This window comes from Paracoccus sp. M683, from assembly GCF_007096355.1.
Lineage (GTDB): Bacteria > Pseudomonadota > Alphaproteobacteria > Rhodobacterales > Rhodobacteraceae > Paracoccus.
The window spans coordinates 165575-279766 of record NZ_VKDF01000004.1 but is presented as its reverse complement, the minus strand read 5'-3'; the positions used below and the strand labels follow the sequence as shown (position 1 = coordinate 279766).

At 63.8% G+C, this 114192-nt stretch carries 106 protein-coding genes, 4 tRNA genes, 1 pseudogene and 1 riboswitch (2 of these 112 only partly in view); of the genes and pseudogenes, 54 read left to right on the top strand and 57 right to left on the bottom strand.

The window, feature by feature from the left end; genetic code table 11:
- A protein-coding gene (locus FNJ84_RS08075) for a sulfite exporter TauE/SafE family protein (RefSeq protein ID WP_143792542.1) crosses the window boundary here: on the bottom strand, window positions 1–848 show its 5' portion. It extends 70 nt beyond the left edge of the window; only the first 848 of its 918 coding nucleotides appear in the window; its start codon is at window positions 846–848; its stop codon lies off the left edge, out of view.
- Between the two features lie 134 nt (window positions 849–982).
- Between FNJ84_RS08075 and surE the strand changes: the two genes are divergently transcribed.
- From surE to FNJ84_RS08060, 3 genes are read left to right on the top strand one after another with little or no spacing between them, the layout of a single operon-like run.
- Window positions 983–1777, top strand: a complete 795-nt coding sequence (surE, locus tag FNJ84_RS08070; RefSeq protein ID WP_143792541.1) for a 5'/3'-nucleotidase SurE — start codon at window positions 983–985, stop codon at window positions 1775–1777.
- Window positions 1774–2430 carry a protein-L-isoaspartate(D-aspartate) O-methyltransferase gene (locus tag FNJ84_RS08065; protein WP_143792540.1) on the top strand — a complete coding sequence of 219 codons (657 nt, stop codon included), beginning with the start codon at window positions 1774–1776 and terminating at the stop codon, window positions 2428–2430. The genes surE and FNJ84_RS08065 overlap by 4 nt, the downstream gene beginning before the upstream one ends.
- A 45-nt stretch (window positions 2431–2475) precedes the next feature.
- Window positions 2476–3660 carry a LysM peptidoglycan-binding domain-containing protein gene (locus FNJ84_RS08060; protein ID WP_143792539.1) on the top strand — a complete coding sequence of 395 codons (1185 nt, stop codon included), beginning with the start codon at window positions 2476–2478 and terminating at the stop codon, window positions 3658–3660.
- Window positions 3661–3786: 126 nt separating this feature from the next.
- Here FNJ84_RS08060 and FNJ84_RS08055 read toward each other — a convergent pair whose 3' ends face one another.
- Genes FNJ84_RS08055 through FNJ84_RS08045 form a run of 3 tightly spaced genes read right to left on the bottom strand, consistent with a single transcriptional unit; the run spans window position 3787 to window position 7418 of the window.
- Window positions 3787–5349: a hypothetical protein gene (locus FNJ84_RS08055; RefSeq protein ID WP_143792538.1), complete on the bottom strand. Its 1563-nt coding sequence runs from the start codon at window positions 5347–5349 to the stop codon at window positions 3787–3789.
- Window positions 5350–5373: 24 nt separating this feature from the next.
- Window positions 5374–6765 (bottom strand): TolC family outer membrane protein, encoded by a 1392-nt coding sequence (locus FNJ84_RS08050; protein WP_143792537.1) that lies wholly within the window; start codon window positions 6763–6765, stop codon window positions 5374–5376.
- Entirely contained in the window at window positions 6762–7418 is a 657-nt protein-coding gene (locus FNJ84_RS08045) for a protein-L-isoaspartate O-methyltransferase (RefSeq protein ID WP_143792536.1), read from the bottom strand. Before FNJ84_RS08045 ends, FNJ84_RS08050 begins: the two co-directional genes overlap by 4 nt.
- 125 nt (window positions 7419–7543) lie before the next feature.
- On the opposite strand from FNJ84_RS08045, the gene FNJ84_RS08040 reads away from it, so the two are divergent.
- The 7 genes from FNJ84_RS08040 to FNJ84_RS08010 all read left to right on the top strand — a co-directional run bounded on the left by FNJ84_RS08040 (window position 7544) and on the right by FNJ84_RS08010 (window position 16832).
- Window positions 7544–7617 (top strand) — tRNA-Cys (locus FNJ84_RS08040).
- A gap of 74 nt (window positions 7618–7691) precedes the next feature.
- Entirely contained in the window at window positions 7692–8906 is a 1215-nt protein-coding gene (locus FNJ84_RS08035) for a 3-deoxy-D-manno-octulosonic acid transferase (RefSeq protein ID WP_143792535.1), read from the top strand.
- Between the two features lie 15 nt (window positions 8907–8921).
- Entirely contained in the window at window positions 8922–9365 is a 444-nt protein-coding gene (locus FNJ84_RS08030) for a DUF1178 family protein (protein WP_143792534.1), read from the top strand.
- Window positions 9366–9535: 170 nt separating this feature from the next.
- A complete protein-coding gene (locus FNJ84_RS08025; RefSeq protein ID WP_143792533.1) occupies window positions 9536–10792 on the top strand; it encodes an aspartate kinase in 1257 nt (418 codons plus the stop codon).
- 63 nt (window positions 10793–10855) lie between these two features.
- Window positions 10856–13102, top strand: coding sequence for a phosphoenolpyruvate--protein phosphotransferase (gene ptsP, locus FNJ84_RS08020; RefSeq protein ID WP_143792532.1), 2247 nt, complete (start codon window positions 10856–10858; stop codon window positions 13100–13102).
- A 112-nt stretch (window positions 13103–13214) separates the two neighbouring features.
- The gene (locus FNJ84_RS08015; protein ID WP_143792531.1) at window positions 13215–15512 is read left to right on the top strand and encodes a calcium-binding protein; all 2298 of its coding nucleotides are present in this window, start codon (window positions 13215–13217) and stop codon (window positions 15510–15512) included.
- A gap of 78 nt (window positions 15513–15590) precedes the next feature.
- The gene (locus tag FNJ84_RS08010; protein ID WP_143792530.1) at window positions 15591–16832 is read left to right on the top strand and encodes an AGE family epimerase/isomerase; all 1242 of its coding nucleotides are present in this window, start codon (window positions 15591–15593) and stop codon (window positions 16830–16832) included.
- A 296-nt stretch (window positions 16833–17128) separates the two neighbouring features.
- On the opposite strand, the pseudogene FNJ84_RS08000 reads toward FNJ84_RS08010, so the two are convergent.
- The 3 genes and pseudogenes from FNJ84_RS08000 to FNJ84_RS07990 all read right to left on the bottom strand — a co-directional run.
- Window positions 17129–17634, bottom strand: a pseudogene (locus FNJ84_RS08000) (ATP-binding protein); the annotation flags it as partial.
- Window positions 17635–18153: 519 nt separating this feature from the next.
- Window positions 18154–18230 (bottom strand) — tRNA-Arg (locus FNJ84_RS07995).
- Window positions 18231–18287: 57 nt separating this feature from the next.
- On the bottom strand, window positions 18288–19712 hold the full coding sequence (locus FNJ84_RS07990; protein WP_143793021.1) for a HAMP domain-containing sensor histidine kinase: 1425 nt from the start codon (window positions 19710–19712) through the stop codon (window positions 18288–18290).
- 248 nt (window positions 19713–19960) lie between these two features.
- Here FNJ84_RS07990 and rpmH point away from each other — a divergent pair, with 248 nt between their 5' ends.
- The 13 genes from rpmH (at window position 19961) to FNJ84_RS07925 (ending at window position 29389) form a co-directional block, all read left to right on the top strand.
- Complete coding sequence (gene rpmH / locus FNJ84_RS07985) at window positions 19961–20095, top strand: 50S ribosomal protein L34 (protein ID WP_101459243.1); 135 nt, start codon at window positions 19961–19963, stop codon at window positions 20093–20095.
- Window positions 20096–20208: 113 nt separating this feature from the next.
- Window positions 20209–20541, top strand: coding sequence for a ribonuclease P protein component (rnpA, locus tag FNJ84_RS07980; RefSeq protein WP_255471102.1), 333 nt, complete (start codon window positions 20209–20211; stop codon window positions 20539–20541).
- Complete coding sequence (yidD, locus tag FNJ84_RS07975; protein WP_143792528.1) at window positions 20538–20786, top strand: membrane protein insertion efficiency factor YidD; 249 nt, start codon at window positions 20538–20540, stop codon at window positions 20784–20786. Before rnpA ends, yidD begins: the two co-directional genes overlap by 4 nt.
- 40 nt (window positions 20787–20826) lie before the next feature.
- Window positions 20827–21453 carry a hypothetical protein gene (locus tag FNJ84_RS07970; protein ID WP_143792527.1) on the top strand — a complete coding sequence of 209 codons (627 nt, stop codon included), beginning with the start codon at window positions 20827–20829 and terminating at the stop codon, window positions 21451–21453.
- A 5-nt stretch (window positions 21454–21458) separates the two neighbouring features.
- Window positions 21459–22334, top strand: coding sequence for a tRNA 2-thiocytidine(32) synthetase TtcA (gene ttcA / locus FNJ84_RS07965; protein WP_143792526.1), 876 nt, complete (start codon window positions 21459–21461; stop codon window positions 22332–22334).
- Between the two features lie 114 nt (window positions 22335–22448).
- Window positions 22449–23699, top strand: coding sequence for an EAL domain-containing protein (locus FNJ84_RS07960; RefSeq protein WP_185968454.1), 1251 nt, complete (start codon window positions 22449–22451; stop codon window positions 23697–23699).
- 113 nt (window positions 23700–23812) lie between these two features.
- A complete protein-coding gene (locus FNJ84_RS07955) occupies window positions 23813–24049 on the top strand; it encodes a hypothetical protein (RefSeq protein WP_143792524.1) in 237 nt (78 codons plus the stop codon).
- Between the two features lie 21 nt (window positions 24050–24070).
- Window positions 24071–25918 carry a membrane protein insertase YidC gene (gene yidC / locus FNJ84_RS07950; RefSeq protein WP_143792523.1) on the top strand — a complete coding sequence of 616 codons (1848 nt, stop codon included), beginning with the start codon at window positions 24071–24073 and terminating at the stop codon, window positions 25916–25918.
- Window positions 25915–26670, top strand: coding sequence for an MOSC domain-containing protein (locus FNJ84_RS07945; protein WP_143792522.1), 756 nt, complete (start codon window positions 25915–25917; stop codon window positions 26668–26670). The genes yidC and FNJ84_RS07945 overlap by 4 nt, the downstream gene beginning before the upstream one ends.
- Entirely contained in the window at window positions 26667–27317 is a 651-nt protein-coding gene (gene yihA, locus FNJ84_RS07940) for a ribosome biogenesis GTP-binding protein YihA/YsxC (protein ID WP_143792521.1), read from the top strand. Before FNJ84_RS07945 ends, yihA begins: the two co-directional genes overlap by 4 nt.
- A 62-nt stretch (window positions 27318–27379) precedes the next feature.
- The gene (gene argB / locus FNJ84_RS07935; RefSeq protein ID WP_143793020.1) at window positions 27380–28276 is read left to right on the top strand and encodes an acetylglutamate kinase; all 897 of its coding nucleotides are present in this window, start codon (window positions 27380–27382) and stop codon (window positions 28274–28276) included.
- Complete coding sequence (locus FNJ84_RS07930; protein WP_143792520.1) at window positions 28248–28874, top strand: ferredoxin; 627 nt, start codon at window positions 28248–28250, stop codon at window positions 28872–28874. Before argB ends, FNJ84_RS07930 begins: the two co-directional genes overlap by 29 nt.
- Window positions 28871–29389, top strand: a complete 519-nt coding sequence (locus FNJ84_RS07925; RefSeq protein WP_143792519.1) for a histidine phosphatase family protein — start codon at window positions 28871–28873, stop codon at window positions 29387–29389. The genes FNJ84_RS07930 and FNJ84_RS07925 overlap by 4 nt, the downstream gene beginning before the upstream one ends.
- Before the next feature lie 89 nt (window positions 29390–29478).
- On the opposite strand, the gene FNJ84_RS07920 is transcribed toward FNJ84_RS07925, so the two are convergent.
- The 18 genes from FNJ84_RS07920 to rplO all read right to left on the bottom strand — a co-directional run bounded on the left by FNJ84_RS07920 (window position 29479) and on the right by rplO (window position 45486).
- Entirely contained in the window at window positions 29479–30267 is a 789-nt protein-coding gene (locus FNJ84_RS07920) for an amino acid ABC transporter ATP-binding protein (protein ID WP_143792518.1), read from the bottom strand.
- Between the two features lie 10 nt (window positions 30268–30277).
- Window positions 30278–31732: an amino acid ABC transporter permease gene (locus FNJ84_RS07915; protein WP_143792517.1), complete on the bottom strand. Its 1455-nt coding sequence runs from the start codon at window positions 31730–31732 to the stop codon at window positions 30278–30280.
- Between the two features lies 1 nt (window position 31733).
- Complete coding sequence (locus FNJ84_RS07910) at window positions 31734–32990, bottom strand: amino acid ABC transporter permease (protein WP_143792516.1); 1257 nt, start codon at window positions 32988–32990, stop codon at window positions 31734–31736.
- A 116-nt stretch (window positions 32991–33106) separates the two neighbouring features.
- On the bottom strand, window positions 33107–34135 hold the full coding sequence (locus tag FNJ84_RS07905; protein ID WP_143792515.1) for an amino acid ABC transporter substrate-binding protein: 1029 nt from the start codon (window positions 34133–34135) through the stop codon (window positions 33107–33109).
- A gap of 158 nt (window positions 34136–34293) precedes the next feature.
- Window positions 34294–35007: an ATP12 family chaperone protein gene (locus FNJ84_RS07900; protein WP_143792514.1), complete on the bottom strand. Its 714-nt coding sequence runs from the start codon at window positions 35005–35007 to the stop codon at window positions 34294–34296.
- On the bottom strand, window positions 35004–35660 hold the full coding sequence (locus tag FNJ84_RS07895) for an HAD-IA family hydrolase (RefSeq protein WP_143792513.1): 657 nt from the start codon (window positions 35658–35660) through the stop codon (window positions 35004–35006). Before FNJ84_RS07895 ends, FNJ84_RS07900 begins: the two co-directional genes overlap by 4 nt.
- Window positions 35657–36703: an RluA family pseudouridine synthase gene (locus FNJ84_RS07890; RefSeq protein ID WP_143792512.1), complete on the bottom strand. Its 1047-nt coding sequence runs from the start codon at window positions 36701–36703 to the stop codon at window positions 35657–35659. The genes FNJ84_RS07895 and FNJ84_RS07890 overlap by 4 nt, the downstream gene beginning before the upstream one ends.
- Window positions 36700–37074 carry a fluoride efflux transporter CrcB gene (gene crcB, locus FNJ84_RS07885; protein ID WP_143792511.1) on the bottom strand — a complete coding sequence of 125 codons (375 nt, stop codon included), beginning with the start codon at window positions 37072–37074 and terminating at the stop codon, window positions 36700–36702. Before crcB ends, FNJ84_RS07890 begins: the two co-directional genes overlap by 4 nt.
- Window positions 37075–37105: 31 nt before the next feature.
- A complete protein-coding gene (locus tag FNJ84_RS07880; protein ID WP_143792510.1) occupies window positions 37106–38422 on the bottom strand; it encodes a replication-associated recombination protein A in 1317 nt (438 codons plus the stop codon).
- 56 nt (window positions 38423–38478) lie between these two features.
- A complete protein-coding gene (locus FNJ84_RS07875; protein WP_143792509.1) occupies window positions 38479–39069 on the bottom strand; it encodes an acyl-homoserine-lactone synthase in 591 nt (196 codons plus the stop codon).
- A 64-nt stretch (window positions 39070–39133) separates the two neighbouring features.
- A complete protein-coding gene (locus FNJ84_RS07870; RefSeq protein WP_143792508.1) occupies window positions 39134–39745 on the bottom strand; it encodes an autoinducer binding domain-containing protein in 612 nt (203 codons plus the stop codon).
- A 399-nt stretch (window positions 39746–40144) separates the two neighbouring features.
- Window positions 40145–40570 (bottom strand): 50S ribosomal protein L17, encoded by a 426-nt coding sequence (gene rplQ, locus FNJ84_RS07865; protein ID WP_143792507.1) that lies wholly within the window; start codon window positions 40568–40570, stop codon window positions 40145–40147.
- 156 nt (window positions 40571–40726) lie between these two features.
- Window positions 40727–41743 carry a DNA-directed RNA polymerase subunit alpha gene (locus FNJ84_RS07860; RefSeq protein WP_143792506.1) on the bottom strand — a complete coding sequence of 339 codons (1017 nt, stop codon included), beginning with the start codon at window positions 41741–41743 and terminating at the stop codon, window positions 40727–40729.
- 118 nt (window positions 41744–41861) lie between these two features.
- The gene (gene rpsK, locus FNJ84_RS07855) at window positions 41862–42251 is read right to left on the bottom strand and encodes a 30S ribosomal protein S11 (protein ID WP_101753989.1); all 390 of its coding nucleotides are present in this window, start codon (window positions 42249–42251) and stop codon (window positions 41862–41864) included.
- A 12-nt stretch (window positions 42252–42263) separates the two neighbouring features.
- Entirely contained in the window at window positions 42264–42632 is a 369-nt protein-coding gene (rpsM, locus tag FNJ84_RS07850) for a 30S ribosomal protein S13 (RefSeq protein WP_143792505.1), read from the bottom strand.
- A gap of 212 nt (window positions 42633–42844) precedes the next feature.
- A complete protein-coding gene (locus tag FNJ84_RS07845; protein ID WP_143792504.1) occupies window positions 42845–43495 on the bottom strand; it encodes an adenylate kinase in 651 nt (216 codons plus the stop codon).
- A 43-nt stretch (window positions 43496–43538) separates the two neighbouring features.
- Entirely contained in the window at window positions 43539–44906 is a 1368-nt protein-coding gene (gene secY / locus FNJ84_RS07840; protein WP_143792503.1) for a preprotein translocase subunit SecY, read from the bottom strand.
- Window positions 44907–45015: 109 nt separating this feature from the next.
- Window positions 45016–45486 (bottom strand): 50S ribosomal protein L15, encoded by a 471-nt coding sequence (gene rplO / locus FNJ84_RS07835; RefSeq protein ID WP_143792502.1) that lies wholly within the window; start codon window positions 45484–45486, stop codon window positions 45016–45018.
- Between the two features lie 245 nt (window positions 45487–45731).
- Here rplO and FNJ84_RS07830 point away from each other — a divergent pair, with 245 nt between their 5' ends.
- Window positions 45732–46094 (top strand): hypothetical protein, encoded by a 363-nt coding sequence (locus FNJ84_RS07830; protein WP_143792501.1) that lies wholly within the window; start codon window positions 45732–45734, stop codon window positions 46092–46094.
- 180 nt (window positions 46095–46274) lie between these two features.
- Entirely contained in the window at window positions 46275–46937 is a 663-nt protein-coding gene (locus FNJ84_RS07825) for a L,D-transpeptidase (protein ID WP_143792500.1), read from the top strand.
- A gap of 309 nt (window positions 46938–47246) precedes the next feature.
- Here FNJ84_RS07825 and FNJ84_RS07820 read toward each other — a convergent pair whose 3' ends face one another.
- The 6 genes from FNJ84_RS07820 to FNJ84_RS07795 form a co-directional block, all read right to left on the bottom strand.
- A complete protein-coding gene (locus FNJ84_RS07820; protein ID WP_255471101.1) occupies window positions 47247–47579 on the bottom strand; it encodes a hypothetical protein in 333 nt (110 codons plus the stop codon).
- A 267-nt stretch (window positions 47580–47846) separates the two neighbouring features.
- Window positions 47847–48902 carry an iron ABC transporter permease gene (locus tag FNJ84_RS07815; RefSeq protein WP_143792499.1) on the bottom strand — a complete coding sequence of 352 codons (1056 nt, stop codon included), beginning with the start codon at window positions 48900–48902 and terminating at the stop codon, window positions 47847–47849.
- Between the two features lies 1 nt (window position 48903).
- A complete protein-coding gene (locus tag FNJ84_RS07810; protein WP_143792498.1) occupies window positions 48904–49833 on the bottom strand; it encodes an ABC transporter substrate-binding protein in 930 nt (309 codons plus the stop codon).
- 1 nt (window position 49834) lies between these two features.
- Complete coding sequence (locus tag FNJ84_RS07805; RefSeq protein ID WP_143792497.1) at window positions 49835–50617, bottom strand: ABC transporter ATP-binding protein; 783 nt, start codon at window positions 50615–50617, stop codon at window positions 49835–49837.
- Window positions 50614–51066 carry a DUF1636 domain-containing protein gene (locus FNJ84_RS07800; RefSeq protein WP_143792496.1) on the bottom strand — a complete coding sequence of 151 codons (453 nt, stop codon included), beginning with the start codon at window positions 51064–51066 and terminating at the stop codon, window positions 50614–50616. The genes FNJ84_RS07805 and FNJ84_RS07800 overlap by 4 nt, the downstream gene beginning before the upstream one ends.
- Window positions 51067–51097: 31 nt before the next feature.
- Window positions 51098–51313: riboswitch (cobalamin riboswitch) on the bottom strand.
- A gap of 452 nt (window positions 51314–51765) precedes the next feature.
- Window positions 51766–51842, bottom strand: a tRNA-Arg gene (locus tag FNJ84_RS07795).
- 100 nt (window positions 51843–51942) lie between these two features.
- Between FNJ84_RS07795 and FNJ84_RS07790 the strand changes: the two genes are divergently transcribed.
- The 11 genes from FNJ84_RS07790 (at window position 51943) to FNJ84_RS07740 (ending at window position 61694) form a co-directional block, all read left to right on the top strand.
- Complete coding sequence (locus FNJ84_RS07790; protein ID WP_143792495.1) at window positions 51943–52962, top strand: LacI family DNA-binding transcriptional regulator; 1020 nt, start codon at window positions 51943–51945, stop codon at window positions 52960–52962.
- A 72-nt stretch (window positions 52963–53034) separates the two neighbouring features.
- Window positions 53035–53838, top strand: coding sequence for a S49 family peptidase (locus FNJ84_RS07785; protein WP_143792494.1), 804 nt, complete (start codon window positions 53035–53037; stop codon window positions 53836–53838).
- A gap of 105 nt (window positions 53839–53943) precedes the next feature.
- Entirely contained in the window at window positions 53944–54870 is a 927-nt protein-coding gene (locus FNJ84_RS07780) for a calcium/sodium antiporter (protein WP_143792493.1), read from the top strand.
- A complete protein-coding gene (locus FNJ84_RS07775) occupies window positions 54867–55643 on the top strand; it encodes an SDR family oxidoreductase (protein WP_143792492.1) in 777 nt (258 codons plus the stop codon). Before FNJ84_RS07780 ends, FNJ84_RS07775 begins: the two co-directional genes overlap by 4 nt.
- 300 nt (window positions 55644–55943) lie before the next feature.
- Window positions 55944–57803, top strand: coding sequence for an excinuclease ABC subunit UvrC (gene uvrC, locus FNJ84_RS07770; protein ID WP_143792491.1), 1860 nt, complete (start codon window positions 55944–55946; stop codon window positions 57801–57803).
- A 130-nt stretch (window positions 57804–57933) separates the two neighbouring features.
- A complete protein-coding gene (locus tag FNJ84_RS07765; RefSeq protein WP_143792490.1) occupies window positions 57934–58317 on the top strand; it encodes a hypothetical protein in 384 nt (127 codons plus the stop codon).
- A gap of 112 nt (window positions 58318–58429) precedes the next feature.
- The gene (pgsA, locus tag FNJ84_RS07760; RefSeq protein ID WP_143792489.1) at window positions 58430–59062 is read left to right on the top strand and encodes a CDP-diacylglycerol--glycerol-3-phosphate 3-phosphatidyltransferase; all 633 of its coding nucleotides are present in this window, start codon (window positions 58430–58432) and stop codon (window positions 59060–59062) included.
- Window positions 59052–59303, top strand: a complete 252-nt coding sequence (gene moaD, locus FNJ84_RS07755) for a molybdopterin converting factor subunit 1 (protein ID WP_143793019.1) — start codon at window positions 59052–59054, stop codon at window positions 59301–59303. Before pgsA ends, moaD begins: the two co-directional genes overlap by 11 nt.
- A gap of 1 nt (window position 59304) precedes the next feature.
- The gene (locus tag FNJ84_RS07750; RefSeq protein ID WP_143792488.1) at window positions 59305–59760 is read left to right on the top strand and encodes a molybdenum cofactor biosynthesis protein MoaE; all 456 of its coding nucleotides are present in this window, start codon (window positions 59305–59307) and stop codon (window positions 59758–59760) included.
- A gap of 14 nt (window positions 59761–59774) precedes the next feature.
- On the top strand, window positions 59775–60254 hold the full coding sequence (locus FNJ84_RS07745; protein WP_143792487.1) for a hypothetical protein: 480 nt from the start codon (window positions 59775–59777) through the stop codon (window positions 60252–60254).
- Between the two features lie 69 nt (window positions 60255–60323).
- Complete coding sequence (locus tag FNJ84_RS07740; RefSeq protein WP_143792486.1) at window positions 60324–61694, top strand: glutamate--cysteine ligase; 1371 nt, start codon at window positions 60324–60326, stop codon at window positions 61692–61694.
- A gap of 51 nt (window positions 61695–61745) precedes the next feature.
- Here FNJ84_RS07740 and FNJ84_RS07735 read toward each other — a convergent pair whose 3' ends face one another.
- The 7 genes from FNJ84_RS07735 to cls all read right to left on the bottom strand — a co-directional run bounded on the left by FNJ84_RS07735 (window position 61746) and on the right by cls (window position 70156).
- Window positions 61746–63173, bottom strand: a complete 1428-nt coding sequence (locus tag FNJ84_RS07735; protein ID WP_143792485.1) for an AI-2E family transporter — start codon at window positions 63171–63173, stop codon at window positions 61746–61748.
- 103 nt (window positions 63174–63276) lie between these two features.
- A complete protein-coding gene (locus FNJ84_RS07730; protein ID WP_143792484.1) occupies window positions 63277–64509 on the bottom strand; it encodes a saccharopine dehydrogenase family protein in 1233 nt (410 codons plus the stop codon).
- Between the two features lie 44 nt (window positions 64510–64553).
- Entirely contained in the window at window positions 64554–65660 is a 1107-nt protein-coding gene (gene nspC, locus FNJ84_RS07725; RefSeq protein ID WP_143792483.1) for a carboxynorspermidine decarboxylase, read from the bottom strand.
- 67 nt (window positions 65661–65727) lie between these two features.
- Window positions 65728–66111, bottom strand: coding sequence for a hypothetical protein (locus FNJ84_RS07720; RefSeq protein ID WP_143792482.1), 384 nt, complete (start codon window positions 66109–66111; stop codon window positions 65728–65730).
- A gap of 33 nt (window positions 66112–66144) precedes the next feature.
- A complete protein-coding gene (locus FNJ84_RS07715) occupies window positions 66145–66915 on the bottom strand; it encodes a DUF6478 family protein (RefSeq protein WP_255471100.1) in 771 nt (256 codons plus the stop codon).
- A gap of 23 nt (window positions 66916–66938) precedes the next feature.
- A complete protein-coding gene (gene ilvD, locus FNJ84_RS07710; protein WP_143792480.1) occupies window positions 66939–68675 on the bottom strand; it encodes a dihydroxy-acid dehydratase in 1737 nt (578 codons plus the stop codon).
- A 77-nt stretch (window positions 68676–68752) separates the two neighbouring features.
- Window positions 68753–70156 carry a cardiolipin synthase gene (gene cls / locus FNJ84_RS07705; protein WP_255471099.1) on the bottom strand — a complete coding sequence of 468 codons (1404 nt, stop codon included), beginning with the start codon at window positions 70154–70156 and terminating at the stop codon, window positions 68753–68755.
- A 124-nt stretch (window positions 70157–70280) separates the two neighbouring features.
- On the opposite strand from cls, the gene accD reads away from it, so the two are divergent.
- The 3 genes from accD (at window position 70281) to FNJ84_RS07690 (ending at window position 73594) form a co-directional block, all read left to right on the top strand.
- On the top strand, window positions 70281–71201 hold the full coding sequence (accD, locus tag FNJ84_RS07700; RefSeq protein WP_143793018.1) for an acetyl-CoA carboxylase, carboxyltransferase subunit beta: 921 nt from the start codon (window positions 70281–70283) through the stop codon (window positions 71199–71201).
- 61 nt (window positions 71202–71262) lie between these two features.
- Window positions 71263–72534: a folylpolyglutamate synthase/dihydrofolate synthase family protein gene (locus FNJ84_RS07695; RefSeq protein WP_143792478.1), complete on the top strand. Its 1272-nt coding sequence runs from the start codon at window positions 71263–71265 to the stop codon at window positions 72532–72534.
- Between the two features lie 133 nt (window positions 72535–72667).
- A complete protein-coding gene (locus tag FNJ84_RS07690; RefSeq protein ID WP_143792477.1) occupies window positions 72668–73594 on the top strand; it encodes a Hint domain-containing protein in 927 nt (308 codons plus the stop codon).
- A gap of 14 nt (window positions 73595–73608) precedes the next feature.
- Here the strand turns inward: FNJ84_RS07690 and zapE are convergent, their stop codons facing one another.
- On the bottom strand, window positions 73609–74715 hold the full coding sequence (gene zapE / locus FNJ84_RS07685; protein ID WP_143792476.1) for a cell division protein ZapE: 1107 nt from the start codon (window positions 74713–74715) through the stop codon (window positions 73609–73611).
- Window positions 74716–74721: 6 nt separating this feature from the next.
- Entirely contained in the window at window positions 74722–76047 is a 1326-nt protein-coding gene (gene gltX / locus FNJ84_RS07680) for a glutamate--tRNA ligase (RefSeq protein ID WP_143792475.1), read from the bottom strand.
- Between the two features lie 80 nt (window positions 76048–76127).
- Between gltX (FNJ84_RS07680) and FNJ84_RS07675 the strand changes: the two genes are divergently transcribed.
- Both FNJ84_RS07675 and FNJ84_RS07670 read left to right on the top strand, forming a co-directional pair.
- Window positions 76128–76535: a metallopeptidase family protein gene (locus tag FNJ84_RS07675; protein WP_143792474.1), complete on the top strand. Its 408-nt coding sequence runs from the start codon at window positions 76128–76130 to the stop codon at window positions 76533–76535.
- Window positions 76532–77482, top strand: a complete 951-nt coding sequence (locus FNJ84_RS07670) for a 1-phosphofructokinase family hexose kinase (protein WP_143792473.1) — start codon at window positions 76532–76534, stop codon at window positions 77480–77482. Before FNJ84_RS07675 ends, FNJ84_RS07670 begins: the two co-directional genes overlap by 4 nt.
- 78 nt (window positions 77483–77560) lie before the next feature.
- Here the strand turns inward: FNJ84_RS07670 and FNJ84_RS07665 are convergent, their stop codons facing one another.
- Window positions 77561–77881, bottom strand: coding sequence for a DUF6280 family protein (locus FNJ84_RS07665; RefSeq protein ID WP_090735129.1), 321 nt, complete (start codon window positions 77879–77881; stop codon window positions 77561–77563).
- A 341-nt stretch (window positions 77882–78222) separates the two neighbouring features.
- Between FNJ84_RS07665 and efp the strand changes: the two genes are divergently transcribed.
- Window positions 78223–78786: an elongation factor P gene (efp, locus tag FNJ84_RS07660; RefSeq protein WP_143792472.1), complete on the top strand. Its 564-nt coding sequence runs from the start codon at window positions 78223–78225 to the stop codon at window positions 78784–78786.
- 78 nt (window positions 78787–78864) lie between these two features.
- Here efp and FNJ84_RS07655 read toward each other — a convergent pair whose 3' ends face one another.
- Together FNJ84_RS07655 and FNJ84_RS07650 are read right to left on the bottom strand one after the other, a co-directional pair.
- The gene (locus tag FNJ84_RS07655; protein ID WP_143792471.1) at window positions 78865–80031 is read right to left on the bottom strand and encodes a M20 aminoacylase family protein; all 1167 of its coding nucleotides are present in this window, start codon (window positions 80029–80031) and stop codon (window positions 78865–78867) included.
- Window positions 80032–80107: 76 nt separating this feature from the next.
- The gene (locus tag FNJ84_RS07650) at window positions 80108–81940 is read right to left on the bottom strand and encodes an ABC transporter ATP-binding protein (protein ID WP_143792470.1); all 1833 of its coding nucleotides are present in this window, start codon (window positions 81938–81940) and stop codon (window positions 80108–80110) included.
- Window positions 81941–82213: 273 nt separating this feature from the next.
- Here FNJ84_RS07650 and FNJ84_RS07645 point away from each other — a divergent pair, with 273 nt between their 5' ends.
- From FNJ84_RS07645 to FNJ84_RS07625, 5 genes are all read left to right on the top strand, one after another.
- Window positions 82214–83917 carry a peptide ABC transporter substrate-binding protein gene (locus FNJ84_RS07645; RefSeq protein ID WP_143792469.1) on the top strand — a complete coding sequence of 568 codons (1704 nt, stop codon included), beginning with the start codon at window positions 82214–82216 and terminating at the stop codon, window positions 83915–83917.
- Window positions 83918–84043: 126 nt separating this feature from the next.
- Window positions 84044–85744, top strand: a complete 1701-nt coding sequence (locus tag FNJ84_RS07640) for a peptide ABC transporter substrate-binding protein (RefSeq protein ID WP_143792468.1) — start codon at window positions 84044–84046, stop codon at window positions 85742–85744.
- A 27-nt stretch (window positions 85745–85771) separates the two neighbouring features.
- Window positions 85772–86779 (top strand): ABC transporter permease, encoded by a 1008-nt coding sequence (locus tag FNJ84_RS07635; protein ID WP_143792467.1) that lies wholly within the window; start codon window positions 85772–85774, stop codon window positions 86777–86779.
- A complete protein-coding gene (locus tag FNJ84_RS07630; protein ID WP_143792466.1) occupies window positions 86772–87767 on the top strand; it encodes an ABC transporter permease in 996 nt (331 codons plus the stop codon). The genes FNJ84_RS07635 and FNJ84_RS07630 overlap by 8 nt, the downstream gene beginning before the upstream one ends.
- Window positions 87764–89017 (top strand): nitrate/nitrite transporter, encoded by a 1254-nt coding sequence (locus FNJ84_RS07625; RefSeq protein ID WP_255471098.1) that lies wholly within the window; start codon window positions 87764–87766, stop codon window positions 89015–89017. The genes FNJ84_RS07630 and FNJ84_RS07625 overlap by 4 nt, the downstream gene beginning before the upstream one ends.
- Window positions 89018–89157: 140 nt before the next feature.
- On the opposite strand, the gene FNJ84_RS07620 is transcribed toward FNJ84_RS07625, so the two are convergent.
- Together FNJ84_RS07620 and FNJ84_RS07615 are read right to left on the bottom strand one after the other, a co-directional pair.
- Window positions 89158–89233: transfer RNA gene (locus FNJ84_RS07620), tRNA-Thr, on the bottom strand.
- 3 nt (window positions 89234–89236) lie between these two features.
- Window positions 89237–90955 (bottom strand): iron ABC transporter permease, encoded by a 1719-nt coding sequence (locus tag FNJ84_RS07615; RefSeq protein WP_143792465.1) that lies wholly within the window; start codon window positions 90953–90955, stop codon window positions 89237–89239.
- A gap of 88 nt (window positions 90956–91043) precedes the next feature.
- On the opposite strand from FNJ84_RS07615, the gene FNJ84_RS07610 reads away from it, so the two are divergent.
- Complete coding sequence (locus tag FNJ84_RS07610; protein WP_143792464.1) at window positions 91044–91919, top strand: hypothetical protein; 876 nt, start codon at window positions 91044–91046, stop codon at window positions 91917–91919.
- An 83-nt stretch (window positions 91920–92002) separates the two neighbouring features.
- Here the strand turns inward: FNJ84_RS07610 and ileS are convergent, their stop codons facing one another.
- The 3 genes from ileS to gltX (FNJ84_RS07595) form a co-directional block, all read right to left on the bottom strand.
- A complete protein-coding gene (gene ileS / locus FNJ84_RS07605) occupies window positions 92003–94981 on the bottom strand; it encodes an isoleucine--tRNA ligase (protein WP_143792463.1) in 2979 nt (992 codons plus the stop codon).
- Window positions 94982–95187: 206 nt separating this feature from the next.
- Window positions 95188–96480 (bottom strand): citrate synthase, encoded by a 1293-nt coding sequence (locus FNJ84_RS07600; protein ID WP_143792462.1) that lies wholly within the window; start codon window positions 96478–96480, stop codon window positions 95188–95190.
- 70 nt (window positions 96481–96550) lie between these two features.
- A complete protein-coding gene (gltX, locus tag FNJ84_RS07595; protein WP_143792461.1) occupies window positions 96551–97954 on the bottom strand; it encodes a glutamate--tRNA ligase in 1404 nt (467 codons plus the stop codon).
- A 134-nt stretch (window positions 97955–98088) separates the two neighbouring features.
- Between gltX (FNJ84_RS07595) and FNJ84_RS07590 the strand changes: the two genes are divergently transcribed.
- Complete coding sequence (locus FNJ84_RS07590) at window positions 98089–100272, top strand: ComEC/Rec2 family competence protein (RefSeq protein WP_143793016.1); 2184 nt, start codon at window positions 98089–98091, stop codon at window positions 100270–100272.
- Between the two features lie 23 nt (window positions 100273–100295).
- Here FNJ84_RS07590 and FNJ84_RS07585 read toward each other — a convergent pair whose 3' ends face one another.
- From FNJ84_RS07585 to FNJ84_RS07570, 4 genes are all read right to left on the bottom strand, one after another.
- Window positions 100296–100907 (bottom strand): bifunctional 2-polyprenyl-6-hydroxyphenol methylase/3-demethylubiquinol 3-O-methyltransferase UbiG, encoded by a 612-nt coding sequence (locus tag FNJ84_RS07585; protein ID WP_143792459.1) that lies wholly within the window; start codon window positions 100905–100907, stop codon window positions 100296–100298.
- Window positions 100904–102268, bottom strand: a complete 1365-nt coding sequence (locus FNJ84_RS07580; RefSeq protein WP_143792457.1) for an aminotransferase — start codon at window positions 102266–102268, stop codon at window positions 100904–100906. Before FNJ84_RS07580 ends, FNJ84_RS07585 begins: the two co-directional genes overlap by 4 nt.
- A gap of 234 nt (window positions 102269–102502) precedes the next feature.
- Window positions 102503–102895, bottom strand: coding sequence for a DoxX family protein (locus FNJ84_RS07575; RefSeq protein WP_143792455.1), 393 nt, complete (start codon window positions 102893–102895; stop codon window positions 102503–102505).
- Between the two features lie 233 nt (window positions 102896–103128).
- Window positions 103129–103995, bottom strand: coding sequence for an NAD(P)-dependent oxidoreductase (locus tag FNJ84_RS07570; protein ID WP_143792454.1), 867 nt, complete (start codon window positions 103993–103995; stop codon window positions 103129–103131).
- A gap of 128 nt (window positions 103996–104123) precedes the next feature.
- On the opposite strand from FNJ84_RS07570, the gene FNJ84_RS07565 reads away from it, so the two are divergent.
- The 3 genes from FNJ84_RS07565 (at window position 104124) to FNJ84_RS07555 (ending at window position 108215) form a co-directional block, all read left to right on the top strand.
- Complete coding sequence (locus tag FNJ84_RS07565; protein WP_143792452.1) at window positions 104124–106562, top strand: penicillin acylase family protein; 2439 nt, start codon at window positions 104124–104126, stop codon at window positions 106560–106562.
- A gap of 105 nt (window positions 106563–106667) precedes the next feature.
- The gene (locus FNJ84_RS07560; protein WP_143792450.1) at window positions 106668–107588 is read left to right on the top strand and encodes a dihydrodipicolinate synthase family protein; all 921 of its coding nucleotides are present in this window, start codon (window positions 106668–106670) and stop codon (window positions 107586–107588) included.
- 66 nt (window positions 107589–107654) lie between these two features.
- Window positions 107655–108215, top strand: a complete 561-nt coding sequence (locus tag FNJ84_RS07555) for a mechanosensitive ion channel family protein (protein ID WP_221931943.1) — start codon at window positions 107655–107657, stop codon at window positions 108213–108215.
- A 207-nt stretch (window positions 108216–108422) separates the two neighbouring features.
- Here the strand turns inward: FNJ84_RS07555 and lpdA are convergent, their stop codons facing one another.
- The 4 genes from lpdA to queA form a co-directional block, all read right to left on the bottom strand.
- On the bottom strand, window positions 108423–109820 hold the full coding sequence (gene lpdA / locus FNJ84_RS07550) for a dihydrolipoyl dehydrogenase (protein ID WP_185968486.1): 1398 nt from the start codon (window positions 109818–109820) through the stop codon (window positions 108423–108425).
- Between the two features lie 48 nt (window positions 109821–109868).
- The gene (locus tag FNJ84_RS07545; protein WP_143792446.1) at window positions 109869–110444 is read right to left on the bottom strand and encodes a DUF924 family protein; all 576 of its coding nucleotides are present in this window, start codon (window positions 110442–110444) and stop codon (window positions 109869–109871) included.
- Window positions 110445–110509: 65 nt separating this feature from the next.
- Window positions 110510–111850: an MFS transporter gene (locus FNJ84_RS07540; protein WP_143792444.1), complete on the bottom strand. Its 1341-nt coding sequence runs from the start codon at window positions 111848–111850 to the stop codon at window positions 110510–110512.
- Between the two features lie 86 nt (window positions 111851–111936).
- Window positions 111937–112986 carry a tRNA preQ1(34) S-adenosylmethionine ribosyltransferase-isomerase QueA gene (queA, locus tag FNJ84_RS07535; protein WP_143792441.1) on the bottom strand — a complete coding sequence of 350 codons (1050 nt, stop codon included), beginning with the start codon at window positions 112984–112986 and terminating at the stop codon, window positions 111937–111939.
- Window positions 112987–113126: 140 nt separating this feature from the next.
- Here queA and FNJ84_RS07530 point away from each other — a divergent pair, with 140 nt between their 5' ends.
- Window positions 113127–113420, top strand: a complete 294-nt coding sequence (locus FNJ84_RS07530; RefSeq protein ID WP_143792439.1) for a bacterioferritin-associated ferredoxin — start codon at window positions 113127–113129, stop codon at window positions 113418–113420.
- Window positions 113368–113853 carry a bacterioferritin gene (gene bfr / locus FNJ84_RS07525; protein WP_143792437.1) on the top strand — a complete coding sequence of 162 codons (486 nt, stop codon included), beginning with the start codon at window positions 113368–113370 and terminating at the stop codon, window positions 113851–113853. Before FNJ84_RS07530 ends, bfr begins: the two co-directional genes overlap by 53 nt.
- A 136-nt stretch (window positions 113854–113989) precedes the next feature.
- Here bfr and FNJ84_RS07520 read toward each other — a convergent pair whose 3' ends face one another.
- Window positions 113990–114192, bottom strand: partial view of an HAD-IA family hydrolase gene (locus tag FNJ84_RS07520; protein WP_143792436.1) — the 3' portion only. It continues 472 nt past the right edge of the window; 203 of the gene's 675 nt are visible here — the last part of the coding sequence; the start codon falls outside the window, past its right edge — the gene reads right to left on this strand; its stop codon occupies window positions 113990–113992.

Here is a 114192-nt window from a genome sequence, read left to right as displayed (position 1 = left end):
CAGACCGCCAGCACAAGCAGCGCCAGCAGGATGCGCAGCTGTTCGGCCCGCAGCCGCGCGCCAAGCGTGGTGCCGATCTGCGCCCCGATCACGCCGCCAAGGATCAGCAGCACGGCCAGCATGATGTCGACGGTGTTATAGCTGACCGCATGCATCAGCGTGGTGAACGCGGTGACAAAGGTGATCTGGAACAGCGAGGTGCCGATGACGACCTTGGTGGGCATCCCCAGCAGATAGATCATCGCCGGCACCATGATGAAGCCGCCGCCCACACCCATGATCGCCGCCAGCACCCCCACCGCCAACCCCACCAGCAGAGGCGGGATGACGCTGATATACAGACCCGAGCTGCGGAACTTCATCTTCAGCGGCCAGCGATGCACCCACATATGTTCGTGCAGCCGCCGCCGCGGCGCCGAGGGCTGGCGCGACCGGCTAAGCGCGCGCAGGCTTTCCTGCAACATCATCAGGCCGATCAGCCCCAGAAAAACGACATAGCAAAGCTGCACCGCCAGATCGACCTGCCCCAGACGTTGCAGCATGTTGAATACCAGAACGCCCAGCCATGACCCGACCAGACCGCCGGCCAAAAGGACGCCTCCCATTCGGAAATCGACCGTGCGCCGTTTCACATGGGCCAACACCCCGCTGACCGAGGACGCCACCACCTGATTGGCCCCGGTCGCCACCGCAATGGGGGGCGGAATGCCGATGAAGAACAGAAGCGGCGTAATCAGAAAGCCGCCGCCCACGCCGAAAAGCCCGCTCATCAGGCCGACCACGCCGCCCAGCCCGATCAGCGTGACGGGGTTTACGACGACCTCGGCAATGGGAAGATAGATCTGCATGGGCTGTCCGTGACTTGCCTGCGCATCCTGCCTGTCCCTGGTGACATCGTCAAACCGCAATCAGCCAGCAGGCGCGGGTTGAAGCGCCGGCGATGGCTCGTTAATCAGGCATTGAAGGGTTCAGCGGGACAGGCATGCGCATTCTCATCACGAATGACGACGGTATCAACGCGCCGGGACTGGACGTCCTGGCCGAAATCGCGGCCGAAATTGCCGGCCCCAAGGGCGAGGTCTGGACAGTTGCGCCAGCCTTCGAACAATCTGGCGTGGCCCATTGCATCAGCTATGCCCACCCGACCATGCTGGCCCAGCTCGGCCCGCGCCGTTTCGCGGCCGAGGGCAGCCCCGCCGATTGCGTGCTGGCCGCGTTGTTCGACGTGATGGCCGACACGCCGCCCGATCTGGTGCTGTCGGGCGTCAATCGCGGCAACAACTCGGGCGAGAACGCAATGTATTCGGGCACCATCGGCGGCGCGATGGAGGCCGCGCTGCAAGGCCTGCCCGCCATTGCGCTGTCGCAATATCTGGGCGCGGCGACCGCGCGGCTGGATGACCCGTTCGAATGCGCCCGCCGGCATGGCGTGCAAACCGTGCGGCGCTTGCTGGAACTGGGCGACTGGACCTCGGACGACGATTTCCGGCTGTTCTACAACGTCAACTTTCCGCCCGTTGGCGCGGCGGCCGTGCGCGGGCTGCGCGTGGCGCCGCAGGGCCGGCGCGGTGGTGAACGCTTTGGCATGCGGCCCTATGTGGCGCCGAACGGGCGGCGCTATCTGTGGATCTCGGGCGGGGCGCAGGACGCAGAGGCAACCCCCGGCAGCGATGTCGCCGCAAATCTGGACCATTATATCTCGGTGACGCCGATGCGCCCCGACCTGACCTGCCATGCCTCGCTTGCCGGGCTGGCCAAAGCCCTGGATGAGGGATGAGCGACGAGGACGACGAAACCCCTGCCGAACGGCAGATGCGCTTTCAGTTGCAACTGCGCTCGCGCGGGGTGACCGATACGCGCGTGCTGGGCGTGATGGAGCGGATCGACCGTGGCCTGTTCGTGCGCGGGCAATTCGCCGATCGCTCCTATGAGGACACGCCGCTGCCCATCCCCTGCGGCCAGACAATCAGCCAGCCCTCGGTCGTGGGGCTGATGACGCAGGCGCTGAACCCCGGCCCCCGCGATACCGTGCTGGAGGTGGGAACCGGCTCCGGCTATCAGGCGGCGGTGCTGTCGGGACTGTGCCGGCGGGTCTATACGGTCGATCGCCACAAGCGTCTGGTCACCGAGGCCGAGGCGCTGTTTCAGAAACTGGGCCTGCACAACATCACCGCGCAGGTCGCCGACGGGTCGCGCGGGCTGCCCGATCAGGCGCCGTTCGACCGCATTCTGGTCACGGCGGCGGCCGAGGACCCGCCCGGCCCTCTCTTGGCGCAGCTGAAGATCGGCGGTATCATGGTGGTGCCTGTCGGACAATCGGACGCGGTGCAGACGCTGATCCGGGTCACCCGGTCGGAAAGTGGTTTCACCTATGACGAATTGCGGCAGGTGCGATTCGTGCCATTGGTCGAGGGGTTGGGCCAGACATGACCCCCGCACCGACGGCATATTGAAGGCAGGAAAGCAGGTAAGGTAATGAGCAGCAGGATCAGGCTTTATACATGCGCCGTGATCGCGGTGGCAGGCTTGGCGTCATGCGGAGCGAACGGGACATTCGATCCCGATCTTCGCGGTCTGATGCGCGGTTCGCTGGACACGGCGCAGGCGGCCTCGGTCGCGCAGCCCCGGCCGCAGCCGGATTCGCGCGGATTGATCAGCTATCCCGATTATCAGGTCGCCATCGCGCAGCAGGGTGATACCGTCAGTGCCATGGCCGCGCGGCTTGGGCTGAATGCGGCAGAACTGGCACGGCACAATGCCATCGACGCCAATGCGACGCTGAATAGCGGCGCGGTGATCGCCCTCCCCCGTCGGGTCGCGCCGGGCGTGCCCGCCGCCGGTGGGATCGTCAGCAATACCGGGCAGGTTTCGGACCCCTTCGCCGGCCAGGCGCCGCGACAGGTTGGCACCCGCCCCGGCGCGGCGGGCGGCGCAACGGCCACGACCACCACCCCAGCCCCAGCCCCAGCCCCGGCAAGCGGCGCACAACCCCGGCAGCATCAGGTCGCCAATGGCGAAACCGCCTGGTCCATCGCCCGGAAATACGATGTCTCGGTCGCCGATCTGGCGAAATGGAACGGCTTGCCGCAGGACATGACGATCCGCGTGGGCCAGCGGTTGTTGATCCCGGTCGCGGGTCAGGCCCCCGCAAGCCGGCAGCAGGCCGCAGTAACCGCGCCAGGATCGGGCAGCCCGACGCCGCGCCCGCCCTCATCGGCCACGCCGCTGCCTGATGAAAAGACCGTGCCGGCGGCAAAGCCGGTCGAGAAGCCTGACACGCCCGATCTGGGCGCCACGCGCACTGCTGCATCCGGCAATGGGCGTTTCCAGATGCCGGTGGCCGGGTCGATCGTGCGCACCTATCAAAAGGGTCGCAACGAAGGCATCGACATCTCGGCACCGCAGGGCACCTCGGTCAAGGCTGCGGCCAGCGGTACCGTCGCCGCGATCACCCGCGACACCGAGGGCGTGCCCATCGTCGTGATCCGCCATGACGGCGACCTGATGTCGGTCTATGCCGGGATGGACAACCTTCAGGTATCCAAGGGCAGCAGCGTCAGCCGGGGGCAATCCCTGGGCACCTCTGCAACGTCAGGCATCCTGCATTTCGAGATCCGCCGCGGCTTTGAAAGCGTGGATCCCGAAGAATATCTGAACTGATCCCGTTCGGCTGATCGGGCCCGCACCAGGTCGGATGGCAGGCCACCGGCAGAACAGACAGGGCCAAATGTAACAGAGGGCCGCCCCAAACCGGGGCGGCCCCTGCCATTCGGTCATGTCAGCGCCTTACAGCCGTTCAAGATGATCGTCGATCGCGGCGGCGACCTCGCGCCGGATCACGGCACGCAGATTGCGGGAAAAACGCTGGCCCAATTCGCCATGCAGTTCTTCCTGGATCAGTTCGCGGATCACGTCGCGGACCGTCGCCTCGTCAGCAAGACCCTCGGCCTGCCCGTTTGCATCAACCGTGATCTCTGCCGCCAGATCAGCCACAACATCAACCGCAAGATCATCGACAAGGCCACCCGCCGGGTCGACCGCAGGAGCCACCACCGCTGTCTGTGCCGCCACCTCGGGGACCGCATTGCCGGTTGGTACTGACAGATCATCAGGGGCGCTTTTGGCCTGGACTGCGCCCACAATCGCCGCAGCGTCCCCGGCGTGCAGATCGGTGCCGGCAATCAGTGCAGGCGCCGCAACCGGGGCGGGGACAGCCGATTCCGCGATCTCGGCGGGCAGGTCGACCGGCTCGACCGGATAGGCCGGGATGCTGAGGCCTGATCCACGGGCAACCGGGATCAGCAGATCATCATCATCGTCAGCGTCGATCTCGGCCGAAGCTGCAGCATAGGCATCCATGAAGCCCGCAGCCAATGACGCCTGCGCCACCTGTTCCCCGGACAGGTCTGCGATGCCATTTTCAAGCACCACAGCGGCCGATGCATGCGTGGACGGTGCATCAGCATCTTGCGCCGCCGCCCGTTCCTTGACGCCGTCGGACCACGCATCAGCCGACAGGTCCGGCCCCGGCAAGGCCGTGTCCTGCACGGCCGGCACATCAGGCCGCATCCTGGCCTTGGCATCAAAAGCCTCGGCAAAGGCCCGGTCATCGGCATCATCGGCATCATAGGCATCATCGGCATCGGCGGAGGCGTCGGCAGTCACCGAGGACGCCACCAAAGTCGGTTGGGGATAGCCGGTATCGGGCACTGACGGTTCATCATGGGCAACGGTCGAATCACCGGCATCCCATTCATCAGCGTCGCCATCATCCGGCATCAGAGAAACAACCCGGTCGCTCTCTCGCAGTCGCAGCGGCGGTGGTGTCGCACCGGCCAAAGATATTGCCCGCGGGGTGTTGTCTTGGCGCATGGGCAGATCACGCAGCGCAACAAGGCTGGCCAGTGCCGGGCGCGCGGGTGGCACGTGATGATCCGCGACAAGCCGGGGGCGCGCGCCAAATACGGATCGACCGTCAACCGGCCCTGCACCAGGCCAGTCCCGATCCGGCATCGGCGCGGCGACCGGCATCGGGGCCAGTTGCGAATCCGCGGACGGCATCGGGGCCGGCGTCGCTTGCGAATCGCGGAGAGCGGCGCCATCGCGAGCCATGCGCCGGGCCAGTGCCGCAGCGCCACCGAAACGGGTGGCCAATACCTCGGCCGGATCGTTGGCGGGTGTTTCTGGGCCAGCGGGGGCAGCCGGGCCATTCAGCGATTGAGGCAGCCCGTCATCAGGCCGATCAAATATTTCTTCCTCGGCGATCAGCCGGCGGATCGCGCTGAGCACGTCACCGATATCTTCCGAAAGGCGAGTGGCGCTTTGCTGCGGGCGGGACATGTCGTTCATTGCCCCACCCCCATGTTCAGGGGGTCAGTTGCCCCGGCCAAGGGCGCGCAGCACCCTGTCCAGATTTTCCCCTTGCCGGCTGGTATAGGGCGCGTCGCGAACCGCGTTATAGTATTCCGATGGGTCATAGGTCGGGATCCCTAGCTTCAGGTTTTCTACCGTCAGCAGACCCATAGCAGCCAAAAGTTGATAATGAGCTAATTGCAACTCGGCTTCGGCCGTAATCTTGTCGGCGCGCGCCTCCAGCAGCGACTGTTCGGCATCCAGAACGTCCAGCGTCGTCCGGGCGCCCAATGTCGCCTCTTCGCGCACGCCGTCATAGGCCTGTTGCGCAGCCGCAATCTGTTCGTCGATCGCCCGGATCTGTGCGCGCGAAACGTCGATGCCCGCCCAGGCCTCGCCCACGGCCAGGTCGATCTGCCGAGCCACGTTCAGCAGGCTGGCGCGCGACTGGTCCCGCTGCGCCATGGACTGACGCAGCAGCGATGACAGCTGACCGCCAGAATACAGCCTCTGCGACATGGAGATCGAGGCCTCCGCATTGCGGTTGGATCCATAGTTGTCGGGATCAGAAGCGGTTGGCGACAGCGTGCGGGTGATACCGATCTCGGCCCGCGCGGACACGCTCGGATTGCGTTCAGCCTTGGCCGCAGCGACCCCCAGTTCGGCAGCAGAGGCCTGATGCTGCGCCTGTTTCATCGCCGGGTGATTGCGCTGGCCCAGATTGCGCGCCGCATCCAGCGATTCCGGGCGTTGAGGCAAGGGCGGTGGCGCATTCAGCGCGCTGCGCGGCGCGGCACCGGTGGCCGAACGATAACTTTCGCGCGCGATTTCCAACTGGCCTTCCGCAGAAGCCAGCGCCGCACGTGATGCCGCCAGTTGCGCGTTCGCCAGCGACACATCGGTCAGGGTGATCTCACCCACATCGAACCGATCCTGTGCGGCCTGACGTTCCTGTTGCAGCAACCGGACCGAGTTGCCCTGAAGTTCGACCTGTTCGGTGGCGCTGCGCACGTTGAAGAATGCCTGAACGGCGGTGTAAAGAACCTCTTGCTCGACCGAAATAAGGCTTTGGCGGGTCGCCAGAACCAGTTCCTTGGTCCTGTCGATAGCCACCTGCGACCGGCCAAAGTCATAGATGGTCATCTGCGCGGTCAGCCCCAACGAGCTGATATTGACACCGCCCCGCTGAAGCGTGTGCGACACCGACCAGTCGATTACCGGCCGCAATGTGGCGATGGCCTGGGCCACATCTTCATCCGCGGCGCGCAAGACAGCACGGTTCTGCTCCATCAACGGTGAAGTGCGATAGGCCGCCACCATGGCATCGGCCAGCGATTCGGCGGCGACCGGCAGCGCGGTCAGCAGCGTCAGGGCCGTTGCGGTGGCCAGGCGGTTCAGGAAACGGCGGCTCATAGTGCAAATCCACGGGTGATAGCAAAGCCCGACAGCAAAGGTGCATGGGCATTGAAGGCATAGCGCCAGTTGATTCGGCCATTCACTTTCAGACCGCTGCGCACAACGCCAAGATTACCCTCCAGGAACAGCGCCGCAATCCGCCCGCCTTCCTTCAACTGCTCGGTCACCATCTCCGGCACCTCTTCGACTGCGCCGCCACTGATCAGAATGGCGTCATATGGGCCTTGCTTGGCATATCCTGCAACCAGAGGGTTACGCAGAACAACCACATTGTCGATGCCGGCCGCACTGATCCGATGTTCGGCCTCGCGGACAAAATCCTCGTCCTCTTCAATGGCGACGACGGCCTCGGCCATCCGGGCCAGCACGGCGGCGGAATAGCCATAGCCACATCCCAGATCCAGGATCAGGTCGGACGGCTCGATGTTCAGCGTCTCGATCATCTTGGCCAGCGTCCGCGGCTCCAGCAGGACGCGGTTGCCGCCCATGGGCAGGTTTTCGCCCGAATAGGCGACACCCCGGCGGGAATCCGGCACGAATTCCTCGCGTGGGATCGTCAGCATCGCCTCGATCAGGGGGTATCGGGTGACATCATTCGGACGAACCTGAGTATCGACCATCATGGTGCGGTTGATTGCGAAATCTGGCATGGCAGATAAACCCTCGGCCTTGGTATTCAGACGTTATTGCCACGAAAGCCGCCAAGGGGCAACGCCGCGCGATCGCGGCTTGCAAGCTGTGATCCGATCCATTATCCCAACCCCACTCGAAGGACGGTGGGTTGGCGGAGAGGTTACGCACCGGATTGCAAATCCGTGAAGACCGGTTCGATTCCGGTACCCACCTCCAACTTCGACCCGCCTGGCCGCGCCGCTGGCCACCGACCCGCCGCAAATCCGGCCCAATGCGATGATCCTGACCCGATGTTTCTGACCGCAACCACCCGCCTGGCCGAGACGGTGCTGCGTGGCCGCCTGCTGTTGGGCGGCAGCGACCGGCTGCGGGCGCGGATGATGATGGATGCGCTGCCGGGGCCGGCAGAGGTCTGGGTCCACGCGGCATCCGTGGGCGAGGTCAATTCGGCATCCGTGCTGATCCGGGCACTGGCGGAACGCCACAGCCTGCTGGTCACGACAAACAGCGAAACAGGCCTGGCCCGCGCCCGCTCGCAGGGCTGGCCGGCCATGCTGGCGCCGCTGGACCTGCCCGGCTGCACCACCCGCTTTCTGAATGCGTTGCGCCCGCGCCTTGCCATAACGGTCGAGGCCGAGCTGTGGCCTACGCGCGCGCGCCTGCTGGCGTCACGGGGCATTCCCCATGTGATCGTGGGCGCGCGCATGTCCGAACGCTCGGCCCGGCGTTGGTCTCGGCTGCCGGGGGTGATCGGGCCGGTGCTGCGCCAGGTCGGGGCGCTTTCGGCGCAGGATGCCGACAGCGAGGCGCGGCTGCTGGCGCTTGGCCTGCCGCGTGCGGCGCTGCTGCCCCGGCTGGACCTGAAACTGCTGGCCCCGGCCAAGATCGCCCCGCCACCGCCATCGGCTGCGCGTGACAGGGTGCTTCTGGCCGCCTCGACCCATCCGGGCGAGGACGAGCCGATACTGGATGCCTATCTTGCCGCCCGCACCGCCCATCCCGATCTGCAACTGATCCTGGCGCCTCGCCATCCCGAACGCGCGGATCAGATGGCGACGCTGATCGCCGCCCGCGGGCTGGATTTCGCCCGCCGGACCGACGGCGCCGAGGATGCACCGCTGCTGCTGGCCGATACCTTGGGCGAGATGCCGCTGTGGTATGCCCGCGCCGGCATTTGCCTGACCGGCGGTTCGCTGATGGATCACGGTGGTCACACGCCCTGGGAACCGGCTGCGTTCGGTTGCGCCATCCTGCACGGCCCCAACGTGTCGAATTTCACCGAATCCTATGCCGCGCTGGACCGCGCCGGCGCGGCGCGGCAGGTTGCGGCGGCGGACCTGGCCCCGGCCCTGTCCGGCCTGCTTGCCGATCCGACGCAGCTGCGGCGTATGGGACAGTCGGCGCGCGGCCTGCTGGACGCGCGGGCCGGCGATCCCGTCGCGCTGCTGACCCGGATCGGTGATCTTGTGCAATCGGCGCCAAATTCCGATATGATGTCGGAATAGGCAAAGGAAACCCGCATGATCCGCTATGCGCTGCGCTGCAAGGAAGGCCATGACTTCGACGGCTGGTTCCGCTCGTCCCAGGGGTTCGATGCGATGCGCGCTGCCGGTCAGGTCAATTGCGCGATCTGCGGCACGTCCGAGGTCGAGAAAGCACTTATGGCACCGGCCGCCCAATCGTCCGACCGCATGCGCGAGCCGCATCCTGCACCGCATCCCGGCACCCTGACCGAGCCGCGAAACGACCATGAAACCATGCTGCAAAAGCTGCGCGAACATGTCGAGACGAACTCGGACTATGTCGGCCTCAGTTTTGCGGACGAGGCCCGCGCCATGCATGAAGGGCGCAGCGAAAGCCGCTCGATCCATGGCGAGGCGCGTGCCGAGGATGCCAAAAAGCTGATCGAGGACGGCGTGCCCATTGCCCCCCTGCCCTTCCTGCCGCGTCAAAAGGCGAATTGAGAACCCGGCTGCGGCGGCGGCTGCGGTGATCGGTCGCGGCTTGCGCCGCTTGGTCGGCCCCTTGCCGCAAGGACCGGGATCGCAGCCAGTCCCGCATTGCCCCTTGCCCTTTCCGCCCCCCGCCCATAAAAGCCCCGCCGACAAGCTAACCCCTGCGCTGGAGGCATGGAATGCCGCTTCTGGTCATGAAATTTGGCGGCACTTCGGTGGCCGACCTCGACCGCATCAAGAACGCCGCCGAAAAGGTGAAGCGCGAGGTTGAACGCGGCTATGACGTCATCGTCATTGTCAGCGCCATGTCGGGCAAGACGAATGAGCTGGTGGGCTGGGTCGAATCGACCTCGCCGCTGTTCGATGCGCGCGAATATGATGCCGTGGTCAGTTCGGGCGAGAACGTGACCGCAGGCCTGATGGCGCTGACCTTGCAGGAAATGGACGTGCCGGCGCGCAGCTGGCAGGGCTGGCAGGTGCCGATCAACACCACCGCGCAGCATTCGGCGGCCCGTTTCGTCGACATTCCGCGCCAGAATATCGACCAGAAATTCGCCGAAGGCTTCAAGGTCGCGGTCGTGGCCGGCTTTCAGGGGCTTGGCCCCGACGGACGTGTCACCACGCTTGGCCGGGGCGGCTCGGACACCACTGCCGTGGCCTTTGCCGCCGCATTCGGCGCGGAACGCTGCGACATCTATACAGATGTCGATGGCATCTATACCACCGACCCGCGCATCACCTCGAAGGCGCGCAAGCTGGGCAAGATCGCCTTCGAGGAAATGCTTGAACTGGCCAGCCTGGGTGCCAAAGTGTTGCAGACCCGCAGTGTCGAGCTGGCGATGCGTTACAAGGTGCGGCTCAGGGTGCTGTCCTCGTTCGAGGATACCGACGAAAATTCAGGCACGCTGGTTTGCGATGAGGAAGAGATCATGGAATCGAAAGTCGTCAATGGCGTCGCCTATTCGCGCGACGAAGCCAAGATCACGCTGGTAACGGTCGAGGACCGCCCCGGCATTTCCGCCGCCATCTTCGCGCCCCTGGCCGAGGCGGGGGTGAATGTGGACATGATCGTGCAGAACATTTCCGAAAAGGATTATGACGATCATCCGGGTTCGGTGACCGACATGACCTTCTCGGTGCCGGTCAATCAGGTCGAGCGCGCCAAGAAGGCGATGGAACAGGCCCGCCAGTCCGGCGCGATCCAGTATGACGAGCTGATCGTGGATATCGACGTGGCCAAGGTCAGCGTCGTAGGCATCGGCATGCGCAGCCATGCCGGCGTTGCGGCGCGGATGTTCAAGGCACTTGCCGATGAAAACATCAATATCAAGGTCATTTCGACCAGCGAGATCAAGATTTCGGTTCTGATCGACCGCAAATATATGGAACTGGCCGTTCAGGCCCTTCATGATGCGTTCCAGTTGGAAAAAGCCTGAACCGGCAGGGGCTGCGGCGGATCATTCCGTTCTGGCGCGCTTCCGGTCCTATCTGGGGGGATGATGCCTGACCGCAGGGACAGTGATTCACGCAAGCTGCTGCGGCGGCTGCGTGATACCTTGGGATCGGCTGGCGGCAGCCAGGACCGGCTTGACAGCATCACCCATGACATTGCCGATTCGATGGGCACGCAGGTGTGCTCGATCTATCTGTTCCGCGATGCCGATACGCTGGAACTTTGCGCGACCGAGGGGCTGAAGCCCGAATCCGTCCACAAGACACGCCTGCGCCTTGGCGAGGGTCTGGTCGGCCGGGTGGCGCGCACCGGGCGCAATATCAACACCGCCGATGCGCCCTCGGAACCCGGCTTCCGTTTCATGCCCGAAACCGGCGAGGAGATCTTTCCCGCCTTCCTTGGCGTGCCGATCCAGCGCGTCGGCGAAAGGCTGGGCGTGCTGGTGGTGCAATCGCGCGACAAGCGCCTGTTCTCGGAAGACGAGATCTATGGCCTGGAAGTGGTCGCCATGGTGCTGGCCGAAATGGCCGAGCTGGGCGCCTTTCAGGGCAGCCAGTCCGATGCCCTGCCGCTGGAGCATCGCTTTCCGGTCATGCTGCGCGGGGGCACCGGGCAGGAAGGCGCGGCCGAGGGGCGGGTCTGGCTGCACGAACCCCGCGTCGTGGTCGCCAACCCCGTCGGCGACGACCCGGAAACCGAGGCCGAGCGTCTGCGCGCCGGCGTCAGCCAGTTGCGCGACCGTGTCGATGCGATGCTGGCCGACAGCGACATAGATGCCGACAGCGACCATATGCAGGTGCTGGAGGCCTATCGCCTGTTCGCCCATTCCAAAAGCTGGCTGACGCGGATGGAAGAGGATATCCAGCGCGGCCTGTCGGCCGAGGCCGCCGTGGAAAAGGAACAGTCGCTGGCCCGCGCTCGGCTGGAACGCGCCGCCGATCCCTATCTGCGCGACCGGCTGCACGATCTGGACGATCTGTCCAACCGCCTGCTGCGCATCCTGACCGGACAAGGCAGCGATACCGGTGCCGAGATGCCTGAAAACCCGGTCCTGGTGGCCCGTAATATCGGCCCGGCCGAATTGCTGGATTACGGCCGCAAGCTGAAGGGCGTGGTGCTGGAAGAGGGCAGCGTCGGCAGTCATGCCGCCATCGTCGCCCGTGCGCTGGCGATCCCGCTGGTCATCCATGCCGGCCGCATCACCTCTGAGGCGCTGAACGGCGACCCGATCCTTGTCGATGGCGATCAGGGCGTGGTCCATCTGCGCCCAGAAGAAACCGTTGCCGCCGCCTTTCGTGACAAGATGGCCATGCAGGCCGAGGCACAGAACCGCTATGCCAGCCTGCGCAACCTGCCCGCCACGGGCACCTGCGGCACGACCATTCAGCTTTACATGAATGCCGGGCTGATGGCCGACCTGCCCTCGCTGGAAGGATCGGGGGCCGAGGGTGTGGGCCTGTTCCGCACCGAATTGCAGTTCCTGACCCGCAGCAAGGTGCCGCGGCGGGCGGAACTGGCGGCGATCTATGAGCATGTGCTGGACAGCGCCAAGGGCAAGCCGGTGATGTTCCGCACACTGGATATCGGGTCAGACAAGGTGCTGCCCTATATGAAGCCGCAGGACGAGCCGAACCCGGCAATGGGCTGGCGTGCGATCCGCGTCGGCCTGGACAAGCGCGGCGTCTTGCGGATGCAGTTGCAGGCGCTGATCCGCGCTGCCGTCGGCCGCCCCTTATATGTGATGTTCCCCTTCATCGCGGATATCACCGAATACGAGGCCGCCTATAAGATCCTGATGGAGGAACTGGCCCGCGAAAAACGCCTGGGTCACGAGATGCCCAGTGACATCCGCGTCGGCGCCATGCTGGAAACCCCCTCGATGGTCTATGCGCCCAAGCGGTTCTACGAGATGTGCGATTTCATCTCGATCGGGGGCAATGACCTGAAACAGTTCTTCTTCGCCGCCGACCGCGAGAATGAACGGGTGCGGCGGCGTTACGACACGATGAACGCCTCGTTCCTGAATTTCATCCAGCAGATCGTGCAGCGTTGCGACGATGCACGCGTCGCCCTGTCCTTCTGCGGCGAGGATGCCGGCCGCCCGGTCGAGGCGCTGACCTTTGCCGCGCTTGGCGTCAGGCGGCTGTCGATGCGCCCGGCCTCGATCGGGCCGGTCAAGCACCTGATCCGCCGTGTCTCGATCTCTGATCTGCGGGCGGTGATCGACAATGCACGCGACAGCGGCGTCACCAACCTGCGCGGCACCGTGACGGAATGGCTGGCCCGGCAATAGCCGGACCACTCGCCAAAACCGTGCCTGCGCCAGCCCGGCGGTTTGCCGCGCTCTCTCCATGGGGCGCGTTGTCATCACCTGCAAGCCGACCTAACCTCGCCGCCGCAAGGCAATGTGTTCACCAGTCACCGAGGTCACCATGGGTCAGCCCTTTCTTGTCAACAGCTATCAGAAGAACTGGCAACGAAGCCCGGTCATCATGCCGCAGGCTGATGGCGGCTTTCTGATCGTCTGGGAAAGCTACCTGAACGAATATGACGAAGGCCCCAGTGCCACCTATGTCGCCGGCCAGTATTTCGACGCCGGCGGCAGCCCGATCGGCAGCGAATTCGTTATCGCGGGTTCTGACGGCACATTGTCAGGCTCGCCCGAACTGACGCAGCTGCCCGATGGCGGGATGGTGATCACCTGGATCTATGACGATTATGACGACATCCTGACCATCGACACGGAAATTCATGCGATGGTCGTGAATGCCGATGGCAGCATCCGGCAAGATGATTTCCGCGCCGACACCGTCGCCTCGAACAGGGCGGTGCGGCCGGTCGTCACCGTGACCGGCGATGGCGGCTTTGTCATCTCGTTCGGTGCCGATCGCTCGACCACCAATTTCGATCAGGTCTATGCCCGCGCCTATACCGCCCAGGGCGAGCCGAAGGGCCAGAATTTCCTGTTGAACACCGTGATCCAGGATTTCGACCAGCTGGTGACGCGCGGTGCCACCCTGACCGATGGCCGCGCCGTCATCATCTGGAACAGCGAGGCGACCATCGACGATGCCGGGACCGGCCAGAATGACATCCGCGCCAGCATCCTGAACCCCGATGGCAGCGTGCTGCGCACCGATTTCCGGCTGGCCCCCTCGATCGGCGGGGCCGGGTCGAACCGCAATTACGGCTATGACGTGACCGCAACGGCCGATGGCGGCTTTGTCATGGTCCATCAGCGTTGGTCCTGGGATTATCGCAACGATCACGATGCCGATGGCACCAGCATCGTGATGGCCTTCTATGGCCGCAACGGCAATGCGCGCACGGCGGAAATGCTGGTTTACGAGACGGATGAACTTCTCAACGATGTCCGCATCACCCAGTTGCAGACGGGCGAGATCGTCGTGGTCTGGACCCAGCATTCCGAGACCCCCGGCGATATCGGCGACGATGCCTATGGCCGCATCTTCAGCGCCTCGGGCCAGCCGCTTGGCCCGATCTTCGAGATCGGCGTGGATCTGGACGAATATACCGACCAGGAAGGGCTGGAGGTCGAGGCCCTTGTCGGTGGCGGTTTCATCGTCGCCTATATGGACGAGGGTATCGACAGCGATGGCGAAGGGGTTGCGGCGCGGATCTATGGCCGGGGCACCGATGGCAACGACCAGATGACAGTGGATGCCAGCGGCTATCTGGCGGGTCTTGGCGGCAATGACCGGCTGACCGGCAATGGCCGCTCGAACCGGCTGGATGGCGGTGCGGGCGACGATCTGCTGCGCGATCTGGCCGGGGGCAATGACACGCTGACGGGCGGAAGCGGCAAGGACAGTTTGCAGGGCGGCCTGGGCAATGACGTGCTGGATGGCGGCGCGGGCTTTGACACTGCGCTGTTCTCGGGCACGGCGGCGATCAGGGTCGATCTGATGGTGACGGGGCCGCAGAATACCGGCCAGGGTCGCGACATCCTTCGCGGGATCGAGCATGTGACTGCGGATCGGGGCAATGACGTGCTGAAGGGCAGCGCCGTCGCCAATCTGCTGGCCGGCAATGGCGGGCGCGACCTGCTGGTCGGGCGGGCGGGGCACGACACGCTGACCGGCGGCGCGGGCAATGACACGCTGTCGGGCGATAATGGCAATGACCTGCTGCTGGGCGGCCTTGGCAGCGATACCGCGATCTTTGATGCGGCGGGTGGGGTCAGGGTCAACCTGAACCTGACCGGCGTGCAGGCAACGGGTCAGGGCACGGATCAGCTGGCCGGGATCGAGAACCTGACCGGCGGTGCCGGCGCAGACCGGTTGCAAGGGAATACCCAGGCCAATGTGCTGGGCGGGGCGGGTGGAAATGACACGCTGACGGGCTGGTCGGGCAATGATCTGCTGGTTGGCGGCGGCGGGCATGACCGGCTGGCGGGTGGCAATGGCAACGACACGTTGATCGGTGGCGGTGGCGCCGACTGGCTGGCGGGCGGCAATGGCGCGGACAGTTTCAACTTCAACACCAACAGCGGCAATGACCGGATCGTGGATTTCGACGCCCAGGCCGATGTGATCCGCATCGACGTGGCCAATCCCGGCGCGCCTGGTGTTTCGGTCTCGGCCACAGCGGGCGGCACGCTGATCGCATGGGGCAGCAATTCGGTCCTGGTCACGAATGTCACCCCCGGCCAGCTGGATGACGATGCGCTGATCTTCATCTGACGCGCCCCTATTTCACAGCGCCCGAACTGGGCCTATGGTGGCGCTATCACCGATATGCGCTGGATAAGGAGCATCTGCATGTCCGACACGCTTGCCTCGACCGAAAGCGGGCTTTGGCTGGATGACCCGGCCCACCGCGCCTATCTGGCCGGCGATGCGCGCCGGCAGCTGGATTTCTTTGACGCAAGCCTTGGGCATGCGGGCGGGCTGGCGGTGCTGGATTATGCAGGCACCCCCCTGCCAGGCCCGCAGGAATTGCATACCACGACCCGGCTGATCCACAGCTATGGGCTGGGGCATCTGGCCGGCCGGCCCGACCGCGCCGGCATCATCGACCGCGGCATGCAGGATCTGTGGGCGCGGCACCGCGACGCCTCGCATGGTGGTTATGTCTGGTCGGTCGATGCCCAGGGGCCGGTGGATGGGGTCAAGCTGGCCTATGGGCATGTTTTCGTGCTGCTGGCGGCCTCGACCGCGAAACTGGTCGGCCATGCAGATGCCGACCGGCTGCTGGCCGATATTTCCGAGGTGCTGGACCGGCATTACTGGGACGACAATGCCGGCCTGTTCCGTGACGAGTTCACCCGCGACTGGCAGCCCTTCTCGACCTATCGCGGCATGAACGCGAACATGCACGGGGTCGAGGCGCTGCTGGCCGCCTATGAGGCCACGGGCGAGTCGGTCTATCTGACCCGCGCCCGGCGTATCTTCGACTTTTTCCTGGGCCGCATCGCCCCGGCCGAAGGCTGGCGGATACCGGAACATTATACCGAGGACTGGCAGATCGACCGCGACTACGAGGGCAATCCGATGTTCCGCCCCGCCGGCTCGACCCCCGGCCATTCCTTCGAGATGGGGCGGTTGCAACTGCAACTGTGGGATCTGATGGGCCGCCCGGATGATGGCGCATCGGAACGGGCGCGCAGGCTGGTCGAACAGGCGCTGACGGATGCCTGGGACGCGGATCGGGGTGGCTTTATCTATACGCTGGCACCCGATGGATCGGTGGCTCGGCGGGCGCGTTACTGGTGGCCCGTGACCGAGGCGATCGGCGCGCTGGCTGCCCTTATCAAGTTGGACCCGCGACCTGCGGACGAGGACTGGTATCGCCGGCTGTGGCGCTTTGCGGATCGGCATCTGATCGACCATGAACGCGGCGGCTGGCTGCCCGAACTGGACGATGCGAACCAGCCGGCCCGCCATCAGTTCAACGGCAAGCCGGATATCTATCACGCGCTGCAAGCCGATCTGCTGCCGCTGGCCGGCGGCATCTCGCGCGGGGGGGCGGCGTTGCAGTCGCGCCCACCGCTTGCCGGGTGATGCGGGCCGCCGGCGCCATCGCCGCGTGGCCCCGGCGGCACCCCAGGGCTGACCCGCCCCACCGATCAGCGGGGACCCGCACCCAGGCCGACGACGCCACCGCATTGGCCCTTGCAGGCAGCAACAGGTCAGTCGGACGGGTCAGGGCCTTGGGACGCAACAGGTTGGCCAGGTCGTCCGGCGACATCAAACCGCGTTCCAGAACCATCTGGACCACCCCACGACCGCTGCGATTGGCCGCCAGCGCGACCTCGGTGGGCTGACGACAGCCGATAGAGGGGCCCAGGCCCTGATCTTCAGGCGCGGTTCTTGAAACGCCATGACTCGTTGCCGGTCTCGATGATTTCGCAATGCTGCGTGACACGATCGAGCAGCGCGGTGGTCATCTTGGCGTCGCTGAATACGGCGGGCCATTCGGTGAAGGCGAGGTTGGTGGTGACGATGATCGAGATGCGCTGGTAATGGCGACTGATCAGGTGGATGGCGGAGGAACAGAAAACAATCCGGTGGACTGTTTTCCTGACGACACAGTTGGCCACCGGACTGGGCAAAGGGCAGATAGCCCGGTTCATCGAGAATGACGAAGTCGCGTCGGGTCATGCATTGGGCGCGACGGCCCTGCTTGCCGCTGCGCGTTTCTGTCACGAGGCGGTCCGCGAGGTCGACGACGTTGTAGAACCGCCCCGGATGAGCGCGCGCGGGCGATGGCAAGATGCGCCTTTCCCGTGCCAGTGCCACCGATCAGCACCACATTGCGCGGATCGGACAGAAAGCTTGCCGCCTCGCATGCGCGGCTTGTGACATTCAGGTCCCGTTCGTCAATCCACTTCTCACCGCGTTCGCCGGCGACCCGGCTGCCCGAGATATTCCTCAGATTCGGTGTGGTCTTGCGGCATAGGTTCCGCCCGCGCGATCAGCTGCCAGTGCCCCTGAATTTGTAACGCGAAATCATGGCCGTGCAGGCTGAATGTTTCCGGCGAGGCAGGCCAGATGCTTGATGGCGTCACGATCACCGCGCAGCAATGCCTTGTAGAAAAACCCGATGTCGCGGCAGAAATCTGTGCGCGATTCGGGACCGCTTGGCGCAGCGAGGCGGGATATGAGCGACGTGGCAGGGTCCAACGGGTGATGTCGCACCGTCAGCGGCAAGGGATCGGGGGAATAGGCCCTCGGCGCAACTGTGCAAACACACGCGATCACCCTCGCGATCCATGAATCATGCCAAAGATTGGGAGTGCGGGTCGATCAGCACAATCAAGGCCGATCGGGTCACAAACCTGACCGAAAGCCAGAAAGATCTGACAGACAATAGGTAAGGTAATGGCGGACCCGGAGCGATTCGAACGCCCGACCCCCAGATTCGTAGTCTGGTGCTCTATCCAGCTGAGCTACGGGTCCGTCGTAGGGCGGTGAATTAATTGCACCCCGAGCCGAGTGCAAGCGCAAAATTCGCATTTATTGCGCAGCGGCGATTTCAGTCGCCGGAAGCAGCGCCATGTCCCGCGGAATGTGGATCATGAACTCGCTGCCCTCGTCGTCGCTGCGCAGCAGGTCCAGCCGGCCGCCATGGCCCCGGATCAGATCGGCCGCGATCGAAAGCCCCAGCCCCGTGCCACCCTTGCGGGCGCTGCCGGTGAAGGGCTGGAACAGATATTCTCGCGCCTTGCCGGGCAGGCCCGGCCCCGTGTCGCCAACGCGGATCCACCAGCCCGAATCGTTTTCGCCCGCGCCGATCTCGACCGTGCCGGGCTGGCTGGTGCCTTCGATGGCCTGACGGGCATTGCGGGCCAGGTTGGTCAGCACCCGATACAGCTGATCACGATCGGCGCGGATGTTCAGGCTGACCGCAATGTCGGTCACGAATTCGACCGGATGGGTGATTCCGCTGCCTGCAAGCGCCTCGGCCTCGATCACCTCGGCGGCCAGTTGCGACAGGTTGAAACGCGACAGCGAGGGCGCGGGCTCTTCGGCCTTGCCGAAAGCCAGCGTGGTTTCACACAGGTTCACGGCGCGGCTGATCGAATTGACCAGCTTGGGCGCGGCCCGGCGAACCTTGGGATCGGCGCTGTCCTCAAGCCGGTCGGCAAAAATCTGACTGGTGGTCAGGATATTGCGCAGATCGTGGCTGATCTTGGCCACCGCCTGACCCAGCTGGGCCATGCGTTCCTTTTGCTTCAGTGACGATGTCACCGTCTTTTGCATCGCAGCCAGGGCGCTTTCGGCCTCGCGCAGCTCGGCGATGCGGGCGTCGGGGGTGATGATGTGACGCACATCCTCGGGGGCCTGGGCATAGGCCGACATATGCTGGATGACCCGCCGCATCGGCTTGAGGATCAGCCGTTGTGCCGCAAGGTTCAGCATCAGCGCCGTCATCACCGAAAACAGCGCCGAGATCGCCAGGATCCGCAGCCCGAATTCGACCATGGCCAGATGCAGAGGCTGGGCATCCATGGTGATCTCGATCAGCTGGCCTGCCTGATTGACCGGCGCGCCGATCACCCGGATCACCCGGTGCCGCGAATCGAACAGCTGGCGCAACGCCTCGTCGATCGACCCCACCAGCGAGGTCTCGCGCAGGTCATAGGTCGCCTCGACCGGGCCGGGCAATTGCGAGGACAGCACCAGTTGGCGGATGTCGTCGCGCCGCAGCACGACGTTGAAGACGCCGGCATTCTGCAACAGCTCGCTTTCCAGTTCGGCTGCAAGGGTTTCATCCGTGGCCAGCAGGGCCAGACTGGCGATCTGCGCCCGTTCCAGCCGCGATTCCAGATAGTCGCGCCGGAAATCGGACAGGGCCGGCAGCAGGATAAGCAGCTCTGCCAGCACGACGAAGAGAATCGTCAGTGCAGCAAAGCGGCCGGACAAGGTATTCAGTCGCATCATGTTTCCGGTTCTGACGCCGTGCGCATTGCGCTTCAAATGGGTGCTCGTGCCTCGAAGGTCAAACAATTGTGATGGGCTGCCGGTTCCATTGCAGAAGGTCAGGGATTCGGTGGTTGACTTGGGCCTGGGCCTGCCCTATCCAGCGCATCTCGAACAACCGGCGCAGTTGCGCACGGGCGCAGGGCTTTTGCCTGACGCGCCTGTCGCCCGCGCCACCCGCAAGAACTCGACCCGGAGATAAGACCATGAAGCGCACCTTCCAACCCTCGAACCTCGTTCGTGCGCGTCGCCACGGTTTCCGCGCCCGCATGGCCACCAAGGCCGGCCGTCTGGTGCTGAACCGCCGCCGCGCCAAGGGCCGCAAGCGCCTGTCGGCCTGATCGTGTCGGCGGGGCAGCCCGCCGCAACGCGCCCGGAGGCCCGGAACATGCCGCCTCTGCCTCATCCCGACGCTGATATACAGCAGCAGGATGCCGGCGGGGCGGCTTTTCGCATGCCTGAAACACTGCGCAAGCGCGGGGATTTTCTGGCTGCCGCCAGGGCGTTGCGGCAAGGCATGCCCGGTTTTCTGCTGCAAGCCCGGCCGCGCGGTGACCAAAAGGGTCCCCGCATCGGCTATACCTGCTCGAAGAAGCTGGGAAATGCGGTGATGCGCAACCGTGCCAAGCGCCGCCTGCGCGCCCTTGCGCGTGAGGTGCTGCCGGGCCGCGCCCGCGCTGGCTGGGACTATGTGCTGGTCGGTCGCCCAGAAACGACGGTCAGCCGCGATTTCGCCGCCATGCGCGCCGAACTGGCGGCCGCGCTGGACAAGGTGCATCGCAAATGAGCCCCCTGGCCCAGTTGTTCGCCCTGCCCGTGCGCGCCTATCGACTGGTCGCCTCGCCCTGGGTTGGACATGGATGCCGGTTTCAGCCAACCTGCTCGGCCTATGCGCTGCAAGCGCTGGAACGGCATGGCGCGATCAGGGGTGGCTGGCTGACCCTGCGCCGGATCGGCCGGTGCCACCCCTGGGGCGGCACAGGCTATGATCCGGTTCCCGGCACCGATCCGCACGAGCCAGAGCAACAATGACCACACCTCGCCGATGCCTCGCGCAAACCAAAGGACCAAGATGACCCGCACCGGACGCACGATCCTGATTTCCGGGCTGCTGGTCGCTGTCGCGGTGATTCTGGCGGCTTTCGTCGCCACGCTGGCGATCCCGCCCGCGCAACCGCCACAAACATCGTCGACGCAGGACAGGCCGCCGAAGATGGAACGTTTCAGGCTGGGCGAAGCCGTTGTCCTGTCGAACGACCTGACCCGTATTTCGTTGCAAGCAGATCTCAGCGATGGCGGCATGCGCAGCACGCTGGTGACGGCAAACCTGGCCTTCCTGTCCAGTGGCGACCCGGCGCGTTGGCTGTTTGACAATTCGCGCCTGCAAGTGATCCGCGGGATCGCCGATGCGCGCGATCAGAACGGGGCAGTGGCGACCGTGCTGGCGCTTTCCCGTGGCAGCACGCGGGAGCTGGGCGACGAGTTTGCCGGCGCGACCCTATGGGTCATGCGGCCCGACGGCAGCGAACTGACGCAGTTGACGGACAGCTTTGCCGCCGCCCCCTTGGCGACGCTTGCGGGTCAGGTGATTCACGTCGTCTATGAAGGCGCTGGCGGGCGCGCTTATCACATGGTGCTGGACGCCGCGACATTGTCGGTGCGAAGCAATGAAGAACTCAGTTTTCCTGGCGTAGAGTGAACAACATGCTGGACGAAGCAGACGATACCGATATCCATCCGCTGTTTGCCGGCGCGCCTTCCAGCACAGAATTCCGCAAGCTGCGCAAGCGGCTGGTCCGCGACACCCGCGCCGCGATCGAGGATTACGGCATGATCCGCGAAGGCGATCGCTGGCTGGTCTGCCTGTCGGGTGGCAAGGACAGCTATACGCTGCTTGCCGTTCTGCACGAACTGAAATGGCGCGGGCTTCTGCCTGTCGATCTGCTGGCCTGCAATCTCGATCAGGGCCAGCCCGGCTTTCCCGCAACCGTCCTGCCGGAATTTCTGACCGCGCGCGGGGTGGCGCATCGGATCGAATATCAGGACACCTATTCGATCGTCACCGACAAGGTGCCTGCGGGCCGCACCTATTGCGCGCTGTGTTCGCGCCTGCGCCGCGGCAACCTGTATCGCATCGCGCGGGAAGAGGGCTGTTCGGCCGTCGTCCTGGGTCATCATCGCGATGATATTCTGGAAACCTTTTTCATGAACCTGTTCCACGGTGGGCGGTTGGCCAGCATGCCCCCCAAGCTGTTGAATAAAGAGGGCGATCTGAACGTGCTGCGCCCGCTGGCCTATATCGCCGAGGCCGATTGCGATCGGTTTTCGCGGGCAATGAACTACCCGATCATTCCCTGCGATCTGTGCGGCAGCCAGGAAGGGCTTCAACGCGTGCAGGTCAAGAAACTGCTGGACGAATGGGAGGCACGAACCCCAGGGCGGCGCCAGGTGATGTTCCGCGCCCTGATGAATGTGCGCCCCTCGCATCTGCTGGATCCGGCCCTTTTCGACTTTGCCGGGCTTTTCCCCGATGCATCAAATTCGAATGATATTCAGCCCCCTCAGCTGCGGGAACATTAACGGAACAAAAAGATTTCTGCCGTAGAACCTCGTCAGGGCAACGAATGCGAGGGTGGAATGCGGTACAGATCGCCTGTCGAATTTTGGCAGCATGGCCTCGGTCAGATCGGGCGCTTGTTCCGGCGGCACAGATCGCGTGACCGGATCGCGCTGCTGCTGAAGCTTGAGAACCTGACCGTTCTGGGCGAGCATTTGGGCCAGACGGGTCTTGCCCATCTGTTCGCGCAGCTTTCGATGCGGATGATCGGGACGATCCGGCCCAATGATTTCGTGCAAAGCGCGGCACCCGGTGTCTTCACCATCCTGCTGCGCACCCGGTCCGAGGTCGAGGCGCTGCGCATCGCCGAGCGTCTGCAACACAGCTGTCAGGCCGAATATCCGGTTTGCGGGGTTTCGATCACCCCTGTCATCAGCGGCGTTCTGGTCCTGAATCTGGGTGCGGGTCATGTGCAGGTGCGACAACTGATGGCCTGTGGTCTGCGCAACCTGCGGCAGTTCCGGCCAGATCAGCTGGGCCATATCAGATTGATCGCCTATGATGACAGCGGCCGGGTCGATCACGTTCCCGCCACCGTTGAATCGGCGGCACAGGAAAACCAGATCGAAGCGTATTTTCAGCCCCAGATCTGCTGCGATACGGGCAATGTCACCGGGTTCGAGGCCCTTGCACGTTGGCGTCACCCTGTCCGCGGGCTGTTGACGCCGATGGATTTCATGCCGGCAATGCGGCGCGCCGATCATGCCGCCCTGACCCGCAGCATGTTGGGCCAATGCCTCGGCGCCTTGCAGCTGTGGGATGCCCAGGGTTGGCAGATTCAGACAGTGGCATTGAACGTGGCGCAATCGGAACTGTCGGATCCGGCCTTTGCGGACTCGGTCCTGTGGGAACTGGACCGCCATGGAATCGGCCGCGACCGCTTGGTGATCGAGGTGCTGGAAAGCATCGGCCCGATCAACAGCGACGACCGCATCCGCGAAAACCTGACGCGCCTCTCGCAGGGCGGCTGCATGCTGGATCTGGATGATTTCGGAACGGGCTATGCCAGCCTCGATTCGCTGCGACATTTCGGCGTCAACCGGATCAAGATCGACAGGGGCTTCGTGACCGATTGCCATCGGGACCCAAAGCAGCAGCGGATGGTTCTGGCCATCCTGGCCATGGCCGAAAGACTGGGCGTCTCGACCCTGGCCGAGGGCGTCGAGACGGCGGACGAACACAGCTATCTTGCGCAGATGGGCTGCGGCCATGTGCAGGGCTATGCCATCGCCCGGCCGATGCCCATGGCCGAGATCGGGGATTTCATGACAGGCTATCTGCGCGACCGGCCCGAGCTGCCGGATCTGACCAGCCGCAAAGCCGGCTGATGCCCAAGCGTTCAGGTGATAGCCGACCCGAGGCCCGGCAAAGGAGGACGATGTCGACGGGGACGCCAACCCAAAAGGGCGGCTGACCCGCGACTCGCGGCGTGGATTGGAGCATGATTTGGGCGGTGCGGCCGGATCGCGGGCTTGGCAAGACCTGCGGTATCGGCGGCGCCACCGGCCGCACCGCCGCAGGTGTTCGTCGGGCCGCCGGTACCTTCGTCACCTTCCATCTGCGGCCGGATCCCGTCAGCTTGGCGCAGTCAGGGCAGGAATTGCGTGACATGCCCCCCTCACCACCGGGGATTCCGCTTGACCTTTCAGCCCCCCTTCTGTTGAACCGGCGCGACTGACGCGATGACGGTGGACACGGAATGCAAGACAATAACCGCAATCTCATCCTGGCGACGGTTCTGTCGTTTCTGGTGATCCTGGTGTGGTACACCGTCTTTGCGCCCACACCACCAGAGCCGACCCAAGCCCCCGCAACCACATCGCAGACTGCCGATGGCGGGGTCAACACCCCGACCGCAGGTCAGACCGCGGCCACGGGTGGTGCACAACTGGGCGAACAGCCCGGCAGCAACGATCCGACGGCCGCCGCAGGCCGTGTCGTCATCGAATCGCCGGCGCTGTCGGGTTCGATCTCGCTGGCGGGGGGGCGGATCGACGACCTGCTGCTGCGCGACTATCGCGAGACGCTTGAAGGCAATTCGCCGCTGGTCCGGCTCTTGTCGCCGACTGCGCCCAATGCCGACCAGCAGATCAGCACGACCGGTGCCAAACCCTATTACGCAGTCTATGGCTGGATGCCGGCGGCCGGCACCGATCCGGCGCTGGTTCCGGGGCCGGCGACGATCTGGCAGGTGGAATCCGGCGACAGCCTGGCCCCTGGCAAGCCCGTCACACTGATCTGGGACAATGGCGCCGGCCAGATATTCCGCCGCATCTTCGAACTGGATGACCATTATCTGTTCACGGTAACGCAGACGCTGGAAAACACCGGTGCCGCTGCCTTCTCTGCCGCACCTTACGGCATCATCGCGCGCCACGGTCAGCCTGACACGCAGAACTTCTTTGTTCTGCACGAAGGCGTCGTCGGCATGCATGACGGCGAGCTGATCGAGCAGGATTACGACGACCTGGCCGAGCTGGATCCCATCGACCGCGAGGGCCGTGCTCAACTGTTCGACGTCTCGGAAAACGGCTGGATCGGTTTCACCGACAAATACTGGATGACCACGCTGGCCCCCGTTCCCGGCCAATCCTTCACCGCCGTGGCGAAATACGCCGATGGCGTCGACATCTACCAGACCGAGGCGCGCTTTCCCGTCCAGACGGCCGCCCCTGGTGCGACCGTCAGCGCTGGCAGCTATCTGTTCGCAGGCGCGAAGGAATGGGAGGTCATCAACGGCTATCAGGAAACGCCCGGCATCCAGCGTTTCGTCGATTCGATCGACTGGGGCTGGTTCTATTTCCTGACCAAGCCGATCTTCCGCCTGCTGCACTGGCTGAATGGTTTTATCGGCAATATGGGCTGGTCGATCATCGCCCTGACCTTCATCCTGAAGCTGCTGGTCTTCCCGCTGGCGCGCAAATCCTATGTCTCGATGGCGAAGATGAAGGAATTGCAGCCCCAGATGGAGGCACTGAAAGAACGCACCGGTGACGACCGCGCCAAGTTCCAGAAGGAAATGATGGAACTGTACAAGCGCGAGAAGGTGAACCCCGCTGCGGGCTGCCTGCCGGTGCTGTTGCAGATCCCGATCTTCTTCTCGCTCTACAAGGTGATCTTCGTCACCATCGAGTTGCGCCACGCCCCCTGGGTTGGCTGGATCCGCGACCTGTCCGCGCCCGATCCGTCAAGCCTGTGGAACCTGTTTGGCATGCTGCCCTGGGCCGCGCCCGGCCAAGGCACGCTGCTGCACAGCATGTCGCTGCCGATCCTTGCGATCCTGCTGGGCATCAGCATGTGGATGCAGCAAAAGCTGAACCCGGCACCCACGGACCCCGCGCAAAAGATGATCTTTGCCTGGATGCCTTGGATCTTCATGTTCATGCTGGGCGGCTTTGCCTCGGGTCTGGTGCTGTACTGGATCACCAACAACGTGATCACGATCTTCCAGCAATATACCATCATGTCGATGCACGGACACCGGCCCGACCTGTTCGGCAATATCAAGTCGTCGATTCCCAGCCGACCCAAGAAGGACGGCAAGTGACGGCATGGCTTGCCCATATCCGCCGCCATCCGATCAAGACGCTTGGGGCGGATGATCTGGATCAGGTGGAGCTGACAGCGGGCGCCCGGCTTCCGGGCGACCGCCTTTACGCCATCATGCACGAGGGCGCGCTGCGCCATCTGGACGATGGTCAGCTGACGCGCTGGCTGCCTAAGGCGGCATTCCTGCGCGGCGCGGCCAGCCTGCCCCTGCAAGCCGTCAAGGGCGGCTGGCGCGATGGCCGCATTCACCTGACCCATCCCCACCGCCCCGACATCACGCTGAACCCCGAGGACGCCGCCGACCAGCAGGCGCTGATCGACTGGCTGAAGCCGCTTTGGGGCGAGGACAAATCCCCCGCCGCACGTCTGGTTCGCGGGCCCGAACAGCTGACCGATGGCAGCCAGCCGCAGATCTCGATTCTGTCGCTGCCCACGCTCAGGGCGCTGGAACGCCACCTGGGGCAGCCCCTGGGCATTGACCGCTGGCGCGCAAACCTGTGGGTCGATGGTTGGGACGCGCTGGCCGAGCGCGATCTGATCGGTCGCGAAATCACCATCGGCCCGGCACGCATGATTGTCCGCAACACCATCGGTCGCTGCATCGCCACCGATGCGGATACCGCGACCGGCCAGCGGCAGCTGGACATGCTGGCAGCCCTGCGCGATTTTACCGGAACCGAGAATTTCGGGATCTTTGCCGAGGTCACGACCGGCGGTCGCATCGCCGTCAATGACAAGGTTCACGCATGAAAGTCGCCTTTCCCGTCGCCCCCGAACCCGATGCCGAGGCAGCAGAAGCCGCGCGCCTGCTGTTCGCCGGTCCGGTCGATTTCCTGAAGGGTGTCGTCACCATGGACGGCCTGCCCCCGGCCGACCGCCCCGAGGTCTGCTTCGCCGGCCGCAGCAATGTCGGGAAATCCAGCCTGATCAACGCATTGACCGGACGTAAAGGGTTGGCTCGCGCCTCGAACACGCCGGGCCGGACGCAGGAAATCAACTATTTCACCCTGGGCGATCACGGCTATCTGGTCGACCTGCCCGGTTATGGCTTTGCCAAGGCCCCGGTTGCCGTGGTGGCCAAATGGCAGGCGCTGCTGAAACAATATCTGGCCGGCCGGCCGACCCTGCGGCGGGCCTTCTGCCTGATTGATTCGCGCCACGGCATCAAACCCGTTGATCACGAGATCATGACCCTGCTCGACCGATCCGCCGTGCCCTTCCAGGCGGTGCTGACCAAAACCGACAAGCTGGGTCCGAACGCCATCAAACCGGTCATCGCCCAGGTCGAGGACGAGTTGCAGAAGCATCCGGCCGCCTTCCCGGAAATCGTGCTGACCTCGTCCGACAAGGGCGAGGGGATCGCCACCCTGCGCGCGATCATCGCCGGTCTGGACTGACCGGGCCGCACGACCTAGGCTCGACCACGACGAACAGGGGCCAGCAGATGAGAAAGCAGAACATGAACCGGGACTGGATCGCCACAGCGCATACTCTATCCGAGGCCCTGCCCTATCTTCAGCGCTATTCCGGCGCCGTGGTGGTGGTGAAATTCGGCGGCAATGCCATGGGCGACGATGCCGCAATGGCGGAATTTGCCAGCGACATCGTGCTGATGAAACAGGTGGGGGTGAACCCGGTCGTGGTCCATGGCGGCGGCCCGATGATCAACGACCTCTTGGGCAAACTTGGCATCGAAAGCCGCTTTGTGCGCGGCAAGCGCGTGACCACCAAGGAAACCGTCGAAGTGGTGGAAATGGTGCTGTCCGGCCTGGTCAACAAGCGCATCGTGCAGGCGATCAACGACGCAGGCGGCCGCGCCGTGGGCATCAGCGGCAAGGACGATGACATGATGGTCTGCGAGGCCGACGACCCTGAACTGGGCTTTGTCGGCCGCCCGGTCGAGATGAACATCCAGATCATCCGCGATCTTTACAGCGCCGGGCTGATCCCGGTCATTGCGCCGGTCGCCACCGGCATGGCCGATAACGAGACCTTCAACGTCAACGGCGACACAGCCGCTGGTGCCATCGCCGGGGCGCTGATGGCCGACCGACTGCTGTTGTTGACGGATGTGGCCGGCGTCAAGGACGGCGCGGGCGAGGTACTGACCCAGATCCATCCTGACCAGGTGCGCGCCATGATCGCCGATGGCACCATCGCCGGGGGTATGATCCCCAAGACCGAAACGGCGCTGGCCGCCATCGACCAGGGCGTCCGCGCCGTGGTCATTCTGGATGGCCGCGTGCCCCATGCCTGCCTGCTGGAGCTGTTCACCGAACATGGCGCGGGCAGCCTGATCCGCTCGACCGAGCCGCGGGTGAAACCGCATGGGCTGCGTCAGGGTGGCGATCTCTGACCTGATCCCCCCCGAGGGGCTGTTCGTCTCGGGGCTTTGCCACGAGGGCGGCGGAACAGTCGTGCTGATCTCTCCCGACGAGCCGGGTTTCTGGCCGGTCTTTGTCGCCTCGGCAGAATATGCCGACGGACAGCCCGACCCCATGGACCGCTGGTCCAAGCGGGTGATCGGCAATTGGGCCGGCCGAATCGGTGGCCGCGCGCTGTTCCCATCCGATGGGCCACCCTATCCTGCTTTCAACCGATGGGCGCTGGCCAGCGGCAGATTCTGGCAATCACCCGTCGGCATGCTGGTGCACCGCAGGATGGGTCTCTTCGCCAGCTTTCGCGGCGCGCTGATCCTGCCCGGCCATCTGCCGCTGGCCCCTGGAACCGCCAGCCCCTGCGATACCTGCCATGCCCCGTGCCGCACAGCCTGCCCCGCCGGCGCTTTCAGCCCGTCCTATGACCCACCCGCCTGCCATGCCTTTCTGGACCTTCCGGCAGGATCTGACTGCATGTCGCAGGGCTGTCATGTCAGACGCGCTTGCCCGATCAGCCAAGACTGTGGCAGGCTGCCAAAGCAATCCGCTTGGCATATGAGACAGTTCCACACATGACACCGCTTGGACACCGCCGCCTTATCCTGACACGGCACGCGAAATCGGCTTGGGACGACCCGACGCTGGACGATCACGACCGGCCCCTGAACGATCGCGGTCGCCGTTCGGCCCGTGCGCTTGGCGACTGGATGGCCAGTCGCGGCTATGAACCCGAAGAGGTTCTGTGCTCGACCGCGCGCCGCACCCAGGAAACCTGGGAAAAGATCGCCGGCGCCGCATTAGAGGTCCGGCCCGTCGTCCGTATCGAAAAGACGCTGTATCACGCCAGCCCGGAACGCATGCTGAAGGTGCTGCAAAGTGCCACCCAGCCCACGGTGATGATCCTGGGCCACAATCCCGGCATCGCCGCCCTTGCGGCCGAACTGCCCGCACGGCCACCGCTGGACCCCGATTTCCGCCGCTATCCGACCTGCGCCACGCTTGTCGTCGATTTTCAGGTCGATGACTGGAAGGATATCCGCCCCGGCGATGGCAGCGTCATGGATTTCGTTCGCCTCGACGGCCGCGACTAAGCAGCAGACATCGCCCATCAGCCGTGCATAAATATCCCTGGGGGGGCCCGCAAGGGACGGGGGCAGCGCCCCCTGTCCGCCAGTGCCCCTCAGTGCCCCAGAATCTGGCTGAGAAACAGCTTGGTGCGTTCCGATTTGGGATTGTTGAAGAACTCTTTCGGGGTGTTCTGCTCGACGATCTGGCCCTGATCCATAAAGATCACCCGGTTCGCCACAGCCTGCGCAAAGCCCATCTCATGCGTCACGCACAGCATGGTCATGCCTTCCTCGGCCAGCTCGATCATGGTGTCCAGCACCTCCTTGATCATCTCGGGGTCCAGTGCCGATGTCGGCTCGTCGAACAGCATGATCTTGGGCTGCATGCACAGTGACCGGGCAATCGCCACACGCTGTTGCTGACCGCCCGACAACTGGCCAGGATATTTCTTCGCCTGTTCCGGGATCTTGACCTTTTCCAGAAAGCGCATGGCCGTCGCCTCGGCCTGCTTGCGCGGCACCTTGCGCACCCAGATCGGCGCCAGGGTGCAGTTTTCCAGAACGGTCAGATGCGGGAACAGGTTGAAATGCTGAAACACCATTCCGACTTCGGACCGGACCTTGTCGATGTTCTTGATATCACTGGTCAGTTCGATCCCGTCGACGGTGATATGGCCCGACTGATGTTCCTCCAGCCGGTTGATGCAGCGAATCAGCGTCGACTTGCCCGACCCCGACGGCCCGGCAATGACGATCCGCTCGCCCCGGTGAACCGTCAGATCGATGTCGCGCAGGACGTGGAAGGTGCCGTACCACTTGTTCATGTTGCTGATGTCGATGGCGACCTCGTCGCTGACCGTCATATGGCTGCGGTCGATATCGCGGGTGATGGCTTCGCTCATGGCTTCGTCCTTAACGGTGTTCGCGACGCAGGCGGCGTTCCAGATACATGGAATAGCGCGACATGCTGAAGCAGATGATGAAGAAGATGGCGCCGACAAAGATGAACGGCTCCCAATAGATGCCCTTCCAGGCAAAGTTCGCGCGCACGAAATCCGAGATCCCCTTCAGCGGATCGAACAGGCCGACAAAGACCACCAGCGTGGTATCCTTGAACATGCCGATGAAGGTCGAAACGATCCCCGGAATGGAAATCTTCAGCGCCTGCGGCAGGATGATCAGCCGCTGCGCCTTCCAATAGTCCAGCCCAAGGGCATCGGCGGCCTCGTATTGCCCGCGCGGCAGGGCGGCCAGACCGCCCCGGATGACCTCGGCCATATAGGCGGCGGCGAACAGGGTCACCATGATGATGACGCGCAGGATGATGTCGAAATTCGTGCCCGGCGGCAGGAAATAGTTCAGCAGCAGCGAGGCCACGAACAAAAGCGAGATCAGCGGCACACCGCGGATGAACTCGATAAAGACCACGGCCAGCGTATGCACCAGGAACATGTCGGACCGCCGCGCCAGCGCCAGGATGATACCAAGCGGCAGCGACAGCGCGATGCCTGCGACGCCGATGGTGATCGACAGCAGGAACCCACCGAACTGATCTGATGCGACGGGGATGATCGACAGGGACAGCAGCGATTCGGCGTCGTCTGCGGCGGGACCGACCAGGAACATCAGCAAACCCACCGTGACGGCCACACCGGCGATCATGGCGACCAGCGGCGACAGCCCCACCAGCAACCGCCAGGCCAGCCAGCCCAGCCCGATCGCGCCCAGCACCATGATCGGCCCCCACAGGGATCCCCCCCACAGCAGCCAGACCCCCAGAAGCGGGTAAAGCGCGGAAAAGACCAGCAACCGGGCGACCTGGCGCTCGGCCAGCCACAGGGCGGCGGCAAAGACGGCGGTGGCGAAAGCAAGCCAGCCGGCCGGCGCCTTCAGCAGCAGCATCAGGGCCAGTGTGGCAATCGCGGTGACGATCAGCACATAGCGGCGGATGCGCAGCGATTCCGAAAACAGCACTGGCGCCAGCGCCACCATCAGGAAGCCAAAGGCCATGACGGGGCGGAAATACAGCGCGGGCGGATAGAACCCGAACATGTATTGATGCCAGCGTTCGCGGATCACTGCCCAGCAGGCGCCGCGCGCCCCCTCGCCCCAGGTCGCGGCGATGATCTCGCGGCATTGGGCCAGGCTTTCCGCATTCCAGACCGAATGCGCGAACCAGTCCCAGAAATGGCTGACCAGATACCAGATGATCAGCAGGCCAAGAATGGTCAATACCGTGTTGACGGGGCCGGAAAACAGGTTCTCGCGCAGCCATTTCACCACCCCTGCCTGACGCTGGGGCGGCGGCGATTCGGGGATCATGCTGTCTCGGACGAAGGCAACGTCCTGGGCGTGGATATCGCTCATCTCAACGCTCCTTCAGCTTGACGCGGCTGTTATAGATGTTCATCCCGCCCGAGATCAGCAGGCTGAGCGCCAGATAGATCAGCATCATCAGCAAAATGGCCTCCAGCTCGCGCCCGGTCTGGTTCAGCGTCGTGCCGCCAAGCGTGCCGCGCAGGTCCATGTACCCCACGGCAATCGCCAGCGAACTGTTCTTGGTCAGGTTCAGATATTGCGAGATCAGCGGCGGGATGATCACCCGCAACGCCTGCGGCAGGATCACCAGCTTCATCGTCTTGTTGGGCCGCAGGCCAAGGGCATAGGCGGCCTCGGTCTGGCCCTTGCTGACGGCCAGAATGCCGCCGCGTACGATTTCCGCGATGAAGGCGCCGGTATACAGCGTCAGCGCCAGCCACAGCGCGACAAAGCCGTTCTGCACATTCAGCCCGCCGACGAAGTTGAAGCCCTTCAGTTCCGGCGGGATCAGGTGCAGGCCAAAATACCAGATCAGCAGCAGCGAGGGCACCAGCATGATGCCCAGATTGATCCACCAGGTCACCGGCCGGTCGCCCGTCGCATCCTGCACGCGCTGCGCCCAGTTCAGCACGGCCTTGCGGATGAACCAGCCACCGATCAGCACCACGGCAAAGGCGATGGTCGCCCAATCGACGGTGATCCGATAGCCCAGGTCCAGATGACCGGGATCATTGGTCAGCCCAAGCGTCGGGATCGCCGTATAGCGATTGGTCAGCGCGACATTGTCGAACAGGATCATCGAGGCCGCCGGATTCTCGCCCCGATAGGCATTGGGCGGCGGCAGCACCTCGGTAAAGATCGCATAGACGATCAGGATCCACAGCAGCAGCGGGATGTTGCGGAACATCTCGACATAGACGGTCATCAGCCGGGCAAACAGCCAGTTGTTCGACAGCCGCGCGACACCGACGGCGATGCCAAGGATGGTCGCGGCGATGCAGCCCAGGAAGGACACGATGACGGTATTCAGCAGCCCGACAATGGCCGCGCGCAGATGCGTATCGTCGGAATTATAGGGGATGGGCGGCGAGGGAATATCGTATCCGGCACGCTGGAACAGGAAGCCGAAGTTGAAATCCTTGCCCAATGCCTGAAGGTTGCGGATCGTGTTGTCGACCAGCCACCAGCCTGCGGCCATGACCAGAATGAAAACGATCACCTGAATCGTCATTGACCGATAGCGCCGATCATAGAGCAGCATGCTAAGACGGAACGACGTGCCCGGCTGCGCCGAGATGTCTACCATGATTTTCCCCTGTCCCCGGCGCTTCGGCTTTTTTGCCGTAAGTCGTTATCCGGGCTTATTGTTTTGGTCGAATGCGCGGGGACTGCCCCCGCGCATTCAGTGTCAGTCAAGGCCGATCAGCGGAACGGCGGCGCATACAGCAGACCACCCTGGGTCCATTGCGCGTTCAGACCACGCGCCAGCCCGATCGGGGTTTCCTCGCCAATGGTCTTGGCGAAGATCTCGCCATAGTTGCCGCTGGCCAGGATGGCGCGCTTGGCCCAATCCTTGTCCAGGCCCATCATCGCGCCCAATTCGTCGCTGGCACCCAGAAGGCGCTGGACTTCGGGGTTCTCGGAATTGGTCGCCAGTTCCTCGATATTGGTCGAGGTGACGCCATATTCCTCGGCCGCGATCAGGGCGTTAAGCGTCCAGCGGACGATATCGCCCCAGTTGTTGTCGCCATGGCGAACGGCCGGCCCAAGCGGTTCTTTCGAGATGATCTCGGGCAGGATGATGTGGTTTTCCGGGTCGGCGAATGCCGCGCGGGTCGCCGCCAGACCCGAGGCGTCGGTCGTATAGGCGTCGCAGGCACCAGCCATGTATTGCTGTTCGCCCTCGGCGTTACTGTCGATATTGACCGGCTGATAGCTCATGTTGTTGGCCTTGAAGTAATCGGCCAGGTTCAGCTCGGTCGTGGTGCCGGTCTGGATGCAGATGGTGGCGCCGTCCAGTTCCTTGGCGCTGGTCACGCCCAGATCCTTGCGCACCATGAAGCCCTGACCGTCGTAATAGTTAACGCCGATGAAATCGAGCTTCAGGTCAGTGTCGCGCGAATAGGTCCAGGTCGAGTTGCGCGCCAGAACGTCCACCTCGCCCGAGCTGAGCGCGGTAAAGCGGGTCTGGCCGGTGGTCGGCACATATTTCACCTTGTTCGGATCGCCCAGCACAGCGGCCGCCACGGCCTTGCAGACAGCGACATCAAAGCCGGTCCAGTTGCCACTGGCGTCGGGCGCGGCAAAGCCGACCAGGCCGGTATTGACACCGCAGATCAGTTCGCCGCGGTCTTTTACGGCCTTCAGCGTGTCGCCCTCGGCTGCCATCGCTGCGCCGCCGGTTACTGCGGCCAGTGCTGCGACCGAGCCAAGAAATACGGATTTCTTCATAATTTCCTCTCTGTTGGACTACCGAGGCGCACTTATCGGCGCCGCCGGCCTTTTTCGGGTTTGCCCTACCTGTCAAAGGTCAGGGGCATGGCCCAATAGGCGGTATTGTGCCGATACATCCCCTCACGTCAAGAACCAAGCAGGCGACGTCACGTCGCTCAACCTCGGCGCGACAGATGCCAGAATCGCTCGGCCGATTGCATGGCCTGCTGGCGATTGCGGGCTGCGTCGTCTGCTTCTTCGTCGCGGCCCCACCGGCTTGCCTGATATTCCTCGTCCAGCCGCGAAAGGGCAAATGCCTGATCCGCGGTCAGTCTGCCCTGCAAAACAGCAAGTCCAAGAAGCAGCGATCCGGGCAAGGTCACCAGATCGTGCAGGGCCGTCAGGCCGAACGCATCCAGTGCGCCGATCCGGTCGCGCAGCTGTTGCAGGGCCGCCGGATCCTGCGCCACGGGGATGACGCCATGGGTGATCTGCAAGGGCGCGCGCAGATGCGTGGCCGCCCAGTCAATCAGCGGATCCCAGTCCTTGGCCTGCATGCGGATCAGCGCGTCGGGTTCGCTGGCGCGATAGCACAGCAGATCAGTGCCGCCATATTCGCCCAGCATGTCAGCCACGGCGTTGAATTGCGGGGCGACCTTTTCGATGGCGGAATTGGCCGCGCGGGTCAGCGGCATGGAATTGGGGTCGATCACATCGGTTTGCGCATCCCATTCCTCTGCGATTGCACGTGCCATCGCCTCGGTCGGCAGGATCAGCGGCAGCTTGCCGGGCGTGCGCAGGGGCTTGTCGTCCAGCAGCACCTCATAGCCCGCGCCGGTATCGCGCAGCGTCGCTGCCTTCCAGAACCGCCTCGCCTTCCACTCTGTCATGCCGCCCACCTTTGCAAAGCGCGGGTCAGGCCCGCGAAATCCCCGGCCACCTCGGCCGCGCCGGTGCCAGTCAGCAACGCCGCGTCGTGATAACCCCAGCCAACCCCGATCGCCGTCATCCCGGCGGCAACCCCCATCTGCATGTCGAAACTGGTATCGCCGATCATCACCGCGTCCCGCGCATCAAGCCCGGTTTCAGCCAGGGCGGTCAGCATCATCGAGGGATGCGGCTTTGACGGGTGATCATCGGCCGTTTGCAGGCTGGCGAACCGGCCCTGCAACCCATGCGCCTCGATCATCGCGTTCAGCCCACGCCGCGATTTGCCGGTGGCGACCGCCAGCAGCCAGTCGTCGCGCGCAGCCAGCGCATCCAGACAATCCAGCGCGCCGGGATAAAGCGGCGGCGCGGCATCCAGCCGGGCCATATTGAACGCGGCCTTGTATCCGGCCACCACGCGATCCTGCGTCGCGGGATCGGCATCGGGAAGCAGCCGCTGAACCGCGACCGGCAAGGACAGGCCGACAATCTGCAAGACCTCGGCCTTGGGCAGCGGCACCAGGCCGGCAGCCTGAAAGGCATGGCTCATCGCGGAATGGATATGGTGCTGGCTGTCGACCAGCGTGCCATCCACGTCAAAAACGAACAGCTTCATTCCTGTTCCTCGAAGGGATCGGCAGGCGCGTCCTCGGGCGCCCAGCCAAGCGTTTTCCAGGTCCGCGCCATATGGTCGGGCAAGGGTGCTGTCAGCGTGATCCGCTCGCCCGTGACCGGATGATCAAAGCTGATCGACCGGGCATGCAGGTGCAGCTTGCGGCTGATTTCGCCACCCAGCTGCGCGCCCCAGCCATCACCCAGATTTTCCTGGCCCGAGCCGCCATATTTTCCGTCGCCCACGATGGGATGGCCCAGTTCCGCCATATGCGCCCGCAGCTGATGCGTGCGCCCCGTGACCGGCACCAGCGCCGCCCAGCTGACGCGCCCGCCCAAGCCCTCGATCACGGCATAATCGGTGGTGGCGCGCTTGGCGCCCTCGGTCGTGTCGATGTCGCGCGGGTGGACGGCGATCATCTTTTCGCCCTCGCCCCCGCGCCCGTGACCCGGCGCCTTGACCAACCCGTATCGGATCGTGCCCATGCGCGGGCTGGGCACGCCGGCCACGGCAGCCCAATAGATCTTGCGGGTGGTGCGGGCGCGGAATGCCTCGGACAGCTTGCGCGCCACACGATCGGTCCGCGCCAGAAGCAAGACACCCGAGGTATCCTTGTCCAGCCGGTGCACCAGCTTTGGCCGGTCCTTATAACCGAATTTCAGCGCCTCGGTCAGCCCGTCGACATGGCGGTTACCCTGGCCGCTGCCCCCCTGGCTGGGCAGGCCCGGCGGCTTGTTCAGCGCGATGATATGCTGATCCTGCCACAGCACGGCCTGCTGGATCATCTTCTCGTCTGCGGTCGAGATTCGCGGAGCGTCATCCACCGGCGCCGGCCGCGCGTCGGGCAATGGCGGCACCCGCACCTCTTGCCCGGCCTCGATCCGGGTATTGGCCTTGACCCGGCCGCCATCCACACGCAATTCGCCCTTGCGGCACATCTTTTCGACCGCGATCTGCGACAGCTGCGGGAATTTCTTCTTCAGCCAGCGGTCCAGCCGCTGATCGCCCTCATCCGCGCCGACGCGAATGGTCTGAACCCCGCTCATGCCCAAAGCCCCCGTCCGATTGCCAGCCCCACAATGACCGCCAGAAGCGACAGCAGAACCGAACCGATGATATAGATGGCCGCGCCGCCGATCTGACCGCGTTCCCACAGGGTCAGCGCGTCCAGCGAAAAGGCCGAGAATGTCGTGAACCCGCCCAGCACGCCGGTCAGCAGCAGCGGCGCATAGTGATTGCCGATGCGATGCGCCATCAGCGCCGCCAGAAGCCCCATGACAAAGCTGCCCAGCACATTGACCACGCCGGTGGCGATGGGAAAACCGGGACCATGCACGGCAATCAGGCGATAGGTGCCATAGCGCGCGGTGGCGCCGATGGCCCCGCCGATGGCGACCTGAAGGAATGGGTTCATCATGCCGCACCTCTGGGTCTGCGGCGGCGCAAAGTCAACCGCCGCGCTTCAGCCGCTGTGCGACGAACCAGTCCAGCCGCTTTTTCAGGTCGCGCTCGAAACCGCGTTCGACCGGGGTGTAAAGCACCGGGCGCTTCATACCGTCGGGGAAATAGTTCTGACCGCTGAACCCGTCCTCGGCATCGTGGTCATAGGCATACCCGGCGCCATAGCCCTGTTCCTTCATCATCTTGGTCGGCGCGTTCAGGATATGTGCCGGCGGCATCAGGCTGCCGGTGCGTCGCGCCTCGGCCCGCGCGCCCTTATAGGCGACGTAGCCCGCATTCGATTTCGGTGCCAGCGCCAGATAGATGACCGCCTGCCCCAGGGCCAACTCGCCCTCGGGGCTGCCCAGGCGTTCATAGATCGCCCAGGCATCAAGGCAATGACGCGCGGCGGCGGGGTCGGCCAGGCCGATATCCTCGACCGCCATCCGGGTGATGCGGCGGGCCAGAAAGCGCGGATCCTCGCCGCCCTCCAGCATCCGGGCCAGCCAGTAAAGCGCCGCATCGGGGTCGCTGCCGCGAACCGATTTATGCAGGGCGGAAATCAGGTTGTAATGTTCTTCCCCCGATTTGTCGTATTTCGCCGCCCGTCGCATCAGCCGCTGTGACAGCGCATCGGGGCCGATCTTGCCGTCGATCTTCCAGGCGGCAACCTGCTCGATCAGGTTCAGGCAGGCACGCCCGTCGCCATCAGCCATTTCCAGCAGCGCATCGCGCGCCTCGGCAGTCAGCGGCAGCTTGCGGCCCAGTTCCTTCTCGGCGCGTTGGGTCAGCCTTTCAAGATCCGCCAGATCAAGTCGCTTCAGCACCAGAACCTGTGCCCGGCTGAGAAGCGCGGCATTTAATTCGAATGAGGGGTTTTCAGTCGTGGCGCCGACCAGAAGGATCGTGCCATCCTCCATATGCGGCAGAAAGCCGTCCTGCTGCGCCTTGTTGAAACGGTGGATTTCATCGACGAATAACAGCGTGCCGCGACCCTGCTGGCGGCGCAGGCGCGCGGCTTCGAACACCTTGCGCAACTCGGGGACGCCGGTGAAAATTGCACTGATCTGGACAAAGGCAAGATCGGTAGCATCGGCCAGCAGCCGCGCGATGGTGGTCTTGCCAACACCGGGCGGCCCCCACAGGATGAGCGAGGACAGGCTGCCCGCAGCCAGCATGGCACCCAAAGGGCCGTCGGGACCAAGAACCTGGTCCTGTCCGATGACCTGGTCCAGCCGCGCCGGTCGCAGCCGGTCGGCAAGCGGTCGGGGCGCTGCGGTTTTCGCGCCGCCGGTTCTGGGGATGTTATCGAAAAGGTCTGCCATGGCGAACGCAGCTTACGCCGCCCGCCATGGCGATGGTAGCCCCCCAAAACAGCCGCTCAGTGAAGCTTCGCGGCCAGATTGATCGAGACGCACTGGAACTGCCCGCCGTCGATCGTCAGCATCGGCCCGATCGCCTGCGCATCCAGCCCGCAACGCCCGTACCAGCGGGCCCAGTTACCCGCCGTCAGCGCGATAAGCCGGGTGGCCCCCAGTTCGCGCGCGGTCGAGGTCATCGCCTCGACCATGCGGCCGTGGACGCTGCGGCGGTATTGCTGCGGGATCGAGTGGCTGACGAACACGCGCGTGCATTCCCAGACCTGTGGGTCCTGCGGCGCCAGTTCATTCAACAGCCCGGACGGGATGGTCCCGCCCAGAATCCCCTGCTGCGCATCGCGGATCATATAGGAATAGATGCCGCAGCGCGCCGTCGTCGGCGTCAGACGGAACCCTGCCATGATACGGCCAAGGTCATGGATCGCGACCCAGCGGCTTTGCGGGGTGTCATATTGGTCGAACTCCATCCCCTCTTCTTCCGGCAGGTCCCAGTTCTTCTGGACGATGAAACTTTGCCGTCGGGCACGGAACAGGTTTGCGAACAGTTCACCGTGATTGTGGAGGTTGGAGAATGAAAGTGTAGTGGTCTGCATTGTTACTACTCCTGGGGTTAGGGCTACCCAATCCCGGTGTGGCGCGGACCCTCATGGGCGACGCCTAGAGCAGACGGTATTCTTTGGCTCGCTGAAGCGCCTCGGCCGTGGTACGGGCCATCAGACGTTCTCTCACCGAAATGAGCCTAGCCTTGAACGCGCTTTCAGTGATGCCAAGTTTGGCGGCCGCTGCTGCATGGCGATCGCCCTCCGCGATGCACCGGAGGGCTTCTTTCTGAGCCTTTGTCAGGCTCGCCGGCGGCTCTGTAATTGCATGGAGCCGTCGTACCGTTGCCGAGATCTCCTGGATCTCGTCATCCGTGAACTCACGGTCGTCGCGCGCGAAACTGGCGATCGTCCGTGATGCAATCGGGCCATGCGAAGCGGTCAACCCGTAGACAAGTCCGTGATCAGCCGCATCCTTGAGGATACTGAAGGGGTCCGGGACCGGCAGGCTTGACCAACGGCAGGCCCCGGTCGTTGAAAATCCCCAGGCTATAGTCGGGTCGCGAAGCGCATAACCATTCGCAGAATAAAATTCGGACCACTGCTCGGGATATGTCTGGAACTGCATCAGCGGCGCGGCGAAACGAATATGCAGTCCGACAAAATACCCCGCGGGTGTCAGACGGTTAAGGGTTCGCAACGCGGCATTGATATCGGCTCTAGGAGACATAACCTTTTAGACAAATTGTAAGTATTCGGGTCAACGATTAAGTGGTCGGTCCAAGCTGTTTAGACGGAAAAGATTAACAAGCCCTCTACGACAGACCAAACAAGACCGTTTACTTGCCCAAGATAGTCGGTTTGGGCGGCAGACCAAGCCCCCCCTGTCTGATTGGACGGGTATATCTGTCTGGCAAGCGTACGAATCATCCAGTCACGGCATCCTGGCGGACATGGTTGGTGTCCAGATGCGGCATCCGTTTAGTATCAAAGCCGGATTCGCCGGCCATGATTCGATCGAATCGCGCGCCCCTTGCCGGCACTTCCGACATCTGGATCAAGGCTTTACCCCGAAAAAAGGCCCCGGCAGCGATGCTGCGGGGCCCTTTCTGCATCAGGGTACCGGGCTTCAATCCTCGGCAGCGACCTGCGATTCGGCCTCGGTGCGGGCGTGATCGGCAGCGCCCTTGGCGGCCGGGTCACGGTCGACCAGTTCGATGATGGCCATGGGCGCCATGTCGCCATAGCGGAAGCCGGCCTTCAGGATGCGGACATAGCCGCCCTGACGATCCTTGTAGCGGGCGCCAAGAACGTCGAACAGCTTGGCAACGTGCTTGTCCTGTTTCAGCTGGGCGTCGGCCTGACGGCGAGCGTGCAGATCGCCACGCTTGGCCAGCGTGATCAGCTTTTCAACGATCGGACGCAGCTCCTTGGCTTTCGGCAGGGTCGTCTTGATCTGCTCGTGCTCGATCAGCGAGCCGGCCATGTTGGCGAACAGCGCCTTGCGGTGTTCGTGGGTGCGGTTGAGGCGGCGATAGCCACGTGCGTGACGCATGATGATTCTCCGTTTACGTCTTTTGCTTTGTCCGGCAGCCCATGCGTGCGGGCCGCTCTCCTTGGGGCGGGATGCCCGGTATTGGGAAGGTGCGTGTAAACACGCACCCTACCCGTTTGCAAGACCGTAGGGTGCGTGTTTACACGCACCACCTGGTCAGAATTGGTCGTCGAAGCGTTTGGCCAGGTCTTCGATGTTTTCCGGCGGCCAGTCCACGACATCCATGCCCAGATGCAGGCCCATGCCGGACAGAACTTCCTTGATTTCGTTCAAGGACTTGCGGCCGAAGTTCGGGGTGCGCAGCATCTCGGCTTCGGTCTTCTGGATCAGGTCGCCGATATAGACGATATTGTCGTTCTTCAGGCAGTTGGCCGAACGGACCGACAGTTCCAGCTCGTCAACCTTCTTCAGCAGGCGCGGGTCGAATTCCAGACCGTCATCGTCAGCCTGCGAACGGGCTGCTTCCGGTTCCTCGAAGTTCACGAAGACCGAAAGCTGGTCCTGAATGATGCGCGCAGCATAGGCCACGGCGTCGTCCGGGGTCAGCGAACCATCGGTTTCGACCTTCATGGTCAGCTTGTCATAGTCCAGCACCTGGCCCTCGCGGGTGGGCGTGACTTCATAGCTGACGCGCTTGACCGGCGAGAAGATCGCGTCGATCGGGATCAGACCGATGGGCGCATCCTCGGGGCGGTTCTTGTCGGCGGCGACATAGCCCTTGCCATTGGCAACGGTCAGTTCCATCGACAGATCGGCGCCGTCATCCAGATGGCAGATCACGTGATCGCGGTTCAGGATGGTGATGCCAGCGGTTTCCTGAATGTCGCCAGCCTTGACCTCGCCCGGACCTTTGGCGGTCAGGGTCAGGCGCTTGGGGCCGTCAACGTCCATCTTCAGGGTCACGCCCTTCAGGTTCAGGACGATATCGGTCACATCCTCGCGGACACCCGCGACGGACGAGAATTCATGCAGCACGTTGTCGATCTGCACGCTGGTGATCGCAGCGCCTTGCAGCGACGACATCAGCACGCGACGCAGGGCATTGCCCAGCGTCAGGCCAAAGCCGCGTTCCAGCGGTTCGGCAACGACGGTGGCGGTGCGGGTCGCATCGGCGCCGGGCTTGACGTCCAATTGCGTCGGCTTGATCAGCTCGGCCCAGTTCTTGTGGATCATACGCTTGCCTCCATACCTGTTCCCTGCCGATGATCGAGGCGGGGAACGCCCGAGGTTGAAAAACGAAAAAGCCCGAACCGCGCGAAATCACGCGCGGCCCGGAGAATTGAAATGCCGATCAGACGCGGCGGCGCTTGGGCGGGCGGCAGCCGTTATGCGCAATCGGGGTCACGTCACGGATGGCCGTGATGTTGAACCCGACAGCAGCCAGCGCGCGCAAAGCCGATTCGCGGCCCGAGCCGGGGCCCTGCACTTCGACTTCCAGCGTGCGGACGCCGTGTTCCTGTGCCTTCTTGCCCGCATCTTCTGCGGCCATCTGCGCGGCATAGGGGGTCGATTTGCGGCTGCCCTTGAAGCCCATGGTGCCGGCCGACGACCACGAGATCGCATTGCCCTGCACGTCCGAGATCAGGATCTTGGTGTTGTTGAACGACGAGTTCACATGAGCAACGCCAGTGGCGATGTTCTTGGAAACCTTCTTCTTCGTACGACGAGTATCGCGTGCCATGATGATGCCCCCTTATTTCTTCTTGCCGGCGATCGGCTTCGCCGGGCCCTTGCGGGTGCGGGCATTGGTGTGGGTGCGCTGGCCACGAACCGGCAGGTTCCGGCGGTGACGCAGGCCACGATAGGAACCCAGATCCATCAGGCGCTTGATGTTCATCTGCACTTCGCGGCGCAGGTCACCTTCGACGGTCAGGTTCGCGTCGATATATTCGCGGATCTGCAAAACTTCGGCATCCGACAGATCATTCACACGGCGGGCGGGGTCAATCCCCACGGCCTCGACGATCTGATTGGCAAACATGGGGCCGATCCCATGGATATAGGTCAGTGCGATGGGGACACGTTTCCCCGTCGGAATGTTGACGCCAGCAATACGAGCCACGCGTAGTTCCTTCCTGGTTGCGGTTCCGTAACGCCGGAACCTTTTTTCACAACGGAAAGCCCGAAAGCCAAGCCTTCGGGCCGGTCTATGGGCCACCCGTCAGTCGGGTGATTCTCTTACGAGATGTTTGCAAATAGGGGTCAAGCAGAAAAACGTCAAGGCCAAGACGACCCGGCAAACGACTGCCGGGCCACAATGTCCGAATCCGCCGCCTAGCCCTTGTCCAGAACCGCCGAAATCTCGGCCGCGACGGCCTCGATCTCGCCCAGCCCGTCGACGGTGCTCAGCTTGTGCTTGGCATAGTAATAGCCGATCAGCGGCGAGGTCTTCTTGTAATATTCCAGCAGCCGGGTCTTCAGGCTGTCTTCGTTGTCATCGGCCCGGCGGCGCAGATCGGTCGAACCGCAGACATCGCACTTACCCGCAACCTTGGTCGGTTTGGTCTCGTCATGATAGACCTCGCCGCAATTGCCGCAGGTAAAGCGCTTGGTGATGCGGTTGACCAGGGCAGCGTCGTCGACGCGCATCTCGATCACGGCGTCCAGCGGCTGCCCAACCTCGTCCAGCAGGGCAGCCAGCGCATCGGCCTGGGCCAGCGTGCGCGGGAAGCCATCGAAGATGAACCCCTTGCCACCACCGGCCAGCTTCTCGCGGATCAGGCCGATGACAATCTCATCCGTGACCAACTCGCCCCGGTCCATCACCTCGGCCACGCGCCGGCCCATCTCGCTGCCGCTGGATTTGGCCTCGCGCAGCATGTCGCCGGTGGACAGCTGGACCATGCCGCGTTCGTCGACGAGGCGACGGGCCTGCGTGCCCTTGCCGGCGCCCGGAGGCCCCAGAAGAATGATATTGACGGTCATTGGCTGCTGTCCCCCTCGGCCAGGTTTTTTGTCGTTTCTGCGATCAGCGGCGGGCCGGACCCCGCCGTTTTTTCGTGCCGTCCTTGCGCTTGCCGCGCAGCTGCGATTTCTCGATCAAACCCTCATACTGATGCGCCAGCAAGTGACTCTGCACCTGGTTGATCGTGTCCATCGTTACAGAAACGACGATCAGAACCGAAGTCCCACCAAAGTAGAACGGCACCGACCACTGGCTGCGCAGGATCTCGGGCAGCAGACAGACCGCGGCCAGATAGGCCGAACCGATCACCAGCACGCGATTGACGACATAGTCCAGATAATCCTGCGTCCGCTTGCCCGGCCGCACGCCCGGCACGAAACCGCCCTGATTCTTCAGGTTCTCGGCCACGTCATCGGTCTTGAAGCTGACATTCTGGGTATAGAAATAGGCGAAGAACACGATCATGGCCGCGAAGAACAGCAGATACAGCGGCTGTCCGGGCCCGAAATAGGCCAGCAGGGTCGACATGACCGGCCCGGTCTGGTTGCCCGAGAAGGTCGAGATCGTTACCGGCAGCAGCAGCAGCGAGCTGGCAAAGATCGCCGGGATCACGCCGGCCGGGTTGACCTTGATCGGCAGATGCGACGACTGGCCGTCATAGATCTTCATGCCGACCTGGCGCCGCGGATACTGGATATGGATCTTGCGCAATGCGCGTTCCATGAACACGACAAAGGCGATCACCGCGATGACCATGACGATCACGCCCAGAATCACCGGGGTCGAGATCGCGCCCGAGCGGCCCTGTGCAAAGAAATTGGCCAAAGCGGCGGGAATTTCCGCGACGATGCCCACGAAGATGATCAGCGAGATGCCGTTGCCGATGCCGCGCGCGGTGATCTGTTCACCCAGCCACATCAGGAACATCGTGCCGCCAACCAGGGTGATCACCACGGATGCCTGGAAGAATGCGCCCGGATCATGGGCCAGCCCGCCGGCCTCAAGGCTTTTGGCCAGACCGTAAGCCTGGAACAGCGCCAGCGCCACGGTGCCATAGCGGGTATACTGGTTGATCTTCTTGCGGCCCTGCTCGCCCTCTTTCTTCATCTGTTCCAGCGCGGGCACCATGGATGCCAGAAGCTGAACGATGATCGAGGCGCTGATATAGGGCATGATGCCCAGCGCGAAGACACCCATACGCCCCAGCGCGCCGCCGGTGAACATCGACAGGATGCCACCGATGCCAGACTGGGCCTGTTCCATGAAGGTGCGCAGCGCAGCGCCGTCGATGCCCGGCACAGGGATATAGGTGCCCAGGCGATAGATGATCAGCAGGCCGATCGTGAACCAGATACGCTGGCGAAGTTCGGTGGCCTTGCCCAGCGCGCCCCAGGAAAGGTTCGCGGCCATCTGTTCTGCGGCTGACGCCATATTCTTCCGTGCCTCATCTCATGACAGCGCCGCCGGACCGTTCCCCGGTCGGCGGCGCCTTGGAAAACCTAGCTGCTATCTATGAGGCGCGCGCGCGCCCTTCAACAGCTTATTCCGCGGCCACAGCCGGCAGGGTCACTTTGCCGCCAGCCTTTTCAACCGCCTCGACCGCCGTTTTGGACGCGCCGGTCACAGCGATGTTCAGCTTGGCCTTCAGCTCGCCCTTGGCCAGCAGGCGAATGCCGTCCAGCTTGCGGCGCACCGCACCCGAGGCAACCAGTGCGTCCTCGGTCACGTCGGCCTTGGCGTCCAGCTTGCCGGCGTCGATGAAGCTCTGGATCTGGCCCAGGTTCACGACGGCGAATTTCTTGGCGTTCGGCGCGGTGAAGCCACGCTTCGGCAGACGCCGGTACAGCGGCATCTGGCCGCCCTCGTACCCGTTCAGCGCAACGCCCGAACGCGATTTCTGACCCTTGATACCACGGCCGGCGGTTTTACCCTTGCCCGAGCCGGGACCACGCGCCACGCGCTTTTTCTTGCGGTTCGCGCCGTCGTTGTCGCGGATTTCATGCAGTTTCATGTCGCTTCTCCTTTGCCGGACGCGCCCCCGAAGCGATGATGGGACGGACACGGCGTTTCTTGCTTGTTGAACCGATTCTGATCGGTGGCCCGAAAGGGCACCGGCGGTCCCTAACGAAACAGCCATCAAGGGTCAAGTGGCCAGTGGTCCATCGTCGGCCCTGCCCGCGGTTCGGCGAAGGGATTCACGCAAAAGCGATCCGTCTTCGCGTAGACATCTGGCGGGTCTCGGCATAGCCTTATGACATGTTTCGCCTATTTCTGGCCATATTCTCTGTCGTGACGCTGAATGTCACGCTGATCGTTGCCACTGCGCATAGCGGCAACGTCGCCTCGGCGCATGCCGCCGCGATCGCATCGGCCATCGCCGGCGGAGGGGCGTCGCTTGGCGAACAAGCCACCGCATCATGCGAGGACGCCGACGATTGCAAGCCGGAAGGCACCGAATGCGCCTGGGGCAATTCGACCTTTGCCGCCATCGTAACGGCCCTGCCCGGCGAACGGCCCACCCAAATCGCCGTCAGGATCAGCAACGCGGCCTTCATCGCCAGCCGCAGCGGGATCATCCTGCCGCCGCAGAAGCGGCCGCCCCGACGGATCGCCGCCTGATCCTGTGCTGACCCGTTTCAAACCCTGCACATGCCGCACGGTCACGACGGGAATGACCAGGACCGTATGCCCGAAACCCTGACGCGACCGCGACCAGTGGCGCGCCTTGCCACCGTTCATCGCTGGCAGCCACGGGGTCGACGGACCGTTTCCCATCTTCGAACAGAACCGAGCAGTATCATGAGCAAGCTAACCTCTCCTTCCCTCACTCTCAGCCGCCGCGGCTTCGTTGGTGGCCTTCTGGGCGCGGGGATCACCGCCACGGCCAGTCAGGCCCAGCAGATCGACCCCAGCACCGGCCTCCCCATCTATGGCAATGCCGAACAGGGGCGCGCGCCCGATGTCGGGGTGTTCCAGGTCGACCCCAACGCCGATCAGCGGCGCAACCTGTCATCCTTTCGCGCCCGTCATTGGAGCGAGTTCTTCAACGAGATCGGCGTTGGTGTGATTCTGGCCGATGTCACGTCCAAGGCGCTGCATTTCTGGAACGGCGATCAGTCGATCTATCGTGTCTATCCCAGCTCGATCCCGGTTTCCGAGGAACTGACCAAGCGCGGCCTGACCGAGATCGTCCGCAAGGCCAAGAACCCGCCCTGGACGCCCACCGCCGATATGCGTCGCCGCAACCCCGACCTGCCCCTGCGTGTGGCCGGTGGCGATCCCGACAACCCGCTTGGGCCTTATGGCCTGTATCTGTCCTGGCCTGCCTATCTGATCCACGGCACGCATGACACGCGAAAGATCGGCCGCAAATCCTCCAGCGGCTGCTATGGGCTTTACAACGAACACATCACCGAACTTTACGAAATGGCGCAGATCGGCACCAAGGTCGCCATCTTCTGATCCCCTGCGGCGGCCCGCAGGCTCTGCGTGCCGCCCCCTTTTCCGGCTGCGAGGAAAATGCCGCGATCCACAGGGATCGCCCGCGAGGTTCATGGTGAAATGATGTCCCGGCAGGATTTGAACCTGCAACCTGCCCCTGGAAGCCTGCGTTATTTCAATTTTTTACATATATCAATTACTTAACTGCACAAACATTGGCCCGGACTGCCTGATTCGTCCGATTTTGTCCGGTACTTCCCACGACCACAGAATGCTTGCCCAGCTGTGCAACCTGCCCCATCGCTCGATTGCGAGCCGTACCCGCCGGGTCTATCCCTGCGAGGGCGGGGGAACCCGACGCGGGCCGAGCGGCTGCTCGGCCTGCTGGGCGATCAGGCGATAGGTTTCCTTCATCCGCTCGCCCTCGATCCCGCGCAACACATCCAGATCGCGATGCGGCAATACCTCGCCCAAGCGCCACGCATACATGCGCCGTGCCGTCATCACCCGCAGATCGTCATCTGCCCGCAGCCGCGCCTGCAACCGCGCCAGACCCGAGCGGTCAGGGATCAGCGGCCGCGAGGTATACATGCGCACGCCATCCTCGCCCACCACCGCCAGCGCGGTGCGGGCATGCCCCACGCGACCGACAGCACCATCCACCTCTGGTCAACCGCCAATGGTGAACACTATGCCGCGCGCGATTCCCCTGGCCCAAGGCGCAGCAATTCGGCGCGCGGACCGGCTGCGCACTGCGCCAGATGGCGGTGAACCGTCAGTCCAAGGCTGTTTGCCTTGGTGACGCCCGCTTGCCGATCAAAGGCGACGCGTTCGCCTTGCAGGATGCCCGCCCGCGATCACGCCGATATGGATTTCATGGCCACGCGCCAAGCAGGTCTGCGTGGAACGCCTCGCCGGACAGGTGATGGCTCAGGACCTCCGCCCCATCAGCCAGAGAAAGAAAACCCCTCCGGTCAGGCCGGTGACGACACCGATCGGCATGTCCTCGGGGGCCATGATTACACGGGCGAGGATGTCGGCGAGAACCAGGAAGATCGCCCCGAAAAGGGCCGACAGCGGCAGGACGCGCGCGTTGTCCCCCCCCGCGATCAGGCGGACGAGGTGGGGCATCATCAGGCCGACAAAGCCGATAATGCCCGAAAACGCCACCATGACGCCGGTGATCAACGCCCCGGCAAGAAAGACCGAAAGACGGAAGCGGGCGACAGCAATGCCAAGCGAGGCGGCGGTTTCGTCGCCAAGCGACAAGGCGTTGAGCGCCGGCGACTGGAACCAGAGCCAGAGACCGGCGGGCAGAAGCACCGCCAGCGGGTAAAGAAGGTGGCTCCACTGCGCCAGACCAAGGCCGCCGAGCATCCAGAAAACCACGGTATGCGTGGCCTTGGGATCGCCGAGGAAGATCAGGATGTTGGCCCCGGCCATGATGATGAAGCTGATGGCGACGCCGGCAAGGACCAGACGGTCCGCCGATGTGGACCCGGTCAAGCGGGCAGCGGCAAGGACCATCAGCGTGGCGGCAAGCGCTCCGCCGAAGGCCATCAGCGGAACGGTCAGCAGGCCGAGGAACAGCCCGGTGTGAAGAAGGGCCAAGATGGCGCCGAAGGCCCCGCCCGAAGAGATGCCCAGAAGGTGAGGGTCGGCGAGCTGGTTTCTGGTGACGGCCTGCAACGCCGCCCCGGTGATACCCAGACCCGCGCCGACCAGTGCGGCCAGAAGGGCACGGGGAAAGCGGATGTCCCAGACAATGCTCTCGCGCCCCGGGGACCAGTCAGGAGTGACGAGGCCGGGGACAAGCTGATGGGCGAGGATACCCCAGACGGTCGACAGCGGCACCGGAACCGCACCGATGGAGACAGCAAGAAGCACAGCGGCCAGAAGGGCGCCCCCCGCGCCCAATCCGAACCCGGCCCGGCGGGTCAGGCGCAGAGCGGGGCTGGCCGTCGGGACGAGGGGCGTTTCGGTCATGTCATTCGCCCTTGAACCCGGCGACCAGCTTTTCGACGGCATTGATGTTGCGGGGACCGGGGGTGGCGTCGACATACTCAAGGACGACGAAGCGGTCGTTCTTCACCGCGTCGATATTGGCGAAGGCCGGGTTTTCCTTGATGAAGGCGATCTTCTGTTCGGCGGTCACATCGCCGTAATTGACGATGACGATGATCTCGGGATTGCGTTCGACCACAGGCTCCCATGCAATCTTGGCCCAGCTTTTTTCCAGGTCGTCCATGATGTTGATGCCGCCAGCGGCCTCGATCAGGGCGGTGGGCATGGCATAGCGGCCGGCGGTAAAGGGCGCGGCCTCGCCGGAATCGTAGACAAAGACGCGCAGCGGCGCGCTGCGGTCAACGCCCGCCGTAATCTCGGCAAGCCGGGTCTTGTAGCCTGCGACCAGCGCCTGCGCCTTGGCGTCGACCCCGAAGATCCTGCCGAGGTTCAGGATGTCGCTGTACATGTCCTGCATCGAGCTTTTGTCCTTGGGCCCGATATGGATGCAGCTTTCGGTCAGTTCATAGGTCTGGATGCCAAGCGGTTCCAGCGTTTCGGGGGTAACCTCGCCGCCGACCGTCATGCCGTAGTTCCAGCCCGCGAAGAAGAAGTCCGGCTCGGCCCCGGCAAGAACCTCTTTGGTCGGGTATTTGGCGGCCAGCTCGGGCAGTTCGGCGACGCCTTCGCGCATCTGCGCATCCAGAGTCTTCCAGCCCGAGATGCCGGTATAGCCGATCATGCGATCGCCGAGGCCCAAAACCAGCATCATCTCGGTCAGGTTCACATCGTTCGAGATCGCCCTGACCGGGGTGGCGTCGAAGGTGACCTGGCGGTTGCAGCTGTTCACGGTGACGGGATAGGCGAATGCCGGCACGGCCGGGAACAGCAGGAAGGCGAGCATCAGTTTCATGTCAATGTCCTTGCAGATGGAAGGAAAAGCGGGGCGTGGCGCCCGAGCGATCCACTCGGGCCGAGACGTTGAAGGCTCGGGCGATGGTGATCTCTGACAGCGCCCGATCCGGCGGGGCATCGGCGATCACCCGGCCCTCATGCAGGATCAGCATCCGGTCGGCGAATTCGGCGGCCAGTGTCAGGTCGTGCAACGTGGCGATGACGGTCAGGCCAAGACCGCGCAGCAGGGCCAGCAGTTCCAGCTGGTGCCGGATATCCAGGTGATTGGTCGGCTCATCCAGGATCAGGACGCGGGGTTCCTGCGCCAATGCGCGGGCGACCATGACGCGCTGGCGCTCGCCGCCCGAGAGGGTGCCGAAACTGCGATCGGCCATCTGCCTGAGGTCCATCCGCCCAAGACAGGCCTCGACCACGGCATGATCGGTCGCGCCGGGACCAAGGCCCTTGCGATGCGGCAGCCGGCCCAGGGCCACGATCTGCCGCGCGGTCAGGGCAAAATCGGTCGGTTGCTCCTGCAGCACCGCGGCGACGATCCGGGCGGCTTCCGGCGCGCTCATCTGCCACAGATCGCGCCCCGTCAGCCGCACCGTTCCCTTGCGCGGCGCCTGATAGCGGTAGAGCAGCCGCAGAAGCGAAGATTTTCCCGCCCCGTTGGCGCCGCAGATGGCGATCACCTCGCGCTCTGCCACGGAAAAGCTGATCTCTTGCAGGATGTCGGGCTGACGTCGCGGACCCCAGAATACGCCGGCAAGTTCGATGATGTGGGCCGGATCGCGGGTCATCGGACGGACCCCTGCCGCGTCACGATCATCGCGGCGGGGATGCGGGCAAGGGTGCTGTCGCAAAGCCGGGCGGGCAGATCGCGGCCGTTCATCCAGCCGTCCTCACGGGCGGCGTAGAGGCGCGAAAAGGCCAGCAGGTCGTCAATCGGCTGGCCAGGCTCGATATCGCCGAAAAGCCATGTGGCCTTGGCCGCTGCGCGCCAGCCGACCACGCAAGGGGTGCCATGCGCGGGCACGCATCCGGCAAGGCAGGCGGTGCCCGAGACCTCGAAGCTGTCGCAAAGCCCGGCGGCCGCGATCGCCGCCCGCAGCTGTTCAAGCAGCCTGAGGCCGGGCTGGCAACCGGCACCCATGTGCTTGCAGGCCTTGCAGACCAGAATCTGATGTGGCGCGGATTGCACCACGGCATAGGGGGGCGTGGCCAGGGGCCGAATAGGGGAATCGTCCATCGAAATCTCCTCCCGAGCATCCCCGCCCGGGTCGGTTGGTTGCGTCGATGGCAGGTCTCCTGACTTCGCGGGTCAATGCTTCCCCCACCTTCCCGACCCGAAACGGGTCAGTGGCATTGGGGGTTGCTCGCCGCTTACAGTTGCGGGGGCAGTCACGGAATCGGCGGCTGTTGGCCGCGCCTCACCGTATTCCCTTTTCACCCGGCCGCGTGCGGTTTGGCCGGGAACCATCCACGTCTCTATGGCGCGCGCGCCCGCCCGCTGTCAATCGGCGAAACGGGCCGTCCCGACCGGCTTGCAGCGAATGACGCCCTGTTGGCGCTTTTGTCGCACCCCCGGACGCTTCCCAGCGCGCCGCGACTGGTTCGGCCGGATCTGGTTCCAATGCGCCAGGCGTTTGCGGCGCCTCATGCGGACCATATCGCCGGGCGGTCAGACTGCGGGTGGAATCTGTCCTGAATCAATTTCATACCTGCCATTCGCAGCCAGATCGCCCGAAGCCATTTGCCAAGCGGCAGGCGCGTGCCGCGCTGGCGGAGCAAGACATGCGCGAGGGCGTTGCGCACGCGCAGCACCTACGGGCAGTTCAGCCCGGACCACCTGCGATCAGCGGCGAACGCACTGGACCTTGGCGCTGTCCCTTCGGTTCGACGAACCAGAGGGAAAACCCCGAGATAAATGACAACTCGCTGAAATTATTGGTGACCCCGGCAGGATTTGAACCTGCAACCTGCCCCTTAGGAGGGGGCTGCTCTATCCAGTTGAGCCACGGGGCCGCCAGCGCACCTTTTGCAGCGAATGCGCCGCTTTGGCAAGCTTGCCCGAACGCAGGTCATGCGCTAACACTTTTTCCGTGAAACACGACCCGGACTGCCGATGACACCCCAGAAGCCACGCCGACCGCTGACCTTGCGCGACGTATCCGAAGCGTCGGGCGTCAGCGAGATGACCGTCAGCCGGGTGCTGCGGAACCGTGGCGACGTCTCGGCCGCCACGCGCGAGAAGGTGCTGACGGCGGCCAAGACGCTTGGCTATGTGCCCAACAAAATCGCCGGCGGGCTGGCCAGCCAACGGGTCAATCTGGTCGCGGTGGTCATTCCGTCGCTGTCCAACCTGGTTTTTCCCGATGTGCTGGGCGGCATCTCGGCCGAACTGGACGATACCGGCCTGCAACCCGTGATCGGCGTCAGCAACTATTCCCCCGCGCGTGAGGAAATGGTGCTGTACGACATGCTGTCCTGGCGGCCCTCGGGGGTGATCCTTGCCGGGCTGGAACACAGCAAGGCCGCCACCGCCATGCTGGCCAATTCCGGCATTCCCATCGTCGAGATCATGGATGTCGACGGTCAGGGCATCGACACGCTGGTCGGCATCTCTCATCGGCGCGCCGGCCGCGAGATGGCTGAACGCATCCTTGCCGCGGGTTATCGCAGGATCGGCTTTGTCGGCACCCATATGCCCGAGGATCACCGCGCCCGCAAACGTCTGGTCGGCTTTGAAGAGGCCCTGTCCGAAAAGGGCGTTCAACTGGAGGCGCGGGAATATTATCAGGGCGGCTCGTCCCTTCTGAAGGGGCGCGAGCTGACCGAACGCATCCTGGCCCGCGCGCCGGATCTTGATTTCATCTATTATTCCAATGACATGATTGGTGCAGGCGGGTTGCTGCACTGCCTGGACCAGGGTTACGACATCCCCAACAGGATCGGGCTGGCAGGCTTTAACGGTGTCGACCTGCTGGACGGTTTGCCTGTCAGGTTGACCACCACCGACGCAAGACGGGTCGAGATCGGGCGCCGCGCGGCGCGGATCATTGCCGGCAAGGATCCGGTGCCGGCGGATCGGGTGACAGCCCTGACGCCCAGCTTCATGCCCGGCCAGACAATTCGCGCCGTCTGATCGCGCGCCCCCTGTGGATTAAGCCGCACGGGCGGCTTGCCCAGTTGTCGTCCGGGCCTTATTTGCCATGGAATGAAATTACCATTCCTGAACAGAAAACCGACCGTCGCGGTCATCCGGCTGCAAGGCGTGATCGGCGCCGGTGCCCGTCCGGGCAGTGGCGGGCTGGCCGATGCCACGCTGCGCCCACTGCTGGAACGCGCTTTTCGCCGCAAGAAGCCGGTCGCGCTGGCCCTGATCGTCAATTCACCCGGCGGCTCGCCGGTGCAATCTTCACTGATCGGCGCGCGCATTCGCCGCCTGTCGGAAAAGCACGGCGTTCCGGTTCATGCCTTTGTCGAGGACGTCGCTGCCTCGGGCGGGTATTGGCTGGCCTGCGCGGCAGAGCGTATCTGGGCCGATGAAAGCTCGGTCCTGGGATCCATCGGCGTGATCTCGGCCGGGTTTGGCTTTACCGACCTGATCGAACGGTGGGGGATCGAACGCCGGGTCCATACATCGGGCCGTTCGAAATCGCAGCTTGATCCCTTCCGCCCCGAAAAGCCCGAGGATGTCGCCCGGCTGGATGCGATCCTTGATACGATCCATGACAGCTTCAAGGATCATGTCCGCAACCGCCGGGGCGACCGGCTTGCCGACGATCCCGACCTGTTCAGCGGCGCCTTCTGGACCGGCCGCCGCTCGGTCGAACTGGGTCTGGCCGACGGGATCGGCCATCTGGAACCGAAAATGCGCGAACTGTTCGGAGAGGTGCGTTTCGAACATTACGGCATCCGCCAGCCCTGGCTGCGCCGGATCGGCCTGTCGGGCGAGGCGCTGCTGGCCGCCGCAGATGAACGCGCAGCCTATGCGCGGTTCGGGCTGGGGGGCAGATGATGTTGAAGATCGTGCTGACATTTCTGCTTGTCATGGTCGTGCTGGCGCTGCTGGCGGGGCCGGGCTTTCGCCGTTTTCTGATGAAATTTCTGGGGATATCGCGCCGTGGTCGTTGATCTTTTTCTGGTTCTGGCGGGTCTGGGCCTGCTGGTCCTTGGTGGCGACCATCTGGTCAAGGGCGCCGTCAACCTTTCGCTGCGCCTTGGCGTGACGCCGACCGTCGTGGGGCTGACGGTCGTGGCCTTTGGCACCTCGGCGCCCGAGCTGATCGTTTCGCTGTCGGCGGCGCTGAAGGGGTCGACGGATATTGCCATGGGCAATGTCGTCGGCTCGAACATCGCCAATGTGCTGGTGATCCTTGGCGCCTGCGCGGCGCTGACCGGCATCCCGACCAAGGGGCTGGATCTGCGCGAAAGCTGGGTGATGATGATGGCCGCCTCGGTCGTGCTCATCCTTTTGGCCCTCAGCGGACCGATCGGGCGGATGGACGGCATCCTGCTGCTGGCCATGCTGGGGCTGGTGCTGTGGCGGCAATTGTCGACGGCCACGCCTGACGATGCCAGCCAGCCCGAGGGCGCAGACACCTCGGCCAATGGCGGGAAGATCGCGTTGTGGCTGGCCATCGGGCTGGTGGCCCTGCCGGTGGGCGCGCAACTTCTGGTCAGCGGGGCGACCGATATCGCCCGCGGCTTTGGCATCAGCGAGACCGTAATCGGCCTGACGCTGGTTGCGGTGGGAACGTCGCTGCCGGAACTGGCGGCCTCGATCGCCTCGGCGCGGGCGGGGCGGGCGGATATGGCGATGGGCAATGTCGTCGGCTCGAACCTGTTCAATATCCTGGCCATCCTGGGCATCACCGCCCTGATCAAGCCGCTGCCGATCCCCCCGCAGATGTTGCAGCTGGACCTGTGGGTCATGCTGGCCAGCGCGGCGCTGCTGTGGCCGTTCCTGTTCCGCGGCGTCCGCATGGGCAAGCGCGTTGGGCTGGGCCTGCTGGCCTGCTATGCGGTTTATGTCGGGGTGCTGTTGTGAAGGGCGCGGCGCTTGTCACCGGTGCCGGGCGCAGGCTCGGTCGCGCCATGGCCCTGTATCTGGCCGGTCGCGGCCATGACGTCGCGATCCACTATGACCGTTCCGCTGACGAGGCCCGTCTGGTCGCGGATGAGGCTCGTGCCCTTGGCGTCCGGGCGCAGGTCTTTCAGACCGATCTGCTGGACGAAGCCGCAACTGCGGCGCTGATACCTGCCGTGACAGCCGCGCTTGGCCCGCTGGCGGTGCTGGTCAACAATGCGTCGATCTTCGAATATGACACCATCCGCAGCGCCACGCCCGACAGCTGGAACCGGCATATCGGTTCCAACCTGCGTGCGCCGTTCCAGCTGATCCAGGCCTTTGCGGCACAGGCCGCCCCGGCCGGCATCGACGAGGCCGAGCCGGTCGCAACCGGGCTGGTGGTCAATATGGTCGATCAGCGGGTGCTGAAACCGACACCCGAATTCATGACATATTCCCTTGCCAAGGCCGGGCTGTGGGCGCTGACCCGGACCGCCGCACAGGCGCTGGCCCCCGCCATCCGCGTCAACGCCATCGGCCCCGGCCCCACCATGCGCGGCGCCCGCCAAAGCCAGGATCATTTCGAGCGCCAGCGCGCCGCGACCATCCTGGGCCGGGGCGCCAATGCCGAGGATGTGACGGCCGCGCTTGGCTATCTGATGGATGCGAAATCCGTCACCGGCCAATTGATCTGCGTTGATGGCGGGCAGCATCTGGGCTGGCAAACGCCTGATATCCTTGGCGTCGAATAGGACCGGACCGGACCGATCACGTCCCAGTTGTCCACGCCTCACATGCCGGTCACAGAAGCGTCACGATTCTCTGAGAAATTTCAGTCCCTTGCCCCTGTCACATAAAATATCCTGTAAAAACAGCACACTAATATACTGCCTAAATATTAGGCAACCCCGCCGAGACCCAGCCCCGCTTGAAGATTCGCGTGCTCGCCAACTTTTGCCCACAAACTTATCCACAGAAACCGTGGACATCTTTACGCTTGAACCCACCGCCCTGAACTTGCAGCCAATATCCAGAATCACTGTCTAGAGCCGATGACCGACAAACCCGCCCAAACAGGCCCAGCCGTGATCCAGGGCTATCTGCGCAACCTGGAATCCAGCCCCGGCGTCTATCGCATGCTGGATGCGCAGGGGGCGGTGCTTTATGTGGGCAAGGCCCGCGACCTGAAGGCGCGCGTGTCGAACTATGCCCGCCCCACCGGCCATTCCGGGCGCATCGCGCGGATGATCCGCGAAACCCATTCGATGATGTTCCTGACCACGCGCACGGAAACCGAGGCGCTGCTGCTGGAACAGAACCTGATCAAGCAGTTGAAGCCGCGCTATAACGTGCTGCTGCGCGACGACAAAAGCTTTCCCAACATCCTGGTGGCGAAATCCCACGCCTTTCCGCAGATCAAGAAGCACCGGGGCGCCAAGTCCGAGAAGGGCGACTATTACGGTCCCTTCGCCAGCGCCGGCGCGGTGAACCGGACGCTGAATCAGTTGCAGCGGGTGTTCCTGCTGCGCAATTGTTCCGACAGCACCTTTGACAGCCGCACCCGCCCCTGCCTGCTGTTCCAGATCAAGCGGTGCAGCGCTCCTTGCGTTGGCCGCATCTCGGAAAGCGACTATGCCGGGCTGGTGAACGATGCCGAACGCTTCCTGCAAGGCAAGACCACCGCGATTCAGGCACATCTGGCGCAGGAAATGGCGGCGGCTGCCGAGGCGATGGAATATGAACGCGCCGCCGCCCTGCGCGACCGGATCAAGGCGCTGACCGCCGTGCAATCGGTGCAGGCCATCAATCCCAAGGGCGTGCCCGAGGCCGACGTGATCGCGCTGCATATCGAAAGCGGTCAGGCCTGCGTTCAGGTCTTTTTCATCCGTGGCAATCAAAGCTGGGGCAATCGCGACTTTTACCCTCGCCTTGGCGGCGCGGAATCGCCTGACGAGGTGATGCAGGCCTTTCTGCTGCAATTCTATGACGACAAGCCGCCGCCGCGCATGATCCTGCTGTCGCATGGCGCCGAGGACCCGGACCTGACCGCCGAGGTCCTGTCTGAACGCGCCCGCCGCAAGGTCGATATCAGCGTCCCCCAACGCGGCGAAAAGTTCGAGCTGGTGACCAACGCCCTGCGCAATGCCCGCGAAAGCCTGGCCCGCCGCATGTCGGAAAGCGCCACCCAGCTGCGCCTGCTGGAAGGTCTGGCCGAGGCCTTTGACCTGCCCGGCCCGCCCCGTCGGATCGAGGTCTATGACAACAGCCACATCCAGGGCACGGCGGCAGTCGGCGGCATGATCGTGGCCGGGGCCGAGGGATTCATCAAAAGCCAGTATCGCAAGTTCAACATCAAGGGCACGGAAATCACCCCCGGCGACGATTTCGGCATGATGAAAGAGGTGCTGACCCGCCGCTTCTCTCGCCTTCTGAAAGAGGACCCCGACCGCGCATCCGAGGCCTGGCCCGACCTGTTGCTGATCGACGGCGGCGCCGGTCAGGTCTCGGCGGTCGAGGGGATTCTGGCCGATCTGGGGGTCGAGGATATTCCCATCGTCGGCGTGGCCAAGGGCGTGGACCGCGACCATGGCAAAGAGGAATTCCACCGCCCCGGACAGCGGCCCATGGCGCTGCGGATGAACGATCCGGTGCTGTATTTCGTCCAGCGCCTGCGCGATGAGGCGCATCGTTGGGCCATCGGCACCCATCGCGCCAAGCGCGCCAAGGCATTCACCGCCAGCCCGCTGGACGAGGTGCCGGGCGTCGGCGCCGCGCGCAAGCGCGCGCTGCTGGCCCATTTCGGCAGTGCCAAGGCGGTCAGCCGCGCCGGCGTCGCCGATTTGCAGGCCGTGGACGGCATCAGCGATGCGATGGCGCAGTCGATCTATGATCATTTCCACGACGGGCACTGATAACGGCGGCAGTAATGCAGGCGGCAGCAATACGCCGATGAAACGGGCAGAACTCACCTTGTCTTAGGCCCGTTACATGCGCACGCTATAATTGCACCTCTGCCACATGATTCTGCCAAAGGAAGCGACCATGCCCCTTTTTCCGATCTGCGGCCGCATGTCCGGGCCGTCCTGCTGCCATCAGCCCGCCGATACCGGCCGCGGCCAAACCTGGTCCGGCTTCGATGACGAGGTGACGCGCCTTGATGCGACGATAACCGATCTGGGAATGTCCAGCGGCCATCCGACCTTTCAGGTTCGCGCCCATGACGGCATGAACTGGACGGTCGAACTGGGCCAGAAAACCCGTGCCGACAAGGCCGGGCTGACCGGGCGATCAGTTGCGCCCGGCGACAAGGTGCTGATCACCGGCCATCAGGCCTCGGGCTTTGGGGATTTTCGGTTCAAGGCGCTGCGACTGACCATCGCAGGCCGCGCGTTCGAACTGTATCCCGAGGCCTGCGTCGAAAGCTGACCAGCCATGACTGGACGGGGCCAGCCGCGATCGGCCCCGCCCACCCTGTTCCCACGCAAACGCGATATTGTCACCCCTTCCAAAGCGGGCGCACAGCGACTAGCTTCCTGTCATGCGTTGGACCTTGCCAAATATCCTTACGATCCTGCGTCTTCTGGCCGCCCCCGGCGTGCCGCTGATGTTTCTGTATTTTCAGCGCCCCTGGGCCGATCTGGCGGCGCTGGCGCTGTTTCTGGTCGCCGCGGTGACCGATTGGTTCGATGGCTACCTTGCCCGTGCCTGGGGCCAGGAAAGCCGCTTTGGCGCGGCCATGGACCCGATAGCCGACAAGGCCATGGTGGTGATCGCCATCGTAGTCATCACCGGCTATTCGGGCATGAACCCCTGGCTGATCCTGCCGGCCACGGTGATCCTGTTCCGCGAGGTCTTTGTTTCCGGCCTGCGCGAGTTTCTGGGCGCGAATGCCAAGCTGCTGAAGGTCACGAAACTGGCCAAGTGGAAGACCACCTTCCAGATGGTCGCGATCTCGGTGCTGTCTCTGGGCACGGGGCTGGCCTATGTTGAACATGGCCGCCCGCCGATGGTCGGCGAAGGGCGGCTGCCCTTCTTTGACAGCTGGGCCGATCTGGCCACCTGGACGGGGCTTTTGCTGATCTGGGTTGCCGCCGCCCTGACGGCCTGGACGGGCTGGGATTATTTCGTCAAGGCGCTGCCCTATCTGAAAGACAAGCATGATGAAGCTTGACGTGCTGTATTTCGCCTGGCTGCGCGAACGCATCGGCAAACCCCGCGAACGGGTGGATACCCAGGCCACGACCGTGGGCGATCTGGTCGCGGAACTGGCTGCGCTGGATGATTGGCATGCCGCGGCCTTTGCCGATATGGGCGCGGTGCGCTGCGCGGTGGACCAGCAGCTTGCCGACCTGGATGCGCCGATAGCCGGCGCCCGCGAGGTTGCCTTTTTCCCGCCGATGACCGGGGGCTGAGATGGCGGCGCGCCTGCAAACAGAACCCTTCGATCTGGCCAGCGATCTGCGCGACTTTGGCGCGGGCGCGGGGGCGATCGTCACCTTTACCGGCATCGTGCGCGACGATACCGGCCAGATGCAGGCGCTGGAGATCGAGCATTATCCCGGCATGACCGAACGCGCGCTGACCGATTTCGGTGATCAGGCGGCGCGGCGCTTTGACCTGACCGATTGGTTGATCGTCCATCGCCACGGCCGCCTTGCCGTGGGCGAGCCGATCATGGCCGTCGCCACCGCCGCCCGCCACCGCAAGGCCGCCTTTGAGGCGGCGGAATATCTGATGGACTGGTTGAAATCCCGCGCCCCCTTCTGGAAACGCGAAATCGGCCCGCACGGCACGGGTCAATGGGTCGAGGCCAAGGACAGCGACGAAGATGCGCTGACCCGCTGGTCGGCAGCGCCGCCAGCCAGATGATCAGGCCGCAGCTCATGGCACGGCTGTCGCGCTGGTCCGAGCCGCTGGCCGCATTGCTGGCCGGGTTGTTCTGCCTGTGGCTGGTGCGGCTTGGCGGCTGGTTCTTTGCGATGCTGGGACTGGCGGGCGGTGTCGTGGCGCTGGCCTGGCTGGTGGTTGCCCTGCGCCGCCTGCCCTTCCGCCGCGCCATCGCCGCGCCCGGCATGGTGGAAATCGACGAAGGCGCGATCCGCTATTACGGGGCGCGGCTGCTGGGGGGCGAGATCGCCCTGCGCGACCTGTCCGAGATCAGGCTGCTGACCCTGCGCGGGCAGCCCTATTGGCGGCTGAAATCCACCGATGCGCAGGCGTTGCTGATTCCGCTGGATGCGGCTGGCGCGGCGTCGCTGGCGGATGCCTTTGCCGCATTGCCGGGCATTCGCATGGGCGAGATCGCCTCGGCGCTGCACCACCCTGGCCCTGCAACCCGCACCCTTTGGATGAGGCCGGTCTGATCGCGGGTTGACTCGGCCCGGCCCTGTTGCCACCTGTGGCGGGTCGAGATTGCGAAAGGCCCCGATCCCATGTCCATTCCCCAGCAGGGCGGCGGCCCGATCGAGCATCGCGACCAGCTTGCCGACTATATCGCGCGCGGCGAAAAGCCTCGCGACGACTGGCGCATCGGCACCGAGCACGAGAAATTCGGCTATGACAAGGCGGGCAAGCTGCCCCTGCCCTATGAGGGCGACTGTTCCATCAAGGCGATGCTGACCGGGCTTGGCGAACGCTTTGGCTGGGATCCGGTTCTGGAACAGGGCAAGATCATCGGCTTGCAGCAGGGGCTGGCCAATGTCAGCCTGGAACCGGGTGGCCAGCTGGAGCTGTCCGGTGCACCGCTGGAAACCATTCACCAGACCTGCGACGAGGTGAACCAGCATCTTGCGCAGGTCAGGACCATCGCGGACGAGATCGGCGCCGGCTTCATCGGCCTTGGCGCGGCGCCAATCTGGCATCAGGATCAGATGCCGATGATGCCCAAGGGGCGCTATGCGCTGATGAACGACTATATGACGCGCGTGGGCACCTTGGGGCGGCAGATGATGTTCCGCACCTGCACCGTGCAGGTCAATCTGGACTTCGCATCCGAAGCCGACATGGTGCAGAAGCTGCGCGTGGCGCTGGCGCTGCAACCCGTCGCCACCGCGCTGTTCGCCAACAGCCCTTTCCTTGATGGCAAGCCCAACGGGATGAAAAGCTGGCGCAGCCATATCTGGCAGAACCTCGACGCCGACCGCACCGGCATGCTGCCCTTCGTCTTCGAGGACGGCTTCGGCTATGAGGCCTGGGTGGACTATGTCCTCGATGTGCCGATGTATTTCGTCTATCGCGACGGCAAATATATCAACGCCCTCGGTCAAAGTTTCCGCGATTTCATGAATGGCCGCCTGCCCGCCCTGCCGGGCGAGGTGCCGACCCTGTCGGACTGGGCCGATCACATGACCACCGTTTTCCCCGAGGCGCGGGTCAAGAAATTCATCGAGATGCGTGGCGCCGATGGCGGCCCCTGGCGGCGGCTTTGCGCGCTGCCGGCGCTGTGGGTCGGGCTGACCTATGATCAGGGCGCGCTGGATGCGGCCTGGGATCTGGTCAAGGGCTGGGATCACGAAACCCGCGAGGGGCTGCGCCGTGGCGCCGCCAAATCCGCCCTTCAGGCCGAGTTCAACGGCATCCGCATGCATGACCTTGCGCGCGAAGTGGTGGCGATTGCCGAGGCCGGGCTGAAATCCCGCGCCCGTCCCGGCGCTGGCGGCCTGGTCCCGGACGAGACCCATTTCCTGAACGCGCTGAAGGAAAGCGTCGACAGCGGCAAGGTGCCCGCCGATGAGTTGCTGGAAAAGTATGACGGCGAATGGAATGGCGACCTGAACCGCATCTATGCCGAATATTCCTACTGAGGCGCGCGACGACAAATCGGCCCTGGCGGGGCGTCAGCCTGCCGGGCCGGCTTAGGCGCGCGGTGCCCGGCCCGATGCTGCCCTGATTTCATCATCGCTCATGCTGCCGCGACTGCGGGCCAATGATCGCGCCTCTTGTTCGTCGGTGTCCTGCATCTCGGCCGGGATGTCGCCGGCGAGAAAATTGCCGAACTTTTCAAGCCCCGGAATATGTTCCGCCAGCACGCGCAGCACAACCAGCATCGGCACCGCCACGATCATCCCGATCACCGACCACAACCAGGCCCACATGGCCACGGTCAGAAACACCACCACCGTATTCAGCTGCAACCGGCGCGAGACGAAATAAGGGGTGATCAGCTGCCCCTCGATCGAAGTCAGGCCCAGATAGGTCGCTGCCACCAGAACCGGGGTCAGCAGATCGTCAAAGACAAACAGCGCGACAACGGCGGCAATCACCGTCCCGCCGATCGCCCCGATATAGGGGATGAAGTTCAGGACAAAGGCGGCCAGACCGAACAGCAGCGGGCTGGGCATGCCCCAGATCCACATGGCGATGCCGACACAAAGCCCCAAGCCCGCATTGATGATGGTGATGGCGCCCAAATAGGTGGACAGCGATGCCTCGATCGCACGCAAGGCCTCGTAGGCACGGCGCTTTTCGGACAGTTTGTCAAAGCTTTGCACGATCTTCAGATAAAGCAGATCACCCGACGAGATCATGAAGAACAGCAGCACCAGCGTGAAGATCACCTGCCCGAAGGCCGCCGGCCCAAGCGCCAGCGCCCGCCCCATGGTCGAGGGGCGGTCGGAATTGTTCACCTGAACAGTGATTTCCTGCGCCTGTTCGGCCTCGCCCGCCGCGTCGGTGGTGGTCGTGGTGGTGACGGTGGCGGTTGCGCCAGGTTCGTTGATGATGCGCTGCTGGGCATCCTCGATGGGTGAGGCGACGACACCATCGGTGCGTGGCAGGCCGGTGGCCGGCCGATCACCAGCGCCCTCTTCGGCGCTGTCGACATTTGTTGCCTCGTCGATCTGCTCGGCCACTTCTTCCAGCTTGCGGAATTGCGAGCGGATTTCCTGCGCGCGCTCCTGCAAGCGGTCGGAAATATTGGGCACATCGGCCATGATCTGACTGACCGGACCCGAGGCCAGATAGCCCAGCACCACCACCACGACGATCATCCCTGCGGTAATCAACGTGGCCGAAATCGTCGCCCCGATACCGCGCTTTTCAAGAAAGCGGCGGATCGGGATAAAGACGAAAAACAGCAGAATAGCCAGCGAGACAGGCATCAGAAAGGCCTGCGCATAGGCGACAAACCAGAACAGGACGATCAGGAAGGTCCCGATCACAGCCCAACCCGGAATGGTTTTCCGCGCCTGGGGCAAAGCCGCCTCAACTGCCGCATCGGCGGTTTCGGGGGTCTTTGCGGTGCCGTCCTGCGAGGATGCAGGCTGTGGCGTAGGCTGGTTCATTCCGGTTGGCCTCTTGGGTAGGGGTAACGGAATGCGGAACGCCGCCCGGAACCGGCCAGTTCCGAACGGCGTCGTTCAAATCGGTTGATCTTTGTTCAGCGCCTTAGATCGGATGATCGCCGTCAGCGTCGATGACCCGTGTGGGCAGGCCCATCTGGCCAAGCAGATCAAGGAAGGGCCGCGCTGGCAGATCCTCGACATTGACCATGCGCTTTACGTCCCAGACTCCGCGCGCAATCAGCACCGCGGCAGTCAGCGGCGGCACGCCGGCGGTATAGCTGATGCCCTGGCTGCCAACCTCGTTGAAGGCTTCCTTGTGGTCGGCGACGTTATAGATGAACACCTCGCCCTGCTTGCCATCCGGCCCCCTGCCCTTGACCACGTCACCAATACAGGTCTTGCCGGTATAGTCCTTGGCCAGGCTGGCCGGATCGGGCAGCACTGCCTTGACGACCTTCAGCGGCACGACCTCTTGCCCCTCGGCGGTTTCGACCGGCTGTTCGGACAGCAGGCCAAGCGATTGCAGCACCGTGAATACGTTGATGTAATGCGGCCCGAAGCCCATCCAGAAACGCACATCGGCGTTCTTGTAGCGCGCAGACAGGCTGTGAACCTCGTCATGACCCGACAGATAGGCGGTCTGCTTGCCGACGACGGGCAGATCCCATTCGCGGCCGACCTCGAACATCTTGTTCTCGGTCCATTTGCCGCCCTGCCAGGCATAGACGGTGCCGGTGAATTCGCGGAAATTGATCTCGGGATCGAAATTCGTCGCGAAGTAACGGCCATGCGAACCGGCATTGATATCGACGATGTCGATGCTGTCGATCTTGTCGAAATATTCATCCTCGGCCAGCCGGGCATAGGCATTCACAACGCCCGGATCAAAGCCCGCGCCAAGGATCGCCGTGATCCCGGCCTTTTCCACGGCCTCGCGCCGCTTCCATTCGTAATTGCCATACCAGGGCGGCGTTTCGCAGATCTTGGCCGGGTCTTCGTGGATGGCGGTGTCGATGTAAGCCGCGCCGGCGTCGATACAGCCTTGCAGCACCGTCATGTTGATGAAGGCGGAACCGACATTGATCACAACCTTCACGTCCAGCTTGCGGATCAGATCGGCCACGGCCTTGCTGTCCATCGCGTCCAGCGCGTGGGTTTCAAAGGGCATCTTGTGGCCCTTGTCGCGCAGGGTGGCGACGATGGCATCGGCCTTGGATTGCGTGCGGCTGGCGATATGCAGCGACCCGAATTCATCGGCCCATTGCGCGGCCTTGTGCGCGGTCACTTGCGCGACGCCGCCCGCGCCGATGATCAGCAGGTTTTTCTTGTCGGCCAAGTCTGTCTCCTTCCCGGTGGCAGAGGTTGGGGGTGCACCTGCCGTCAGGACAGGCTGCCCTTGTAGTCGTCATACGAGAACCGCCGAACGGTGCGGACCGTTCCGTCCTCTTCCCTGATGGCGATGGCGGGCATCGCCACACCGTTGAACCAGTTTTTCTTGACCATTGTGTAACCAGCCGCATCCGCGATGCTGATCCGGTCGCCGATGGCCAGCGGTCGGTCGAACCGCGCATCGCCGAAAATATCGCCCGCAAGGCAGGTCTTGCCTGCAATCTGGTATTCATGCCCGCCCGCCTGCGGCAGCTTGGCGGTCTCGCGATAGATCAGCAGGTCCAGCATATGCGCCTCGATGCTGCTGTCGACCACCGCTACATCCTTGCCGTTATGGATCAGGTCCAGCACGCTGACCTCAAGGCTGGCGCTGCCGGTGATGCTGGCCTCGCCCGGTTCCAGATAGACCTGAACGCCGTGCTTTTCCGAAAACGCGCGCAACCGGTCGGCCAGCGCCTGCAAGGGATAGCCTTCGCCGGTGAAATGAATGCCGCCACCAAGGCTGACCCAGTCCAGCCGGTCAAGGAAGCCACCAAATTCAGCCTCGATCCGTGAAAGCTGTTGGTCGAACAGGTCGAAATCGCCGTTCTCGCAATTGTAATGGATCATGACGCCGCTGATCCGATCCAGCGCGGCTTCCAGCCGGGGCATGTCCCATTCGCCAAGCCGGCTGAAGGGGCGCGCGGGGTCAGCCAGATCAAAGCCGCTGGTGGAAAAGCGCGGGTTCAGCCGCAGACCGGCCTGAATGCCCTTGGCGCGGGCCTTGTCGCCGAAACGGTCCAACTGGCCCAGGCTGTTGAAGATGATCTTGTCGGCATAGCCGATGGCCTCGTCAATTTCGTGATCGGCCCAGGCCACGGAATAGGCATGGGTTTCGCGACCGAATTCCTCGGCCCCAAGGCGCAGCTCGTAAAGGCTGGACGAGGTGGTGCCATCCATGAAATCGCGCATGAAATCAAAGGTCGACCAGGTGGCATAGCATTTCAGCGCCAGCAGCGCCTTGGCGCCCGAGTGTTCGCGCAGCCAGGCGATCTTTTCCATATTCGCGCGCAGGCGGGACTTGTCGATCAGGTAATAAGGGGTTTGCAGATCAGACATGGCCACCTCGGGTTCAGATGCGAGAGGGGGATATAGGCCGGGCCGGGCCGATTCACAAGGAACCCGTCTAAGCTTCCCGCGTGGCGAGGCGGCGCATTTCGCGCTTCAGCATGTCGATCTCGGCGCGCAGCAATTCCACCTCGGCATGGATGTCCTGATCCAGTGGAACGCCGGCCAGAACCGTCAGGCTGGCCAGATGCTCGGCCCCCGCCCCTTCAGGCCCGGCCTCGGGCGGCTCGGCCATCAGCAGAAAGCATTGCAGGCCATCCGACAGCAGATCCGACGAAATACCTGCACTGACGCGCCACTCGCCATCGGCGGCGGGTGACAGCTGCGCCTCGGCCACGGGACGGCCCAGATGGGTCAACAGGACACGTGCCGGGGCGTTTTCCCGACGCAGCACGCCGGACCAGATTCCGGCCGAAAGGCCATGGTCTTCAAAATCAGTCATCATTCAAACCGTCAGACTCGTCAGAAATGCCCGTCAGAAATTCGCACGCGGATGGCGCGAGACAATAAATTCCCGGATCGAGATCGCGTTCATCTGCGGCTTCTCGAAAATCAGGTCCAGCCAGATCTTTTCCAGCCGGTTCTCGTTCAGTTCGATGCCGGCCAGATCGAATTCGACCACCTGCGGCCCCGCGCCGCGCATGTCGATCTCGCGCAGGATGCCTTCGGTATTGGGACCATGGGTGATGTTCAGCCGGGCATAGATCGGCAGCGGCCGTTCAGGCTGCAACATGGTTTCCAGCCGCAGCACATGTGCCGGCGACAAGCCATGCATCGCATCCGCAGGCAGATCCACCGCCAGCGAAAGAAAGCCGCCAGTGAACCCCATCACCTCTAGCGTCATCCCATAGCGGGCAAGCGCCGTCACCTCTGCATTGGGCAATTGCCGCAGGATCAGCGCGCGCTTGGCGCAGTCATGCCACAGCGTGACCTGATCACCCAGAACCTGACCGTTTTCAGGCGAGACCATGCCCGAAGGGGACAGAGGCCGCGACAGAAAACCCGGTCGCCACTGCCAATCCGTTCCCGCCGGCAGAGGCAGCGCATCAAGCGCGGCCTGCGACAGGCGCACCGAGGGCCGGGTGATCTGAAGAAAGCGGTTCAGATCCTGGCGCAGGGCATGGGCCTCGGGTTGCAGGCTGCGGCGGTCGGCCGCGCCCAGCCCGGCCGCGCCATCGGCGACCCGCGACCATTCGCGGGCGCCGCGTTCGCGCCGGAACCGGGACAACCATGACCTTGGCCGCATCGTCACGCGCTGTCTTCCCTTTGCTATTGGTCCATATAGATATGGGTTTCCTTTTCGGCACCCGGATGGGTCACCGCACCGTAACGCGCCCCACCGACAAGTTGCGAATATTTCCACAGCGCGCCGCTGGCATAGTCGGTCTTGCGCGCGCCCTTCCAGGCGGCCTTGCGACTGGCCAATTCCTCATCCGACAGGGCCACGCTGATTTCACCCTTCACCGCGTCGATGGTGATCATGTCGCCATCCTTCAGCAAGGCGATCGGCCCGCCATGAGCGGATTCCGGTCCGACATGGCCCACGCAGAAGCCGCGCGTTGCGCCCGAGAAACGCCCATCGGTGATCAAGGCCACCTTCTTGCCCATGCCCTGCCCCGACAGGGCCGCGGTGGTCGACAGCATCTCGCGCATGCCGGGGCCGCCCGCCGGCCCCTCATTGCGGATGACGATGACCTCGCCTTCCTGGTATGTGCGCTTTTGCACGGCGGCAAAGGCCTCTTCTTCGCATTCGAAAACGCGGGCCGGGCCGGTGAACACCTGCTCGGCCGTGCTCATCCCGGCGACCTTCACGATGGCCCCGTCGGGCGCCAGATTGCCCTTCAGGCCAACAACGCCGCCGGTGGGGGTGATCGGGGTTTCGACCGGGTGGATAACCTTGCCATCGGCTTCACGCTGGATCAGGTCCAGTTCCTCGCCCATGGTGCGGCCCGATGCGGTCATGCAATCTTCGTGAATCAGCCCGGCCTTGCGCAATTCGCGCATGACGACGGGCACGCCGCCCACCTCGAACAGGTCCTTGGCAACATATTCGCCACCCGGACGCAGATTCACGAAATAGGGCGTGTCGCGGAAGATGTCGGTCACGTCGAACAGGTCAAAGTCGATCCCGGCCTCATGGGCGATGGCCGGAAGGTGCAGCCCGCCATTGGTCGACCCGCCGGTGCAGGCCACCACGCGGGCGGCGTTTTCCAGCGCCTTGCGCGTGACCACGTCGCGGGCACGGATGTTCTTTTCGATCAGGTTCATCACCGCCTCGCCCGAGGCCAGACCATACTGATCGCGGCTTTCATAAGGCGCGGGCGCACCTGAACTGTTCATCAGCGCCAGGCCGATCGCCTCGCTGACGCAGGCCATGGTGTTGGCCGTATACTGCCCGCCGCAAGCCCCGGCGCTTGGGCAGGCCACGCGCTCCAGGATCTCCAGCTCGGCATCGGACATATTGCCGGCGGCATGCTGGCCAACGGCCTCGAACACATCCTGCACGACCACGTCCTTGCCGTTCAGCTTGCCCGGCAGGATCGACCCGCCATAGATAAAGACCGAAGGCACATTCAGCCGCACCATGGCCATCATCATCCCCGGCAGCGACTTGTCACAGCCCGCAAGGCCAACCAGCGCGTCATAGCAATGGCCGCGCATCGTCAGCTCGACCGTGTCGGCGATGGCATCGCGGCTGGCCAGAGACGACCTCATCCCCTCATGCCCCATGGCAATGCCATCGGTGACGGTGATGGTGGTGAATTCACGCGGGCAGCCGCCGCCCTTCTTGACGCCCTGCTTGACCGACTGAGCCTGACGGTTCAGTGCGATATTGCAGGGCGCAGCCTCGTTCCAGCAGGTCGCGACGCCGACCCAGGGGCTGTGGATTTCTTCCTCGCTGATGCCCATCGCATAGAAATAGCTGCGATGGGGCGCGCGCTCGGGCCCTTCGGTGACATGACGGCTGGGAAGCCTGGATTTGTCAAAGCGGCGGTTGGACGACATGGCGGACCCTCAAGCTGGCAGAATATGGCTGCTCTTGGCTTAATTGCCCGCGACAGCAGGGGCAAGGGCATGTCGCCTCACAGCAGCGGCGAGGCCAGCGCCAGCAGATTGTTGCGAATGCGGCGCAGCATGCCCCAGTTGCGCACCTGATCCAGCGTCAACTCGACCGAGCGGTCGATATAGCTGGCCTGACGCAGGTTCAGCTCTTCGGTCATTTGCCGGTCATAGATGGCCATGTTGACCTCGTAATTCAGTTCAAAACTGCGGCGATCCAGATTGGCGCTGCCGATCATGGCATAGCGCCGGTCGACCGTGGCGATCTTGGCATGCAGCAGACCGGGCTGGAACAGATGCAGCCGCACGCCGGCAAGCAGCAACCCGTAATAGAAACCCTCGCTGGTGGCGCCCACGATGACGGAATCGTTGCGCGCGGGCAGGATCATCGTCACCTCGACCCCGCGACGGGCGGCGGCACGGATCGCGGCATCCAGCGCCATGTCGGGCACGTAATAGGGGGTGGTCAGCACCACCTCGTGCCGGGCATTCAGGATCATCGTCGCCAGACAGTCCGAGATGCTGCCCGCCCGCCGGTCCGGCCCCGTCGGCACCACCTGCGCGGCAAGACCCGGTTCATCGACGGCATCGACCATGACCAGCATCTCGCCCAGATCGCGGCCGGTATAGCTCATCCAGTCGGACAGAAAGACGCCCTGCAACTGCCGCACCACCGGCCCCTCGGCCGACATCAGAATATCGACCCAGGGCGCATATTTCGCCTTCACGGCAAAAGCCATGTCGGCACAGTTCCGGCTGCCGGTAAAGGCGATGCGGTTATCGACCACCATGATCTTGCGGTGATTGCGCAGATCCAGCCGCTGAAACAACATGCTGATCAGCGGGATACCCCAGGGAAAGGCCGTCACGCATTCCGCCCCGGCCGCCTGCAACCGCCGCCACAGATCCGAGCGGACGAATTGCCGCGACCCAAGGGCATCGACAATAACCCGGCACGCCACGCCGCGCGCAGCCGCCCGCTCGACCGCCTGTGCCATGCGCGTGCCGCTGTGATCATCAAGCCAGATATAAAAGACGATATGCACATGATCGCGGGCACTGTCGATCGCATTGATCATGTGGTCGATGGCGTCATCACCCTCGGGCAGCAATTCCATCCGGTTGCCATCCACCGCAGGCAGCCCCCCGACCGAGCGGTTGGCTGCAAAGACCGGCTCCAACCGGCGAGGAGGATGTTCGATCGTGTTCGGGCTGGGCCGGCGCAATCCGGTCAGCCGGTCGCGCACATCGGCCATCTTCTGCACCTCGGCGGTGCTCATCCGCACCTCGCCGAACAGCAGATAGGCCATGATTCCGACCAGAGGCACCGCCTCGACGATCATGATCCAGGCCAGCCGGACGGACGGCTCCATCCTGGGGCGAATCAAGACCCGCGCCACAACCGCAAGCGCGGCAACATTATGCATGAACAATAAGGCAGTCGGCCACATGCCCGCATCTTCCATCGCCGCGCCGGCGATTGCAATTCCCCGCCTTCAGCCCTATCTGGAACGCAAAATGCCACAGGAAATGCTGACAGGGGCTGCCGCGATGAACTGGATCACCAACTATGTCCGTCCCCGGATCAATTCGCTGTTCTCACGCCGCGAGGTCCCGGAAAACCTGTGGACCAAATGCCCCGAATGCGGAACCATGCTGTTTCACCGCGAACTGGCCGACAATCTGAACGTCTGCACCAGCTGCGATCACCACATGGCGATCACCCCGCGCGAACGCTTCCACGCATTGTTCGACGGCGGCGTCTTCATCGAGGTCAAGGTGCCCGAACCTTTGGCCGACCCGCTGCAATTCCGCGATCAGAAGAAATATCCCGAACGGATGAAGGCCGCCCAGAAATCCACCGGCGAGAAAGAGGCGATGCTGGTCGCCGAGGGCGAGATCGGCCGCACCCCCATCGTCGCCGCGGCACAGGATTTCAGCTTCATGGCCGGGTCGATGGGCATGTATGTCGGCAATGCCATCATCGCGGCGGCCGAACGCGCGGTGAAACTGAAACGCCCGCTGGTCCTGTTCTCGGCCGCTGGCGGCGCGCGCATGCAGGAAGGCATCCTGTCGCTGATGCAGATGCCCCGCACCACCGTCGCCGTCGAAATGCTGAAAGAAGCCGGCCTTCCCTATATCGTCGTGCTGACCCACCCGACCACGGGCGGGGTCACGGCCAGCTATGCCATGCTGGGCGACATCCAGATTGCAGAACCGGGCGCCCTGATCTGCTTCGCCGGCCCCCGCGTCATCGAACAGACCATCCGCGAGAAACTGCCCGAAGGCTTCCAGCGCGCCGAATATCTGCTGGAACATGGCATGCTGGACCGGGTGACGCACCGCAAACAGCTGCGGCCGGAACTGATCTCGATCCTGCGCCTGCTTGGTCGGCTGCCCGCCCCGGTCGCGGGCGACCTGCCGCCGCCGGGCGAAACTGAAAAAACGGCCCCGCCTGCGAAAACCGCCTGATCATCAGCCGTGTCCAAATATCCTGGGGGTCCGGGGGCAAGGCCCCCGGCTTGGTGAACCGATGAGCCAATCCGACGCCATTCTCGACCGCCTGATGTCGCTGCACCCCAAGGTCATTGACCTGTCGCTGGACCGCATGCACCGCCTTCTGGCGGCGCTGGATCACCCCGAACGCCGCATCCCGCCGGTCATCCATATCGCCGGAACCAATGGCAAGGGCTCGACCCAGGCAATGATCCGCGCCGGGCTGGAAGCCGGCGGCGCCCGCGTGCATGCCTATACCTCGCCGCATCTGGCGCGCTTTCACGAACGCATCCGCCTTGCCGGCCAGCTGATCGACGAAACCCTGCTGGCCACCACGCTGGAAGAATGCGAGGCCGCCAATCAGGGCCACCCGATCACCTTCTTCGAAATCACGACGGCGGCCGCTTTCCTCGCCTTCTCACGCGTGCCGGCCGACTATACCCTGCTAGAGGTCGGGCTGGGTGGCCGGCTGGACGCCACCAATGTCATCGACGCGCCCCGACTGACCGTCATCACCCCGGTCAGCATCGACCACACCCAATATCTGGGCGACACCCTGCCCCTGATCGCCGGCGAAAAGGCCGGCATCATCAAGCCTCGCACGCCGTGCATCGTCGCCCCGCAGGATGACGAGGCGCTGATGGTGATCGAGGCCCGCGCCGCGCGGCTGATGGCGCCGCTTTCAGCGTCCGGCCAGCACTGGACGGCACGGCGGGAACGCGACTCGCTGGTCTTTCAGGACGAAAACGGATTGCTGGACCTGCCCTTGCCGAACCTTCCGGGGCCGCATCAGATCGACAATGCGGGCACGGCTTTGGCTGCCTTGCGCGCCCTTGGCGCCAGCGCTGACCAGACCCGCGCCGCCGTGACCCGCGCCGAATGGCCCGCCCGGATGCAGCGGCTGACGCAGGGCCCGTTGGTCGAGGCCGCCGGTCCCAATGCCGAACTGTGGCTGGATGGTGGCCATAACCCCGCCGGCGGGCAGGCCGTGGCCGCGACGCTGGCCGCCATGCCACGGCGCCCGACGCATCTGGTCTGCGGCATGCTGAACACCAAGGACGTTCTGGGCTATATGCGCCCGCTCGCCGCGCAGGCCGACAGCCTGACCGCCATCGCCATTCCCGGCGAGCCGAACACTCTGCCCGCCGAGGACACGGCAAACGCCGCGCAGGAAGCCGGCCTGGCAACCCGGACCGCCCCCGATGCCGAAACGGCAATCCGCGCCATCGCGACGGCCTCGCCCGAAAGCCGGATCCTGATCTGCGGATCGCTCTATCTGGCTGGCCGGGTCCTGCGCGAAAACAGCTGACGGCCGGGCCCGGCTGAATCGCGACCGGCCGTTTGGCACAGTCGCGCATTGATTATTATATACAACTATTCCATTCGCGTGATGCAGATTGAGCGGCAATAACTGAACCCATTCGTCTACAGGGGAAGTGGTCGTGCCTAAAACGCATATTCTGCAAGTCTATGCCACGCGCGTCATTGGCGGGGTTGTTCAGGCCGATTCGGTGCTGACCACCATCCGCATCGTCGACCAGGACGATGACGGCATCATCGACACGAAGGAATGGACCGATGCCACCGGCGGGGTGCCCGGAAAGCTGCGCGGGACGATCGACGGCGCTCCGCAGCCGGGGCTTTGGGTCAGCACCAAGACCGGCAATGTATCGGACGGCACGCTTTACACGGATGATCTCTATACCGCCGGCACCAATGTTCAGCCGCTGCTGAATACCCTGGTTCAGAACAAGTTCGAGGTCAGATTCGATGACCTGAACATCTGCTTTCTTGCCGGAACCATGATCGCGACGCCCGATGGCGAGAAAGCCGTCGAAGATCTGCAAGCCGGGGATCTGGTCCTGACCCGCGATCACGGGCCACAGCCGCTGGTCTGGGTGGCCCAAAGCGAAGTCTCCACCGCACGGCTGGACATCAATCCCGATCTGCGCCCGATCCGCATCGCGCCAGACGCGCTTGGCGCGGGCCTGCCGCGACGGGCGGTCAAGGTTTCGGGACAGCATCGGATCCTGATGCGCGACGCCACAGGCACAGAAGTCCTGGTTGCCGCCCGGCATCTTCAGGCGGCCGGCGCCGATGGCGTCAGCATTGTCAAAAACGGCAAGCCCTTCACGCTGGTTCATATCGCCTGCGCGGATCATCAGATCATTCAGGCAGAAGGCGCCCCGATGGAGACCTTCTTTCCTGGCCCGATGGCGATCCGCATGTTGACCGGACCGGCAAGGCAATCGCTGCTTCAGGCATTCCCTGGTCTGGAACGCGGTGAAAACCCGATGCGCCCGGCCCGTCCCTTTTTGAAACGCAACGAGGTCGAAGCCCTGCTGCGCGCGCGCAAGACCAGGGTGTAACACCACCCCGGCGATCAGCCGGCGCTGGCGCCCCAGGCCGCGTCCTGCATCTCGCGCAACCGGCTGGCCGTGCGCTCGAACTCGAAGCTGCCCTCGCCCTCGTTATACAGCTGCTCCGGCTCGTCCGCCGCGCTGGCGATCAGGCGCACGCGGGCCTCGTATAACGTGTCGATCAGCGTCACGAACCGCTTTGCCTCGTTATAGTTCGACGCCGTCAGTCGCGGGATACCGTCGATCAGCAGCACATCGACTGCCCTGGCAATGGCCAGATAATCGGCCGGGCCAAGAGGCTGGCCGCATAATTCCCAGAAACTCGCGCGGGCGACGCGACCGACGCATTCGGCCAGCTCGACCGTTCGGCCCTTGACCTCGATCACCTGCGGCGCAGCTTCAGCCCCGCCGGTCAGATCGGCCCAGATCGCATCCATCGCGGCATGTGCCTGTGCGTCCGCGGGATGGAACCAGACCTGCCCGCCGGTCAAGCGCCCCTGCCGATGGTCGGTCGGACCAAGCAGTTCGATCACCTGCATCTTCTCGTGGATCAGCTCGATGAAGGGCAGAAACAGCTGTCGATTCAGCCCGTGCTTATACAGATCATCCGGCGCCCGGTTCGAGGTGGTGACGATCACCACACCCTCATCGAACAGGGTCTGGAACAGGCGCCCCACGATCATCGCATCGGCGATATCGGTGATCTGCATCTCGTCAAAGCACAACAGCCGGGTGGTCTTTGCCACCGCCTTGGCCACAGGGCGCACCGTGTCCTGATCGCCCCGCTTGCGCGCCGCTTCCAGCCCGGACTGGATTTCCTGCATGAATTCGTGGAAATGCACCCGGCGCTTGGCCTCGATGGGGGCCGCCTCGACGATCAGATCCATCAGCATGGACTTGCCGCGCCCGACCCCGCCCCAAAGATACAACCCCAAAGGCCCCGCAGCCGCAGGACCCGCCGCCTGCCCGCCGCCAAACCAGCCGCGCCAGCCGCCATTGGTTTTCGGCGCTGGCGCGCGGCCCAGATCGGCAAGCAGCCCATCCAGAGCAGGCAGGATTGCTTCCTGTGCGGGATCGGCGCGCAGCTTGCCGTCGGCAACCCTCTGTCGATACAGCTCGGCGACGGTCATGCCGGCTTATCCCCGCGCCTTGACCACCTGCAACAACGGCATCACATCAGCCATTTCAGGACCGAATCCCTGCCCGGTCAAAGCCTTGCGCAGCGGCATGAACAGGCCCTTGCCCTTGCGGCCCGTCGCCTGCTTCACGGCGGCCGTCCATTCCCCCCAGGTCGCATCCGTATAGGGCGGCGGCGGCAGCAGGGTCATGGCCTGGGCCACGAAATCCGCATCCTCGGGGTCAATCTGCGGCTCGGCACCCTGATGGAAGATGCGCCACCATTCGCCCAGATCGTCCAGCTTGGTGATGTTATGGCTGGCCACCCGCCAGAACCGTTCCGCCATGTCGGCCGGGACACCAAGTGCCGCGATGCGATCCTTGACATGCGCATAGGGCAGATGCTGGTTGCGCTCGCGGGTCAGCGGCCACAGATCCTCGGCATCGAACTTGGTGGGCGAGGCGCCAAATTGCGACAGATCGAAGCCATCGGCGATCTCGTCCAGCGACATGCGCAACTCGACCGGCTGGCTTGACCCCAGACGCGCCATCATCGACAGCAACGCCTGCGGCGCCACGCCCGCCTCGCGCAGGTCGCGGATCGACAGGGCGCCAATGCGTTTCGACAGCTCCTCGCCCTGCGCGCCGGTCAGCAGGCTATGATGCGCAAAACGCGGCGGCGTGCCACCGATGGCCTTGATGATCTGGATCTGGGTCGCGGTATTGGTCACATGGTCGGCACCCCGCACAATGTCGGTCACCGCCATATCGGTATCATCAACAGATGAAGCAAAGGTATACAGCACCTGCCCATCGGCGCGGATCAGCACCGGATCGCTGACCGAGGCGGCGTCGATGGAAATATCGCCAAGAATGCCATCGACCCATTCGATGCGTTCCTGATCCAGCTTGAAACGCCAATAGCCCTCGCGGCCCTCGGCCCGCAGGCGGTCTTTCTCGGCATCCGACAGGTTCAGCCCGGCGCGGTCATAGACCGGCGGCTTGCCCATGTTCAGCTGCTTCTTGCGCTTCAGGTCCAGTTCGGTGGGCGTTTCGAACACCTCGTAGAGGCGGCCATTGGCGCGCAGCTGGTCGGCGGCCTCGGCATAGCGGTCAAGGCGCAGCGACTGACGTTCCACCCGGTCCCAGTTCAGGCCCAGCCATTCCAGATCGCGCTTGATGCCATCAGCATATTCTTCCTTGCTGCGTTCCTGGTCGGTATCGTCCAGCCGCAGGATGAAGGTGCCCCCCGCCTTGCGCGCGATCAGATAGTTGAACAGCGCGGTGCGCAGGTTGCCCACATGGATGTGGCCGGTCGGCGACGGGGCGAAGCGGGTGGTGGTCATGGCGGTCTCCTGTTCCTGCCCGCTCTTTCACAATGGGCGGATTTTGTCCATATGAGGGGGTAAGACATGCGAGGTAACGAATGCCCGACTGGACCGATCTGACCGCCCCCGACACCGCCGAGATCGAGGCGGTGGCCCGCGCCGCCATGGCCGCCCTGCCCGCCGCCTTTGCCGGCCCGGCGCAGCAGGTGGCCGTGCAAGTGGCCGAATTCGCCCCCGATGACATTCTGGATGAATTGCAGATCGACGATCCGCTGGAACTGACCGGTCTTTACGACGGCATCCCGATGACCGAAAAATCGGTCGCGGATCAGCCGGGCGCGCCGGATATCATCTGGCTGTACCGGCGTGCGATCCTGGATGAATGGGCCGCGCGCGGCAATGTCACGCTTGGCGATCTGATCGGCCATATCGTCGTGCATGAACTCGCACATCATTTCGGCTGGTCGGACGAGGATATCGCCAGGATCGACCGGTGGTGGGAATGACGCAGGAACCCATCCTGACCATCACGCTGAACCCGGCGCTGGATCTGTCCACTGCCGCCGACGAGGTGCGCCCGGACCTGAAACTGCGCTGCGACAAGCCGGTCGTCGATCCGGGCGGGGGCGGCATCAATGTCGGCCGCGCGATACAGATCATGGGCGGGGAATCGACGGCGCTGGTGGCGCTTGGCGGGGCCACGGGCATGCGGATCGCCGAATTGCTGAAGGAGGACGGGCTGCGTGTCACACGCCTGACCGCACCGGGTGAGACGCGGCAATCGCTTGCCGTGACCGACCGGGCCAGTGGCCGGCAATATCGCTTTGTGCTGCCCGGCCCGGAATGGCACCGCGCCCATGTGGCCGATGCGATGTCGACCATTGCCGAGGCCGCGCGCGCCGGTGGCTGGGTGGTGCTGTCGGGGTCGAACCCGCCCGGCGTTCCGGCGGGCTTTGCGCAGATGTTGACCGTGCGGCTGAAAGACAGCGCGGCGCGGCTGCTGGTCGATACCTCGGGCGAGGCGCTGCGGGCCATTGCCGCCTCGTCAACGCCGGTCGATATCCTGCGCATGGACAGCCACGAGGCGCAGGGCCTGGCCGGCCGCGATCTGCCGCTGCGCAGCGACAGCGCCGCCTTCGCCGCCGGGCTGGTGCGCGACGGGGTCGCCCATGCCGTGATCGTCGCGCGCGGTGCGGATGGATCGGTCATTGCCGGCGCCGACGGCTGCTGGCATGCCGAGGCCGCGCGTGTGCCCGTGGTCAGCGCCGTGGGCGCCGGCGACAGCTTTGTCGCGGGTTTTCTGTTGGCCACGGCCCAGGGACAGCCCGTGAATCAGGCGCTGGCGCTTGGCGCCGCCGCTGCCTCGGCCGCCTGCATGACGCCCGCGACCGAGCTTTGCCATGCCAAGGATGTCTGGCGGCTGTATGAAGAACGGGTGGTCACGCAGCTGTAGACCTGCCGCCGACATGTCGCGCAAATTAGAAAGGCCGCCCGAAGGGGCGGCCCTTTCTTTTCGCGCGGATGCCTTGATTCAGGCGGCCTCGGCCTCTTCCGCGGCCATGCGGCGTTCGCTTTCCTCGCGCGACAGTGCCACCGAGGTGCGCACGCCCTTGGACACGAATTCCATCAGACCTTTCACCACCCGTTCGTTCGGGTCGATGCCCGCGCAGGACAGCACTTCACGCCCATCGCGCGAACGCGCCCAACGGGCGATCTGTTCTGGACCATTGCCATACTTCTTGTCATCGGCAATCGCATCGTCCAAGGCTGCAAGCACAACGGCCGCAAACAACTTCCGAGCGCGCTGGCCCTGTTCAAAATTGAAAGCGGAACCGTCAACGAAATCACGCATGTCGTTCGTCCTGTTATTCTGATCGGCAGATGGCTGCTTGTTGCGGCCTTGCCGGTATTGTTTCTGACCGGCTGTTCTGCGCTAGGCGCTTTGATTAGCCCATGGCGAGAGTGATTCGGTATGGCCCCCAGCGCAGAACTGCCATGCACCAGACGCATAGCATACCCTTGGCTTTCAGCCTAACATCATCCTATGGTTGCGGAACGGTCCGGGTTTTCCTGATATGAACGCGCTGAAGGCCCAAATGGTTGCCAGCCCGTTCTGGCCCCGATATAGGTGCGCCCAAATGCCGTTCAACCGGCATCCTGCCACAAAAATCAGCAATTCTTTCAAGGTTTCCCATGCCCAAGATCAATGGCAACGAGATTCGTCCCGGCAATGTGCTGGAACATGATGGCGGCCTGTGGGCCGCCGTAAAGGTCAACCACGTCAAGCCCGGCAAGGGCGGCGCCTTCGCCCAGGTCGAATTGAAAAACCTGCGCGACGGCCGCAAGCTGAACGAACGCTTTCGCAGCGAAGACAAGGTCGAGCGCGTGCGCCTGGACCAGAAGGACCAGCAATTCCTGTATGAATCCGATGGCAAGCTGGTTTTCATGGACAGCGAGACATTCGAACAGATCGAACTGGACGCGGAACTGCTGGGCGACCGCCGCCCCTTCCTGCAAGACGGCATGACCGCGACGATCGAATATTACGGCGACGAAGCCCTTTCGATGTCGATCCCGCAGAAAGTCACCTGCAAGGTCGCCGAGACCGAGCCGGTGGTGAAAGGCCAGACCGCCGCCAACAGCTATAAACCGGCGATTCTGGACAATGGTGTGCGCATCATGATCCCGCCCTTCGTCGGTGAAGGCGAGGATATCATCGTCAACACCGAACTGTTCGAATACAGCGAACGCGCCTGATCCGCAGGACCACCGCAGTAAATGAAACGCCCCGAAGCCAGGCTTTCGGGGCGTTTCTCATTTCAATTCGGCCCTTGATCAGGCGGCGGGCATCCGCGTCTCGACCATGCCGGCATACCAGCTGCTGCCGGCGGGGATGGCATCGTCGTTGAAGTTATAGGCGGGGTGATGAACCATCGCCGTATCGCCATTGCCGACCCAGATATAGGCGCCGGGGCGTTCGTTCAGCATATAGCTGAAATCCTCGCCGCCCATCATCGGCTCCATCGTCATGTCGATATCGCCGGCGATGCCGCGTGCCACATCGGCGGCCCATTCCGTCGCCTGTTCGTCATTCATCGTCACGGGATAGCCACGGTGATACACGACCTCTGCCTTGGCGCCAAAGGCGGCGGCGGTGTTGGTAGCGATGCGGGTGATGCCCTCTTCCAGCTGATCGCGAACCTTGGGGTCAAGGCTGCGGGCGGTGCCCTTCAGCTGCACCACCTGCGGGATAACGTTATAGGCGGTGGAATCCGTCGCCACCACACAGGTCGAGACAACGCCGTTCTTCAGCGGATCGACATTGCGCGAGATGATCGACTGCAAGGCGGTGATGATATGGGCCGACACCAGAACCGGGTCGATGGTCGATTGCGGCTTGGCGGCATGCCCGCCCTTGCCGGTCACGGTGATGTCGAACTGATCGGCGGCCGCCATCATCGCGCCGGGACGGATCGAGAAACTGCCCACCGGCATCCCCGGCATATTGTGCATGCCGTAAAATTCCTGAATTTTCCAGCGATCGACCAGACCGTCCTGCACCATTGCCAGACCACCGGCGCCGCCCTCTTCGGCGGGCTGGAAGATGACCACGGCAGTGCCGTCGAAATTGCGGGTCTCGGCCAGATATTTCGCCGCGCCCAGCAGCATGGCCGTATGCCCGTCATGGCCGCAGGCATGCATCTTGCCCGGCGTTTTCGAGGCATATTCAACGCCCGTCTGTTCAATGATTGGCAGCGCGTCCATATCGGCGCGCAACCCGATCACCCGGCCCTTGCTGTCGGTCTTGCCCTTGATCACACCCACCACGCCAGTCTGGCCGATGCCCTCGACCACCTCGTCCACGCCAAAGCTGCGCAGTAGATCCGCGACCTTTCCTGCGGTGCGGTGAACGTCATACAGCAGTTCGGGATGTTCGTGAAAATCGCGCCGCCACGCCGTGATCTCGGGCAGCAATTCGGCAAATCGGTTCTTGACTGGCATATCAGCTCTCCTTTGCGGGGCAGCCTAACGTCTTGGGCGCAAGTCGCAATGGGCCAGGTCTGCCGGTTGCACCGGTTCATTCATGCGTGGCCGGGTCGATCAGCACGCGATGGCCCGGTGTAACCTCGCGATAGGCCGAGGGCGGCGCCTGATAGTCGATCGGATGGATCGGCGACGGGATCGGCTTGAAATTCAGATCCTCGCTGATCTTTTTCTGCCGCGGATCGGCCACCGGCACTGCCGACATCAACTGCTTGGTATAGCTGTGCTGAGGGTTCTCGAATACCTGCTGACGGGTGCCCATCTCGACGATGCGGCCCAGATACATCACGCCGACATAATGGCTGACACGTTCGACGACGGCCATGTCGTGACTGATGAACAGCATGGAAATGCCCATTTCCTGCTGCAATTCCATCAGCAGGTTCAGCACCTGCGCCTGAACCGACACATCCAGCGCCGACACCGCCTCGTCCGCCACGATCAGCCTGGGGCGCAGTGCAAGGGCGCGGGCAATGGCGATCCGCTGCCGCTGACCGCCCGACATTTCATGCGGATAACGGCGCATGAAGCTGCGCGGCAGTTCCACCCGGTCGAACAGGGCGGCAATCCGGTCCTCGCGTTCGCTTTTGTTGCCGATACCATAGTTGCGCAGCGGCTCGGCCACCTGATCATACAGCTTCATATGCGGATCGAGGCTGGCAAAGGGATCCTGAAAGATCATCTGCATGTCACGCCGGGTCTTGCGCAGCGCCGATTGCGACAGCGCCAGAACATCGGTGCCATCCAGCGTCACGCTGCCCGATTCAGGCTCGACCAGCCGCAGAATCGACCGTGCCACCGTCGACTTGCCTGACCCGGATTCACCAACCAGCGACATCGTCTCGCCATTGTTGATCCGAAACGACACATCCTCGACCGCGTGAACACGTGCCACGGTGCGCCGCAGCACCCCGCCCTTGACGGCAAAGCGCGTCGTCAGATGCTGCACATCCAGCAAGGTGCGCGGGTCTTTCGAGATGATCGGATCCGCCGCCTCGCGCGTGCCGTCGCGCATCAGGCGCATCGGCTCGGGCGCGGCCTTGCCGGTCATCTCACCCAGCCGCGGCACCGCGGCTAGCAGCATCTTGGTGTAATCTTCGCACGGGGTTTCAAAGATCTGCTCGACCGGGCCCTCTTCGACCTTGTTGCCGCGATACATGACGACAACGCGGTCGGCCATCTGCGCCACCACGGCCATGTCATGCGTGATGAACAGAACCGCGATCCTCTTTTCGCGCTTCAACCGGTCGATCAGGGCCAGGATCTCGGCCTGGATGGTCACATCCAGCGCGGTCGTGGGTTCGTCGCAGATCAGCAGGCGCGGCTCGCAGGCCATGGCGATGGCGATGACGACGCGCTGACGCATGCCGCCGGACAGTTCGTGCGGATACTGGTCCAGCCGGCGTTCGGGTTCGGGAATGCGGACCTGCTTCAGAATCTCGATCGCCTTGGCGCGCGCCTGCTTCTTTTCCAGCCCGCGATGGACGATCAGCCCCTCGGTCAGTTGATCCCCGACCGTAAAGACCGGGTTCAGCGCCGTCATCGGTTCCTGAAAGATCATGCCGATCTGGTTGCCGCGAATATCGCGCATCACCGGCGTTTTCTGCTGGGCCAGATCGACAACCTCGCCGTTGCCGCGGTCGAACATCAGCCGGCCATTGGTGATCTGGCCGCCGCCAAATTCCACCAGCCGCATCAGCGACAGCGAACTGACCGATTTGCCCGACCCGGATTCGCCCACGACACAGACACATTCGCCCGGCTTGATATCGAAACTGATATCGTTGACACCGACGACCACACCATCGTTCGTTTCGAACTCGACACGCAGTTTCTCAATGGAAACAAGAGGTTTTTCGTCCAGCATCGGCGGTTCCAATTCTTCTGATGCGCCAAAGGCTAGCGGGTCGCCGGAAAATGTCAAAGCCGAAACATGCTGGCGGCGGAATTGCGATAGCACTTGCTTTCCACAGCCGTCTGCGCTGAAAGTGAGGCCATTCCGCCCGCTTAACGAGGCCGATACCAAAACATCAGGGGAGTGACGGCCATCGACGCCGCCATATCAGAACGACGCCTTCTTGCTGCGCGCCCTGCGTGTGTCCGCCCCTTGAACCGGGTTCAAAAACAGGGAGCCAACCATATGAAACTTAAAACGATTCTACTGGGCGCCGCCGCAACTGCGGTCATGGCACCAGCGGCCTTTGCCGAACGTGGTGCCGATGGCCACGTCAACATCATCTACTGGCAGGCGCCGTCGACGATGAACCCCTATCTGTCGTCGGGCACCAAGGATGTCGAGGCATCCAGCCTGGTTCTGGAAGGCCTGGCGGGCTTCAACGAGAAGGGCGAGGTGATCCCGAAACTGGCGGCCGAGATCCCCAGCCTGGAAAATGGCGGCATCAGCGAGGATCTGAAGTCGATCACCTGGAAATTGCAGGAAGGCCTGAAATGGTCTGACGGCACGCCGGTCACTTCGGCGGATGCGGCTTTCACCGCCAGCTATTGCATCAACCCGGATGTGGGCTGTGCCCAGGCCGCCCGCTATGAGGGCATCGACAATATCGAGACCCCGGACGAGCTGACCGTCAAGATCAACTTCAAGGAACCGCGTCCGAACCCCTTTACCGCCTTTACCGGCGCGACCTCTCCGATCCTTCAGAAAGCCCAGTTCGAGGCCTGTCTGGGCGCCAATGCCTCCAGCTGCACGGATCAGAACTTCAACCCGATCGGCACCGGCCCCTTCCGCGTGACCGAGTTCCGCACCAATGACGTGGTCTCGCTGGAGGCCAACCCGGAATATCGCGACGCGGCCAAGCCCGCCTTCGCGACCGTCACGCTGAAAGGCGGCGGTGATGCGGCGGCTGCGGGCCGTTCGGTTCTGGAAACCGGCGAATTCGACTATGCCTGGAACCTGCAACTGGCGCCCGATGTCCTGGCCGGGATGGAGGCCGCGGGCAAGGGCAAGCTTGTCACCGGCTTTGGTACCCTGGTCGAGCGGATCGAGATGAACCTGACCGACCCCTCGTCCAGCCTGGCCGAAGGCGAGCGTTCGACCGTGAAGCACCCGCATCCGATCCTGTCCGATGAACGGGTGCGCCGGGCCCTGTCCATGGCCATCGACCGCAACCTGCTGACGGAAATCGGCTATGGCACCGCCGGTCGCGCGACCTGCAACCTGGTGCCGGCGCCGGAACTGTTCGCCTCGGACAACACCGACTGTCTGACCCAGGATGTCGAGGGCGCCAAGGCCCTGCTGGACGAGGCCGGCTGGACCGTCGGCGGCGACGGCATCCGCGAAAAGGACGGCGTGAAGCTGAAACTGCTGTATCAGACCAGTGTGAACGCCGTGCGTCAGGACTTTCAGGCGCTGATCAAGCAGTGGTGGTCGGAAATCGGCGTCGATACCGAGCTGAAGACCATCGACGGCTCGGTCTATTTCGGTGGTGACGCGGGCTCGCCCGACACCTTCCAGAAATTCTATGCCGATGTCGAAATGTATGCCAACAACTTCGACGGCACCGATCCCGAGCCCTATCTGGCGCAATATACTTGCGAAAAGATCCCCAGCCCGGAAGATCAGTGGCAGGGCGAGAACGTGAACCGCTTCTGCGACCCGGAATATGACGCCAAGGTCGTCGAACTGGGCAGAACCGGCGAGATCGAGGCCCGTGCGGCCCTGGCCAAGGAAATGAACGACATGCTGACCAAAGACAGCATGGTCATCGTTCCGCTGGTCGATCGCGGCCGTGTCTCGGCCCATTCCAACACTCTGGGCGGTGTCATCCTGAACACCTGGGACAGCGAGCTTTGGAATACTGCCGACTGGTATCGCGTCAAGGAATGATATGATCGGCCCCGGCCTGCCATCCGGCGGGCCGGGGCCTTGCCATCGCCGGGGGCGGCCGCGCGCCGCCCAAGGCAATGGCGAGGCCATGACGACACAGCATGACGACATGACAGAGAGGACCCCATGATCCGAACCATCCTGCCGCTTGGCACCGCCGCCCTTCTGGGCCTGACCACCGCCGCCTTCGCCGAACGTGGCGCGGACGGGCAGTTGAACCTGATGCTGTGGCAGGCGCCGACGACGCTGAACCCCTATCTGTCCTCGGGCACCAAAGAGATGCTGGCTGCCTCGCTGATCATCGAGCCGCTGGCAACCTTTGCCCCCGATGGCACCATCCAGCCGACCCTTGCCGCCGAAATCCCCAGTCAGGAAAATGGCGGCATCAGCGAAGATCTGACCACGATCACCTGGAAGCTGAAAGAGGGGCTGAAATGGTCCGACGGCACGCCGCTGACCGCCGATGATGTGAAATTCACCGCGGATTACTGCATGAACCCCGAAGGCGGCTGCGCCCAGCTGGCCAAGTTCGAGGGCATCAGCGCCATCGAGGCGGTCGACCCGCTGACGATCAAGATTACCTTTGATGCTCCGCGCCCGAACCCGTTCAGCGCCTTTGTGGGCGCCCTGAACCCGGTCATCCAGAAAGCCCAGTTCGAAAACTGCACCGGCGCCCGCGCGCCCAGCTGCACCGAGGCGAATTTCGGCCCCATCGGCAGCGGCCCCTTCCGCGTGACCGAGTTCCGCACCAATGACGTGGCCGCGCTTGAGGCCAATCCCGAATATCGCGACCCGGCCAAGCCCGCCTTTGCCAATATCAACATGAAGGGCGGCGGCGATTCCGCGGCGGCGGCGCGGGCGGTTCTGGAAACCGGCGAATATGACTATGCCTGGAACATCCAGCTTGCGCCCGATGTCGTGGCCCAGATGCAGGCTGCGGGCAAAGGCGAGCTTGCCGTGGATTTCGGCAGCATCGTCGAGCAGATCATCATCAACCTGACCGACCCCTCGCCCAGCCTGGCCGAGGGCGAGCGTTCGACCGTGAAGCATCCGCACCCGATCCTGTCGGATGAAAAAGTCCGCCGCGCCCTGTCCATGGCCATCGACCGCGCCTTGCTGAACGAGGTCGGCTATGGCGAAACCGGCGCGCCCACCTGCAACGTGGTCGACGCGCCCGAACTGTATAAATCGGACAATACCGACTGCCTGACCCAGGACATCGAAGGCGCCAAGGCCCTGCTGGACGAGGCCGGCTGGACCGTCGGCGGTGACGGGATCCGCGAAAAGGACGGGGTCAAGCTGAAGCTGCTGTTCCAGACCAGCGTGAATGCCGTGCGTCAGGATTTCCAGGCGCTGATCAAGCAATGGTGGACGGAAATCGGTGTCGATACCGAACTGAAGATCGTCGATGCCAGCGTCTTCTTTGGCGGCGATGTCGGGTCGCCCGACACGATGAACAAGTTCTATGCCGATATCGAGATGTTCACCAAGGTCTATGACGGTATCGACCCCGAAACCTATCTGGCCGAACGCGCCTGCGACAAGATCCCCGGCCCCGACAGCCAGTGGCAGGGCGAGAATACCGGCCGCTATTGCGACCCGGCCTATGACGCGCTGATCAAGGACCTGGCCAATACCTCGGACGAACAGGCTCGCGCCGATCTGTCGCGCCAGATGAACGACATGCTGACCAAGGACAGCATGGCCACCTTGCCGCTGATCAGCCGCGGGCGTGTTTCGGCCGTGTCGAATGCGCTGGCCGGGTTCCAGATGAATGTCTGGGACACCGAGTTCTGGAACGTCGCCGACTGGACCCGAGTGAAGTAAGACCCCTAGCCGCGCGAGGCCTGCAACATGCTGAGTTTCACCATCCGTCGGCTGCTTCTGGCGATACCGACGCTGCTGTTCATCTCTCTGGTGATCTTCCTGCTGCTGGAAGCCTCGCCCGGCGACCCCTTGGGCGACGTGCCGCTGACGGTCCCGCCCGAGGTCAAGGAACGCATGCGCGAGGCGCTTGGTCTGGGCCAGGCCTGGTACATCCGCTATGTGCTGTGGCTGAAACAGTTCTTCTGGGTCGAGCCACTGCACTGGTTCGATCAGGTCTTTGGCACCAGCTACAGCGCCGGCATGCAGCGGATCATCAGCTTTCAGTCGCGCAGCCCGGTCTTTGACGTGATCGCGCAGCGCCTGCCGCAGACCCTGACCGTGGTTGGCATGTCCTATGTGGTCGGCGTGCTGATCGCGATCCCGATCGGGATCATCTCGGCCTACAAGCAATACAGCTGGTTCGATCAGCTGGGCACTTTTGTCAGCATGGTCGGCTTTTCGATGCCGACCTTCTTCACCGGCGTGGTGCTGATCATCATCTTCGGGGTGAAACTGCAATGGTTCCCCTCGATCTATGACACCACCCATGTCGTGCGGGACTGGGACAGCTTCCTGTATCAGGTCAAGCAGATGGTCATGCCGGTGACGGTGCTGGCGCTGTATAATGCCGCCCAGATCAGCCGTTTCATGCGGGCATCCATGTTGGACAATCTGGGGCAGGATTACGTCCGCACCGCCCGCGCCAAGGGTCTGGGCGAACGCACCGTGGTGATGAAACACGTCCTGCGCAACAGCCTGATCCCGGTCGTGACCGTCATTGCGCTTGGCCTGCCCGCCGTCTTTGGCGGGGCGATCATCACCGAACAGGTGTTCAAGGTGAACGGCCTGGGTCAATTGCTGATCAGTGCCATCCACGCCAATGACATCCCGATGGTGCTGACCCTGACTTTCATCTTTGCCATCCTCATCGTCCTCTTCACCCTGATCGCCGATATCGTCTACGGCGTCCTTGACCCGAGGATCCGCTATGACTGATACCGACCGCCAGCATCAGCTGGACACCGCCGAGCTGATCGACGAAACCGCCGTCAATGCCGCCGTCACGGCCGATCTGCCCCCCGACAACCCGGCCCAGGCCGGCGGCGAAAGCCGCAGCCAGTGGGGCGATGTCTGGCGCCAGTTCCGCAGCCACAAGGGCGCCATGGTCGCGCTGCTGCTGTTCATCGGCGTCATCCTGTTCGTATCCGTCGGGCCGCTGATCTGGACCATTGATCCGACCTATGTGGACATCCGCGCCCGCAATTCGGGGTTTTCCGTGGCCCATCCGCTTGGCACCGACCAATTGGGCCGCGATCTGCTGGCACGGTTGATGTCGGGCGGCCGGGTGTCGATCGCGGTCGGGCTGACGGCAATGGTTCTGGCGATCACGCTTGGCAGCTTTATCGGCGTCATGTCGGGTTATTTCCGCCGGCTGGACGCACCGCTTATGCGCATGACCGAGCTGTTTCTGGCATTGCCGCTGCTGCCCTTGCTGCTGCTGATGGTCACCCTGTTCCGCGAGCCTCTGTCGCAGACATTCGGCGCGGCCACCGGAATTTTCCTGCTGATCGTCAGCGCCATCGGCGCGACCAGCTGGATGCAGTCGGCCCGCATCGTGCGCGGCGAGGTTCTGGGTCTGAAGGAACGAGAGTTCATTCTGGCCGCGAAATCCATCGGCACGCCACCCGCCTCGATGATCGTTCGCCATATTCTGCCGAACGTGCTGTCGCCGATCATGGTTGCCGCCACCCTTGGCATCGCCACCGCCATCATCACCGAAAGCGCGCTGTCCTTCCTGGGTCTGGGCTTTCCGCCCGATTTCCCCACCTGGGGACGCCTGCTGTTCGATGCCGTGGATCAGATGGTGCTGTATCCCTGGCGCGTGATCCTGCCGGGACTGTTCATCTCGCTGACGGTGCTTTGCGTGAACTATATCGGTGACGGGCTGCGCGACGCGATGGACCCGCGCATCCGCGGCCGGTGAAGGTAACCGAAGGCGCCGCCGCCGCTGATCCCGTCTCCGCGTCAGCACCGGGCCGCTGGCGCGCCCTGGCGCTGATCTGCGCGGCGGTGGTGCTGTCGATGACCCCGTGGTTTTCGGCAACGGCCGTCCTGCCAGAGCTGTCGGCGCGCTGGCAAATGACTGAAATTGCCGCAAGCTGGCTGACGATCGCGGTCCAGATCGGTTTCGTGACAGGCGCATTGGCCCTGACGGTGACGGGACTGGCCGATCGGCTGCCGATGCGGGCGCTGATCGCCGCATCGGCCTGTGCGGCGGGGCTGTTCAACCTTGCGCTGCTGGTGGCACCCGGCCCCGTCACGGCCATCATCCTGCGGGCCCTGACCGGCGCGGCGTTGGCTGGCGTCTATCCGCCAGCGATGAAGCTGATCACGACATGGTTCGTCACTGGCCGAGGCCTGGCGCTTGGCTTTGTCACCGGGGCGCTGACGCTAGGCTCGGCCTTCCCGCATCTGGTCAGAAGCGCCAGCGCCGGGCTGGACTGGTGGATCGTGGTGCTGGCAACCTCGGTCTTTGCGTTGGGGTCGGCGGCGATGCTGGTGCTGATGGTCCGCGAAGGGCCACATCGCTATGCCCCGGCGGCCTTTTCGCTGACCGAGTTGCGCAACATCGTGCTGAACAAGCCGCTGATGTTGGCCAATACCGGCTATTTCGGGCATATGTGGGAACTTTATGCCGTATGGGGCTGGTTTCTGGCCTTCGCATCGGGGGCGCTGGCACAGGCGGGGCTGGGGCTGCCAGCCATGGCTTCGGCGCTGACCTTCGCCGTCATCGCGGCGGGAGCCGTGGGTTGCGTCGCTGGCGGCTGGATCGCCGACCGGATCGGGCGGACGGCAACCACGGCGATCATGCTGGCCGCGTCAGGCAGCTGCGCGGCGCTGATCGGAGTGCTGTATGCAGGACCGATCTGGGCACTGGTTGTCGTCGCCCTGATCTGGGGTTTTACGATCGTCGCCGATTCCGCCCAGTTCTCGGCCATGGTGACGGAACTGTCAGACCAGCGCCTCGTCGGCACGGCCCTGGCATTTCAGATGGGTGTGGGCTTTGCCCTGACCGTGATCAGCCTGCGGCTGATGCCGGCCGTCGCCGATTGGATGGGGGGCTGGCAATGGGCTTTCGTGGTGTTGGTGCCCGGCCCGATAATCGGTGCGGTCGCGATGATCTGGCTACGCCGCCTGCCCCAGGCCAGCCGCATTGGCGGCGGCAGGCGGTAAGCGATCAGCCCATCGGGCCGCTTTCATCGCCCGTCTTTCATCGGCCCGCCGCCGGCCATACCGGGGACGACATCACCGCGATGCGGGCAGGAGGTATCTGATGACGTCGCTGGTCACATCCGTTCCGATGTCAAGAAAACTGGTGCCGGTTACAGGAATCGAACCCGTGACCTTCTGATTACAAATCAGCTGCTCTACCTGCTGAGCTAAACCGGCCTGTCAGCGCGCGTCCGGCGCAGACATCGCCCCGATAGCGCGAGACGGCGATTTCCGCAAGCGAAGGTTGGCCCTTGCCAGCAAAGCCACGGCCACAAGCCCCACCCCAACCACCAGCAGCGCGGCCGGGGCGGCATTGCCCAAATCTTCAAGACTGGCCTTTTCGTGAACCCGCGTGGCCAGCGTCTCATAGTTGAAGGGCCGCAGAAGCAAGGTGGCGGGCAGTTCCTTGGTGCAGTCGACAAAGACCAGCAGCAGCGCCGAACCGACCGAGCCGCGCATCAGCGGCAACAGCACATCGCGCAACACACCGCCGGAATCGCGCCCCAGCGACCGCGCCGCCATCCCCAGAGAGGGCGGAATGCGGGTAAAGGCGCCGTCGATCGCGCCCTGCGCAATGGCAAAGAACCGCACGATATAGGCCAGCACGATGGCAAACCCGGTGCCCGTCATCAGCAGACCCGGATCGGTTCCGGTCAACGCCAGCCAGCCATCTGCGATGCGGTGGTCCAGCGCCGCCAGCGGAATCAGAATGCCCACCGCCAGCACCGCACCCGGCGCGGCATAGCCAATGGTCGTTACCGGCAGCAGCAGCCTCGGCAGGCGGCGGGTCGACAGCCGCACGCCATAGACCATCACCAGCCCGAACCCGACGGCCAGCACCGCAGCCATCGCCCCCAGCGACAGCGTATGCCACAGCGCCTCGCCCAGCCCCGGCGTGAACCAGCCCTGCGGATAGGACAGCGCATAGCGTCCGATCACGGCGACCGGCAGCACAAATCCCAGCGCAAAGGGGATGGCGCAGGCCACAAAGGCCCCCCACCCCGCCGCACCGGTCAATCGCTGGCGGATGACGGGGCGCTGCTGCCGCGCGCTTTGGTGAAAACGGGCCTTGTTGCGGCTGACCCGTTCCCAGACGGCCAGAAGGGCGATGACCAGCAGGGTGACGCAGGCGATCTGCGCGGCGCCACCGGCATTGCGGGCCTCTAGCCAGGTGGTGAAGATGCCGGTGTTCAGCGTCTGCACCCCGAAATAGCTGACGACGCCGTAATCCGCGACGCTTTCCATCATCGCAATGGCGGAACCCGCGACGATGGCCGGCCGCGCCAGCGGCAGGCCTACACGCCAGAACAGGCCGAACGGGCCGGTGCCCAGCGCGCGCGCGACCTCATAGGCGCTGGAGGATTGTTCATGCAGCGCCGCCCGCGTCAGCAGATAGACATAGGGATACAGCGCTGCCGACAGCACCAGAACAGCCGCCCAGCGTGACCGGATCGCCGGAAACCAGTAATCGCGCGCCGAGGTCCAGCCGAAGGCCTCGCGCAGGGCGATCTGCACCGGGCCGGAATAATCCAGAAAATCCGCCAACGCATAGGCCCCGATATAGGCCGGCACCGCCAGAGGCAACAGCAGCAGCCATTCCAGCCCGCGCCGCCCCGGAAAATCATAGATCGACACCAGCCAGGCTGCGCCCGTCCCCATCACGGCGGCCAGCAGCCCCGTCCCAAGCGCCAGAATCGCCGTATTCGCGGCATAGCGCGGCAAGGTGGTCGAAATGAGATGCGGCCAGATGTTCTCGCTGGGAAAAAGCGCCATCCAGGCGACGGCCAGCACCGGCATCAGGACCAGCGCAGCAATCAGCACCGCGGCCAGCGACCACCCCCAGCCGGTGCCCTGACGCAGCGACTCGGACCGGCGATGGGATCTGGAACTGTCCGACATTTCCGCCCGATACCGCAAAGCGGTTCCCCTGTCCACGAATGCTGGATAAGGTGCCGAAAACGTCAGACAAAAAGGCAGACCGGGCAGGATGCAGATCGTCTATCACTTGCGGGTGCATGGCACCGATGACGACCGGATGGTCAAGACATTGCTGCACAACCGGGATTGGCTGCATAAGAACGAAACCGAGGTTCTGACCCCGAACCGGCTGCGCGGCGTTTTTGACGAGGCCCTTGCCGCGCTGCAAGGTGGCAGCGCCACCCCGGCGATGGAACAGATCATGCTGGATGCGATCCTGGAAAGCGATCACTCGGACCGGGTGATCTGCTCGATGCCGGGCTTTATCGGCGCGATGTCCAAGGCCGTCAGCCCAAAGGGTCTGTATCCGGGTGCGGCGGCACGAATGGCCGCGATGGCCAACCTGTTCCCCAGCGCCGAGACCGAGTTCTTTCTGGCGCTGAAAAACCCCGTCACATTGCTGCAATCGCTGCTGACGATGGCGCCGATCGGCAATTTCGACATGCTGATGCGCGGGGTCGATCCCTATAGGCTGCGTTGGGCGCCCGTGATCAGGCGGATCGTGCAAAGCCTGCAAGGCCGCCGGCTGGTGATCTGGCGGCACGAGGACATGCCGCTGATCTGGCCCGAAATCGTCCGCCTGATCGCGCAGATGCCGCCCGAGGTTCCGTTGCGCGACGGGCTGAGCTTTATTCACGACCTGATCAGTGAACAGGGCCGGGCCAGCCTGGAAAAGGCTTTGGCCGAGCGTGACCAGCTGACGATCGCGGCACGGCGTGACATCTGCATTCAGCATCTGGCCCAATATGCCCTGCCCGCGCGGGTCAGCGAGGAAATCACCCTGCCCGGCTGGACGCAGGCCATGGTTGACGAGATTACAGGACAGTATCTGGCCGATACCGCCGAAATCGCGGTTCTGCCCGGCGTCGAATATGTAATGCCCTGACGCGGGATGGCAGGCAGGCAGATAGGCAGGCCGGCCGTGACCGGCCCGCCTGCCTGGCCTGATCGCCCCGCCTTGGCCAGCCGTCAGCCTTCGCTCAGCGCCTTGTCGCAGCGGCCGCAGACGCCGGGATGCGCATGGGTGCCGACATCGGGCAGGATCTTCCAGCAGCGCTGGCATTTCTCGCCCTCGGCCAGTTCAAAGACCACGCCGACGCCCGGAATATCGGCCATGCGGAAGGCCTCGTTCGGGGCGGGATCGGCGGTCAGATACAGGCCCGAGACGATGCAGATATCGGTGAAGTTCACCGATTTCAGCGCCGCCAGCGTATCCGCATCCTCGACATGAACGACCGGCGCGGCCTCAAGGCTGGCGCCGATGGTCTTGTCGGTGCGCTTCACCTCCAAGGCCGCCGTCACCACGCGGCGGGCGCGGCGCACTCGGTCCCATTTTGCCGCCAAGGGCTCGTTCAGCCAATCGGCGGGGGTGGCGGGGAAGTCGTGCAGATGCACGCTGTCATCATCCGAGGGGAAGCGCGACAGCCAGACATCCTCCATCGTGAAGGGCAGGATCGGGGCCAGCCAGGTCACGAGGCGGTGGAACAGGATATCCAGCACCGTCCGCGCCGAACGGCGACGGGTCGAACCGGGCGCGTCGCAGTAAAGACTGTCCTTGCGAATGTCGAAATAGAAGGCCGACAGGTCGACGGTGCAGAATTGGAACAGCGTCTGGAACACGCCCTGAAAGTCATAGGCTTCATAGCCCTTGCGCACGGCATGATCCAGTTGCGCCAGCCGGTGCAGGATCCACTGTTCCAGCTCGGGCATATCCTCGGGCGCGACCTTTTCGGCCTCGGTGAATCCGTCAAGGTTCCCCAGCATGAAGCGCAGCGTATTGCGCAGGCGGCGATAGCTGTCGGCGGTGCCTTTCAGGATTTCCGGCCCGATGCGCTGATCGGCGGTGTAATCCGTCTGCGCCACCCAGAGCCGCAGGATATCGGCGCCATATTGCTGGATCACCTCGGCGGGCACGATGGTATTGCCCAGAGATTTGGACATTTTCATGCCCTTCTCGTCCAGCGTGAAGCCATGCGTCAGCACCCCGCGATAGGGCGCCCGGCCCTTGGTCGCGCAGGCCTGCAACAGCGAGGAATGGAACCAGCCGCGATGCTGGTCGGTGCCCTCCAGATACAGATCGGCAATCCCGTCCGGCGCGCCATCGGCCCGGTCGCGGATGACGAAAGCATGGGTCGAGCCTGAATCGAACCACACATCCAGCACGTCCATGACCTGATCGTAATCGTCGGGGTTGGCCACGCCTTCCAGCACCGCCGCCTTGAAGCCGGGCTTGTACCAGGCATCGGCGCCCTCGGCCTCGAACGCGGCGATGATGCGGTCGTTGACGCGCTGATCGCGCAGCAGGAAATCGGCATCGTCGGGCCGCGTGCCCTTCTTCACGAAACAGGTCAGCGGCACGCCCCATGCCCGCTGCCGCGACAGCACCCAATCGGGCCGGTTCTCGATCATCGAGTGAATCCGGTTGCGCCCGGTCTGCGGCGTCCACTTGACCAGCTTGTCGATGCTGGTCAGCGCGCGCGTGCGGATCGTATCGCCATATTCGCCCATGCCATCGGCCAGAGGCTTGTCGATGGCCGCGAACCATTGCGGCGTGTTGCGATAGATCAGCGGCGCCTTGGAGCGCCAGCTATGCGGATAGCTGTGCTTGACCTTGCCCTTGGCCAGCAGCGCGCCCGCCCATGCGAGGTTCTTGATGACGCTGACATTGGCCGGGCCGTCCTTGCCATCCGGCAGGATGATCGCCTCGCCGCCAAAGATCGGCAGGTCCTTGCGGTAGCTGCCATCCGGCTCGACGTTATAGGTCATCGGCAGGCCGAATTTCAGGCCAAGCTGATAATCGTCATCGCCATGCGAAGGCGCGGTATGGACAAAGCCGGTGCCGGCATCGTCGGTGACGTGATCGCCGGGCAGCATGGGGACGTCGTAATCCCATTCGCCGTTCCCGCCCTCAACCCCGCGCAAAGGATGGGCGAGAACCAGACCTGACAACTCGTCCTCCGCCACATCGCGCAACCTCGTGTAGCCGTTAACCTTGGCAGACTGCATCACGCCCTCGGCCAGTGCATCGGCCAGCACCAGCTTTTCGCCCGCCGTCGCGGTCGCGTTGTCGGCAACCTCTCCGACCTCGTAAAGGCCATAAGCAATCTCAGGGTTGAACGCGACCGCGCGGTTTTGCGGAATTGTCCAGGGCGTCGTGGTCCAGATCACTACTGACGCGCCCGACAGTTCGTCGAGCTTAGCTGCGTAGTCTTGCGCCGCTGAGTCAGAAGCCAAGCCTCTAACGATCTCATCAGACCAACCGAGCGCAGTCATGGCTTCTGCCCTGAACCGCACCCAGATCGTGTGACTGGTATGGTCGTGATACTCGACCTCGGCCTCGGCCAAGGCGGTCTTTTCGACCGGCGACCACATCACCGGCTTCGATCCCTGATAAAGACTGCCGTTCATCAGCAGCTTCATGAACTCGGCCGCGATCACCGCCTCGGCGTGGAAATTCATCGTCAGATAGGGATCGTCCCATTTGCCGGTGATGCCAAGGCGCTTGAACTCCTGCCGCTGGATGTCGATCCATTCTTCGGCAAAGCGTCGACATTCCTGACGGAACTCGACCACATCGACGGCATCCTTGTCGCGGCCCTCGCTGCGATACTTCTCCTCGATCTTCCATTCGATCGGCAGTCCGTGGCAATCCCAGCCCGGCACATAGCGCGCATCGCGGCCCATCATCTGCTGGGACCGCACGACCATGTCCTTCAAGGTCTTGTTCAGCGCGTGGCCGATATGCAGATGGCCGTTCGCATAGGGCGGGCCGTCATGCAGGATGAAGGGCGTGCGCCCCGCGCCGCGTTCGCGCAGCCGGTCATAGATGCCGATCCGCGCCCAACGATCCAGCCATTCGGGTTCGCGCTGCGGCAGGCCGGCGCGCATGGGGAAATCGGTCTCGGGCAGGAAAACGGTCTTGCGATAGTCGGGGGTCTCGGCGCTCATCGGGCGGTCCTTCAAGGTCGGTCGTTTCGGCAAAAAGCATCCCGGCGGCGCGAAACCTCACACCACCGGGCGACTAATTCGTATGCCGAAAGCCAGAAAACTCATGCCGAACTCTATATGAACGCCGCCCGCAAGCTGCAAGCACCGCCCCGCCAAAGCGCAGCAAAAAGGCCCCCGCAGGGGCCTTTTCAGAACGATTGGGCAGGTCAGCGCTTGCTGACGGCCACATAGTCGCGCTTGTCGCTGCCGACATACAGCTGACGCGGACGGCCGATCTTGTTCTGCGGATCGGCAATCATTTCCTTCCATTGCGCGATCCAGCCCACCGTGCGCGACAGCGCAAAGATCGGCGTGAACATCGAGGTCGGGAAGCCCATCGCCGACAGGATGATGCCGGAATAGAAATCAACGTTGGGATACAGCTTCTTCTCGACGAAATAATCGTCCTCCAGCGCGATCCGCTCCAGTTCCTTGGCGACCTTCAGGGTCTCGTTATCCTCGATCCCCAGCAGGTCCAGAACCTCGTCGGCCGATTCCTTCATGACCTTCGCGCGCGGATCGAAGTTCTTGTAGACCCGGTGGCCAAAGCCCATCAGGCGGAACGGGTCGTCCTTGTCCTTGGCCCGGCGGATATATTCCGGGATCTGGTCGACGGTACCGATCTGCTGCAACATTTCCAGCGCAGCCTGGTTGGCGCCGCCATGGGCAGGCCCCCACAGGCAGGCGATACCGGCCGCGATGCAGGCGAACGGGTTGGCACCCGACGAGCCGGCCAGACGCACGGTCGAGGTCGAGGCGTTCTGTTCGTGATCGGCATGCAGCGTGAAGATGCGGTCCATGGCGCGCGCCAGCGCCGGGTCGACATGGTATTTCTCGGCCGGAACCGAAAAGCACATGTTCAGGAAGTTCGAGGCGTAATCCAGTTCGTTGCTGGGATAAACGAAGGGCTGCCCCACCGAGTATTTATAGGCCATGGCCGCAATGGTCGGCAGCTTGGCGATCAGCCGGATCGAGGCGATCTCGCGCTGCATCGGATCGGCAATATCGGTGCTGTCGTGATAGAAGGCCGACATGGCGCCGACGACGCCGACCATGGTGGCCATCGGATGCGCATCGCGACGGAAACCACGGAAGAAGTTGTTCATCTGCTCGTGAACCATGGTGTGACGGGTCACGCGGTTCTCGAAATCCTCAAGCTGGGCCTGGTCGGGCAGTTCGCCGTAAAGCAGCAGATAGCAGACTTCCAGGTAATGGGACTGCTTGGCCAGCTGTTCGATCGGGTAGCCGCGATACCACAGCTCGCCCTTTTCGCCGTCGATATAGGTGATGGTCGAATCGCAGCTGGCCGTCGAGGTGAAGCCGGGATCATAGGTGAAAATATCGGCCTGACCGTACAGCTTGCGAATATCGACCACTTCGGGGCCAATGGTCGGCTGAAGGATGGGCAGGTCGAATGACTTGTTATCCAGAATGAGTTTAGCGGATTTGGTGTCTGTCATCAGGTGACTCCCTCTTTCGGATAGGCGGGCGCCGCAGACGGGGCGGCGCGCCGGGTGTTGAACGCAGGTCTCAGCCTGCCTGATCCGTCAGCCGCGCCAGCGTCTCGTCACGGCCAAGTGCCGTCATCATGTCGAACACGCTGGGGGTCGAAGTTCGACCAGCCAGAGCCGCCCGCATCGGTGCCGCAACCTTGCCCAGGCCCACGCCGTATTCTTCGGCAACGGCCTTGGCGGCGCCCTCTAGATCGTCTCGCGACCAGCTAGCATGCTGCACTGCGGCAGTCAATGATTTCAGCATACCACGGGATACCGAATCCAGTGCCTTATCGGCTTTCTCATCCATCTCGACAGGCCGCTGGATCAGCGCAAAGCGCCCTTGATCCAGCAGTGCGGGCAACGTTTTTGCCTTTTCTTTCAGGATGTTCAGCGCAGGCTCCAACCAGGCCCTCTGGCCTTCTGTCAGGGCCGGCTGCCCGGTTTCGGACAGGAAACCATCCAGTTCGGCCAGCAGCGCCGCATCGGCCATATTCCCGATATGCCAGCCGCTGACATGTTCCAGTTTCTTGAAATCCAGCCGGGCGGGCGCGCGCCCGATCCCTGGCAGGTCGAACCATTCCAGCGCCTGCGCATCAGTGAACAGCTCGTCATCGCCATGGCTCCAACCCAGGCGGGCCAGATAGTTGCGCATTGCCTCGGCCGGATAGCCGAGGGCAGCAAATTCGTGCAGACCGACAGCGCCATGGCGCTTGGACAGTTTCTTGCCATCCTCGCCGTGAATCAGCGGGATATGGGCAAAGACCGGCCGCGCCCAGCCCATCGCATCGAACACCTGCACCTGCCGCGCGGCATTGGTCAGGTGATCGTCGCCCCGGATCACATGGGTCACGCCCATGTCGTGATCGTCGACCACCACCGCCAGCATATAGACCGGCGTGCCGTCACTGCGCAGCAGCACCATGTCATCCAGCTGATCATTGGCGAATCGCACCTCGCCCTGGACGGCATCGGAGATGACCGTTTCGCCCTCGCGCGGGGCGCGCAGGCGGATGGCATAGGGCGCATCGGGCCAGGTCGCCGGATCGGCATCGCGCCAGGGGCTTTGAAATGGCTGCCGGGGATGCGATTCGCGCCAGGCGGCAATTTCCTCGGGCGTGGAATAACAGCGATAGGCCGCGCCCTGATCCAGCATCTGCCGGGCCACTTCGGCATGGCGCGCGGCACCCGCGAACTGGCTGACCGGCTCGCCATCCCAGTCCAGACCCAGCCATTCCAGCCCCAGCAACAATGCCTGAGTGGCCTCGTCGGTCGAGCGGGCGCGGTCCGTATCCTCGATCCGCAACAGGAATTTCCCGCCACGGCCACGCGCATAAAGCCAGTTGAAAAGCGCCGTCCGCGCGCCGCCGATATGCAGATAGCCCGTGGGCGAAGGGGCGAACCGGGTGACGATCGCGGCGGCAGAGGGGGTATCGGGCATGAAGCGGCCTTCCGGTGGCAGTCTGGTCGGTCCACGGGGAATGTTAACCTTTTCGAAAGGCCCCCGTGGCAGGATTTGCAGCGAGAGATAGAGAACCACAGAGAGAAGGACAAGAATTGTCGGCCCAGACGGGCATGGCCCCACCCTCGCTGCCCGGATTCGCGGCAAATCGGCTGCGGGCCGGTCCCAAACCCACCGTGGCCCACAAGCCGCGGCCGGCGGCGGCTGCGCGCGCGGGGCTGATGCCCTGGGTGCCGGTGGGCCTGTCGGCGGGAATCGGGATCTGGTTCGCCTTGCCGTTTCAGCCGGGCCCCGTGTTTTTCGCGCTACTGGCTGTTGTCGCGATTTGCGCGCTGATTGTGACCGGCCGGGCGATCAGATGGGCCGAAACGGGGCGCATCAGCTGGCGGGCGGCCGATCTGCTGCGCCTGTCGGGTTGGGCGATACTGCTGGTCGCGGCGGGTTTGTCGGTGACCGGAATACGGGCCATGCGCGCCGATGCGCCGGTGCTGGGCTGGCGCTACTATGGCCCGGTCGAGGGCCGTGTGGTCCAGATCGACCGATCTGGCCGCGACCGGATGCGGATCACGCTGGATCAGGTGGTGCTGCGCGACCTTTCCCCTGCCCGGACCCCTGAAAAGGTGCGGCTGTCCCTGATGAACCGCGCGGCCGACGATCTGCCCAGGCCAGGCCAGCGCGTCATGCTGACCGGCCATCTGTCGCCCCCGCCCGGCCCGGCCTCGCCCGGCAGCTTTGATTTTCGCAGCTTTGCCTGGTTCGACGGGCTGGGGGCCGTGGGCTATAGCCGCAATCCGATTCTGAATGTTGCCCCGCCGCAGGGCGGCTTCTGGGCCATGCACCAGGCGCAGCGCGCCATCGCACAGGCGATCAGCGACCGAATCGGCGGACAGGCGGGCGCGGTGGCGGCGGCGCTGATGACGGGCGACCGATCCGGCATTACCGAGGCCACGAATGAATTGATGCGGGCCTCGAACCTGTATCACATCATCTCGATTTCCGGGCTGCATATGGGCATGCTGGCCGGCTTTATCTATGGCGCGCTGCGGCTGGCACTGGTGGCTGCACAAGGGGCGGGGCTGCGGTTGCGCTGGCCCGCGCACAAGATCGCGGCGGTCGTGGCCATGGCCGGGGCGGCGATCTATCTGTGGCTGTCGGGCGGCGGCGTCGCGACCGAGCGCGCCTTTATCATGGTCGCGGTCATGCTGATGGCGATTCTGGCCGATCGCAGGGCGATCTCGCTGCGCAGCGTGGCCCTGGCCGCGACCATCATCCTGGTGCTGAACCCCGAGGCGCTTGGCTCGCCCGGTTTCCAGATGAGCTTTGCGGCGACGGTTGCGCTGATTCTGGTCTATGGCCCATGGGCGCGGCTGTCGCCCGCAATCCCCTGGTGGCTGCGGCCGGTGGTCATGCTGGTCGTGTCGTCCTTTGTTGCCGGCATGGCGACCTCGCCCATCGCGGCGGCGCATTTCAGCCGGATGGCGCAATATGGACTGCTGGCCAACCTGCTGGCGGTGCCGGTCATGGGCACGCTGGTCATGCCGGCGGGCGTGATCGCCGCCCTGCTGGCACCATTGGGGCTGGAGGCGCCGGCACTGTGGGTCATGGGCCTGGGTACGCAATGGATGCTGATCGTGGCGCAGTTCGTGGCGGATCTGGACGGCGCGGTCTCGGCGATCCCGATGCCACCAACCGCCGTGATGCCGCTGCTGGGCATCGGCGCGACGGTGGCGGTGCTGGGCTGGCGACGGGGTCAGATGCGACCGGCCCTGTCGGTGACAGTGCTGACCAGCGGCGGCGGCGGCCTGCTGGTGCTGGCCGGGTTTCTGACCTGGGGCCTTGCTGCCCGCCCGCTGCTGCTGATCGCCCCCGAAGGCGAGGCCGTGGGCCTGATGACACCCGCAGGCAGGGTGGTTTCAAAGCCGTCAGGCGGCAGCTTCGTGGTGGAAAACTGGCTGCTTGAGGATGGCGACGCCGCCACTCAGGCGGAATCGGCAGGACGTGCCGGCTGGAACGGCCCGCGTCGCGAAAGGCAGGCCCGGATCGAGGGGACAGAATGGCGCGTCGTGCATCTGACCGGTAAGGGTGCGGCCGCAGCAGCCCTGCCGCATTGCACGGCGCAGGTCATTCTGATCGTCGATGACCGGGTCGAGACGGATAACAAAGCGCCGCCCTGCCTGTTGTTCGACCAACGGCGGTTGAAACAGACGGGTGCAGTGGCGATCACCTTCCCGGACGGCGATCCGCAGCTGCGATCGGTGGCCGACATTACCGGCGCCCGCCCATGGGCGGGGCGATGACAGCCCCCCAAAAAAACAGCCGCTCAGCGTGCCAGCACCAGCCAGGTCCAGTCTATCCCCTCGACAAGATTGCCCGGCTGCACCGACCCGGCCTTGACCTGTCGCAGCACGGTCAGCCCCAGGTCTTTGGCCAGGCTGATGGCATGCGCCGGATCGGCAAGGTATACGCCAGCCTCGGGGGCCAGCGGTCCATGGCGCAGCGACAGGATCAGCAGCCCATCGTCCGCCAGAAGACCGGACAGGCCGGCCATGGCCCGCGCCTGCTGGTCGGCATCCAGATGATGCCAGACCGCGATCCCCGTCACCAGATCAAAGCGGTGCCCCAGCCGGTGCAGCCCTGACAGCATCGGTAGGTGGTCCGCGATCCAGTCAATGCCCGTGTCGCGGTGACGCTGCTGCCCCTCGGCCCGCAACTGGGCCACGGGCTCGACGGCGGTGACGCGATAGCCCTGCCCCGCGAACCAGGCCGCGTCGCGGCCAGACCCGGCGCCGATATCCGCAAGCCGGGCCGGTGGCGGCGGCAGAAGGTCAAGAACCGGCGCGAAAAGCCGCGCCGGTTCAATGGTCTCATAGCGTTGGGCCAAGGCGGCACCATGGGCGGCATAGACCCTGAGCGCCGGCAGATCGTCGGTCATGCGACCTCGGCAAAGACCTTGTTCAATGCCGTTTCCAGCTTTTCGAACATCTCGTCCATCTGTTCCTCGGTCAGGATGAAGGGCGGGCACAGCACGATGGACTGGCCAAGTGGGCGGCAGATCAGCCCCAGATCGGTGCAGGTATTGGCGATGCGTTCAGAGACCGACAGCGAGCCGTCAAAGGGCGTCTTGGTGGCCTTGTCCTTCACCGCCTCCAGCGCCCACATGAAGCCGATGCCGCGCAATTCGCCGATATGGTTGCTGCGGTCCATGATGGCGCGCAGACCTGCCTCCATCCGCGGGGCCAGGCGTTTGACGTTATCGGCCAGACCTTCGTTCATCACCACGTCAATGGCCTTCAGCGCGATGGCGCAGCCGACCGGATGGCCCGAGGCGGTGAAGCCATGCGGAAACTCTTCGATCTTCTCGACGGCTGCCTGCACCCGGTCGGCCAGTTCCGGCCCCAGGATCACCGCGCCCATCGGGAACAGCCCGGCGGTCAGGTTTTTCGAGGAAATGATCGCGTCGGGCATGAAATCATAGGTCTGGCAGCCCCAGGTATTGCCGGTGCGCCCGAAACCGCAGATCACCTCGTCCGAGATCATCGGGATGTCGTATTTCCGCAAGATCGGCAGCATCGCCTGGAAATAGCCCTTGCTGGGCGGGATCACCCCGCCTGCACCCATGACCGGCTCGGCAAAGAAGCCGGCGATGGTGTCGGCGCCCTCGCGCTGGATCGTTTCCTCCAACTCGCGGGCCAGACGGGCAGTGAACTGTTCCTCGGTCTCGCCTTCCGCGCCAAAGCGCCAGTAATGCGGGCAGGTCAGATGGATAAAGCCGTCAAGCGGCAGGCCAAAGACGGAATTATAGGGCTTGCCGGTCATGCTGGCCGAAACAGCGGTGACGCCGTGATAGGCGTTCCAGCGGGTCAGGATCTTGCGTTTCTGCGGCTTGCCTTCGCTGGCATGCATGAACCACAGCATCTTGACCATGGTGTCATTCGCCTCGGATCCCGAATTGGTATAAAAGACCCGGCCGCGTTCAAAGGGCGAGACCTCGACCAGCTTTTCCGACAGCATCACGGTCTGGTCGGACATCCGCCCGAAAAAGGCGTGATAGCCGGGAAATTTGTCATATTGCGCCTTGGCGGCATCGGCCAGGCCCTTGTGGTCGAAACCGGCAACCATGTTCCACAGGCCCGAATTGGCATCCAGATAGCGGCGACCATTCACGTCGACGACATAGGGCCCCTCGCCGTGGGTCAGCACCACCGCGCCGCGTTGATGCACGCTTGGCAGATCGGTGAAACCATACAGCGAATATTCATCGGCGCGGGCTTCCCAGCTTTGCGGTTTGTTCATCGGGCTGACCTCCTGTTCAGGTTTGGGGCGGAGGCTATCCGGGCCGAGACAGGCGCGCAATGGGGTGCGCGGGGCGGCAGGCGAACTGCCAATTCGCGACCGAGGGGCACGACGAAGTGCCTGTCACATCCTGCAAACTGGCAGGCCAGCTCCCGGCGATTGGCTGGCGGCCTGATGCAAACAGGGGCCGGACGCATTGGCCGGCCCCTGTGAAATCAATGGCTGATGTCGTTCTCAGCTGTCCTTGCCGCGCGCGGCGTCAACCGACCAGGGGCCGGGGCCGGCGGCCGCGAGATACAGGAACACAAAGGCGTAAAGCGCCGCCAGTTCGCCACCATTCAGCAGCGGGAAAAAGCCTTGCCCCGCATGGGCGATGAAATAGGCCGCAGCCGTCACGCCGCTGAGGATAAAGGCGGAAACGCGCGAGAACAGGCCAATCGTCAGCAACACGCCAAAGACCAGTTCGAAAATGCCTGCGATGCCCGGCAGCGAGGTCAGCGAGATCCCGTTCATCTGGCTGACCGGGAAGCTCAGGATCTTGGTCGTGCCATGTTGCAACAGCAGCAGGCCGGACATGATCCGCAGGACACTGCGCAACTGCGGCTCGAACGGCGAAAGAAAGTTCATCAATGGGTTCCTTTCAGGAAAATGACAGCCAATCCCCCCTGCGGGCAGGATAAGCGAAACCGATATGGCTGACGCGCGCGCCCGCTTGACCTAGATCAGCGGCGGGGCAACGAATAGTCTTTATCTTACACACACTTGCTGAGCGCTCGCTTCTTGTTTGACAACCGGGCAAAGTCAAGGCTGTGGCTATCACCCCTCCATGACAGTTTCGCGATCAATCCGGCACCGCCAGGTCAGCGCGTCAGCCGGGCGATCAGTGCCGAGGTATCCCAACGTCCCCCGCCCATGCCCTGCACCTCTTTGTAGAACTGATCGACCAGCGCGGTGACCGGCAACGAGGCCCCGACCTCATCGGCCGCATCCAGGCAGATGCCCAGATCCTTGCGCATCCAGTCGACGGCGAAACCATGTTCGAACTGACCAGCCGCCATTGTCTTGTGGCGGTTGACCATCTGCCAGCTGCCGGCGGCACCCTGGCTGATCACCTCGACCACCTTTTCGATATCCAGCCCGGATTTCTGTGCGAAGGCCAGCGATTCCGACAGACCCTGCACCAGCCCGGCAATGGCGATCTGGTTGCACATCTTGGTAATCTGGCCGGCCCCGGTATCGCCCAGCAGGCGCACGATCTTGGCATAGGCGTCAATCACCGGCTCGGCCCGGTCGTAATCGGCCTGCGCGCCGCCGCACATCACCGACAGCTGCCCATTCTCGGCCCCGGCCTGCCCGCCCGAGATCGGCGCATCGACATAGCCCAGACCGGCCGCGACCGCAGCCGCAGCCAATTCGCGCGTAACGGCCGCCGAAACCGTGGTGTGATCGACGAATATGGCGCCCTTGCCCATGCCGGCAAAGGCCCCGTCATCGCCCAGACAGACCGAGCGCAGATCGTCATCATTGCCAACGCAGGCCATCACGAACTCGGCCCCTTCGGCGGCCTGACGCGGCGTGGGCGCCCAGTTGCCGCCATGTTCGGCCACCCATTTCTCGGCCTTGGCCGGGGTCCGGTTGTAAACCGTCACATCGTGACCCGCCGCCTTCAGATGGCCAGCCATCGGATAACCCATCACGCCCAGTCCCAGAAATGCCACTTTCGCCATGTCTTCCCTCTTGTCCTTGTGCGGGTCGCGTTGAATTGCGCCCGCTGCTGTCCTAGACAGCACACCACCATCCCCGCGCGCGCAGGTCAAGCGCCGCGCCCCAAGGCCCAAGGACCGCGCAACCGACGATGCTGACCCTTTTCCGCTGGCTGCTGCGCCTGACGATCGGGCTGATAATCGGCATGGTGATCATCACCCTGCTGATCTGGTATTTCGCCACCCGCTCGCTGCCCGACTATGACGGCACCTATCGCATGGCCGGGCTGACCGCGCCGGTCGAGATCATCCGCTCGACCGAGAACGTGCCCCATATCTTCGGCAGCAACGATGCGGATGTGTTCTTTGCCCTCGGCGTGGCCCATGCACAGGACCGGCTGTTCCAGATGACGGTGATGCGCCGCGCCGCTCAGGGCCGGTTGGCGGAACTGTATGGCGCGCAGGCGTTTCGCGGCGACGATCTGGCGCGGCGTCTGGGGCTTTACAGCAATGCCCGTGCCTCGCTGGCTGCGCAGGACGATTATACCCGCGCGGCATTGGAAGCCTATTCTGCGGGGGTGAACGAATGGATCACCCAGATCAATCGCGATGCATCAGGACGTGGCGCGCCAGAGTTCTTTCTGTATCCCGGCGAGATCGCGGCCTGGAAACCTGCCGACTCGCTTGCGGTGCTGAAGCTCGTCGCCGCCAGTTCTTCAACCGCGATTCGCGACGAGGTCCTGCGCGCCCGCCTGTCGATCGCGCGGCCAGATATCGGGCCGCAGCTGATCGCCCTGCCCGGCCAGCCGGCAATGCCCGTCTATGCCGCGCTGTTCCCCGGCACGCGCATGGCGCCGCCGGGACAGAATGGCACCGCGCCTGCCAGTTGGGAAGAAACCCTGGCCGGCTATCTGGCGCCGGGCCTTGGCCTTTCCGGCAGCTCCTTCGCGGCGGCGCCGCAACGGACTGCGGCGCAGGGCTCGATCCTGGCCAATGATCCCCAGGGGCCGCTGACCGCGCCCGGCTTGTGGTATCTGGCACGGCTGGAATTGCAGGGCGGCGGGATTATCGGCGGCACGATTCCGGGCATTCCGGCGATCCTGTCGGGGCGCAATACCAGTATGGCATGGGGCATCACACCTGCCGGGATCGACGACAGCGACCTGTTCATCGAGGAACTGCAACCCGGTGACATCACCCGTTATCGAGGCGTGGATGGCTGGACTGATTTCGAATCGCGCCGCGAGGTGATCCGAATCCGCGACAGTGCCGACCAGCCGATTACTCTGCGCTGGACGTCCAATGGGGCGGTGTTGCCCTCGGTCGATTTCAATCTGGCCGAGGTCACGCCACGCGGCCATGTGGCGGCACTGTCCTGGACCGGCGCAGCCCAGGACGATGCCACGATGAGCGCGCTGGTCGGCCTGATGCGGGCAACCGATCGCGACGACGCAGCCCGCGCGCTGGAACAGGTCACCGCGCCGGCCATGCAGGTGGCGCTTGCCGATCGCGATGGCGTCAGCCAGCAGCTTGCCGGTCGCGCACCCCGGCGCGACCCTGCCCACCCGACCGGCGGCTATATGCCCGCGCCCGGTTGGAACCGGGCCGCAATGTGGCAGGGCGTCGGTGCGGCGACCGAGGTGATCGGCACCAATGCGCCCGGACAGTCCGGCGACGAGGGCGTCGTGATGGCGACGGGCGAAGGCCCCGGCGGCATGCGGCTGTCACGCCTCAGCCGGCTGGCCGATGACCGCGAGGTGCAGTCGCGCGACAGTTTCATCGCCATCCAGCTGGACACCGTCAGCCCCGCCGCCCGCGCGCTGTTGCCTTTGGTCGGGGCGAACCTGTGGTTCACCGGCGAGCCGGCCGCCCGCGGCACGCCCGAGCGCCAGCGCCAGGATGCGCTGACATTGCTGGCCGAATGGGATGGCGGGATGAGCGAGCATCTGCCAGAGCCGCTGATTTACGCGGCCTGGATGTCAGCCTTGCAGGATCGGCTGATCCGCGACGAACTGGGGCCGCTGACCGACGATATCCTCGCCTTGTATCCGTCCTTTATCGAGGCCGTTTTTCGCAATCGCGGCGGCGCCGCAAGCTGGTGCGATGTCGCCCAAAGCGCCCCCGTCGAGGATTGCGCCACCGTCGCCCGGCAGGCGCTGGACGCCGCGATCCTGGATCTGACTGACCGTTTCGGCCCCGATGTGACCAGCTGGCGTTGGGGCGATCTGCATGTCGCCACCCATCTGCACCCCGCGCTTGGCCGCCTGCCCGGTCTGGGCTGGGTGATGAACCTGACCCAATCGACCTCGGGCGACAGCTTTACCCTGGCACAGGCCGGCTTGCTGGGAACCGGGCCGAACCCCTATCGCAACGTGACCGGGGCAGGTTATCGCGGCGTCTATGATCTGGCCGACCCTGACAGTTCCGTCTTTATCATCTCGACCGGGCAATCGGGCCATCCCCTGTCACGCCATTATGACGACCTGTCCGAGCTGTGGCGGCGCGGCGAATATATCGGCATGTCGCTGGACGCCGGCCTTGCCCGCGCGGCCGCAACCGGGATCACGCGCCTGATCCCCTTGCCGCAATAGGCGAACCATCACGCCAGGAATCTGGTATACCAAATCTTGACCCCTCGCAGCCAGGTGGCTATCACTGGACCATGGGCAGTTCTGCCCGGCGCGAGGAGGAAGATCATGTCACATCCCGACGCATTGACCGGCGCCTGGCCGGTCGCGCCCACGCCCTTTCACGACGATGGCAGCCTCGATCTGCCCGGAATGCGCCGGGTGCTGGATTGCATTGTCGATCAGGGCGCCGACGGGGTTTGTATCCTTGCCAATTTTTCCGAGCAGTTTCTGATCTCGGATGCCGAACGCGAGATGCTGACCCGGCTGTGCCTGGACTATCTGGCGGGTCGGCTGCCGGTGATCGTCACCATCTCGCATTATGCGACGCCGATCGCGGTCGAACGCGCCCGGATGGCCTATAACCTTGGCGCGGTGGCGGTGATGATGATGCCGCCCTATCACGGCGCGCTGCTGAAGGGCACGGCGGATCAGACCTATGAACAATTTGCCCGCGTGGGCGAGATCGGCATTCCGATAATGATCCAGGATGCGCCTTTGTCCGGCGTAGATCTGCCAGTGCCCCTGTTGGTGCGCATGGCGCGCGAGATCCCGATGGTCCAGCATTTCAAAATCGAATGCGCCGGAGCCGCGACCAAGCTGCGGGCGCTGATTGCCCAGGGCGGCGATGCCATCATCAGCCCGCTGGACGGCGAGGAAGGCATCACCATGCTGGCCGATCTGGATGCGGGCGCGACGGGGACCATGTGCTCGGCCATGATTTCTGAACATATTCGACAGGTCGTCACCGACCATCGCAAAGGAGACCGGGATGCCGCCGTGGCGCTTTACACCCGGATTCTGCCGGCAGTGAATCACGAAAACCGCCAATGCGGCTTCCGCGCGGCCAAGGCGGCGATGGTCGAGGGCGGCGTGATCGCCTCGGATTTCTGCCGCCATCCGGTGCCGCCGCTATCGCCGCAGACGCGGGCCGAACTGTTGGGCCTTTTGCGCCCGCTGGACCCGATCAGCATGCGTTGGGCACATTAGGCCGGTAATCTTGCCTCTGCGCGCAGCTCGGGCTAGGTCGGCGGCTGAACATGTGCGGGGCCCGAGATGACGCCAAAAACGATTGTCCAATACCTCGACCCGTCCAGCCCGCTTGGCGCGCTGGTCCTGGCCGGCATCTTGTTCGCGGCGGGACTGATCTTGTCCTGGTCGGTGCGGCGGTTGCTGAAAACCCTGCTGATCCATGATCGGTCCGAGGCCATCGACCAGATCACGCTGTCCTTTCTCAGCCAATTGTCGATCCTGGCCATCTGGCTGCTTTTGCTGACCTTTTACGCCCATCTGGTGCCGGTCCTGCACCGGCTTGGCACGGCGCTGTTGGCCGGCGTCAGTTTGATGTCGGTCGTGGTGGGCTTTGCCGCGCAAAGCACGCTTGGCAACTTGGTCGCGGGGATCAGCCTTGTGCTGTACAAGCCCTTCCGCCGAGGCGATCGGTTGCAGATCACCGCGCCCACGCCGCAGGAATGCGAGGTGGGCGTGGTCGAGGACATGTCGCTTGGGTTCACCGTGCTGCGGACCGATGACGGGCGGAAAATCATCGTGGCGAACGGGACGATGGCGCAGAATACGATGATCAAGTTGGAGGATGGCGCAAAGCAGAAGCCGTAAAGGTGTGCAGGGGCGTGCAAGCACACACCCTACGTTTCAAGCACACACCCTACGTTTGTTGGCACCAGTCACTTGATCAGTGTTTGGCCGACCGGAAACGTCATCTGGAACGACGCCACGACTGATCATCAGAAAAACGTCGGCGATTAATGAGAAAAACCGGCCCCTCCCGAGGCCGGCTCTCGCATTCCGCAACTCCACCCAAAATCAGAAGTGGATCGCCCGCCCGTAAGCGTCCAGCACCGCCTCGTGCATCATCTCGCTCAGCGTCGGGTGCGGGAACACCGTTTCCATCAGTTCCGCCTCGGTCGTCTCCAGCGTGCGGCCGACAATATAGCCCTGGATCAGCTCGGTCACTTCCGCGCCGATCATGTGGGCGCCCAGCAATTCACCGGTCTTGGCGTCGAAGACGGTCTTGATCATGCCCTCGGGCTCGCCCAAAGCAATCGCCTTGCCGTTGCCGATGAAGGGGAAGCGGCCGACCTTGACCTCGTGGCCCAACTCCTTGGCCTTCGCCTCGGTATAGCCCACGGATGCCACCTGCGGCTGGCAATAGGTGCAGCCGGCGATGCTGTTCGGCTTGATCGGGTGCGGATGGCCGCCGGCGATCAGTTCGGCGACCATGACGCCTTCGTGGCTGGCCTTGTGCGCCAGCCAGGGCGCGCCCGCCACGTCGCCGATGGCATAAATGCCGTCAACGCCGGTGCGGCAATATTCGTCGGTCACGATATGGGTGCGGTCGACCTTGATCGCGGGCAGGTTTTCAAGCCCGAAGCCCTCGACATTGCCGACGATGCCGACGGCGGAAATCACGGTGTCGAACTCCATCTGTTCGGACTTGCCGCCCGCCTCGATGGTGGCGATGACCTTGTCACCCTTGCGGTCCAGCGACTTGACGGTCGCCTTTTCCATGATCTTCATGCCCTGCTTGGTAAAGGCTTTCTTGGCGAAGGCGCTGATTTCGGCATCCTCGACCGGCAGCACGCGGTCCATCACCTCGACTACGGTGGTATCGGCGCCAAGCGTGTTGAAGAAGCTGGCGAATTCGATGCCGATGGCGCCCGAGCCGATGACCAGCAGCTTTTTGGGCATATGCGGAGGCACCAAAGCGTGGCGATAGTTCCAGACGCGCTTGCCGTCGGGTTCAAGCCCCGGCAATTCGCGGGCGCGGGCACCGGTGGCGATGACGATGTTTTTCGCCGTCAGTTCCTCGACGCCCTTGTCGGTCTTGACGCTGACCTTGCCCGGCGCGGTGATGGTGGCATCGCCCATGATCGGCGTGACCTTGTTCTTCTTGAACAGATGCCCGATGCCGCCCGAAAGCTGCTTGGCCACCCCGCGAGAGCGCTTGACCACGGCGTCGATGTCATAGCCGATCTTGTCGGCGGTCAGGCCGAAATCCTTGGCGCGCTCCATCAGGTGAAACACTTCGGCGCTGCGCAGCAGGGCCTTGGTCGGGATACAGCCCCAGTTCAGGCAGATGCCGCCCAGATTCTCACGCTCGACACAGGCGACCTTCAGGCCAAGCTGCGCGGCACGGATCGCCGCGACATAGCCGCCGGGGCCCGCACCGATCACCACCAAATCGAAATTCTGCGCCATGATGTTCCCCCGTTCTGACGGCATTCCACAAGTAGTTTAGCGTTAAACAATTTACCCAAGGTCAGCAAGCGACAGCTTTCCGCTGACCAATGCGCCATATCCGCCTGCATTCATTACCTTTTCCTCATCTTCCGTATGATCGCGGCCCAGCGCATCATTCCTCCAGGGAAAGCGCCCAAAGGTTGCGATCGTGTTGCGATGCAGATGGGCATGCATCAGATTCTCACCAGGCATGCGTTCAGCGAACAGCTTGATGCAGCGTTCCTGGTCATGCAGCGCCTCGGAATGCTCGAAGGGCATATAGAAGAACTGCCGCTGCGGTTCCGGTGTGGCCAGATCAAAGCCTGCGGCGATGGACTGATCGGCAATGCGCAGCGCCAGCGCGTCGGTGGCGAAACTGCGCGCGTCACCGCGAAACATGTTGCGCGGAAACTGATCTGTCAGGATCAGCGCGGCCAGCGCGCCTTCGGGCGTCGCGGCCCAATCGTCGACCAGATCGGCCGCCTGTTCCCATGTCGATTGAAAGCGGTCGCGAATGATCCGATCAAGCGCATCCGATTGCTGGTACCAACCGTCCGGGCCAACCTCGTTCAACCAGAAATTGTTGATCTGAGTCACTGTTGCCATGCCTGCCTCCTGCGCATTCGACTATCCTGCGATGTTGGCAGCAGGGCGCGGGCGAGGCAAGCGGCTCAACCGCCGGTATGCCGGTCCGCGCCTTCAGAGGCGGCGTCAGGCGCATCGCCTTGCTGGCCGGTGCTGGCTGCCGCACCGCCCGAGGTCGACTGGCCGCCACCATCGGGCTGGCTTTGCGCGCCATCCAGCGCGGCTTCGACGGCCAGCGGCGTGGCGTTCGGTGCGATGACGGCAAAGCTGCCCTGTTCGGCCGGGGTCAGCGCACGGCGGCGCGTCATCCGCCAGCCGCCATACAGCGCAAGGGCGCCCAGCAGAATCCCCATGTAGACCCAATAGCCATCGGGTCCGATCTGCCCCATCAGCCAGCCGGTAATGACCGGCCCGCCCATCGAGCCGACGCCATAGATGAACAGCAGACCCGCCGAGGCGGCGGCCATATCGGCCTGATCCAGATAGTCGTTGGTATAGGCCAGCAGCAGCGCATAGATCGGGTTGGCCAGCCCCCCCATCACCGCCGCCACCAGGGTCAGCCCCCAGACCGAGGGTTGCAGCACCACCGTCGCCAATGTCACCAGCGCGCCTGCCGCCGACATCATCAGCACCAGCTTGCGCCGGTCATAGCGGTCCGAGATCCAGCCGATCGGATATTGCAGCACCAGCCCGCCGATATAGATCGCGGCGACAAAGGATGCGATCTGCGCCACCGACAGCCCGATCGAGGTGCCCCAGACCGGCGCCATGCCCGACAGGGCCGAAAACACGCCGCCCATCAGGAAAATGCCGACGCAGCCAAGCGGCGAGGCCCGATACAGGCGGGCAAACGACATGCGCTTGATCGTCTCGAATTGTGGGGCGGGCTGTGCCGACAGCAAGATCGGCATGAAGGCCAGCGACACCAGAACCGAGGGCAGCGCGAACAGCACGAAACCGGATGGATCGCCGAAATTCAGCAGCGCCTGCGCGCCGACGATCCCCAGCATCTGCATGATCATATAGGCCGACAGCGCCTGGCCGCGGTTTTCGTTGGTCGAACCCGCGTTCAGCCAGCTTTCCGCGGTGATATAGACGCCGCAGAAACAAAAGCCGATGGCAAAGCGAAGGAATGACCAGGCCACCCAGTTGGGGGCCAGCGCATACAGCACCAGCACCGCCGAAATGGTCGAACCAAGTGCCGCAAAAACCCTGACGTGGCCGACACTTTTGATCATCGCGGGCACGGTCAGGCTGCCCAGCAGGAAGCCCACGTAATAGCCGGCGATGACAACTGACATCTCGAAGGTCGGGATCCCCTCGATGCCGCCCCGAATACCCAGCAGCGTCCCCTGCATGCCGTTGCCGACCATCAGCAACAGCATTCCCAGAAGCAACGGCCATGTCGTACGGACAACAGAAGTCATGTCGCGAATCCGTCAGTCTAGATCAAGCGGTCAGATACCCCTCGCCCTAGTCCCGCAATCGGCCCCTGACCAGCCTGAAAACGATCCTAAGGCAGCAGCAGCGACGCATCACCATAGCTGAAGAAACGATAGCCCTGCCCAACGGCATGGTCATAGATTTCCTTGATCTTTTCCACCCCCATCAGCGCCGAGACCAGCATCAGCAGCGTCGATTTCGGCAGATGGAAATTCGTCATCAACCCATCGGTCACCCGGAAGTGATAGCCGGGATAGATGAAAATCTCGGTCGTCCCGCGAAATGGCTCGACCTGTCCCTGGGCGCCGGTGGCGGCGGATTCGATCAGACGCAGCGCGGTGGTGCCCACGGGGATGACGCGCCGCCCCTCGGCCTTGGCGGCGTTGATCCGGGCGGCGGCCTCGGGCGACACCTCGCCCCATTCGGCGTGCATCCGGTGGGTGGTCACGTCCTCGACCTTGACCGGCAGGAAGGTGCCGGCGCCGACATGCAGCGTGACATGAACAAACTCGACCCCCCGCGCGGCCAGCGCCTGAAGCAGCGGCGCATCGAAATGCAGGCTGGCGGTCGGTGCGGCGACGGCACCCTGGCGCGCCGCCCAGACGGTCTGATAATCGTCATGATCCTGCGCATCAGGCGCGCGTTGCGCCGCGATATAGGGCGGCAGTGGCATGGCCCCCACCTGCTGCAAGGCGGCATCGAACGCCTCGCCGGCAGCATCGAATCCCAGGCGCAACTCGCCATCCCCGATGGCGATCACCTTCGCCGACAGCGCCCGACCAAAGCGAATCACCTCGCCCTCGCGCAGCTTGCGCAGGGGCTTGGCCAGCGCCCGCCAGCCATCGGCGGCAGGTTCCAGCAAGGTGACCTCGATCCGGGCCACGGCCTCACCCTGCGCGGTCTTGCGGCTTCGCGTGCCGGTCAGCCGCGCCGGGATCACCTTGGTATCGTTCAGCACCAGCAGATCGCCCGGCTTCAGAATTTGCGGCAGATCAAAGACATGCCGATCCGTCAGCGCGCCGCCCTCGGCCAGCAGCAGCCGGGCCGAGCTGCGCGGCCGGGCCGGCCGGGTCGCAATCAGCCCCTCGGGCAGGTGAAAATCGAAATCCGTCAGCTTCATGCGCGGCTTCTGCGTTCTGCACCCCCGCCCGTCAAGTCATCGCCGTGACAACCCTGAGGGTCTCGATCAATACCTAGTGAAAACCTAGGTCTTTACTTATCCGACGAAATCGCTAAGTCTCACCGGGACAGGAGCCCGCCATGATCGTCTGCCACTGCACCGGAATCACCGATCACGACATCCGCGCCGCGGTTGACTGGATGCGCGCCGCCGATCCCGATACGATCATTACGCCGGGCAAGGTCTATCATGCCCTTGGAAAGCGTGCGGATTGTGGCAGTTGCATGCCTCTATTGCTGGACACCATGCGCCATTGCGATAACTTTGGGGTCGCCCCGCCAATTCTGCGGGCGGGAAGATCCAACACGAAAGGGACGCAGCATGAAGGGCGACGCCAAGGTCATCGACTATCTCAACGCCGCGCTAAGGTCTGAACTGACAGCGGTTAGCCAATACTGGCTGCATTATCGACTTCAGGAAGATTGGGGCTATGGCCGCATTGCCGAAAAATCGCGTGCCGAATCAATCGAGGAGATGAATCACGCCGATCGGCTGATTCAGCGCATCATCTTTCTCGAAGGCCACCCGAATCTGCAAAAGCTGGACCCGCTGCGCATTGGCCAGAACCTGAAGGAAACGCTCGAAGCGGATCTGGCTGGCGAACATGACGCCCGCACCCTTTACATCGAGGCCCGTGATCATTGTGAAAAGGTCGGCGACTATGTCAGCAAGGACCTGTTCGAGGATCTGATCGCCGATGAGGAAGGCCATATCGACTTCCTCGAAACCCAGATCCAGCTGCATGACACTATCGGCGCCCAGAATTACGGGCACCTGAACGCCAAGCCGGCAAACGAGGCGGAATAATCCCTGATCAAGGGGGCTGCCGCCCCGCCGCCCAGGGGCGGCCCCCCGCGGGTATTTGCACGAGAAAGAAGCCCATCTCGCTTTGATCCAAATATCCCGGGGAGTCGCCGGTATCGGCGACGGGGCAGCGCCCCTCTTAGCCCAGCCAGCCGCTTGCCAGGGCGGGCAACTCATCGAAATGGCGCAGCAGGGCATCCGGTTCCAAGCGGGCGATTCCTGGCCCTTCGGGACCGAAACTGACCAGCGCCACCCGCACCTTTGCCGCCGCCGCTGTCTTGCGGTCGGTATCGGTGTCGCCCAGCAGGAAGGATGCAGCGACCTCGCCCCCCGCCGCCGCGA

Bases quoted from the DNA above. Each gene is read 5' to 3' on its own strand.
- FNJ84_RS07750 (WP_143792488.1), top strand. From the start codon at position 59,305: ATGGCGGCGCGCCTGCAAACAGAACCCTTCGATCTGGCCAGCGATCTG.
- FNJ84_RS08035 (WP_143792535.1), top strand. From the start codon at position 7,692: ATGTTTCTGACCGCAACCACCCGCCTGGCCGAGACGGTGCTGCGTGGC.
- FNJ84_RS07955 (WP_143792524.1), top strand. From the start codon at position 23,813: ATGATTTGGGCGGTGCGGCCGGATCGCGGGCTTGGCAAGACCTGCGGT.
- FNJ84_RS07565 (WP_143792452.1), top strand. From the start codon at position 104,124: ATGCTGACCCTTTTCCGCTGGCTGCTGCGCCTGACGATCGGGCTGATA.
- bfr (WP_143792437.1), top strand. From the start codon at position 113,368: ATGAAGGGCGACGCCAAGGTCATCGACTATCTCAACGCCGCGCTAAGG.
- FNJ84_RS07870 (WP_143792508.1), bottom strand. From the start codon at position 39,745: ATGTCTCCTAGAGCCGATATCAATGCCGCGTTGCGAACCCTTAACCGT.
- rplO (WP_143792502.1), bottom strand. From the start codon at position 45,486: ATGAAACTGCATGAAATCCGCGACAACGACGGCGCGAACCGCAAGAAA.
- FNJ84_RS07895 (WP_143792513.1), bottom strand. From the start codon at position 35,660: ATGAAGCTGTTCGTTTTTGACGTGGATGGCACGCTGGTCGACAGCCAG.
- FNJ84_RS07670 (WP_143792473.1), top strand. From the start codon at position 76,532: ATGACGCAGGAACCCATCCTGACCATCACGCTGAACCCGGCGCTGGAT.
- FNJ84_RS07845 (WP_143792504.1), bottom strand. From the start codon at position 43,495: ATGACCGTCAATATCATTCTTCTGGGGCCTCCGGGCGCCGGCAAGGGC.
- FNJ84_RS07880 (WP_143792510.1), bottom strand. From the start codon at position 38,422: ATGGCAGACCTTTTCGATAACATCCCCAGAACCGGCGGCGCGAAAACC.
- queA (WP_143792441.1), bottom strand. From the start codon at position 112,986: ATGAAGCTGACGGATTTCGATTTTCACCTGCCCGAGGGGCTGATTGCG.
- ttcA (WP_143792526.1), top strand. From the start codon at position 21,459: ATGCTGGACGAAGCAGACGATACCGATATCCATCCGCTGTTTGCCGGC.
- argB (WP_143793020.1), top strand. From the start codon at position 27,380: ATGAACCGGGACTGGATCGCCACAGCGCATACTCTATCCGAGGCCCTG.
- FNJ84_RS07990 (WP_143793021.1), bottom strand. From the start codon at position 19,712: ATGCGACTGAATACCTTGTCCGGCCGCTTTGCTGCACTGACGATTCTC.
- FNJ84_RS07785 (WP_143792494.1), top strand. From the start codon at position 53,035: ATGAAATTACCATTCCTGAACAGAAAACCGACCGTCGCGGTCATCCGG.
- crcB (WP_143792511.1), bottom strand. From the start codon at position 37,074: ATGATGAACCCATTCCTTCAGGTCGCCATCGGCGGGGCCATCGGCGCC.
- FNJ84_RS07720 (WP_143792482.1), bottom strand. From the start codon at position 66,111: ATGACTGATTTTGAAGACCATGGCCTTTCGGCCGGAATCTGGTCCGGC.
- FNJ84_RS07585 (WP_143792459.1), bottom strand. From the start codon at position 100,907: ATGACCGACGATCTGCCGGCGCTCAGGGTCTATGCCGCCCATGGTGCC.
- FNJ84_RS08065 (WP_143792540.1), top strand. From the start codon at position 1,774: ATGAGCGACGAGGACGACGAAACCCCTGCCGAACGGCAGATGCGCTTT.
- FNJ84_RS07570 (WP_143792454.1), bottom strand. From the start codon at position 103,995: ATGGCGAAAGTGGCATTTCTGGGACTGGGCGTGATGGGTTATCCGATG.
- rnpA (WP_255471102.1), top strand. From the start codon at position 20,209: ATGCCTGAAACACTGCGCAAGCGCGGGGATTTTCTGGCTGCCGCCAGG.
- FNJ84_RS07540 (WP_143792444.1), bottom strand. From the start codon at position 111,850: ATGACTTCTGTTGTCCGTACGACATGGCCGTTGCTTCTGGGAATGCTG.
- FNJ84_RS07650 (WP_143792470.1), bottom strand. From the start codon at position 81,940: ATGCTGGACGAAAAACCTCTTGTTTCCATTGAGAAACTGCGTGTCGAG.
- nspC (WP_143792483.1), bottom strand. From the start codon at position 65,660: ATGTCTGATCTGCAAACCCCTTATTACCTGATCGACAAGTCCCGCCTG.
- FNJ84_RS07735 (WP_143792485.1), bottom strand. From the start codon at position 63,173: ATGAACCAGCCTACGCCACAGCCTGCATCCTCGCAGGACGGCACCGCA.
- gltX (WP_143792475.1), bottom strand. From the start codon at position 76,047: ATGACCACCACCCGCTTCGCCCCGTCGCCGACCGGCCACATCCATGTG.
- FNJ84_RS07740 (WP_143792486.1), top strand. From the start codon at position 60,324: ATGTCCATTCCCCAGCAGGGCGGCGGCCCGATCGAGCATCGCGACCAG.
- FNJ84_RS08045 (WP_143792536.1), bottom strand. From the start codon at position 7,418: ATGCCAGATTTCGCAATCAACCGCACCATGATGGTCGATACTCAGGTT.
- yidC (WP_143792523.1), top strand. From the start codon at position 24,071: ATGCAAGACAATAACCGCAATCTCATCCTGGCGACGGTTCTGTCGTTT.
- FNJ84_RS07920 (WP_143792518.1), bottom strand. From the start codon at position 30,267: ATGAGCGAAGCCATCACCCGCGATATCGACCGCAGCCATATGACGGTC.
- FNJ84_RS07925 (WP_143792519.1), top strand. From the start codon at position 28,871: ATGACACCGCTTGGACACCGCCGCCTTATCCTGACACGGCACGCGAAA.
- FNJ84_RS08030 (WP_143792534.1), top strand. From the start codon at position 8,922: ATGATCCGCTATGCGCTGCGCTGCAAGGAAGGCCATGACTTCGACGGC.
- FNJ84_RS07560 (WP_143792450.1), top strand. From the start codon at position 106,668: ATGTCACATCCCGACGCATTGACCGGCGCCTGGCCGGTCGCGCCCACG.
- FNJ84_RS07890 (WP_143792512.1), bottom strand. From the start codon at position 36,703: ATGAGCGGGGTTCAGACCATTCGCGTCGGCGCGGATGAGGGCGATCAG.
- ileS (WP_143792463.1), bottom strand. From the start codon at position 94,981: ATGAGCGCCGAGACCCCCGACTATCGCAAGACCGTTTTCCTGCCCGAG.
- FNJ84_RS07915 (WP_143792517.1), bottom strand. From the start codon at position 31,732: ATGAGCGATATCCACGCCCAGGACGTTGCCTTCGTCCGAGACAGCATG.
- rpsK (WP_101753989.1), bottom strand. From the start codon at position 42,251: ATGGCACGCGATACTCGTCGTACGAAGAAGAAGGTTTCCAAGAACATC.
- rplQ (WP_143792507.1), bottom strand. From the start codon at position 40,570: ATGCGTCACGCACGTGGCTATCGCCGCCTCAACCGCACCCACGAACAC.
- uvrC (WP_143792491.1), top strand. From the start codon at position 55,944: ATGACCGACAAACCCGCCCAAACAGGCCCAGCCGTGATCCAGGGCTAT.
- FNJ84_RS07900 (WP_143792514.1), bottom strand. From the start codon at position 35,007: ATGACAGAGTGGAAGGCGAGGCGGTTCTGGAAGGCAGCGACGCTGCGC.
- FNJ84_RS07635 (WP_143792467.1), top strand. From the start codon at position 85,772: ATGCTGAGTTTCACCATCCGTCGGCTGCTTCTGGCGATACCGACGCTG.
- FNJ84_RS07695 (WP_143792478.1), top strand. From the start codon at position 71,263: ATGAGCCAATCCGACGCCATTCTCGACCGCCTGATGTCGCTGCACCCC.
- secY (WP_143792503.1), bottom strand. From the start codon at position 44,906: ATGGCGTCAGCCGCAGAACAGATGGCCGCGAACCTTTCCTGGGGCGCG.
- FNJ84_RS07905 (WP_143792515.1), bottom strand. From the start codon at position 34,135: ATGAAGAAATCCGTATTTCTTGGCTCGGTCGCAGCACTGGCCGCAGTA.
- cls (WP_255471099.1), bottom strand. From the start codon at position 70,156: ATGCATAATGTTGCCGCGCTTGCGGTTGTGGCGCGGGTCTTGATTCGC.
- FNJ84_RS07665 (WP_090735129.1), bottom strand. From the start codon at position 77,881: ATGCGTGATTTCGTTGACGGTTCCGCTTTCAATTTTGAACAGGGCCAG.
- ptsP (WP_143792532.1), top strand. From the start codon at position 10,856: ATGCCTGACCGCAGGGACAGTGATTCACGCAAGCTGCTGCGGCGGCTG.
- FNJ84_RS07715 (WP_255471100.1), bottom strand. From the start codon at position 66,915: ATGCGGCCAAGGTCATGGTTGTCCCGGTTCCGGCGCGAACGCGGCGCC.
- surE (WP_143792541.1), top strand. From the start codon at position 983: ATGCGCATTCTCATCACGAATGACGACGGTATCAACGCGCCGGGACTG.
- FNJ84_RS07765 (WP_143792490.1), top strand. From the start codon at position 57,934: ATGCCCCTTTTTCCGATCTGCGGCCGCATGTCCGGGCCGTCCTGCTGC.
- yidD (WP_143792528.1), top strand. From the start codon at position 20,538: ATGAGCCCCCTGGCCCAGTTGTTCGCCCTGCCCGTGCGCGCCTATCGA.
- FNJ84_RS08050 (WP_143792537.1), bottom strand. From the start codon at position 6,765: ATGAGCCGCCGTTTCCTGAACCGCCTGGCCACCGCAACGGCCCTGACG.
- FNJ84_RS07600 (WP_143792462.1), bottom strand. From the start codon at position 96,480: ATGACAGACACCAAATCCGCTAAACTCATTCTGGATAACAAGTCATTC.
- FNJ84_RS07640 (WP_143792468.1), top strand. From the start codon at position 84,044: ATGATCCGAACCATCCTGCCGCTTGGCACCGCCGCCCTTCTGGGCCTG.
- rpmH (WP_101459243.1), top strand. From the start codon at position 19,961: ATGAAGCGCACCTTCCAACCCTCGAACCTCGTTCGTGCGCGTCGCCAC.
- FNJ84_RS07910 (WP_143792516.1), bottom strand. From the start codon at position 32,990: ATGGTAGACATCTCGGCGCAGCCGGGCACGTCGTTCCGTCTTAGCATG.
- yihA (WP_143792521.1), top strand. From the start codon at position 26,667: ATGAAAGTCGCCTTTCCCGTCGCCCCCGAACCCGATGCCGAGGCAGCA.
- FNJ84_RS07815 (WP_143792499.1), bottom strand. From the start codon at position 48,902: ATGACCGAAACGCCCCTCGTCCCGACGGCCAGCCCCGCTCTGCGCCTG.
- FNJ84_RS07530 (WP_143792439.1), top strand. From the start codon at position 113,127: ATGATCGTCTGCCACTGCACCGGAATCACCGATCACGACATCCGCGCC.
- FNJ84_RS07615 (WP_143792465.1), bottom strand. From the start codon at position 90,955: ATGTCGGACAGTTCCAGATCCCATCGCCGGTCCGAGTCGCTGCGTCAG.
- ilvD (WP_143792480.1), bottom strand. From the start codon at position 68,675: ATGTCGTCCAACCGCCGCTTTGACAAATCCAGGCTTCCCAGCCGTCAT.
- FNJ84_RS07675 (WP_143792474.1), top strand. From the start codon at position 76,128: ATGCCCGACTGGACCGATCTGACCGCCCCCGACACCGCCGAGATCGAG.
- FNJ84_RS07970 (WP_143792527.1), top strand. From the start codon at position 20,827: ATGACCCGCACCGGACGCACGATCCTGATTTCCGGGCTGCTGGTCGCT.
- zapE (WP_143792476.1), bottom strand. From the start codon at position 74,715: ATGACCGTCGCCGAGCTGTATCGACAGAGGGTTGCCGACGGCAAGCTG.
- FNJ84_RS07790 (WP_143792495.1), top strand. From the start codon at position 51,943: ATGACACCCCAGAAGCCACGCCGACCGCTGACCTTGCGCGACGTATCC.
- FNJ84_RS07630 (WP_143792466.1), top strand. From the start codon at position 86,772: ATGACTGATACCGACCGCCAGCATCAGCTGGACACCGCCGAGCTGATC.
- FNJ84_RS07830 (WP_143792501.1), top strand. From the start codon at position 45,732: ATGTTTCGCCTATTTCTGGCCATATTCTCTGTCGTGACGCTGAATGTC.
- FNJ84_RS08010 (WP_143792530.1), top strand. From the start codon at position 15,591: ATGTCCGACACGCTTGCCTCGACCGAAAGCGGGCTTTGGCTGGATGAC.
- FNJ84_RS08055 (WP_143792538.1), bottom strand. From the start codon at position 5,349: ATGAACGACATGTCCCGCCCGCAGCAAAGCGCCACTCGCCTTTCGGAA.
- gltX (WP_143792461.1), bottom strand. From the start codon at position 97,954: ATGCCCGATACCCCCTCTGCCGCCGCGATCGTCACCCGGTTCGCCCCT.
- FNJ84_RS07805 (WP_143792497.1), bottom strand. From the start codon at position 50,617: ATGACCCGCGATCCGGCCCACATCATCGAACTTGCCGGCGTATTCTGG.
- FNJ84_RS07580 (WP_143792457.1), bottom strand. From the start codon at position 102,268: ATGAACAAACCGCAAAGCTGGGAAGCCCGCGCCGATGAATATTCGCTG.
- FNJ84_RS07875 (WP_143792509.1), bottom strand. From the start codon at position 39,069: ATGCAGACCACTACACTTTCATTCTCCAACCTCCACAATCACGGTGAA.
- FNJ84_RS08060 (WP_143792539.1), top strand. From the start codon at position 2,476: ATGAGCAGCAGGATCAGGCTTTATACATGCGCCGTGATCGCGGTGGCA.
- FNJ84_RS08025 (WP_143792533.1), top strand. From the start codon at position 9,536: ATGCCGCTTCTGGTCATGAAATTTGGCGGCACTTCGGTGGCCGACCTC.
- FNJ84_RS07930 (WP_143792520.1), top strand. From the start codon at position 28,248: ATGGGCTGCGTCAGGGTGGCGATCTCTGACCTGATCCCCCCCGAGGGG.
- FNJ84_RS07655 (WP_143792471.1), bottom strand. From the start codon at position 80,031: ATGCCAGTCAAGAACCGATTTGCCGAATTGCTGCCCGAGATCACGGCG.
- FNJ84_RS07800 (WP_143792496.1), bottom strand. From the start codon at position 51,066: ATGGACGATTCCCCTATTCGGCCCCTGGCCACGCCCCCCTATGCCGTG.
- FNJ84_RS07745 (WP_143792487.1), top strand. From the start codon at position 59,775: ATGGCACGGCTGTCGCGCTGGTCCGAGCCGCTGGCCGCATTGCTGGCC.
- FNJ84_RS07555 (WP_221931943.1), top strand. From the start codon at position 107,655: ATGACGCCAAAAACGATTGTCCAATACCTCGACCCGTCCAGCCCGCTT.
- FNJ84_RS07810 (WP_143792498.1), bottom strand. From the start codon at position 49,833: ATGAAACTGATGCTCGCCTTCCTGCTGTTCCCGGCCGTGCCGGCATTC.
- FNJ84_RS07575 (WP_143792455.1), bottom strand. From the start codon at position 102,895: ATGAACTTTCTTTCGCCGTTCGAGCCGCAGTTGCGCAGTGTCCTGCGG.
- FNJ84_RS07590 (WP_143793016.1), top strand. From the start codon at position 98,089: ATGGCCCCACCCTCGCTGCCCGGATTCGCGGCAAATCGGCTGCGGGCC.
- FNJ84_RS07825 (WP_143792500.1), top strand. From the start codon at position 46,275: ATGAGCAAGCTAACCTCTCCTTCCCTCACTCTCAGCCGCCGCGGCTTC.
- moaD (WP_143793019.1), top strand. From the start codon at position 59,052: ATGAAGCTTGACGTGCTGTATTTCGCCTGGCTGCGCGAACGCATCGGC.
- FNJ84_RS07860 (WP_143792506.1), bottom strand. From the start codon at position 41,743: ATGATCCACAAGAACTGGGCCGAGCTGATCAAGCCGACGCAATTGGAC.
- FNJ84_RS07645 (WP_143792469.1), top strand. From the start codon at position 82,214: ATGAAACTTAAAACGATTCTACTGGGCGCCGCCGCAACTGCGGTCATG.
- FNJ84_RS08015 (WP_143792531.1), top strand. From the start codon at position 13,215: ATGTGTTCACCAGTCACCGAGGTCACCATGGGTCAGCCCTTTCTTGTC.
- FNJ84_RS07545 (WP_143792446.1), bottom strand. From the start codon at position 110,444: ATGGCAACAGTGACTCAGATCAACAATTTCTGGTTGAACGAGGTTGGC.
- efp (WP_143792472.1), top strand. From the start codon at position 78,223: ATGCCCAAGATCAATGGCAACGAGATTCGTCCCGGCAATGTGCTGGAA.
- accD (WP_143793018.1), top strand. From the start codon at position 70,281: ATGAACTGGATCACCAACTATGTCCGTCCCCGGATCAATTCGCTGTTC.
- FNJ84_RS07610 (WP_143792464.1), top strand. From the start codon at position 91,044: ATGCAGATCGTCTATCACTTGCGGGTGCATGGCACCGATGACGACCGG.
- pgsA (WP_143792489.1), top strand. From the start codon at position 58,430: ATGCGTTGGACCTTGCCAAATATCCTTACGATCCTGCGTCTTCTGGCC.